Below are 97,361 nucleotides of genomic sequence, written 5' to 3' on the forward strand. Positions count from 1 at the left end.
TGCGCCGACGAACCCGACCGATGGTGTGCTTTGTGAACGTCAAAAGCGTGGACCGAATCATCTACTCCATTTTCCAGAGATTTACCCTGGAATGGAAAACCCGCACCCTCAAGCTATTTACACAAGCCGCGTGACATCACCAAGGCCCGAGTGCAGGTTGACAGTCCGAGGGAGACTCTGTAGATTGGTTGCGATAGCAAAGGAGGGGCGGTTTGAAGAATGCGCGCCAGACGATGGGACGAGCGGCAGCGATGCACACCTGCGCCTGTTGTCCTGCCATCTCATTCGGCGCGTGGAGGTCGCTGACCTAAGCCTTAGCTATATCAGGTTTTCAAGAGGCCCACTCGCTACAACCGGCTGAGTGGGTCTTTTACTTTTTGGAGCGAGCACGCGATGTCAACTGAAGGCCTCAAGATCCATGTTCCGGCGCCTCTACGTCAGTACGTCGATGGCCAGGCGGCGATTGCGGTCTCTGGCCAAACCGTCGGCGAGGCCCTTACCCGCTTGACGCGGCTTCATCCCGATTTGCGGCGTCATCTTTATCAGGGCGGCAAGCAGCGCGCCTCCGTGAACGTCTACGTCAACGATGAAGACGTTCGTTATCTCGGCAAAGAAAACACACCGCTGCAGACAGGGGATGTGATCTCCATCGCGCCTTCGATCGCCGGGGGCGCCGGTGTCTGTCGTGCCATGTGTTGTTGCGCAGGTGCCCATACACGCCCACGGCGATACCGATGATCTAGCCAGCAGGGATTTCAAGATCAGGGCCATCGCCAGACAGCAGCGGCGATGGCTTTTGTGTTTGTGCAGAGAAATGGCATTGACCCATACCCAACTCGATCACCTGAAGCGGCTGGAAGCGGAGAGCATTTTCATCCTGCGCGAGGCAGTCGCCGAGTTCGCTCGCCCGGTCATGCTGTATTCGATCGGGAAAGACTCTTCCGTCATGCTCCGGCTGGCGCAGAAGGCCTTCTTCCCCGCGCCGATCCCATTCTCGCTGCTGCACATCGACACCAGCTACAAGTTCCGCGAGATGATCGCGTTTCGCGATTCGTACGCGCGACAGATCGGCGCCGAGCTGATCGTCCACACCCATCGCCAGGCGCTCGACGACGGCGCCAATCCGTATTCGCTGGGAACCCAGAAATGCTGCGGCCTGCTGAAGACGCGCGCGCTGCTGGATGCCCTGGCTGCGGGCGGCTTCGACGCCGCGTTTGGCGGCGCGCGGCGCGACGAAGAGAAGTCGCGCGCCAAAGAACGCGTGTATTCGTTCCGCGACCGCCAGGGGCAGTGGGACCCGAAGAACCAAAGGCCGGAGCTGTGGAGCCTGTACAACGGCCGGCATCAGCCGGGCGAGAGCATTCGCGTCTTTCCGCTGTCGAACTGGACGGAGCTCGACGTCTGGCTCTACATCCAGGCCGAGCAGATTCCCATCGTGCCGCTCTACTTCGCCAAGGAGCGCGAGGTCGTCCTGCGCGGCGAATCAATCCTGTTGCTCGATAGTGGCGTCCGCCTGCTGCCAGGCGAGAAAACACAAAAACTGAAGGTCCGCCTGCGGTCCCTGGGCTGCGCCCCGTGCAGTGGCGCCATCCGCTCGGAGGCCGACTCGATCACCGCGATTATCGAAGAGATGGCCTCGTTTCGCCGCTCGGAGCGCGAGAACCGGGTCATCGATCACGACGAGGAGGGCTCGATGGAGCTGAAGAAGCGCGAGGGCTACTTCTGATGGCAGACCTAATCCTTCCACGTCAGTGGGGGCCGACAGCTGACGTGATTCCGCTCCCTCGAACGGACGGCCTGTTCCGTTTTACGACGGCAGGCAGCGTCGATGACGGTAAGTCCACGCTGATCGGCCGCCTGCTGTATGACACACAAACCGTCTATGAGGATCAGGTCGATTCGGTGCGCAAGAGCCGCATCAATCGCTCGACGGGACCGCTCGATTTTTCACTGCTGACCGATGGCCTGCGCGCGGAGCGCGAACAGGGCATCACAATCGACGTCGCCTACCGCTACTTTTCTACACCCCGCCGTAAGTTCATCATCGCCGATACGCCCGGGCACGAGCAGTACACGCGCAACATGGTGACGGGCGCCTCCACCGCGGACGCCGCCGTCGTCCTGATTGACGCCACCAGAGGCCTGCTTCCCCAGTCGCGCCGGCACGCCTACATCGCGAACCTGCTTGGCATCCGGCACCTCATCTTCGCGGTGAACAAGATGGATATGGTGGGCTACGACCAGGCGGTCTTCCGCCGCATCGAAAGCGCAGCTCAGGGCCTTGCCGGGCGGCTCGGCTTGCCCGATGCCTGCGTCGTGCCGGTCAGCGCCCTCGAAGGCGACAATGTCGCGCGCCGGAGCCGCCGCATGGATTGGTTCAGCGGCCCGTCGCTCCTGGAGTTGCTGGAGGTCCTGCCCGCGGCGGAGCAGCGGCGCGACGACTCGCCTCTGCGTTTACCGATCCAGTATGTCATCCGTCCAAACGCATCTTTCCGTGGCTTTGCTGGACGAATCGCAGCTGGAACCCTGTCCCCAGGCGATGCCGTCCTAGCGCTGCCGTCGGGGCTGCAGACGCGCATCCGCTCGATCGTAAGTTACGACGGCGATCGCCAATCGGCGACAGCGGGCGAGTCGATCACCGTAACGCTCGACGATGAGATCGATCTGGGCCGCGGCGACCTACTGGTCTCCCCGCAGGCCGCGCCTGCGGTGTCGCGGCGCGTCCGCGCCACTTTGGTCTGGATGCATGCCGAGCCGCTGGATCGCAACCGCTTCTACCTGCTGAAGCACACGACCCGAATGGTGCGGGCGCGCATCGCCAAGCTACTTCATCGCATCGACGTCGAGACGTTTGCCACGACGCCCGCCGAGACGCTTTCGCTCAACGACATTGCGAGCGCCGAAGTCGAGGCCATGTTGCCGCTCTGGTTCGATCCCTACCGCTTCAACCGAACCATGGGGAGCTTCATCCTGATTGATCCGATCTCAAATGCCACGGTAGCAGGGGGAATGATTGAGCGAAGTGTTGCGGCAGAGCAGAAACTCAGCAGCCACCCCAAACCTGTCTCCGCGGCGGAACGTCAGGCACGCTTCGGTCACCGCGCAGCCGCCGTCTGGATTGAGGGCGAGCCTCGTCTCGCCGAGCAACTCGAACGCGCGCTGTTCGATGAAGGCTGGCTGGTCCAGTTGATTTCGACGAGTGACTTCCGTCCCAGCGAGTTGCTGACAGTAGCCAAGGCCATGGGACTGGCAGGTGCGCTGACGATCTTCGCCGCATCCGCCGCCGGCAAAGCGCAGAGCACAGCGGTTGCGGCGTTGTTCGAGCACACGTTCTTCCTAGGCGGGCCGTCGGGCACTGGCGACCTGGAAGGGTTGCTCTCCGAGCTGCGGAGCTGGCGTTCAAGTCTTGATTCACAGAATCCTCGAAAGGAGATCGAAAGTGATTGAGGTCTTGATTGGACTTGGCGGCGGACTCCTGATCGGCTCTACCGGAATCGGTTCGGGGTCGCTGATCGCGCCGCTGCTGATCCTGGCGGGATATAGCCCTGCAACGGCGGTCGGCGCTGGTCTGGTGTCGCTGGTGGTCTCGAAGCTCACCGCCACCGAGCTTCATCGGCAAATGGGACACCTGCCCGGCCGCCGTGCGCTGCCGCTCGTCATCGGCGGTCTGGGCGGCGTCGCCCTGACTGCCCTCGGAACACGATTCGTCAGTCGCTGGGACGTGCAATTCGAGACGATCATGAAGCTTGCGCTCGGCGTCGGCTTGCTGGGCGTCGCCGCGACCCTGCTCATCCCGCGAAGCGCGGGATCGCAGCTGCGCCGAGCTTCACCCTTCACGGGCCATCCGGTGCTGCTGCTGTCTCTGGGTGCGGGAGTTGCGCTGGTCGTAGCACTCACGTCGGCGGGCGCTGGCGGTTTGCTCATTCCAGCCTTGCTGATCGTCACGCACTGGGAGCCGGCCGAACTGGCCGCCGTATCGAACTTCTATGGCACAGCCGTGGGCGCCGCCAGCATTCTTCTCTATGTCGGCTATCACAGCCTCAACTTCCCGCTCATTGGCCTGGTGCTGATCGGCTTGCTTCCGGGAGTGCTGTTGGGAACACGCCTTTCGCGGCGGATCTCACGTCCGTGGCTGACGCGCGGCGCGGGAGTCGTTGCCGGCTATCTGGGATGCGCGCTGCTCTGCTCGAGGTTCTGATGGAGGAATTCAGCGTGACCGAGACAGTAGAAAACGCTCGCGAAGTCGCGGAAGGCTGGAGCGCGGTGCTGGTGCTCGGCTGGGGATTCGAGCATTTCCACCCGCACATTGCGATTGCCTCCAGCTTCGGGCTGGAGGACGTGGTCCTGATCGATATCGCGGCCTCAATCAGGCCCGCATTGAGCATCTTCACCCTCGATACCGACTTTCTGTTTCCTGAGACGTACGAACTGATCGAGCGCGTGCAGGCCCGTTATGGAATCGTCGTCGAGCGCATCCGGCCGCCGCTTTCGCCGAGCGAGCAGGCCGCAAGCCACGGTGCGTCGCTCTGGCAGCGCGATCCCGACCTCTGCTGCCAGATCCGCAAAGTCGAACCGCTGCAACGCAAGTTGGCCACGCTGAAGGCTTGGGTGACGGGCATTCGCCGCGAGCAGTCGCCCACGCGTGCCCACGCGCAGAAGATCGAGTGGGACGCAAAGTTCGGCCTGGTCAAGCTCAACCCGCTGGCCGATTGGACCACGCCGCAGGTGTGGGACTACGTCCGCAATCGCGACCTGCCCTATAACCCGCTGCACGACCGCGGTTATCCCTCGATCGGATGCACGCACTGCACGCGCCCCGTCCAGCCGGGCGAAGACCCGCGCGCGGGGCGCTGGGCCGGATTCGGCAAAACCGAGTGCGGGCTGCATATCGCAGAGGAGAAAGATTAGGCATCTGGGCCTTTGTACTGAGAAATTTCATTGTGAGGGAGGCTTGCAAGTGGCAAGCTTTGGCGCTTTCGTGCGTCTGTGCTGAACGAATGGCTCACGCAAAAAACGGCCGGCTGAAGCAGAACCGAACCCATGCCGTCGAGTGCGGCGCTCGTAAGTTATTGAAACAATGGCGGGGACGACGGGACTCGAACCCGCGGCCTCTGCCGTGACAGGGCAGCGTTCTAACCAACTGAACTACGTCCCCGCTTTTGTTTGCGGTGGGTGAGCGGAAAACCCTTGCGATACTGGCGTTCCGTCGGTTGCCACGAATTCGCCAGCTGCATCCCATTCTCACGCAAAGTTGCTGCGCGACAATATTTTGTCGATTGTAACAGACAGAGGGTGTTTCGTCGCCCGCGGCTGCCTGATCCGATTCGCGAATTGTCATGCCGCGCGGCGATCACCGAGTTGGATTGAGGCATCTGTGTAGGCAGATGGGTGCGAGGGGGGCCTTATGGTCACAATGGCAACTCCGATGTTCATGGACCTGGAACGGCTTCGCCATCGCTGGGGCTGGTTCCTGGCGCTTGGAATCCTGATGATCGTGGCGGGGACGGTTGCGTTCTTCACGATGCCGGTGGCGACCCTGGCCGCCGTGCTGGTGCTGGGATGGGTCATGGCTTTCAGCGGCGCGGTGGAGCTGGTCCAGGCATTTCGAGTGCGCAAGCACGGCGGCAGCCTGTTTCTGCACATCGTGGGCGGAATTCTGGGTTTGGGGGTCGGCCTGCTCGTGGTCACGCATCCGGTGGCCGGCGCCCTGGCGTGGACGCTGTTGTTCGCGTCGTTCTTCACCGTGATCGGGCTGTTTCGGATCATCGCGTCCGCCAGCCTGAAGTTTCCGGGATGGGGCTGGGCGCTGTTCGACGGAATCGTCACGCTGGCGCTGGGCATCCTGATCTGGGCGCAGTGGCCGTGGTCCGGGCTGTGGTTCCTTGGCCTGGCCTTGGGCGTGTCGCTGGTGCTGCGCGGCTGGACCTACACGATGCTCGCCATCGGGCTTCGAACGATGCTGCGCGAGCCGTTGCCCGATATTCGACAGCGCGCCGCTTAAACCAGCCTCACCCGCAACCCTGCTGAAGTCTGACTTTGACTGCCACGACGAATTTCACGTTTTTTGTGCATCGCATTCATGCACCTTCCATCGAAGGGTGTAATGTCTTGAATGCGGTTCGAAGGGAGTCCACCTATGCCGAACCAGTCAAAGCCGGAGCCGCTGAAATCCACCCGACGCAAATTTCTCTCAGCCACGGGAAGCAGCGCGGCAGCCGCCGTGATGGCAAAGTACGCCAATGCTCGGCCGGGTAACGCGGTGGAAACGGCCGAAGCCCCGGTTGACGCCGGGGCGTCGAGCGCCGCGGGCGCAGTCGCGATCACGCTGCGCATTAACGGCAAAGACTCACAGCTTCGCATCGATCCGCGGAGCACGCTGCTGGATTGCATCCGCGAATCCGCCGTCCTGACCGGAACGAAGAAGGGTTGCGATCACGGGCAGTGCGGCGCTTGCACGGTGCATGTGAACGGCAGGCGCGTGGTGTCATGCCTGAGCCTGGCATTGATGCACGAGGGCGAGGAGATCACCACCATCGAGGGCCTGGGCGCGCCGGAGGCGCTGCATCCGATGCAGGCCGCGTTCCTGGCCTGCGACGGCTACCAGTGCGGATACTGCACTTCGGGCCAGATCATGTCGGCGGTGGCGCTGCTCAAAGAACCCTGCGGTCCCGACGACGCAGCGGTGAGGGAACTGATGAGCGGCAACATCTGCCGGTGCGGCGCCTACGCCAACATCATTGCAGCGATCCAGCAGGTCCGGAAGACCGCCTAGCGGCGAGGAGGGGCTGGTATGCACACGTTCGAATTCACGCGAGCTGAGAACGCGGCGTCGGCGGTGGCAACGGCGGCGCAGGCCAAGACGGCGCAGCAGGGCGCCGAGATAAGGTTCGTGGCCGGCGGCACGACGCTGATCGACCTGATGAAACTGAATGTGGAGACGCCGCAGCGGCTGATCGACATCAACCGGCTGCCATTCGACAAGATCGAGGAGCTGCCGAACGGCGAGCTGAAGGTTGGCGCCATGGTGCGCAACTCAGACCTGGCGCACCATCCGAAGGTGCAGCGCGACTATGCGGTGCTGTCGCAGGCGATCTTGTCGGGCGCATCGGCGCAGCTGCGCAACATGGCAACAACGGCGGGCAACATTCTTCAGCGGACGCGCTGCGTGTACTTCCGGGACACGGCAATGCCGTGCAACAAGCGGGAGCCGGGCACCGGTTGTCCGGCCATCACCGGCAGCAATCGCATGCTGGCGATCCTGGGTACGAGCCAACATTGCATCGCCACGAACCCCTCCGACATGTGCGTGGCGATGGCAGCGCTGGAGGCGACGATTCACGTGCAGGGCAGGAAGGGAGAGCGGGCGATCCCGTTTGGCGACTTTCATCTTCTGCCCGGGAACACGCCGCACCGGGAAAACGTTCTCGAGCCGGGCGACCTGATCACGCACGTTACGCTGCAGGCGCCGAAGGCGGGAAGCCGGCAAGTGTATGTGAAGCTGCGCGACCGCTCGTCGTATGAGTTTGCCCTGGCATCGGCGGCGGTGGTGATCACGCTCGCCGGCGGCAACGTGAACTATGCGCGGGTGGCGCTGGGCGGCGTGGCCACCAAACCGTGGCGCTCAACGGAAGCCGAAGCGGCGCTTACGGGTAAGGCGGCCAGCGCGGCGAACTTCCGCAAGGCGGCCGAGGCTGCCTTGCGCGGCGCCAAACCGCAAAGCGAGAACGGATTCAAGATCGAACTGGCCAAGCGCTGCCTGGCGCACGCACTGCAAACCGCGGCCAACGGCTGAGCGGCAGAGGAGGAGAGATGGCGACAGCAGAACAATCCCCGGCGGTTTCTCCTATCGGCCGCGACACGGTCCGCGTAGATGGCGCGCACAAGGTGAGCGGCCGGGCGCAGTACACCTCCGACTTCCACTTCCCCGGAATGCTGTACGGCGTGCCGGTGGGGGCGACGATCGCCAGCGGCCGCATTGTGAAGGTGGACACGGCGGCGGCCGAGAAGATGCCGGGCGTGCGCGCGATTTTTCACCGCGGCAACATTGGAAAGATCTTCCGATCGACCGTGGAGCCGGGATTCGAGGGCATCTGCGAAGAGCGCCGGCCGCCCTTCGACGACGATGTGGTCCGCTACTATGGCCAGTACATCGCCTTGGCCGTGGCCGACACGTTCGAGGCGGCCAAGGCGGCGGCGGACGCGGTGCAGGCAACGTGCGCGGCGGAAAAACCGAACGTAGAACGTCACCTGGTTGCAGACGATGATCCCGACCAGGTGCTGACCAGCTTCGGACCGCGGCATCGGCTGGACAGCCATCGGGGAGACCCGGACGGCGCGTTTGCCGGCGCGCCGGTCAAGCTCGACGAGACCTACGTAACGCCGACCGAGACGCACAACCCGCTGGAGCCGCACGCCACCACCGCGATCTGGGACGGCGACAACCTGACGCTGTACGAATCGTCGCAGGGCGTGGTCAACCTGCGGGGCGTACTGGCCCAGATGTTCGGGTTGCCGAAGGAGAACGTCCGCGTCATTACGAAGTTCGTCGGCTCCGGCTTCGGCGACAAGCTGTTTCCGTGGACGCATTGTCCGCTGGCGGCAGCGGCAGCGCGGCAGGCCGGCAAGCCGGTTCGGCTGGTGCTGAGCCGCAAGATGATGTTCCACGGGGTCGGGCATCGGCCGCGAACGCAGCAGCGGGTGCGGATCGGCGCCACGCGCGAGGGCAAGCTGCTCTCGCTGCAGCACGATTACATCTATCAGCGGTCCATGCTGGACGCGCACCACGAGGATTGCGGCGAGGCCACGCCGTTCCAGTACAGCGTGCCTAACCTTCGGGTTACGTTCGGCCGGGCGAAGCGCAACATCGGCGCGGGCGCCGACATGCGCGGGCCCGGCGCCGTCCCGGGACTGTACGCCACCGAGTCGGCGATTAACGAACTGGCGCACCGGCTGAAGATCGATCCGGTGCAGCTGCGCGTGATGAACGAGCCGAAGATCGACGAGGGATCCGGACTTCCCTTTTCTTCGCGCCACCTGGTGGAGTGCTTCCAGTTGGGCGCGGAGAAATTTGGCTGGTCGAAGCGCACGCCCGCCGTGGGTTCGATGAAGCGCGACGGCCTGACGCTGGGATGGGGCATGGCGGGCTGCGCCTGGCTCGCCGGGCGCTTCGCGGCGGCGGCGAACCTGCAGCTGCGTGACGACGGCACGGCGCGCGTGGCGTGCGCCACGCAGGACATCGGAACCGGTACGTACACGATCCTGGCGCAGCTTGCATCGCAGAAGACCGGCGTGCCGCCGGAGAGGGTTGAAGTCGCGCTTGGCGATACTTCCCTTCCCGAAGGACCGATCTCGGGCGGTTCGCTGGCCACCGCGTCGGTGGTACCCGCCGTGTTCAAGGCGGCAGACGGCGCCATCGGCACGTTGATGATGGTGGCGGTCACTACGCCCGGCTCTCCATTCGCTGGCCGCAACCCCGAAGACCTGGCCTTCGAAGGTGGGCGAGTCTTCGCGAAGGGTGACGGACCGGGCAAGGGAGCACCGTTCGCCGATTTGCTGCGGCTGGCAAACCTGCGCATGGTCAGCGGCAGCGGCAGCTCCGAGGCGACATTCGGTGACCAGAACGCAAAGTTTTCACAACACTCCTTCGGATGTCACTTCGCGGAAGTGACGTGGCAACCGGAAATCGCCCGCTTGCGGGTGAGCCGCGTGGCAACTGTGATCGACGCAGGCAGGATCATCAATCCGCTTGCCGGGCGCAACCAGATTCAGGGCGCGGTGGTGATGGGGGTGGGCATGGCCCTGCTGGAGCACACCACCTACGATCCGCAGAACGGCGCCCCAATCAACAGCAGCATGGCTGACTACCTGGTGGCGGTGAATGCCGACGCGCCCGCCATGGACGTGCACTTCCTCGACTACCCGGACAAAGAAATCAATGAACTGGGCGCGCGCGGCATTGGCGAGATCGGGCTGGCGGGGATTGCCGCGGCGATCACCGATGCAGTGCACCACGCGACGGGTGTGCGCGTCCGCGAGCTGCCGGTCAGGATCGAGAATCTGCTGGCGGAGGGCGCCGCGAGCTGAGCCGCCAGGTGAGCTGGAGGCGGAAAATTCTTCGCATCATCCAGCCCGGCTGGGCATCGGATGAGTGAAAGCGGACGCTTGCCAAAGCGTGGCTTGCCAGGACGGCGGCTGATTGACAGGCAGGACTGGACTGGTTAGAGTTTTTGTTTCAGAGGCAATCGCAAAGACTTGATTTCACGGCGCCAGATCGCGAAGGGAGATGCGTGCTGCTGTTGCTGCGCGTGTTGTTGTCCCGGTCGTCTGGCGCGTGCTGAGTCCTGAGGTAAGGCTTCCTAAAAGCTTGATCCAAGGGCCCACTCGCCAGAGCGACGCGAGTGGGCCTTTTGCTTTTCTGAGCAGACGACGAGGAGACCATGGCAACTGAATCGCTGAAAGTAAATATTCCGACGCCGCTGCGTCCTTACGTGGCCGGGCAGGCGGCGGTGGACGTTTCTGGCGCGACGATCGCCGAGGCGCTGGGCAGCCTGACGTCGCGGCATCCGGAGCTGCGCCGGCACCTGTACGGCGAAGACGGCAAGCTGCGCGCTTTCGTGAACATCTACGTGAACGACCAGGACATCCGCTATCTGCAGCGGGAGAGCACGCCGCTGCAGGGCGGCGACAGCATTTCGATTGTTCCTTCGATCGCGGGCGGCAGCTTCTGATAGATGAAAAGGACGCTGTGAACCGAGGTTCGTCCTTGGGTCAGGGCGAATGGCCGGCGGCGAATTGAGTCAGTGCCTTGGCCGGCCTTCCATCACGCTGCGCAGGCGGTCGCGGCTGGCGGGGTCGGCATAGGTTTCCGCCGGGATGACGTGCGAATGTTCGGCGCACAAGCGGAGCAGCGCGCTGCCGTCGGCTTCGCCGACGAAAGCGGAAACGGGATAAGCGCAGCGCAGAGAAAATGACTGCGTCTGCGCAAGCTGGTTCCACAACACTTCCAGGCGGAGAGCGGCATCGTGGAGTCCATCCGCCCAGAGCAGGGCGACCATTTCGCCGAACGCCGCAATGCAACGCTGGGCGCTGTGGGCCGCCTGGCGCGCGTCGTTCATCATTCCGCCCATGGCGGAGGTAAAGCGCTCAGCGTCGGGCCAGGAGTCGACCGAGAAACGGTCGAGGGTGTGGCGCGCATCGGCGAGGACGAACCGGCCCTCGGAGAGGGCGGGCGCCGGGTCGAGGCCGCGGTCGCGCAGCCGCTGGGTGAGGCCGTCGCGATGTGCGCGCGTGGCGATCACGATAGCGGCGTCGCCCGAGAGCAGCGCCCCGCCCACAAACTGGGCAAGGGTATCGAGCAGAAAACCATCGTCGGAGTAGAACTGCACCGTGTGCGGCGTCAGGTTCGACTCGAGTTGCACGTTGGGATCAGTTGCTGGCGTACTCACGCGCACTTCCCCCGGGCAGCATGAATGTTCCGTGAAAACGAGTTCCCTCGGAAGGTGGAGGTAAAGCCTGGGCGGCGGGTTGTCCGCGGCAACTGGACGATTTCGGGCAGCCCGCCCGCGTCCGCAGCCGCTCTGCTAACGTTCATGATTCCGACCCTTCGGACGGGAGGAAGACAGAGAAGACGCTGCCGGTTTTTCCCGGGCCGGTGCTGCTGCGGAATCGAATGCTGCCTTCGTGCTTGGAAACGAGTCCACTCACCACCCACAATCCCAGGCCGGTGCCGCGCTCCTCCTTGGTGGTGAAGAACGGCTCGAACAGATGGCCGCGGATTCCGGCCGGAATTCCCGGACCGTTGTCAGCCACAACCACGCTCACGCCCGTGGCGCCGTCCTTCCAGTTGCGGGAGAGGCGCGTCCGAAGACGAATGCGGCCGCCTGGCGGCAGCGCTTCAACCGCGTTGCTGATGAGGTTGCCGAAAAGCTGGCGTACTTCCACCGGGTAAGCGCGAATCCAGCCCTGAAAATCGTATTGGCGCTCGATGGTGATACGGGACTTGTGCATCTGGTGCTCGAATACAGCGATTACGTCGTCGAGCACCTCGGTCACCGCAACCGGCACGGCGTCGAGACTCTCGCGGTAGAACGACAGCATTTGCCGCGAGATGTGCGACATGCGGCGGAGTTGGATCTCGGCCATCTCAACCAGCTTGCGCGTTTTATCGTCGAGCGTCTTCTGAAACGAGATCAGCGAAAGCAGGTTGCTGACCGCCTGCATGGGATTGTTGATCTCGTGCGCGATGGTGGCGGCGAGCTGGGCGGCGGCGGCGAGTTTTTCGGCGCGCCGCAGCGCCTCCTGGGCGCGCTTGGCCTCGGTAATGTCGCGAACAACCTTGGCGGCCCCGATGATGTGACCGCTGGCGTTGCGCACCGGCGAGATGGAGAGCGCCACGTTGATGCGCCGGCCGCTCTTGGTCACGCGAACGGTTTCGAAGTGGTCGATGCGCTCGCCCCGCACGATCTTGGCGAGAACCTCCTTCTCACCTTCGTGCAGCTCGGGCGGAATGATGGTGGTGATGGGCCGGCCAATGATTTCGTGCGCCTTGTAGCCGAAGATCCGCTCCGCGCTGGCGTTCCAGCTGGTCACGATGCCGCGGAGGTCTTTGCTGGCGATGCCATCGTCGCAGGACTCGACGATGGCCGCCAGCATGTTGGTGTTTTGTTGGAGCGTCTTGGGGACGGTGGTGGCGAGAGGACCGGGCGCGGACGGGATGACGCTGTGGATCCCCTGGCGGCCTGAGTTCGTGGTTGTTTTTGGGCTGCGCCCGCGTCGCGCAACCAACTCCGGGCCTGACTTCTTAGTCACCGTTGAACGCAATCCTGCATCCTGGCCGAATCCACTCGCAGGCGGGCGACAGGTCATCCCATGCGGCCTTGTCCGGGAATTCTCTCTCGTATCCGGTGAGCGACGGGAGCGTCGGCGCGTGATTCTTCTTGAATTATAGACGGCTTGCTGATGACAGCTTCGCCGTTGAAGTCCCCCATCAACTTCACGTTCGATGCGGCAAGGTCCGGAAGTGCTGCCCCGAACTGCACACGAGGGTCGCCAGAGATAAGTTGCCCGTCTCTTCAGAGAGAGAGACTTCTCTGAAAAAAAACGGGTGCCGCTGAGCCTGCTTTCGGCAGCGCTGCACAAGCCACGCCGGGGTCCAATCAGCGCGGGCCAACGAGGTGGAGCTTGCACTCGTCATGCAGAAACCCTCGCCGGGCACCGCCTGCCTGTCCTACTGCGTGACCGTTCGTCCCAGTATTCTGGGAACAACCATCCTTTTGCAGGGACAAGCCACGAAAGTGCCATAGGCAGCCGGTACTCCGAGTGATAAAACGTGGCCCACCAAAGCAGGCCCAACGGGCCCCCCAGGCCCAGTACAGGTTTCCCATCCTGTTTTTTCGAGAGGTTAAAGTATGACGCGCACTTCGAGTCCGGCGCGCACCGTGGTGTTATTGGGCGCGCTGACGCTGACATTTGTGCTTGCGGCGACCGTGGCGCAGGCGCAGCTAACGACGGGAACCATCTCTGGAACAATTTCCGACAAAACCGGCGCGGTGATCACCGGCGCCCATGTGACCCTGCGCAACATCGATACTGGCGCCACCCGCACCACCGAAACCAGCGGCGAAGGCCGCTACACGTTCATCGGGTTGCCGGTGGGCAACTACGAACTGACGACAGAGATGAAGGGCTTCGGCCGCTATGTGCGCGGTCCGATCGTGCTGTTGCTGAATCAGAACGCGGTCATCAACGCCACGCTGAGCCCGGCAGCGGCATCGGAGACAGTGACCGTCACCGAAGACGCTCCCCTGGTGAACACGGTGAGCACCGACGTGGGCGTGCGCTTCGACGAGCGCCGCCTGACCAACCTGCCCAATTATGCGGCCACCTCGAACGGCAACCTGCGCGACGTGTTCTCCTTCGCGCTGTCGGCGCCGGGCGTGAGCCAGCTGAACAACGGGAACGCAGTGTTTGCCAGCGGCGTCAACTTTTCAGTCAACGGCATGCGTCCGCGCGGGAACAACTTCATCATTGACGGCCAGGACTCGAACGACCCCAGCGTGACCGGTCGCCAGCAAGTGATGAACAATCCTGACATCGTGCAGGAATTCCGCTTGGTGACGAACCAGCCGCCGGCCGAATACGGCCGCGCCGCAGGCTCGATTGTGAGCGTGGTGACGAAGAGCGGCACGAACGCGCTTCACGGGTCGGCGTTCTGGTTCCATAACGACAAGAACCTGAACTCGCCCAGCAATCTGGACAAGTTGAACCTGAAACTCAATGGCGATGCGCCCTTCCGGCTGGAGAACCAGTACGGCGGCACGCTGGGTGGTCCCGTCAAGAGGGACAAGGCCTTCTTCTTCGGATCGTATCAGCGCTACACCGACGGCAACCTGGGATCGGGCACGACGATTACGGGCGTGCCGACCGCGGCGGGCAGGACGGTGCTGCAAAACGCCGTGGGCTCTCGTCCGCAAGTGCAAGCGCTGCTGAACTTCCTGCCGGCGGCGACCTCCGCCGGGACCGCAACCTCCACGTTCTGCACGAACGGCGAAGCGACCAGCGCAACCGCGCCGTGCCCGAACGGCGGTACCAGGTTCACCGTGCCGCTGGGATCGCTGAGCGGTTCGACGCAGTCCATCCAGTCCTGGGACCAGTTCTCGCTGCGCTACGACCACAACCTGACGGCACACAATATCTTCGGCGCCCGGTACCTCTATAACGACAACGCCTCGAATGGCACCGGACAGGCGAACCCGCCGGGCAACGCCACCGTGGGGCTGAGCCGGACGCAGGCCATGTCCACGTGGGTCAACAGCACGATCACGCCGAGCATGCTGAACGAGGCGCGCCTCTCGTGGCAGCGGCTGAGCAGCAAGACGCTCTCGCAGAACCCGGCATCGGAGAGCATTCCGTCCATCGAGATCACCGAGCTCGGGCTGCTGGGCTTCAACGCCGGCGCGTCACGGACGGCGATCGGCCTGGCGGTCAACCTGCCGCAGGCGCGCAACAACAACACTTACCAGTTGCAGGACACGCTTTCCTGGAACAAGGGCCGGCACCAGTGGAAGTTCGGCGCCGACGTGCGCGACATTGACGTGCTGAGCGACTTCAACCCCACCATCCGCGGCCGCTTGAGCTACTCGACCCTCGACCGCCTGGTGAACGACTTCCCCGAGACAGCGATCATCAATCGCCTGCTTCCCGGCGGAAAGCGCTTCATCGGCTATCGCTGGTGGGACTTCTACTTCTTCGGGCAGGACACCTGGCAGGTGAAGCCGGGGCTGACGCTGAACCTGGGCGTGCGCTATGAAAACCCGGGCAACGCGTTCCAGGCGCTGTACCGGCTGAACGACAGCATACTGGCGGCCAACGGCAACAATCCGGCCTTCGCCTTCACCGACCGCCCCGGCCGCGACAACAACAACGTGCAGCCCAGAGTAGGGTTCAACTGGAACCCGCGCACGCGCACCGAGGGCCTGCTGGGACGGCTGAGCGGAGGCGACAAGACGGTCATTCGCGGCGGGTACTCACGCACGCATGACTACGCGTTCATCAACATCGCGCTGAACGTGGCCACCGCGTTTCCATTCCAGGGCGCGTTCAATTCGCCCAATCTGCGGAACGCGTACACGATTCTGCCAACCCTTACGCTGAATCCGGCCACGGCGAGTACCACGCAGACGCGGACCACGATCACGCCCGACTTCCACACGCCGGAAGCGGACCAGTTCACGCTCGAAATCCAGCGCGGCATCAAGTCGAACAACGTGGTGCGCGTTGGCTACGTGGGGACGATGGGCAACGAGCTGTTCATGTCGCAGGACGGCAACCCGGTGGTGCCGTGCGCATTGCCCACGGTGGCCTGTCCGACAGCCGCCGCCAATCGCGTGGACACGTCGAAGTTCGTGATCCGGCGGCGCTCCAACCGGGCCGAGTCAACCTACCATTCCCTGCAGGCGTCGTTCGATCGCCGCTTCGCGCATGGTCTGGCGGTGGGCGCGCACTACACCTGGAGTACGTTCATTGACACCATGTCGGACACATTCAATCCGAGTTCCGGTGAGGTGGCAATCCCGCAGGACTCGTTCAACATCAAGAAGGGGGAGTACGCGCGCTCAACCTACGACCGGCCGCACCGCTTCGTGATGAACTCCTACTACGAGCTGCCGTTCATGAAGAACCAGGCAGGCGTTTTGGGACGAGTGGTCGGCGGGTGGCAGTTGACCGGCGTGGTCACGTTCCAGAGCGGCACCCCGTTTACGGCCCAGAATGGCTCCGATCCGTCTAACCTGCTGAGCGGCATCTCCGGACTGGTGGGCAACTCCATCCGGCCGATGGCGCCCAGCATCGACATCTCCGGCATGTCACTGTCGCAGATTCTTGCGGCGGGCGGGCGGACGCTGTTCCCGCAGATTACGGCGGCATCGATTGCGGCGGGCGGGCCGCGCCTGGGCAACCTGGGGCGCAACACGCTGCGCAGCGATGGCGTCAACAATCTGGACTTCAGCATCGGCAAGAACTTCAGGATTATGGAAGGACATCAGTTGCAGTTCCGCGCCGATGCCATCAACATCACCAACACGCGCAATTTCGGCGTTCCCACCGCCTTGGTGAACAACGCCGGGTTCGCCAACGAGAAGAACACCGACGGCGGCAATCGCCGCGTGTTCCTCTCGCTGCGCTACGCCTTCTGACCGCAGTTCGCAGCAAAGCCCCGGCGCCTTCAAGAGGCCGGGGCTTTTCTGCTGCTTTGAACTTCTGACGAGAGCGCTCGCTAAGCTCCGCGCAGCAGCACAACCACGAGAGCAACGATCTCCGAGGCGATGACCGAGACCCATAGCGCCTCTCGCACGCGGGCGAAGCGCAGGTCGCGCCGAAGCTGGTCTTGCATTCGCACCAGTTCGGGATCGGCAGCCTCGGGGCGCGAGGGCGTGGCCGACGCGCTGTTTCCTTCCGGAATCGCCGAGGCGGCGGGCAATTCTCGCGCCGCCGGCGCGGCCACCGGCGTGGAGTACTTGGGTCCGCTGATTAGCGACGACCAGCGCGGAAGCTGGAGCCATCCGGTTTGTCCACCCGGGTCCACCGGCTGCGCGGTCAGCCGCAGGGCGGGCAGCGAGCGGCGCGTGAGCGAATCGCGCACGCTTCCGGCCAGAGACGTCCACCAGCCATGCGCGAGCTGGTCGCCCACCAGTTCTCCCACATACACGGGGCGCGAGGTGAGTTCCAGCGGCGGCAGCAACTCGGGCGAGATCACGTCGCCCAGGTTGGTGAACACGGTGCGATACCACGGCAGCGCGATCAGGTCGCCGAACAATATGCCGACGTCTACCGGATGCGACGTCAGCTCCAGCGGCGGAAGCTCCTCGCGGGAGATCCGCTCCGCGAGCTGGAGGGCGAGGGAGCGCCAGGTGGAAAGCGACAGCTCCGCGGGCGGAAGCAGGTCGACGTCGAGGTCGGGCGTGGCGTCCAGGCGCGGATACACTGCTCCAGAAGCGGGAATCAGCGACTTGGGAACGAAACTCAGCAAGAGTTCACAGTTTACAGTTCACAGTCTACAGACACAGCGGGCGGCGCGACGTTGCGCGAAAAAATACGGTGGCGTGGAGAGGGTCAATCCCGCGGATCCAGCTTGCGATCGAACCAGATCCAGAGCACGCGGGCGTAGAGGGCGAGAAGCGGCGCCAGCGGCAGCGAGATGAGCAGGCCCCAGATGACGGCCCGGTCGGCGCGGAGTCCCGCGATCCATAGCGCGGCCGAGGCGAGAGCAATCGCGACGAGCGCGAGCGCATAGCTGATGTACATCGCTCCGAGAAAATAGCCTTCTTCACGCTCGAACTTCAGATCACATACGGGGCAGCGCTCGCCCATGGCGGGCAACAGCCGGCCGGCGCGCCGCTCGAACATTGCGCCGGCTCGGCAGCGCGGACAACGGCGCCGGGCGATGGCGCGCAGCACGCCCGTGGGCGGCGATCCGGAAGCAGAGGCGGCGCGCGACTTCATTCCAGCTCGATGATACGCCGCGAGCTTTCGCCGCTGCGCTGCGAGTCGCGTGCTGCCGTAGAATTGTCCCGAGGAGATTGCGCTTGCGCAGCCGCATCTTCATCAAGATCGTCGGCGCCGCCCTGGTGGTGATCGCGGTGGCCACCGCGACCATGGACCTGAGCGTGCGGCGAGCGTGGGTGAGTTCCCTGCGCCAGCAGATTGAGCGTGGGCTGTCGCAGAAAACAGCGCTGTTCGCGCAGCGCGTGCGCCGCGTGGACAATCCAGAGCTGCCAACGATGGTTCGCGAGGTGGCGGCGGCGGCCGCGGCGCGCGCTACCGTGATCGACCGCGGCGGCAAGGTACTGGCCGATTCGGAGGCCGAGCCCGCCACCATGGAAAACCACGCCACCCGGCCTGAGTTTGCGGCCGCGCTGGCCGGTCACGGCGGCACCGATACGCGGCTGAGCCACACGCTCGGGATCGAGTTCCTCTACGTAGCTGCCCCGGTGGAAGGCGGCGCGGTTCGCCTGGCATATCCGCTCTCCACCATCCGCGAAGTCACGGCCGAAGCGCAGCGTGAGTTGCTGAAGGCGTCGGCGGTCGCCGCTCTGCTGGCGCTGCTGCTTGCCGGGCTGGCAGCTCAAGTCATCTCGAAGCGCCTGCAGCGGATCATCGAGTTTGCCGAGCGCGTGCAGGCCGGCGACCTGAGCGCGCGGATCCAGGAGTCGTCATACGACGAAATCGCGCAGGTGGCTTCGGCGCTGGACACCACCGCTCGCCGCCTGGAAGAAAACTTTGGCGCGCTCGAGAACAGCCGCCGGCAGCTGGAAACGCTGCTGAACAGCATGGAAGACGCAGTCGCCGCGGTGGGCCGCGACTCGCGGCTGCTGTGGGCAAACGGCGCGCTGGAGCGGATGCTCAGCGAACCGCCGCGCTACGGTGAGCCGCTGGTCGCTACGCTGCGCGATCCTGAATTGCTCGGCGCCGTGCGGGCCGCCCTGGAAAGCGGAGTGCAGCGCCACACCAAGGCGCGGTCGCTTCGTCCCGGCCACACCTACGACGTGACCGTCGCTCCCATGGCCGGGCTGGGAGTGGTGGCGGTGTTGCACGACGTGACCGAAGTGGAGCGGGTGGAGCGCACGCGGCGCGACTTCATCGCCAACGTCTCGCATGAGCTGCGCACGCCGCTCACTTCCATCCAGGGGTATGCGGAGACGCTGCTCGATGCCGGCGGCGACGGCAACACGCGCGAGTTCCTGGAGACCATCTGCAAGAACACCGCCCGCATGTCGCGCCTGACCGAGGACCTGCTGACGCTGGCGCGGGTGGAGTCGGGCGAACTCAAGCTGGAGCTGGACGCGGTGCAGCCGGCCGAAATCCTGGAGGACGCGCGCAAGAGCCTGGCCGACCGCGGGCGCGAACGCGGCGTGGAGCTGGAGATCGCCAACGAAGCTTCGGCCGCGGTGCTCGCCGACCGCGACGCCATCCACCAGGTGATGACCAACCTGATCGACAACGCGCTGAAATATGCGCCGGCGGGCCGGCTGATTCTGGGCGCGCGCCAGATCGCCGCCGATGAGGAAGTGGAGTTCTACGTCCGCGACAACGGGCCTGGCATCGCCTCCGAGCACCTGCCGCGGCTGTTTGAGCGGTTCTATCGCGTGGACAAGGCGCGCTCGCGCGACTCAGGCGGCACCGGGCTCGGCCTGGCGATTGTGAAACACATCGTGATGAACCACGGCGGCACGGTGCGCGTGGAGAGCGAACTGGGACACGGTTCCACCTTCATCTTTTCCCTGCCGCTGGCGCCGGTCGGCGAAGCCGTCGCCGGCTAGGCTTGCTCCAAAACAACAGCGGCCCCCTCGCGGCGGGCCGCTGTCCGCAATCTCAGCGATGCTTACTTCCGCATGGCGGTCTGCAACTCTTCCAGCTTACGGAGCTGCTGGCGCACGGCGTCCACGTTCTGGGCGTTGGGCGCGATCTCGAGATAGTTCTTCATCTCGTGGATTGCGCCGGGATAGTCCTGCTTGGCGGTCAGGATTTGCCCGAGCAGCAGGCCCATGCTTGGCAGCTTGTGGGCCGAATCAATGCGCAGCCCCATCCGCGCGGAACGCTCGGCCTTGTCCAGATTGTTCAGGTTCAGGTTGGAGAGCGCGCTGAAGAAGTAGCTCGCCGGAAAGTCGAGAGGGTCGAGTTCCAGGGCCTTGTCGGAAAGCTTCTGCGCCTCCGTCCAGTTGTTTTCGCTGACGGCATACTGCGCCAGCGGCAGCAGCGGGTTGACGTAGCGCGGATCCGCGGCAAGGGCGCGATTGAAGGCGTCGCGCGCGCCATCCTTGTCATCTTTGGCGCGGCGCAGCATTCCGAGCTGATACCAGGCTTCGGCGTGCTGATCGTAAATCTGCGTGGCCTGCTCGAAGTACTTCTGCGCTTCGTCGTCTTTCTTCTTCTTCAACGACGACATGCCGTTATCGAACGCCTTACGCGCCTCCTTGGGCGCTTTCAGGCTGACCACGCTCACGGTGGTGCCCTGAACTTTTTCCAGGCGCTGGAGCACGATGAAGCCCACGTCGGGTGAATCGAGCGACTTGTGCATCGTGAGGTCGACCGTGGACGAACGATAGCCGGCGAGCACGGCGCGGAGTTCGCAACCCATCAGGTTGTACTCGCCGGTGCTGGTGAGCCCGTTGTCGAAGGTGCCGAACTGACTGGAATATGTATCGGCCGTCATACCGGGGCGCCCCTGCATCGTGTCACTGGAGATGCCGATGCTGGCGTCCTGCATCATCTCGAAGTTGCGTCCGAGCTGGAAGCTGAAGCCGCCGTGGCTGTCGGTGTAGGCCTCGCGATGCGCGCGGCCGCTGCAAACGCGCTCGATCACGATGCCATGAGGCGCAGGCGTGCCGTCGTCCATCACCACCTTGCCGGAAAGAAACATCGGGCGCGCTTCCTGAGGACGCTGCGGCGTGGTCGGAACACTCGGGCGCGACACCGTCCCGCCTCCGGTTGTGCCGCCGCCGGTCGTGCCGCCGCCACCGGTACCACCACCGCCGCCGCCTGTGCCGCCGCCACCGCCTGTCTGCGCCAGCGCCACAGACATACCAAGCAGCAAAATCAAGGAAAGCAAAAACAAGGGAGGCCGACGCGACGAGGTCATTGGGTACCTCCAGGGGAGCTACATTATACGTCCGTTCCCGAAAACGCTGGTCTTTTTTGAGCCCTGGTGTGGGACGAGAGGGAACACGGGATCAGCGTTTCGTCCCACCCTTCAGGTACTCGGCCGGGAGCGGGCTTTCGGGACGTTCACTGTCCCAGAAAATGGTCACCACCCACCAGCGCTTGCCATCGTTGAACAATTGGATGCTGTTGATGCCTCGCGCAAACGGGGGCTGCGCCTTGTCGTGCCGTGACTCGTAAGTGCTGAACGCGTGGGCGATGCTGCCAAAATGCTCGAGCACTCGTGAAACTTCACTCTCGTAAAAGGCGCTCTGCTGGAAGTTGGCGCCGGCGCGCGCGATGTACTCCTCGACCGTCAGCGCGCGGTAAGAGATTCCGTCGGGACGCCTGACCGTGGGAATAAGCCGCGCTTCGGGAATGAACAGCGAACGAAGGCGGTCCCAATCGCGGCTGCCGGCGGGGCCGGAGATGACGTCGTAGAGCGCGGCGATGATGTGGTCGATCGAGTCCACGTCGCCCGGACGCGCCACCGGAGCCGGCTTGGGCGCCGCCGGGGCAGCCGCCGGAGCAGGGGGCGGCGCCGGTTGCTGTGCCAGCACCGGAAGGAAAGAGATGAGGAGAAGTGAAAGAAATCGGGCGATGTGTTTCATCGGTTCCCTCGTTGTGAGTGATTTGCGATCAGGGCTTCACGACCCTGACGATTCCGATCGGCGGAAACGCGGCCAGCGGGTTGGCGCGGTAGCGCTCGACCTGTGCTCCCGCTGCTTTGAACACGCGGGCGTAGTCGGCGGTGTGACGGAAGTCGGAGATGACGGCGCATCCGCCACGGCGCAGCACGCGCAAAATTTCGCGGCAGGCAGCGTCGCGGCCCTCGCGCTGGTAGATGTTGTGGATGCACAGGTTCGAGAGCACCACGTCGAAGCTGCCGTCCGGGAAGCTCATCTGGCGCGCGTCTTCGTTGCGGACTTCGACGCGGTCGCGCACTCCTTCCAGTTGAGCGTTGCGCAGCGTGTTCTCCATGCGATTGCCGCTCAGGTCTTCGGCGTTCCACACGTCGATGCCCACGGCGCGGGCGACACCGGGCGATTTGGCGGCGCCGATCATGAGCAGCCCGCGGCCGGTGCCGACGTCGAGCACTGCTTCATTGCCGCGCCACGGAACCATGCGCAGCATGCGGTCGCGATGCCGGAATTTGCCCCAGCGCGCGTACACCAGCATGAGTACGGCTTCGAGAAAACACGCAGTACCGGTGGCGAGCATGGTGGGGCGCAGGCCGAGATTCACCGGGCCAATGTGCACGCGCGGCGGAAACACGACCGCGATCGCAAACGCGGCCACGGCGACGAGTGCGAGGTTGCGGATGACGCCGGGCGCATCAATGCCGTAGTCGGGTTTCCCGGCGGCGGCGACTTGGGCGGCGGCTTCGCTCGTGAGCGTCACTCGGGCAGCGGATGGATCTTCGCGTTCACCAGGTACGGATCGTCGAATGCGGTCATATCACCGGCCTTCTTGCCGGTTTCCGGCTGCAGGCGCGCGCTCAGCGGCTTGTGCCACTTGAAGGCGAGCGCGGCCATGTCGCCAATGATGCGCGCCATCTGCTCTTCGGTGACCTCGCCGGGCAGCGGAATCGTGTCGAGCCCGGTGCCGCACACGGCGGAGTAGGCGAGCAGCGAGTCGAGATTGTAGGTGCCTTCGGTCCAGCGCTGCGCCAGGCGCGCGTCTTCCATCACGGGAAGCATCAGCCCGGCGTATCCCACTTGCTTCACCGGGACCGCTTTCACTGCCTGGGTGATGACAGAGGCTGCCAGCAACGTGCCGCTGGAGCCGAAGCGCGCGCCGGTGAAGCTCTCGATGGCGGCGCCGATGCTCACGTCTTTCAGCGGCGCCGGCGTGGGATCGAAGCCCATGTACTTCCAGCCGGTCGATTTCTGCACCTGGTTGCCGATCTCATCGGCGACGCGAGCGTGCGCGGCAATGGCGCGCGTGAGCTGGTCGGTAGCGGCATGCGGTTCGCGCGTCACGGCGAAAACGCCGGCGACAAGTCCCGCACCTTCAAAACCGATGCTGAACTGCTTGCCCGCGCCAGAGTGATACGAGCCGGGGAAAAACGGCGCGTAGGGTTGCAGCATGGCGGTGGCAGCGAAGTTGAACGTGCCCTGGCTGTTGGGCGAGTGTTCCTCGGCATACTTGATGACGTGCGCGGCGGCGCGCACCGACTTCCAGTGAATGCCGTCGTCGCCCGCGACGTGGAGGCTGGCGTTCAGGCTCGTGGTCGAAAGGACCTCGCCGAGCAGGTCAGCCATGGCCGGATCGTCATTGTCGTTAAGCATGGCCGGCCCGATGTTCGGTGCGATCTCGATTCGTTGCCGCTTGCCCTCCGCCTTGAGGAAGTCGTCGTACTCCCTGAAGAAGGCGAGCGCCTGCTCGCGGCTGAGGCCACGGACATAGTCGGGAAAGGGCTGCGTAGTGATGCGGACGGACTGAACCGTGTATCCGCGCTGCTCGAAGGCTCGGCGCGCCTGGCCCAGAACGCTGAGCGCATCGGCCACCTGCTGTTTGTAGTTCGTGCGGTCGAGCCGGACAAAGGCGGTAATGGCGCGGACATTGGGGCGGGCCGTGGCAGGCGAGGATGCGGCAGGCTGCGCCTGCGCAGCCATGCACCCGGCAAGCATCAATAGCGCCGCCACATACTGCCAAACATTTGAGGAATACTTGAACGCAGTGCGCATCATTTTTTCTTCCGGTCCTGCTCGGTGCCGGGCTTGCCGTCGCGCAGGTAGTTGTCGGTGCGGTTGCGCCAGTCTTCGCGCGGCGGGTTGAAGATGTCGATGTCAATGGTGTCTTCCAGCGCCTCGGCCTGGTGCGGGACGTTGGGCGGAATGCACAGCACTTCGCCGCCGCGGACCACAACTTCCTTACCCTCGATCAGGAATTTGAGAGCGCCCTCGACGATGTAGGTGATTTGCTCGTTGTGATGGCTGTGCATGGGCACCACGAAGCCCTTGCGAATGACGATGTTGGCGAAGGTCATGGCATCGGTGACGATGCAGCGGCGCTCGAACTGCGGCGTGATCTTTTCGTTTTCGACGTCGGCCCAGCGGATGTGGCGGAACACGATGTCCTCCCCGTGAGGGTAGGAGTGTAACGGAAAAAGCCGCTGCTGGCTGCTGGCCTACCCGCCGCCGCGCCACTTGCTTGCCGATCACCAGCCGCCGGCAGCGAGCAGCCGCAGCGGTTCAATGGGAAAAAACCTCCCGCAATGGGCATCCCTTTTCTCATCTCTGGAAACCAAATAGGTGCTCCCGCCGTCCAGGAGCGAGTACCCGGCAAGCACTCATCCCTATCCCTGGAGGCGATCCGTGAAAGCCATTCTGTTCGTTGACGACCACGAGGTCCTGGCGCGTCTGAGTTGCGAAATCCTGGAGATGCAGGGATATCGCGCCGTCTCAGCCTACAACGCCGGCGACGCGCTGGAGAAATTCGATCAGGAAAACTTCGACATCCTGGTCACCGATTTCAAGATGGAAGGCATGAACGGACTGGAGCTGGCGCGCAAAATCCACGCCAAGCGCCCCAATGTGCCGGTGATCATCGTGACCGGCTACGGCCCGGTGGATGGCGGCGCCGACGTGGACGCGTGCCTGCAAAAAGAAGAGCTCTTCCCCGCCCTGCTGGAGAAGATCAAACACTTTCTCGGCGAAGTCGGGCCCACGCCGCGCAAAGAAAAGGAAGTTGAAGTAACGCCTTAAAACTGCATTGAGCAGTTAGCGCCTGGCATTTGGCCGTGCACGTCCGTGCTGGATCGCAGGGGCGAAGCGCCAACTGCCAAGTGCGAATTGCCCTCTCACACGCCATCCCTGACATTCCCGCTCCGCATGCCGCGCATCGTGATTCGTGCTGCTAGACTCACGGAATGCCGCGGCTGATCGTCAACGCCGACGATTTTGGACTCACCGAGGGTGTGAACCGCGCCATCGGCGAGGCGCACCAGTTCGGCATTGTGACATCGGCCACGCTAATGGCGAATGCGCGCGCGTTTGAGCACGCGGTGGAGCTGGCGCGCCGGCATCCGCGATTGAGCGTGGGATGCCACGTCGTTCTCGCCGATGGCGTGCCGGTTTCCAAGACGGACGATGTGCCCACGCTGGTGACTCAGCGCGGCGCGTTTCGCAACAGCTTTGGCGACTTCGCGCTGGCGGCGGTGCGCGGGCGAATCTCCGGCGAGGAGATCGAGCGCGAGGCCACCGCGCAGATCGAAAAGCTGCAGAACGCGGGCCTCACCGTGAGCCATGTGGACACGCACAAGCACCTGCACGCGCTGCCGCAGGTGCTCGGACCGCTGCTGCGGGCGGCGGGTGTGTGCGGCGTGCGCGCGGTGCGGAATCCGTTCGCGCCGGTCAAGCCGCTTGCCTACGCACACCTGCTGCAGCGTCCGCGCCTGTGGAAGCGCTACTCACAGGTGAAGACCCTGCGCGCCATGGAAGGCCGCTTTCGCCGGGCGGTGGAAGCGGCCGGCATGCTCACTACCGACGGCAGTTTTGGCGTGCTGGGCACGGGCGCCCTCGAGAAAAAACTGTTCGCCGCTATTATCGGGTCGGTGCCGGAAGGCACGTGGGAGTTCGTCACGCACCCGGGGTACAACGATCTGGACCTGGACCAAGTCCGCACCCGGCTGCGCGACACTCGACCCGTGGAACACGCCGTCCTGATGTGCGCCGAAGCGCGCGAGGCCGTGGAGGCCCGCGGAATTGAGCTGATCAGCTATCGGGAATTGCTGCCCGCACAGATAGAATCTGAATCCCGCGGCGCGGCCGGCCAATCATAGGGACGTTGCCGAATTGCAGAATTGCCGAATTGAAAACACGGCAGAGCACGTTCATGTGCAATTCGGCACTTCCGCGATTCTGCAATTCCGCAATCCAAGATGAAGATCGGAATCACCTGTTACCCCACCTACGGCGGCTCGGGCGTTGTGGCGACCGAGCTGGGCATTGAACTCGCCCAGCGGGGCCACGAGGTGCACTTCATTACGTACTCGCAGCCGTTCCGGCTGACGCAGCCGGCGGCCAACATCCACTATCACGAGGTCGAGGTCTCGCAGTATCCGCTGTTCGACTACCCGCCGTATGACCTGGCGCTGGCCTCGCGCATGGCCGAAGTGGCCGATATCTACGGGCTCGACCTGCTGCACGTGCACTATGCCATTCCGCACTCGGTCAGCGCCATGCTTGCCAAGCAGATGATGGCGGCGCAGCCCATCGGCAAGCGCTTGCCCTTCGTGACCACTCTGCACGGCACCGACATCACGCTGGTGGGCGCCGATCGCTCGTACCTGCCGATTACGCGGCTTTCGATCGAGCAGAGCGACGGCGTGACCGCGATATCGAAGTATCTGCGCGACCGGACGGTGAAAGAGTTCGAAGTACGGAACCACATCGAGGTCATCTACAACTTCGTAAATTGCGACGTGTACACGCGCGGCGCAGATTCGGCCGAACAGCGCGCGCAGTATGCCGATCCGGGCGAGCGCATCCTGGTGCATCTTTCCAATTTCCGCCCGGTGAAGCGCGTGCCCGACGTGATCGAGATCTTCGACCGCGTGCAGAAAAAAGTGCCGGCGCGCCTGCTGATGATCGGCGACGGGCCCGACCGCAGCGTGGCCGAGTTCATGGCGCGCAACAGGCACATCAGTGACCGCGTGCTTTTCCTCGGCAAGCAGGACCGCGTGCACGAGAAGCTGGCGGTTGCCGACCTGATGCTGCTGCCGAGCGAGCTGGAGTCGTTCGGCCTGGCGGCGCTGGAGGCGATGGCATGCCAGGTGCCGTCGGTTGCCACCAACGTGGGCGGCGTGCCGGAAGTCGTCGAGCACGAGAAAACGGGCTACCTGGTCCGGGTGGGCGACGTGGAGGCGATGGCGCGCTATGCCACCGACCTGCTTTCCAACGAGGAGAAGCTCCGCGCCATGGGCAGGGCGGCGCGGCAGGCGGCGCAGGGACGCTTCTGCTCCTCGCGCATCATTCCCTTGTATGAAGACTTCTATCGCGGCGTGCTGGAGCGCAACTCGTAGTTGAGCGCGGCGGCGGTGGCGGTCTCGGCGCCGGCTTCGGCGGTCTGGAGAATGGGCAGCACCAGCACCACGCGCGTGCCCAGCTCGGCGCCGCTGGTCACCGTCATGCGCGCGCCCTCACCATAGAGTACCTTCAGTCTTCCCGCCACATTGGCCATGCCGATGCCGCTGCTGGACGGCGCGTCTCCGTCGTCGTCAACGCTGGAGACTTCGCCATCGACCGGGCCGGTGTAGCCGATGCCCACGCCGTCATCTTCCACCTCGATGGTGAGGAAGCCGTCGCTCATGCGGCTGCGCAGCGTGATGCTGCCGCCATCCACCTTGGGCGAGAGTCCGTGCTTGATGGAGTTTTCCACCAGCGGCTGCAGCAGCATGCTGGGGACAACGGCGTCGAGCGTCTCGGGATCAAGGTCTTTGAGTACGCGCAGCTTGTCGCGCCCGAAGCGCACCACTTCGATGTCGAGGTAGTCGTCGATGAACTCCACCTCCTCGCGCAGGCGCACGAACGACTCGTGAGAACGCAGCAGGCGGCGCAGGATGCTGGCCAGCTTGACGATGATCTCGCGCGCCATGTCGGGATCGAAGCGCACCAGCGACGACACCGTGTTCAGCGTGTTGAACAAAAAGTGAGGATTGATCTGGCTCTGGAGCGCTTCCATGCGCGCCTGGAGAAGCATGCGTTGCTGCTCGGCCAGCTTCAGCTCCAGGCGCCCGCTGTTCCAGATTTTGAGCGGCACGGCGACGCACGCGACGGTGGTGGCGTACGCCGCCAGTTCCACCCACAGGTTGTCCGAGTACACGCAGAAGATTTTTCCCGGAAACAGGTGCGCCAGCTCCACCAGGGCCAGGCGCGTCGCCACGATGAGAAAGGAGAACGCGATCAGCCAGTCCACGCGGGGATGGCGGATGCTGCGCTTCAGCCAGCGGTAGAGGCTCAGGTCGATGAACGGCGAAAACGCCCAGATGTCTTCGTAATTCGATCCCAGGTACCGCGAGGAGAGATGCCGCAACACGCCCGCCGCAAGCCCGGCGCCGGTAAAGAACGGCAACGCCAGCCACTCGTGCGCAGCGACGGCGGGAAACGCCACCAGCACGCCGGCGAAGGCCCCGCCCAGGCGTCCCGTGAGCGCGCCCATCAGAAGCACACCCTCCAGTGAGAGGTCGGCCGGAAAGTCGCGGGGCACCAGCAGGCGAACGATCACGCCCAGCGCATAGGGCGTGGCAATGAACACCACCAGCTGCATCTGCTGAGCGAGCGTGCGCCGGTCGCGGAAGACGCGCGACTTGAATTCGCGCGAGCGCACCAGCGCCCCGGCAATGCCAGCCGCCGCTCCCAGCTTGATGAGCAGCGTGATCAGAATCAGCTTGGAATCCATGAAGGGCGTCATCGGCCTTCGGTCGTCGGTCCTGTTTCGCTTAAGTATGCGGGTTTGGCGCGCCGGATTCCACCGCGAACGTGCGCCCGGAGTCTTCCTGCCTGCCGTGGGCCTCCTCGTCCGCGCTTCTGGCGCAACGGTTGCCGAGCGACCGCACAGACTGCGTCCCCAGGATCATCCCGGGCCTGCGCTCGTTGCGGGCCCAGGACCTGTGCATTTCGTCACTGATTAGACGCTCAAACGGGCAACAACGGCAGCCAGCGCGGAGCGCAGGACATCGATGGCCGGCACCCCGCCCTGGGCCATTTCTTTCGACCCGCCGCCGCGGCCGCCGTGCGCGGCGAGGACCTGTTTGAGTGTTGCGCCCGCGTTTGCCGGCGTGTCTTTGCTTGCCGCGACGATGAGCGTGGGTTGCGGGAGCACGGCGCCGAGGGCAGCCACAATGCCAGGCAAGGCAATGAGGCGGTGCGCGACGAGTTTTGCGAAGGCCGCGTCACGGGATTCGAAGATGTGCTGCACGAGCCGATAACCGGCCGCCGACATCGTCGTCGCTTGCAGCAGTCGTCCGGCTTCGAATGCGGCCAACTCTTCCAGCAGCGCGTGCTCGCGCTTGCCCTGGGCGCGCGCGTCGTCGAGCGCCTTGCGAATCTGCTGCGGTACCTGCCAGATGTGGGTGGAGAACAGCTCGCCGGCTTCGGTGAGCGCCTGGTGGTCGCGGCGGGCGGCCGCAACCGCCCGCATGCCGCAAACGAACTCGACGCGGATTCCCTGCCGCACCTTCTCAATTTTGCGCACCAGAATGCAGCCGATCTGCCCGGTGCGCGTGACGTGTGTGCCGCCGCAGGCGGTGAGGTCGAAGTCGCGGACATCAATCAGCCGGATTTCGCCTTCGCGCTCCGGCAGCTTGCGCAGGCCGAGCGTGCGCGCTTCGTCAAGCGAAACGAAGCGAATCTCGACCGGGCGGTCCTCCATTACAACCTGGTTGCTGAGCCGCTCGGCGGCAACCGCCTGCTCAGCGCTGAGCGACTCGGCAGCGAGATCAATCGTGCACGACTCGGTGCCCATGTGAAACGAAACCGTGGGCAGATCGAAGAGGCGCACGAACGCGCCCGAGAGCACATGCTGGCCAGTGTGCTGCTGCATGTGATCGAAGCGACGCTCGGGATCGATGGCGCCGTGAACCCGCGCGCCCGGCTGCAAATGCGACATGCCCGCCGGATCGACGTAGTGCACAACACGGCCGCCGTCGGCTTCGGCGACTTCGGTGACGCGCGCCTTCGCCCCGTTCGCTTCAAGCCAGCCAGTGTCGAAAACCTGGCCGCCGCTGGTGGGGTAGAAAGCGGTTACGTCGAGGATGACACCTGGGCGGTCGCCGGCGACGACCTCAGCGACCTGCGCGTCGAAGGTGTGGAGGAAGGAATCGCGGTAATACAACCGTTTCGTCATGTTCGATGGAGTCGGGGCATCCCTGCTCGACCCGGCCAGCGTGATGGCGGCAGGGATCGTTCGACTCGCCTCACTCTTCGCTGCGCTCGGGCCGCGGCCATGCCCAGGATGACAGCGAAGAACTAATACGGCTGAATAATCCCGCCCAAGCTCCGTGAAGCGCCGGCGGCCACGGCGACCGGCTGCTTCGACTTCATGTAGTCGGCGATCACGTCGATGTACTTCAGTCCGGAGCCGGTGTTAAACAGCACCACACTCTCGCCGGGCTTGAAGAATCCCGTCGCCAGCAGGTGGTTGTAGGCGGCCAAGGCGGCCGCGCCTTCGGGGGCGGCGAAGATGCCCTCGTCGCGCGCCCACTGTTCGAAGGCCTGCATGATGGCGTCGTCGCTTACCGCGATCGCCGTTCCGCCGCTCTGCTTCACAATGTCGAGAATGATGTAGTCGCCGTACGGCTTGGGCACGCGCAGGCCGGCGGCGAGGGTGGCCGCGTTCTGCCACATCTCTGACGCCGCCTTGTGCTCGTCCCAGGCGCGCGCCACCGGCGCGCAACCGCTCGACTGCGCCACGACCATGCGCGGGCGTTCGCTGCCGATCCATCCGAGCTGCTGCATCTCGTCAAAGGCCTTCCACATGCCGATCAGTCCCACGCCGCCGCCGGTCGGATAGATGATCGCGCTCGGCAGCTTCCAGCCCAGTTGCTCGGCGACTTCGTAGCCCATCGTTTTCTTGCCTTCGATGCGGAAGGGTTCCTTGAGCGTGGAGATGTCGAACCAGCCCTCCGCCTGCTTGCGCTCGCCTACGATGCGCGCGCAGTCGCTGATGAGGCCATCAACCAGCGTGACGTGCGCGCCGTAGGCCTCGCATTCGATCCGGTTCGCCATGGGAACGTCTTTCGGCAGGAAGATGTGCGCTTCGATACCCGCGGCGGCCGCGTATGCCGCCAGCGCGCTCGCGGCGTTGCCCGCGGAGGGCACGGCGACCTTGCGCAGGCCGTAGTGCTTCGCCATGGTCACGGCGGCGCTGAGTCCGCGCGCCTTGAACGACCCGGTCGGGTTCAGGCCTTCATCCTTTATATAGACGCCCGGTTGGGTGCGGCTGGACAGCATCGGGGTGAAGCCTTCGCCGAGCGTGACCGGCGCGGCATCGGGGAGCACGTCGGCGTAGCGCCACATGCTGGCGACGCGCCCGGCAAGCGACTCGCGCGTGAAGCGCGGCTTGATCTGCCCCAGGTCGTAGCGGACGTAGAGCGACCCGGCGTCTTTCGGACAGACGGTCTGCGGTTTGTCGGCCGAGACGCGCTCGCCGCACTTGCTGCACTCCAGATAGGTAATCCTGGCCATGAACCTGCCTTGAAAGGTAACCGACGATTGTAGCCGAAGGCGCTGAAGCGAGCGCGACGTGGCGCTCATGGAATGGACAGGAACGCGATTGGCCGAACTGAACAAATCCTGGTCGTGGCCCGAGCAGGTGAAGTCCATGCGGCGGCTGGCCTCGCACCACTTCTCCTGGTGCTACCGGGACACGGCGAACGCGTGCTGTTGCCCGAGAACGAGATGGCGAATCAAATGGGCTGGCTGGTCGAGCGCGTGTCACGGATGTAAACGGCGCTTTCCGCTTTCCGCTCTCGGCTGCCCGCTTTCCGCGACTCGGTACCCGGCGCTCAATCCGCGTTACGGCTCCTTAAGCCGGCAGCGCCTTCAGAAACGCCGTTGCCTTCCTGAACCACGGTCGCTCGCGCCGCTTGAGGTATCCGGGCAGCGTGTTCTTCTTGGTGAGCAGGCGCTGCGCCCACTCGCGGGCCTCGGCGGCGCGGCCCTGGTCGCGGAGGAAGCAGGCGTAGTTGTACTGCGTTTCCGACAGCGTCGAGGTCTGCGTGGCTTCGGCGAACAGTTGCGCCGCGCGCTCGCGGTTTCCGCTTTGCGCATGCGAAAGCGCGAGCAGGCCGAGGGCGCGTCCGTAGTCGTGCTGGCGGTCGTTGGCGACAACGCGCTCCAGGTCCTGCGCGGCCGCGGCCCAATCGCCCAGCTCCAGTTCGGTGAGGGCGCGGCCATAGTAGTTGTGCGCCGTGCCGGTGCGCGGCGTGATCGACTTGGAGTAAGCCTCGCGCGCTTCGGAAAAGCGCCCTTCCTCGCGGTACAGGTCGGCCAGCTCCTCATAGTTTCCCGGCGCGGGATTGTCGAGGATGATGGTTTGCAGCTGGCGAATGCGCTTGCGCCGCGGAAAGACTTTGAACGACTGCTGCACCAGCACGATGTCGGGCGCGGCCTCAATCAGCAGGTAGGCGAGCGCGCCGAGTCCGCCGCCCAGGAAGATGATCCAGAGCCAGTAGTATTCGGGACGGCGGCGCGCGAAGTGAATCAGCGCCAGCAGTTGCAGAATGATGCCGTATCCGAAGAACAGCCCCATTGGCCGGGACTATAGCACGCGCATGCCCGCCGGCCGGGCCGCGCGTATCGATGGCGTAAGCTGACAGATTCCGGCTTCGGCGCCGCAAAACGGCGGCGCTCCGCCTGATAAAATTCCAGCAGTGAATCCCCGCGTCCGTCTGCTGGCCATCGACATTGATGGCACGCTCCTCAACTCCAAGTTCCAGCTTTCTCCGGCCGTCCAGCACGCGCTGCAGCGCGCGCACCGGGCCGGAGTCGAGATCCTGCTGGTCACCGGCCGGCGACACCTGTTTGCCCTGCCCATCGCGCAGGAGGCGAGCGTGCCGCTGTGGCTCATCAGCTCCAACGGCGCCGTTACGCGCTCGCTCGAGGGCGAACTGTTCCACCAGGAGCTGCTGCCGCTGGTGACCGCGCAATTGCTGTGCCGCCACATGGACGAATTCCGCCGGCACATGGTGCTGACGTTCGAATGCGAAGGCCGCGGCGCGCTGGTGCTGGAATCGATGTCGTACTTCAATGGCAGCATCTTCGGGTGGGTACAGAAGAACCGCGACTACATCGCCGAAGTCGCGCCCATCGAGCAGTCGCTGACCCGCGATCCCATACAAGCCATGTACTGCGGCGGTGTTGACCGCATGCGCGAGGTCATGGCGCGGCTGGAGCACGCCGACGTGGCGCCGCACGTGACCGTGGTGAAGACCGAGTATCCGAAGCGCGACCTGTGCATCGTGGACATACTCAATGCCAAGGCGTCGAAGGCTGCGGCGGTGGAGCGCTGGGCGCGGCACCGCGGGTTCGAGCGCGCGCAGGTGGCGGCCATTGGCGACAACTTCAACGACGTGGCGATGCTTGCCTTTGCCGGCGTTCCCTTCATAATGGGCAATGCCGATCCGGAACTGAAGCAGAACGGATGGCGCGTGCTGCCATCTAACGACGAGGACGGGGTGGCCGCAGCGGTGGACGAAATACTCAATGCACAATGAAAAATGCGAAATGGAAAACTAATGTCCACCGCGATCGCCGCGCGGGCGTCACGCTGGCGTCCCTTTCATTTTGCATTTTTCATTTTGCATTTTGCATTTTGGCGTTTGCGGCTGACACACACTCCGTCACCGCTACGAGCGCCTGGAGCGCCGTCCTGCGGAACGGCTTCAGCATCCGCCACCTGCGGCACGAGCAGATGGGCGACCTGACGCGGCTGTGGATGGGCGCGGACGAGAACTCGGGCTACGTGGACGTGCCAACCGCGGACATCGCGCGCTTTGATCAGGAGGAAGTGCTGCCGTCGCCCGCGCCGGCCCCGGTTGTCGCGGCCAAGCCACCGTCGCTCGATCAAGTGATCAGCGCCGCAGGCGCCAGGCACCGAATCGACTCCGACTTCCTCAACAGCGTGATTCGCGCCGAGAGCGGCTTCAACCCGCGGGCAACGTCACCCAAGGGCGCGCGCGGACTGATGCAATTGATGCCGCCCACCGCCGCCGAACTCGGCGTGGCCGACAGCTATGACGCTGCCGCCAACGTTGACGCCGGGACGCGCTACCTGCGTTCGCTCCTCGACCTGTATCACGGCGACGCGGTGCGCGCGCTTGCCGCGTACAATGCCGGCCCGCATCGCGTTCACCAATACGGCGGCGTTCCACCTTATTGGGAGACGCGCGTCTATGTTGGCCGCGTGATCCGCGACTTCAACCGCAGGAAACTGGCCGCGAAGAAGGCGGCGCCTGCCAGGCCCCGCAGCCCCGGGCCCGTCTCCGGATACTGAGAACCCGCCCGGTGTGCCCGCGCAACTTCCTTCATTTTCGCTTTCGCGGGCATTTGCTTTGTCGTTGGCACGTCATTTAGCTTGGGAGATTCGCATCGACCCACCGGCCCATCCATCACTCTCATGACGCGAAAGCGTGCGCTGATTCTCGCCGTCGTAACTGTCGGACTGATGGCGCTGGTGTATCTCCAGTTCCGTACCTGGAAAAAATTCGATTGGGGGCGCTTTCGCGAGGGACTGGAGGGGGTGCGCTTGCTGCCCATCGCCGGCGCCGTCGTGCTGATCTACGTGGACTACTTCCTGCGGGCGATCCGCTGGAAGATCTTTCTTCGCCCGGTGAAGCGCGTGCCGCTGCGCGAACTGATCGCGCCGCAGTTCATCGGTTTCACCGGCCTGGCGCTGCTGGGGCGTCCGGGCGAGCTGATCCGTCCTTATTTGATCGCGCGCCGGCAGGGTATGTCCTTTGCATCGCAAATCGCGGTCTGGATGGTGGAGCGCATCTTCGACATAGGGGCGTACACCATCCTCGTGGCCCCCGTTTTCCTGCATCCGCCCGACGATATCTCATACGCCGACCAGTTTCCGCGCGCGGGCGTGTTCCTGCTGTGCTCGATCGCGGCGCTGGTAACAGTTGCGGTTTTTGTCCGCAGGAAAGGGCTCGCGATCGCGGCGCGGCTGGAGGCCGGCTGCCCGCCGAATTCCTTCCGCGGCAAGCTGGCACGGCGCATCCGCGTCTTCCGCGATGGGTTGAACACGATCCATGACACGGCATCGTTCATCCAGATCATCGGTATTTCGGTGCTGATCTGGTTCGTGATTGCGTGGGCGTACTGGCTGGTGACGCACGCGTATCCGTACGCGCCGGCCGACTTCCAGCAGATGGTTCCGCCCGATCTGACCCTGCAGCATGTGATTCTGCTGATGGGCTTCTCCATTGCCGGCGGCGTGGTGCAGTTGCCGGCCGTCGGAGGCGGATCACAACTGGCGACGATCGGCGCCATGCTGTACGTGTTCGAGATGCCCAAGGAGCTGGCGGTAAGCTGCGGCATCCTGATCTGGCTGGTGACGTTCATGGCGGTGATTCCCGCGGGCCTGCTGCTGGCGCGCTCCGAGCACGTTTCGCTGCGGCGCCTCTCGGCCGAAAGCCACCTGCCCAACAATGGCCGCGAGACTGCCTGATAGAATTCCTGTTTCCCGGGCAACACCGGCGCGCGCCCGACGTGCGCGGCGCGCGGCGGCGGTCAGGGGCCTTACGGGTGTTCGCCGGAGGCAGCCAGCTCGGCGGTTTTCAAATAAATGAAGTGCCCTTTTTGCGGTCATGAGAACGACAAGGTGGTGGACTCGCGCGAGTCCAAGGAGGGCGAATCCATTCGCCGGCGGCGCGAGTGCCTGAAGTGCGAAAAGCGCTTCACTACGTACGAGCGGATTGACGAGATTCCGTACATGGTCGTCAAGAAAGACGGCCGCCGCGAAAAGTTCGAGCGGCAGAAGGTGCTGAACGGGCTGCTGCGCGCCTGCGAAAAGCGTCCGGTGGCGATTGGCAAGCTGGAGCAGATCGTGAACCAGGCGGAAGCATACGTGATTGATTCCCCTGAGGGAGAGCGCACCGCGAAGGAAATCGGCGAGCTGATCATGGAGCAGCTCAAGCGGCTCGACAAGGTCGCCTACGTGCGCTTTGCATCGGTATACCTGGACTTTAAGGACGTGAAAGAATTCATGGCCGAGCTGAAAGAGCTGATCGAGACCAAAGAAAAACCGGCTGCGAAAGCCCAGCCGAGATAAGCGGGTTTCAAGTTTCAGGTGTTCATTTCGCATTTTTCATTTTGCATTTTGAATTCGGTATGACTCACCGAATCACACTCATCCCCGGCGACGGCATCGGTCCGGAAGTCACCCGCGCCGTGGTGCGCATCCTTGAAGCCACTGGCCTGAAGTTCGAGTGGGAGAGCTACGAGGCTGGCGCCGAGGCTTACGCCAAGTGCGGCGAGTACATGCCGAAGGCGCTGATCGAGTCGCTGGAGCGCAACAAGATCGGCCTCAAGGGCCCGGTCACGACGCCCATCGGCGGCGGCTTCCAGAGCATCAACGTGGCGCTGCGCAAGCGCTTCGAGCTGTTCGCCAACTTCCGGCCCATCCGCAACCTGCCCGGCATTCCCACGCGCTATCCCGAGGTGGACCTGATCATCGTGCGCGAGAACACCGAGGGTGAGTACTCGGGCATCGAGCACGAGGTGGTCCCGGGTGTGGTCGAGAGTCTCAAGATCATCACCGAACGAGCGTCGACGCGCATCGCGCGCTTCGCCTTCGAGTACGCGCGGCGGGAGAAGCGCAAGAAGATCCACGCCATCCACAAGGCCAACATCATGAAGATGTCCGACGGCCTGTTCCTGCGCTGCGCGCGCAACGTGTCGAAGGAATATCCGGAGATCACCTACGGCGAGCACATCGTAGACAACACGTGCATGCAGCTGGTCATGAACCCGTACCAGTACGACGTGCTGCTGCTGGAAAATCTCTACGGCGACATCATCAGCGACCTGTGCGCCGCGTTCGTCGGCGGGCTGGGCCTGGTTCCAGGGGCGAATATCGGGATCGAGTCGGCGATTTTCGAAGCAGTGCACGGCTCGGCCCCCGACATCGCCGGCAAAGACATCGCCAACCCGACCGCGCTTTTGCAATCGTCCATTCTCATGCTGCGCCACATCCGCGAAGTTGAGGCTGCCGACCAGTTGCACGCGGCGCTGGAGCGCGTCTATCGCGCCAAGCAGCACCTCACGCGCGACGTAGGCGGCACGGCTTCGACGACCGAGTTCGCCGACGCGGTGATCGCCGAACTGCAAGCGGCGCCCGCGCCGGTGGCGACGCGGTAGTCTCGTTCTCAGTTCTCGGTTCTCGGTTCCAGCTCTCAGTTGTCGGCTGCACCTCCCAGATAGGATCCCCGGGTCAGGAGGCGATGCGATGAAGGCGTGGTTGAACCGGCGCGAAGTGCTGAAGCTGGGAGGAGTTGCAGTGGCGGCGTTGGTGGCTGGCGAGGGGCCCGCCGGGAGCGAGGCCGAGCGATCTTTGCGTGATGCCGCTGATGCGCTCGATCACCTGATGGTCGGTGCGAAGGACCTGAACGCCGGCATGGTGTGGTTCGAGAAACGGACGGGCGTGCGTCCCGCAATCGGCGGTGTGCATCCCGGGCGGGGGACGCGGAACGCGCTGGCGTCGCTCGGCGGGCGGCACTACCTGGAGATCATTGCGCCCGATCCGGCGCAGGTCTCAGGCCGCGGGCCACTGCTCGAACTGATTCGCTCCTGCAAAACACCGCGCCCGATCGGGTGGGCAGCGTCGTCGCCGGACGTCCAGGCCACAGCGAGAATGGTGGCGGCGGCGGGACTGAAGGCCGATGCGCCGCTGCCCGGATCGCGGCAGCGTCCCGACGGGCGCTTGCTTCGCTGGACCACGCTGAACCTGGAGCAGCCGGGCGCCCTGCTTCCCTTCTTCATTCAGTGGAGCGCGGACTCGCCGCATCCGTCGCAGGACGCGCCGGGCGGCTGCACGCTGGCGGGCGTGGGATTCGAGTCGCCGCGGCCCGAAGAAGTGGCGCGAGAGTTGCGCGCACTCGGAATTCGCGCCCAGGTCACCCGCGGCCCTGAAGCGAAGGTTCAGGTCGCGCTGAAGACGCCGAAGGGCGCGGTTGAGATCTGATTCGGCAGTTCTCTCTCTGCAACTCCTTCCGTCGCCGAGCGCGATTGACCCGCCGCGCTCGATTTCGCTAAACTCGCCTGCTTCCCAGGGACCCGCGAAAAATGGCTTCATCGCGACTCGGAGTCGTGCTCTTCCAACTCGGCGGACCGGAGACGCTCGAGGCGATTGAGCCGTTCCTCTATAACCTCTTCTGCGATCCCGACATCATTGATTTCCCCTTCGCGCGCCTCGGGCGGAGGCCCCTCGCGCGCCTGATCTCGGCCACGCGAGCGAAGAAAGTTGCGCATCATTACGAAGTGATCGGCGGCGGATCGCCCATTCGCCGGCACACCGAGCAGCAGGCGGCGGCGCTGGAAGCCGAGTTGCGCGAGGCGGGCGTGGACGCGCGCTGCGTAGTCGCGATGCGCTACTGGCATCCGTTCACGAGCGAGGCGATTGCGGAATTGGGGCGCGCCGGATGCCATGAGGTCGTGCTGCTGCCGCTGTATCCGCAGTACTCGAGCACGACGACGGGCAGCAGTTTGAATGAGTGGGAGCGGAGAACGTCTTCAACGCAGTGGACGCAGGGGACGCTGAAGACGCAGGGTTCAGAATCATTTCAATCCGTTCACGTGATTCGCGATTTTTATCGCGATGCCGGATATCTGGATGCAGTCGTCGAGAAGATTGAAGAGACGCTCGAGCGGTTTGCCGAGCCGGAGTCGGCGGAGATCGTCTTTAGCGCGCACAGCGTGCCGGTCGCGGTGATCGAGCGCGGCGACCCGTATCAGCGGCAGATCGAAGAGACGGTCGGGCTGCTGATGGAGCGCGGCGGGTGGGCGAACCCCTGTCGGCTGTGCTATCAGAGCAAAGTTGGGGCGAGCAAGTGGCTGCAACCCTCGCTGCGGACAACCATCCGTGATCTCGCGCGGGAGAACGTTAAGCGCTTGTGCGTGGTGCCGGTCTCGTTCGTGTCGGACCATGTGGAGACGCTGGGCGAGATTGACCACGAGGCGCGCGCGCTGGCCACGTCACTGGGCATCAAGCAGTTCGAATTGATGCCGGGGCTCAACGATTCGCCGCGCTTCATCCGCGCGCTGGCCGAGATGGTCATGCGTGCTGCCGGAGTCGAAGCCGTGCGTGGCGCCGAGATGGTGGCGGCGGACTAGAAGAAGTTTTGACTTTCGAGTTTTAAAAGCAACAGCAAGAGCGTTCACGCGAAGGACGCGAAGGAAATCGGGTTTAGGTTTACGGGAAACTGGAAAACTGCAAACTTGAAACTGCTCTGGTGAGGTGTGATGGCTGAACAATCCACGACGCAGGCTGGCGTACTGGGCGGGCTGCCGCCGTTGCCGCGCAAGCCGCTGAACGCTTCGGTGATCGCGGCCGAGCAGGCGTATCGCAAGCGCAAAGGGCTGCCGGCCCTGACCGAGGCCGACGTTGCCGCGCTCCAGGCGGGCGTGCCCATGCCGTGGGAAGAGGGTGGCGATGGGGCGCAGGCTGCTCCGGCGCCGGCAGCGGCCACACCGGCGGCGCCGCCCGCCGCTGCGGGCGCGGCGCCTCCTCCGGCAACAAGCGCGCCCGCTACAGGCGTCATCGGTGGATTGCCGCCGTTGCCGCGCAGGGCGCTCAACGCCAGCGTCATTGCCGCCGAGCAGGCCTATAGAAAGAAGAAGGGACTACCGCCCATCAGCGACGCCGATATCGAAGCGCTGAAGGCCGGCCAGCCCATGAGCTGGGAGCCGGGCGGATCAGGTGTGGCGGCGGCGCCGGCCGCGGCCAGTGCCGCGCCGGCAGCGCCGGCGGGAGCGCCCACAGCGGCTGCGGCTGCGCCGACGTCGCCCATGTCGAATGTGCAGGGCGGACTACCCAACCTGCCGCGCAAGGCGCTGAACAATTCGGTGATCTCGGCGGAGCAGGCGTATCGCAGGAAAAAAGGCATTCCGCCACTCAACGAGTACGAGATCGAGTGCCTGAAGCAGGGGTTGCCCATGCCGTGGGAGCCGGGCGGCAGGATTCCCGAGCTTCCTGCGGCGGCGCCGGCGGCGGCAGCTCCGGCCGCGGCCAGTGCCGCGCCGGCGGCAGCGGCAAAACCGGCGGCAGCAGCGCCGGCCGTTCCGCGCGCGACGGTGGCTTCGGCAGCCGCGACGACCGGCCCGGCGACGCGCTATGTGGGCACGCCTGCAGTTGGGACATCAAAGGCCGCGGCGGCCGGTGGCGTGGCCGCGATCGGGCCGGAAGACAGCGAGATCAACCGCAAGCGGCGGCGGCTGGTGTGGAGCTGCGTGGTCGCGTTCCTGGCGACGTGGCTGATTGCGTTCTTCCGCTTCTTCCTGCCGCGCACGCTGTTCGAGCCGAGCACGACCTTCAAGATCGGCTACCCGAGCGACTACACCCTGGGAGTGGACACCAAGTTCCAGCAGAAGTTCCGCATATGGGTGGACCGCACGCCCGACCGGCTGTTCGTGATCTACGCGCGCTGCACGCACCTGGGCTGCACGCCCGACTGGAAGCCGGCGGAAAACAAATTCAAGTGTCCGTGTCACGGGTCGGGATATGACTCGGAGGGAATCAACTTTGAAGGACCGGCGCCGCGTCCGATGGACCGCGCCAAGATTTCGCTCGATCCCGAAGGACAGATCGTGGTGGATGTGAGCAAGCTGTATCAGCAGCCCAAGGGACAGCCGACGCAGTTCAACGACCCGGGAGCGTATCTATCGGTGTAGTGGTTATGGGCGCCGTTGTGAATTGCAGAATTGCAGAATTGCCGAATTGAGAATCAAAGGTATTCACACGAAGGACGCCAAGCAACACGAAGGTGGCGACTGAACTTGAGCGGTGCAAGCAAAGTGGTGAGGCAATCATGGCGGATGAAGTAAGGAAAGAGGGCGCAACGGCGGCGCCGGGCGACGGCGCCAGCGGAAACGGCGCCGGGGGCGGCGGCGCGTCGGGCAATGGCGGCCGCGTGAGCGTGATGGTGAAGGCGCTTCGCGAAGACGCCAAGACCCTGCCCGGCGAGATGAAGGAGAAGATCAAGGAGCAGGTGGAGATCGTCAAGGATCCCACCAAGACCCAGGTCTTCACCTCGATCTTCCGGCACAAGCATGACGACACGCCGCGCAATCGCGCGCTGGGCGTGCTGTCCAACGTGTTCCTCCATCTGCATCCGGCCAAGATCAACCGTGACGCGGTGCGCTACAGCTTCACCTGGGGCATGGGCGGGATCACGTTTTATCTGTTCTTCGTGCTCACCTTCACCGGCGTGATGCTCATGTTCTACTACCACCCGTCGAAGGTGCAGGCCTTCCGCGACGTGCTCTATCTGGAGCACGACGTGCCGTTCGGCAAGCTGCTGCGCAACATGCATCGCTGGGCGGCCCACCTGATGGTGATCGCCGTCGAGCTGCACATGTTCCGCGTGTTCCTCACCGGCTCGTACAAAAAGCCGCGCGAGTTCAACTGGAACGTGGGCGTGATCCTGCTGGTGCTGACGCTGCTGCTGTCATTCACGGGTTACCTGCTGCCCGACGATCAGCTCGGATTCTGGGCCATCACGGTGGGCACGAGCATGGCGCGCGCCACGCCGCTGCTGGGACATGAAGGCCCGTTCGGGCCACAACTGGGCATGACGCCGTACAACGACGTGCGCTTCGGGCTGCTGGGCGGCTCGATCGTGGACGCGAACACGCTGCTGCGCGCCTATATCTGGCACTGCATCGCCATCCCGATCATCGCCAGCGTGTTCATGATCGTGCACTTCTGGCGCGTGCGAAAGGACGGCGGAATCTCAGGTCCGGCGCCGGTAATGCTGCCCAGCGAAGTCAAGGACAGGAAGTAGAAGTCAAACGCGTTCACGGGAAGGACACAAAGGTCGCACGAAGGGCACGAAGGAAACGCGGTGGCGCGCTGGCGGGTTTAGCCGACGACCGACGACCAACGACTAAGGACCGGTTTTATGGACTGGCGACAACTTTGGGAAATCACTTCGACGCCTGACAATGTGCCGATCGTGGCGCTGCTGCCGCTGGTCGTCTTCTACACCTGGCTGGCGTGGAAGCAGGCGCGCGGCAACGATGAACTGGTGGAGCAGCTGGAAGCCAATCCGGCGATGGCGCGCACCCACCATCGCAAGACGTTCCCGTTCAAGCCGGGCTGGCAGAAGGAAATCCACGTCTGGCCGTTTCTGCTGCGCATGGAGTTTTTGGCGGCAATCATCGTCACCATCATCCTGATGGTGTGGTCCATCACGCTGAACGCGCCGCTGGAAGAACCCGCCAATCCGAACCTGACGATGAACCCGGCGAAGGCGCCGTGGTACTTCCTCGGGCTGCAGGAGATGCTGGTGTACTTCGACCCGTGGATCGCGGGCGTGGTGATGCCCACGCTGATCATCATCGGGCTGATGATCATTCCTTATATAGACACGAACCCGCTGGGCTCGGGCTATTACACCTGGAAGCAGCGAAGGTTCGCGATTGCAACGTTCTTCTTCGGGTTTGTGATTTTGTGGGTGTCCATGATCATCATCGGCACGTTCATACGCGGGCCGGGATGGCAATGGTACTGGCCCGGCGTTTATTGGGACCACAATCGGCTGGTGTACGCGGTGAACGTTGACCTGGACGAACTGCTGAACCGCTTCCTGCCGAAGGCGATCCAGATTACCTCGTGGTATGCGCGTGCGATTTTCGGCGCCGTCGTGGTGGGCGCGTATTACGTGATCGGCGGGTTGCTGTTCCACTCGCTGTTCAAGCGCACCAATCCGCGCGACTACAAGCGCATGAGCTTTCTGCAATACAACCTGATGATGTTCTTCATGCTGACCATGATCGGGTTGCCGGTGAAGATCCTGGCGCGGCTCATCTTCAACATCAAGTATGTGATGGTCACGCCGTGGTTCAACATATGAACCCGTCTTCGGTCGTTGGTCATCGGTGGTTGGCGAATCGCTTGCCTGGAGGAACCGCGTAGTGCCGGAGAACCAAATTCCCGAGCAGGACCCGATCGTCAGCAAGTCGTACGCGCTGCACTACCTGGTGGCGGCGGTGCTGCTGATCGGCACGCTGTTCTGGGCGCTGTGGGACGAGGCATACGGGCAGCGTCCGTGGAAGTTCTACCAGAGCGAGTTCAAGAAGCGTTACACGGCGTTCCTGGCCACGGCGCGCTCGCAATCGGAGGCGTCAACGAAGGAGATCGCTTCCAGCGGCGAGTACCAGAAGCTGGAAGAAGAGGCCAAGGCCGCGAAAGACGCCTCTCGCCCGCACGAGACGGAGATCCAGAAGAAGATCGCCGACGTTGACCGCCGCATGGCCGTCGTCCTGGCGCTGTACACCGACGTGAAGGCGCGCATTGGCGCCGACACCTACAGCGTGGAGAGCGGCACCTTCGATCCCGATACCTCGCGCGTGGAAAAAGACCACGACAAAGAAGTCAAAGAGCTGGAGAAGAAGAAGAGCGAGCCCCGGTACACCATCGACCTGCCCGATGAAAAGGGCAAGAAGTACAGCTACAACCAACTGGAAGAGAAATATCTCGACCTGAAGAACCAGAAGGCGGCGCTCGTCAACGAACTGGCTGAGGCGCAGAAGGCGTGGAAAGAGCTGGAGGCCAGGCGCGACGCCTATCTCACCGATCACATGGTGAGCCTGTCTCCGGCGGCGCTCAAGGGCCTGCGCGACAAGTACGCCACCTGGGACCCGCAAATCCGGCAGATCAACGTAGCCGACGCCAACATCGTGGACCGGTGCGAATCCTGCCACATGGGCGTCCGCGAGCCGGTCACGCTGACTGCGGCATCGCTCACGCCCAAGGGCGCCAAGAAGCCGGACAAGTACGCCGTAGCCTTCGTCAGCCATCCGGACAAAGAGCTGTTGCAGATGCACGATCCGGAGAAGTTTGGCTGCTCGCCGTGTCACCAAGGCAACGGGCGCGCGACCACCAGCGTGGAGAAGGCGCACGGCAATTACGAGCACTGGCTGTGGCCGCTGTTCAAGAAGGAGAACATTCAGGCGGGATGCCAGCTCTGCCACTCGGCGGATGCGTACCTGGCGGCGCCGGCGACCGACGTCATTAATGAAGGCAAGTTCCTGTTCCGGCTGCGCGGCTGCAACGGCTGCCATCGCTATGAGAACTACGACAGGGAGCCGGAAGACCTGCTGACCGTGGCGCAGCAGATCAAGCAGCTCGAGGCGCAGCAGAAGGAAAACCTGCACCAGGCATCGATCTTGAACAAGCAGGCCGACGCCGCCCCCGACCAGACCGAAGCGAACCGGCTGAACCAGAAGGCCGAGGCTCTGCGCGTCGCCAACAGCAAGCTGGCCGGACGCATCGAGCAGCTCGACCTGCAGTCGAAGAGTTTGCTGCAGGACATGAAGAAGATTGGCCCGAACCTGAAAGAGGTCCGCGCCAAGCTGAACAAGAACTGGATTCCGGTGTGGCTGCACAAGCCGACGGACTTCCGTCCCACGACGAAGATGCCGAACTTCCGCCTGAGCGATGACCAGGTGAAGCAGATTTCGGCGTTCATCTGGCAGAACGGGCTCAGGGACCAGGTTCCCGCGGCCAAGCCCGGCAACGCGGCGCACGGGCAGGAGCTGTTCGAAACTCGCGGCTGCCTTGGCTGCCACTCCATGGGCGAGGGCGACGACAAGGAAGGCGGCGTCTTTGCCGCAAACCTGAGCCGCGTGGGCGAAAAGGTCAACTACAACTACCTGGTCAGCTGGATCCACAACCCGCGGCACCGGCTGCGTCCCTATTGTCCGTATGAGAAGAAGGACATCGGGCCTGAGGACTACGCCAAGAAGGGCCTGCCGTACGTCTACGACCTGGAACACACGCAGTGTCCGAACGACGGCCACGAGCTGCAAGTGCAGCAGATGACGCCGATGCCGATCCTGCGCCTGAGCCAGACCGACGCGGAAGACATCGCGACATACCTGATGTCGAAGAAGCGCAAGGAGCCCGCCGACTACGCCGAAGCCGCCTTCATGGATGATCCGAAGATGGCCGAGCAGGGCAAGGTGTGGGTGCGGCACTTCGGCTGCGCAGGCTGCCATGAGATCAGCGGCATGGAGGACGAGGGCCGCATCGGAACGGAACTGACGGCGGAAGGGTCGAAGCCGATCGAGCGCCTGGACTTCGCGCTGCTCACGCAGCCGGCTGAAACGGGCGGCAAGGACCCGATCGACGATCCGGCAATCCCGGACAGCAAGGAGCTGCTGGCGCGGCTGCCGAACGGACCGGCGAAGGGCCCGTGGTACGACCACAAGGGCTTCTTCGAGCACAAGCTGGCCATGCCCAACATCTTCGACAAGGGCAAGGTGAAGGGCCCGACCGAAGCGCTGCGCATGCCCGATCCCCACCTGGAGAAGGAGCAGATCAGGGCGCTGGTCACGTTCCTGCTCGGCAGCCAGGACACATCGCTGCCGGCAAACTACCAGTACAAGCCGGAAGACCAGCGGCGCGACATCCAGGAAGGCTGGTGGATTGTCCGCAAGTACAACTGCATGGGCTGCCACCAGTTCACACCCGGGCAGGCGACGATCCTGGAGACGCTGCCCCAGTATCGCGACGCCAAGGAAAAACTGCCGCCCAAGCTCCTGACCGAGGGCGCGCGCGTCGATCCCGAGTGGCTGCTGCGCTTCCTCTCGAACCCGGCGCTGAGCACGACAGACACGAACCGCAACGGTGTGCGCCCGTATCTCGCCGTGCGCATGCCGACGTTCAACTTCTCGCCCAACGAGCTGCGCAAGCTGGTGCGCTTCTTCCAGGCGCTCTCGCAGCAGCCGCAGCCCTATATCCCGCAGAAGATGGCGGGGCTGACGGGCAAGGAGATGGAGATGGGCCGCAGCCTGTTCTCCAGCGCGGCGGCGCCCTGCCTGAAGTGCCACGCGACGGGCGATCCGAACCACGACAAGACGGCGACCGCGCCCAACTTCCTGCTGGCGAAAGAGCGCCTGAAGCCGGGCTGGACCGAGCGCTGGATCATTGATCCGCAGAGCATCTCGCCGGGCACGGCGATGCCCTCGAACCTGTTCCGGCAGGAGAACGGGCATTGGGTGTTCAACGGACCCACCCCACCCACGTTCCAGGGCTACGACCAGGACCACACCAAGCTGCTGGTGCGCTATATCTTTGAGCTAACGCCCCAGGAGCAGCGCGCCGTAGCCGGGCGCATGGGACGAGGAACAGCGGCGCTGGCGCCCAGGCCGCGGAACAATGCGGCGCGAAGCGGGGCGCCGGGTTCGACCGGCGGGCGGTGATTTCCAACTCTAGATAACCCCAGGTTCGCGCCGCAAACGACGCGGCGCGAACCTGGGGCACGCTCCTGGACCCTGCCTACTTCTTCCCTGCTTGTTGCCGCGGACGCTGCTTGGCTGAGACTGCGCGGATGATGAGCTTGCCGCGTCGGCTCGCCGGAAGCGGCGCCCGCGAGGCCGCCACTGAGGCGGCGATGAGACCTTCCACCTCCGGACGCTGCAGGACCGCGGCCGAATCCAGGCGAATGAAGCGCGTCTGCTTGCCTGAACCGAGCAGCAGTTGGTGCGGATCGGGCAACTTCGCGCCGTGGATGAAGCACAGTCCCACGCCGCTCGCGCCGGCCGCGATCGAGAGAATGGCATCGGCCGGGCGTTCGGTTGGGCAGTAGCCGATCACGAAGAAGTTGTAGTTGTCGTAGACGAGTTCGTTCGCCCCCGGAAGCCGCTTGCGAAGGGCCTTGCGGACCGAACGGATCAGCTTTTGCTTGTTTGCGTCGAACTTGCGGATGAACGCGGCGAGCTGGGCTTCGGCGGCGGTCCTCGGCAAAGGCTTGGCGGTCGTACTCGGCATCGTCTTCCCGCGAATGGCCCGGCATTCTACTCCGCCACTGGTCGAAGTCGGCCGCATCGCAGAAGCGCGGGCGTGGCCGCTTGCGTCCAGACGCTCCGGTATGGGCTGTCACACTTGGCAGCGCGCGGCGCTGCGCGGTAACATGTACTGTTTTGTCCGGACCAATACTTCCCTACTGAAAGGTGCAGCGATGATGAAATCCCTCAAGAGAACGTGGCTGGCGCCCGTGCTGGCGTTGGCTGTCCTCTTCGTGCTGGCGGGCTGTAGCAAGAAGGAAGAAGCCGCATCGTCGAACGAAGAGGCGGCTTCGCCGGCGGCGCCGAAGGCGGCTGCCACTCCGATTGACAAGAGCACCGTCGGCTCGGTGAGCGGCACCGTGAAGTACGACGGCGTCAAACCCAAGGCCGCCAAGATCGACATGAGCCAGGACCCGGCCTGCAAGGGCGACAACACCGCCGAAACCGTGGTCGGCGACGACGGCGATCTGGCCAACGTGTTCGTCTACGTGAAGGACGGCCTTGGCGACCGCACATTCGCGGCGCCAACTACTCCCGTGGAGCTCGATCAGCAGGGCTGCCGCTACCATCCGCACGTGCTCGGCGTGATGACCGGCCAGACGGTGAAGATCGTGAACAGCGATCCCACCACGCACAACATCCATCCCACGCCGGCGAACAACCGCGAGTGGAACGAATCGCAGCCGCCCAAGGGCGCTGCGCTGGAGAAGACCTTCGCCCGCGAAGAGATCATGCTCCCGGTGAAGTGCAACCAGCATCCGTGGATGAAGATGTACCTGAACGTGGTCAAGAGCCCGTACTTCGCCGTGACCGACAAGGACGGCAAATACGAGCTGAAGGACCTGCCTCCCGGTGATTACACCATTGCGTTCGTCCACGAGAAGCTGGGTGAGCAGACGCAGAAGGTGACGGTCGGCCCGAAGGAGTCGAAGACCGTGGACCAGACCTTTAAGGCAGGCGGCGCGGCCGGAGCGGGATCGTTGTAAGGACCCCGTCGTTGGCCCTTGCTCGTCGGCCAAGAGCCTGGACCCTGCGAGACGCGCTCTCGCAGGGTTTTCTGCTTTTGGCCGGGGGCCGACGGCCGGCGACGCCTTTCTGCTACAATTCTGCGTTCGCGGCGACCCCAAGGAGCTACAACCCTGCCTTCCGCTTACAACCCAGCGCATCACCGGTTCTGCGTGTTTTTGGCCGTGACTACTCTCTGCCTCATCATTGCCGGCGCGCTCGTTACCAGCAACGACGCGGGACTGGCAGTGCCCGACTGGCCCACATCATTCGGCTCGCTGGTTCGCATTCCGCCCATGGTCGGCGGAGTGAAGTTCGAGCACGGACATCGCATGCTGGCCGAGTTCGTTGGACTGCTCACCATCGTGCTGGCGGTATGGACGTCTCGCGTGGAGCGCCGCTCCTGGATGCGTAAGCTGGGCTGGACGGCCCTGGCGCTGGTGATCACACAAGGCATTCTGGGCGGAATCACGGTAAAGTTTTTCCTGCCACCCTGGGTTTCAACGGCGCACGCGACGCTGGCGCAGACGTTTTTCTGTCTTACCGTGGCACTCGCGTTGTTTACCAGCCGCCGATGGATCGAGTATCCCGGCGGCAGTTTTGTGGATCACGGACATCCTTCGGTGCGCACGCTCACGCTGCTGGCGGCGAGCGCGGTGTACGTGCAGCTCATCCTGGGCGCCGCCTTCCGCCACTCGGGATTGAAGCTGCTGCCGCACCTGCTGAGCGCGGTCGTGGTTACCGTGCTGGTGATCTGGACGGTCACGCGCGTGCTGAGCGGGTTTTCGGCGCTGGCTGAGCTGCGGCGTCCGGCGCAAGCGCTGCTCGGCGTGTTGCTGTTGCAGCTCGCGCTCGGCTTTGCCGCGTACCTCACGCGCGTGGCCTGGAGCGGACACGAGCCGCAGCCGCAGCTGAACATGGTCGTGTCCACCGTAGCGCACGTGGCGGTGGGCGCGGTGATGCTGGCGACCACGATGGTGCTGGCCCTGGAGGCGCGGCACGTAAGCGCGTTCCTGTCGCGCGGCAATGTGATCGAGTTCCGCGGCGCGCGCAAGGCGGTGACGGCATGACGACGCTGCCGCAGCCGTTGACCGAAGCCGAAGCAGGATTGAAGAACGCCGTCGCGGGCGAGGGCGTCCGCGCCACACAGGTGAACATACTGCGCTCGATCGCGGGCTACGCTGAGCTGACGAAAGTACGCGTCACATCGCTCGTCATGATGTCAGCGTGGTGCGGCTTCTACCTGGGCTCGCTGAAGTCGGGCGTGTCGTCCGTCTCCTGGACGCTGGTTCACGCCGTCCTGGGAATTGGTTTGGTCGCCGGCGGGACCGCCGCGCTGAACCAGGTGATTGAGCGCGACCTCGACGCGCTGATGCGGCGCACCAACCGGCGTCCGCTCCCGGCGGGACGCATGAGCGCGCGGCGTGCCGCGATTTTCGGCGCGGCGACCACTCTCCTTGGAATTGCCTACCTGGCGCTGGCGACCAATGCGCTGACCGCGCTGCTCACCCTGGCCACGTCGGCCGCATATCTGGGCGCGTACACGCCGTTGAAACGCGTCTCGCCGTGGTGCACCTTCGTGGGCGCGTTCCCAGGCGCCATGCCGCCGGTGCTGGGCTGGACGGCGGCGCGCGGTTGGCTGGGATGGGAGCCGCTGGCGCTGTTCGCCATCCTGTGGGTGTGGCAGTTCCCGCACTTCCACTCCATCGCGTGGCTGTATCGCGAGGACTACGAGCGCGCCCGCATCCGCATGCTGCCGGTGGTGGAGCACGACGGGCGCTCCACGGCCCGCGAGATCATCCTGTACTCCCTGCTGCTGATTCCGGTGAGCGTGGCGCCGTCGCTGCTCGGCATGTCGGGCTGGATTTACGCCGGCGGCGCGCTGGCGTTGAGCGGCATCTTCTTCTGGACGGGAGCGCGGCTCGCGGCGCTGAAGGCGACGCCCGCCGAACCGCATTCCAAGACGCGAGCGCGTCATGTGCTTCAGGCCAGCGTCTTCTATCTGCCGCTGCTGTTCGGGCTGCTGATGCTGAGTGCCACGCCGTAGCCCCGGCTTTCCCATGAATTCACAGCACGCCATCGTCGGCGACGCCGAACGCGGCGCAACGGCGCTGGCCGACGCGCAGCCGGTCATCTCCGTCGAGGGCCTGCGGCACAGCTACGGTGAGCGGACCGCGCTCAACGGCGTGACGTTCACGGTGCGGGCGGCGGAGACCTTCGGCCTGCTCGGCCCGAACGGCAGCGGCAAAACCACGCTCTTTCGCATTCTTTCCACGCTCATGCTGCCCAGCGGCGGGCGCGCGCTGGTGGCCGGGCACGACGTGGCGCGCCAGCCGATGGCGGTGCGGCGCTTGATCGGCGTGGTCCATCAGCAGCAGAGCATTGACGTCAAACTGACCGCGGCGGAAAACCTTCGCCACCAGGGACATCTCTACGGCCTGCGCGGCGCGGCGCTCGCGCGGCGCATCGAAGAGATGTTGCGGCGCGTGGGGCTCAGCGACCGCGCCAATGAGCGCGCCGAAAACTTTTCCGGTGGCATGCAGCGGCGGCTGGAGCTGGCGAAGGGCCTGCTGCATCGCCCGTCGGTATTGCTGCTCGACGAGCCTTCCACCGGGCTCGATCCCGGCGCGCGGCGCGACCTGTGGCTCTACCTCGAGACGCTGCGCTCGGAGGAGCAGGTCACGATCGTCCTGACCACGCACCTGATGGAAGAGGCCGAGCGCTGCCGTCGTTTGGCCATTGTGAATCTGGGCGAGTTGGTGGCGCTGGGAACGCCGGCGGAACTGAAGCGCGAGATCGGCGGCGACGTGGTGTGGCTGGAGGCCGGGAACCCTGGCCGGGTCGCCGAGCAGATTGCGCGACGGTTTGGCGGGCATCCGGTGGTGATGGACGGCAAGGTGCGGCTGGAGATTGAGAACGGACATCGCTTCGTGACCGACGTGGTGGAGGCGTTTCCGGGCGAAATTCAATCGGTCTCGATCAGCAAGCCCACGCTGGAAGACGTGTTCATTCACCGCACCGGGCACAGATTTTGGAACGACACAGCTGCCACCGAGGTTGGCCGTTGAGATCTTCCTCGCTCTTGGGCATTAGCTAAGAGCCAACAGCGCTCCGTCCGGCCAACATGCGCTCTCGCGATTCCATTTACAATGGCAGGCAGACGTGGTCACCCAAAGCACAACTCTTGCGGGAACGCGCGCGGAGGCACAGGTGCGCGCGGAAGCGCGCGGCCCGGCGTTGCTGGCCACCCTGTCTCTGTGGTGGCGCGAGATCGTGCGCTTCTACCGGCAGCGCAGCCGCGTGGTGGGCGTTATCGCGTCACCGGTGCTGTTCTGGCTGGTGATCGGATCGGGATTCGGTACGTCGCTCCGCTCGAGCGCAAGCGGCGGCGGGCATTATCTGGAATATTTTTTCCCGGGCGCGCTTATCATGATCGTGCTGTTCACCAGCATCTTCACAATGATGAGCGTGATCGAAGACCGCCGCGAAGGATTTCTGCTTTCGGTGCTGGCGGCGCCGGTGAGCCGGTCCGTGATCGTGCTCGGCAAAGTTCTGGGCGGCGCGACGCTGGCGGCCGTGCAGGGCCTGATCTTCCTGGCGTTTGCGCCGGCGATCGGGATCCACTTCACGCTGGAAAGGTTTTTGCTCACCGCTGCCGTCGTCTTCCTGGTGGCGTTTGCGCTGACTGCATTGGGATTCGCCGTCGCCTGGCCGATGGATTCGCCGCAGGCGTTCCACGCCGTGGTGAACCTGTTCATGATCCCGCTGTGGCTGGTTTCGGGCGCGCTGTTTCCGCTAACCGGCGCTTCGGGATGGATTCGCGCCATCATGCGCGCCAATCCGCTGACCTATGGCGTGGAAGCGCTGCGCGCGCTGCTCTTCCCGGCTGCGCCGACGGATTTCGGCGTCGGAACGGCGCTGGCCGTGTTGGGCGGCTTCTCCGGCGTGATGTTCGTAGCGGCGTTCGTGCTGGCGAACCGGCGGACGACGCGCCCGGCGGCATGAACCAATTCTGAAACCCTGCGAATGGCCGACTATTCCATCTTCCCTGTCATCGACGCCAGCCTGAACGGCGCCAGCGCGGTGCTGATCACGACCGGGCGCGTCCTGATCGGGCGCGGCAGGATCGCCGCGCATCGCGCGTGCATGATCGCGGCGGTGGTCACGTCGTCACTGTTCCTGGCGTCGTATCTCTACTACCACGCGCACGTGGGCTCGGTGCGCTTCCCCGGCCAGGGATGGGTTCGGCCGGTGTACTTCGGCATTCTGATTTCGCACACGCTGCTGGCCGCCGCGGTGGTGCCGCTGGTCCTGATGACGCTTTCGCGCGCGCTGCGGCAGCGCTTCGACCGGCACCGCGCCATCGCCCGCTGGACGTATCCGGTGTGGCTGTATGTGTCGGTCACTGGCGTGGTGATTTATTTCATGCTGTATCGGATTTACGCATAGCGGCAATGGAACGACGAATGCCAACGCTCAAACTGAAGATTGACGTGGGCGGAACGACGGGCGATGAGGCCTGGAGGGCGATCCAGCAGTTTGATCCGATTCAGGGCGCGTACTTCGGCCTCGAGTTTGGCGGATCGAAGTGCAGGCACGCCGCCGGCGCTCCGCACTCGGCCGGTGAGTGGATCGGCGCCGCCGTGAGGGTCGGCGACCCTCTGCTCGGGCAGTACGCCGTGTCGCACTACCTGGAGCAGCCGCGAGTCCTCGACGTGGATGTGGAGCCGTAGCCGTTTGGGCGCTCGCCGCGGACGGCGCGAGTGAAGTAGGGATGCTTCGACTCTGCCCCTCGCGTTGCTCGGGACTCCGCTCAGCATGACGGCAAACAGAATTGGAGTACATGACGGAAGCAGACAGCAAGGCAGAATCGATTGAAACTGCGCCGAAGAAACCGCGCATGCCGCTGCGCACGCGCATCATTTTCTTCGTTGTGGCCTGGGCCATCGTGCTCATGCCGTTTCTGTTCTGGCGGAGCACGTGGTTTGGGCGTCCGCTCACCGACACCGAGATCACCGAGTACCTGCGCGACGACTCCAGGCCGCGCCACATCCAGCATGCGCTGGTGCAGATTGCCGACCGCATGGCCAAGGCGCGTGCCACGGGGCGCGCGCCGGCCGACGCGGCGCGGCAGTGGTATCCGGAGCTGGTGCGGCTGGCGAAGCATCCAGTGGAGGAGATTCGCAACACCGATGCCTGGCTGATGGGACAGGACCCCTCGCGGCCCGAGTTTCACCGCGCCCTGTTCGCGATGCTGGAAGACGGCTCGCTCGGCGTCCGCAATAACGCAGCGCTGTCGCTGGTGAGCTTCGGCGATGACGCGGGCCACCAACAGATTTCCGCCATGCTTGCGCCGGCCGAGGTCAAGTCAGTAGTGGCGGGCGAAGTGGCCGCGGTCGCGAAGGCCGGCGATTCGATTCGCGGTGGCACCATGGTGGCGCGCCTCGATGTCCAGGGCCTGAGCAACGCCGGGCCGGTGAAAACGAGCTTCGACATCCGCTCACCCATTAGCGGCAAGTTGCGATCGGTGGCGGTGAAAAAGGGTGATCACGTGCCGGGCGATGCGCTCGTCGCCATCGTCGATCCCGGTCCGGAACAGGTTTGGGAGGCGCTGCGCGCCCTCTATATGATCGGGAACAAGGACGACCTGCCGCTGGTTCGCCGCTATGAAGCCGCGAATCCCGACATGCCCGACAAAGTCCGCGAACAGGCGAGGAACACAGAGAAGGCGATTCTGGCGAGGAAGTAGTAAACCGCTGCCAGCTGCCGGCTTCTGGTTGCCGGCCAAGCTTCTGACTGATTCGGCCAGCAGCCAGTAGCGGCTCTAGTACGGCATCACACCGACTTCTTTTTCCACTTCCACCGTGTCCACCATCACGATGGCGTCCCAGGGACAGCCGTCGAGGAAGGCGCCGTCGGGGCCCTTGCTGGTGCACTTCTTGCACCCGATGCAGAGCAACGGATCCACCTGGATGCGGCCGAAGGGCGGGTGGTCCTGGTCGGGCACCCAGAACATGCAGTCCTCCACCGGGCAGTACTCCACGCAGGCGGGCGAGCCGGCGCATCCGGTGCAGCACTCGGTGATGACGGCGAGCTCCTTGGGCTTCTTGCGGCGCGGGTAGTTCTGCCCCTTGGAGCGGGGCTCGAACTTCAGTTCGTCAGGGACGAGGCCGGGGGCCGTTTCGGCGGGCATGCGGGCACATTATACATTTGGCCCCGGATTGTTCGAAGGATTGCAAAATTGCCGAATTGAGGGATTGCAGAATTGCAAATGTGCCAGGATGCGTCAGACTTCAAGCTGGTTTTTTCAATTCGGCGGCCCGGCAATTCGGCGGTTCAGCAGACGCTTCTGATATATTGGCCGCAAATCCCACACAGAGCGGAGCCACCCCATGGCGAAGAGCGTGAACAAAGTCATTCTGATCGGCAATCTGGGCAAGGACCCTGAGGTGAAGTTCACGCCGCAGGGCACGGCGGTGGCGAAGTTTACCGTTGCGACGAACTCGCGTTTCAAAGATAAGACGTCCGGCGACTGGCAGGAGCGCACCGAGTGGCACAACGTGGTGGCCTGGGAGCGGCTGGCCGAGATTGCCGGTGAGTACCTGAAGAAGGGCCGCACCGTCTACATCGAAGGCCGCCTGCAGACGCGCTCCTGGGACGATAAGGAAACCGGCCAGAAGAAGTACATGACCGAGGTCGTGGCCAACGACCTGGTGCTGCTCGGCGGCCGCGACGCTGTCGGCGGCGGCGAGATGCGCGCGCGCGGCGCGCAGTCGTCATCTGCCGGCCCGGGCGGCGGCATGGACCAGCGCAACCCGCACGCCGACGAAGTGGCGCAGACGAACATCACAGACGAAGATATTCCGTTCTAGGATCAGTTCTCAGTTCTATGCTCTCCGAAGGCGCGGCGATTGCCGCGCCTTTGCCTTTGGCAGGCAGGAGACGTTGCAAGCCACGTCTCTACGCGGAGCGACCGGCTGCCATCCAACACCCGCCCGCTATTTGCCATCCAATCTGAGCTGTACGTGTTTGCTATGCGGGTCTTCGATTCCACGCCATTTTCCCTGCTTTCCTCTCCTCGGCCTGCGTTCGGTTTCCTTGCTGCGGCTGGGCTCGCTTTGACGCTGGTGAGCTGCCACCATGCCGACGTGCGGCAGGCGCTGCGCAGCCAGGCGCTGCAGGCGCCGCAAGGGCCGCCGGTGATGCTGGCGGCTTATCAGCCCTGGTTCGGCAACAGCAGCCACATCAACGTAGGCTACTCGTCGCAGGATGAGCGCGTGCTCGAACGCCAGATCGCCGAGGCCAAGGACCTGGGCATCCGCGGCTTCGTGGTGAACTGGTATGGCCCGAACAAGAACTTTGAAGATCGCAGCTATGCCCTGCTGCAGCGCGTAGCTGGCCAGGACCGCGACTTCCGCGTCGCACTGATGTATGACGAAGACGACGGTGGCGGCGACACGACGAACCAGGTAATCGGCGACCTGCAGTACGCATACGACCGCTACATCGGGTCGCGGGCAGATGGGTCGCGCTCGGCGTATCTGCGCTACAACGGCCGCCCGGTGATCTTCATCTTCCCCAAGGGCGGTGCGACGGACTGGTCGCGGGTCCGGCGCGCGACGGATTCCTGGGACGATCCGCCGCTGCTCCTCTACAAGGACGGCAACAGCAAGTACGCCTCCGACTTCGACGGCTTCTACGCCTGGGTGCAACCCGGGCGCGGCGGATGGCAGCGCGACGGCTCCAACTGGGGCCGCGACTACCTCGACAGCTTCTACGCGCGCATGAGCGCGCATTATCCCGACAAGATCGCCGTCGGCGCAGCCTGGCCCGGCTTCGACGATTCGCGCGCCTCCTGGACGCGCAACCGGCGCATGAACGCGCGCTGCGGCAAGACGTTTGAAGATTCGCTCGGCCTCTTCCGCCGCTACTACAGCGACCAGAAGCCGCTTCCCTTCCTCATGATCGTTACCTGGAACGATTACGAGGAAGGCACCGCCATCGAGCGCGGGGTGGTGCGCTGCGGCGGCGGGGAGAGCACTGCCACGGCCGGGCGTTAGTAGAAAAACTTCTTACCGCGAATCACGCGGATGAACGCGGAGCAATCCGCGGAGGCTGCGGACATCAGGTTCTTCTGTCCCAATAGCGGTCTGGACGTCACTCGAAACCCCGCGCCTCCGTGTCTCCGCGGTTAGAATGTCGTTCATGGACGACCAGGAATTCCGCAAGCGCGCCGAGAGCGCGCTCGAATCGTTGAAGACCGCGCTCATCGCCGCTGAAGGCGACGCCGAGATGGAAGTGGAAGAGCAGGGCGGCGCGCTGCACATCAGCTTCGAGGGGCCCGAAGGCAGGTTCGTGATCTCGCCCAACTCCGCCGCGCGGCAGATCTGGATTTCGGCGCTCTCCACCAGCTTCAAGCTGGATTGGTCCGATTCCACCGGCGACTGGGTGCTGCCGAGGTCCGGTGAGCGACTGAAGCCGCTCGTCGGAAGGTTGATCAATCAGCAATTGGGCGCGGAAAAAGTTTCCCTCTGACCCTTGCCATACCCTGCGGGTGTGCGGACAGGCCTTCAGAACCCCACCTGGATGCAGCCTCCAACTCGGTAATCGGTACTCGGTGCTCGCCACTCGGCACTGTCTTTCTTTATGCCGGCACCGGCGCCAGCTTGCGGCGAAGGTCACGGGCGATCTGGGCGCCGTGGAAGCGGCCGTTTTCGATAAAAATCTCGTTCGTGCGCGAGCCCGCCACGATCACGCCCGCCAGGTAAATGCCCGGCACATTCGACTCCAGCGTCTCGGGATCGCACACCGGGCGACAGTCCTGGTTCGTGAGCTGCACACCGAGCGAGCGCAGGAAGTCGAAATCGGGATGGTATCCGGTGAGCGCAAGCACGAAGTCGTTCTTTAGTCTCAGGTCCCCGTCGGGAGTTGAGAGCAGGACCGAGCGCTCGGTGATCTCTTTCACCGTGGTGTTGAAGTAGGCCTTGATCTCGCCCGCCTTGATGCGGTTCTCGATGTCCGGCTTGATCCAGTATTTGACGTTCTGATGGATTGCCGGGCCGCGATGCACCATGGTCACGCGCGCCCCCTGGCGCCAGAGTTCAAGCGCGGCGATGGCGGCAGAATTCTTTGCCCCGATGATGACCACGTCGCAGTTGAAATATGGATGCGCTTCTTTGTAGTAGTGCGCCACCTTGGGCAGGTCCTCGCCGGGAATATTCAGGTAATTCGGCAGGTCGTAGTATCCGGTGGCGACGATGATCTTGCGCGCGAGGATTTCGTTGGCGGTCCCATCGCGGTCGAGGGTCGAGACGCGGAATTCTCCGTCGCTGCCGGAGACGCGCTCCACACGCTCGTACTGCCGCACCACGAGTTTGTACGTCTCGGCAACGCGGCGGTAGTACTCAAGCGCCTCGGAGCGCGTGGGCTTGCGATGGTTCTCGGTCGGGAACGGGATGTCGCCAATCTCCAGCAGCTCCGGCGTGGTGAAGAACGTCATGTGCGTCGGATAGTGGAAGAGCGAGTTGGCCAGGCAGCCCTTGTCCACGTTCACCGCGGTGAAGCCGGCGCGCCGCGCATCGATGGCGCAGGCCAGGCCGGTCGGCCCGGCGCCGATCACCAGCACGTCGAAGATTGTTTCCGCAGAATCGGGCATGCGCGTTGGATGCGTGCCTGCAGCTCCCGGCGCCGGAAAAAAGCGCGCCCGGCCGCGGCGCCTGTCTTAAGCGTAACAGACGCGGCGGGAAGCGACGCCTCCGCACGATTGCTATAATTTTCCGTTCCCCACACGTTCAGGAGCCGCCATGGCAACCTCCGGAGAGCAGAAGGCCGCTACGCGCACCGAATCCGACAGCATGGGCCAGATCGAGGTGCCGGCCAACGTTTATTGGGGCGCGCAGACGCAGCGCTCCCTGCACCACTTCAACATCGGCATCGACGTGATGCCGCCGGAGCTGATCCGCGCGTTTGCCATCCTGAAGAAGGCCTCGGCGCTGGTGAACCAGGAGCTGGGAAAACTGCCCGCCGACAAGGCCAAGCTCATTGTTCAAGCAGCAGATGAAGTAATCGCCGGAAAGCACGGTAATCAATTCCCATTGCGCATCTGGCAAACCGGCAGCGGCACGCAGACCAACATGAACGTGAACGAGGTGATCTCGAACCGCGCCATCGAGATTGCCGGCGGCGTGCTGGGATCGAAGAAGCCGGTCCATCCCAACGACGACGTAAACATGTCGCAGTCATCCAACGACACGTTCCCCGCGGCGATGCACATCGCGGCCGCCGAGCGCGTGAAGCGCGCGCTCATCCCGGCCGTGCAGCGCGTGCAGAAGGCGATCGAGGCGAAGGCGAAGGAATTTGGCGCGGTGGTGAAGATCGGCCGCACGCACCTGCAGGACGCCGTGCCGCTCACCGTCGAGCAGGAATTCGGCGGATGGGCGAGCCTGCTGGAGCGCGACGTGAAACGGCTCGAACAGGTGCTCGATGGCCTTTACGACCTGGCGCTCGGCGGCACCGCCGTCGGCACCGGGCTGAACACCCATCCTGAGTTTGCGGTGCGAGTGGCGAAGAAGATTGCCGAGCTGACCGGCCTTCCCTTCCGCTCGCATCCCAACAAGTTCGCCGCGCTCTCGGCGCACGACGAGATCGTCTTCGCGCAGGGCGCGCTGGAGACGCTGGCGGCATCGCTGATGAAGATCGCCAACGACATTCGCTGGCTGTCATCGGGACCGCGTTGCGGACTCGGTGAGCTGACGATTCCCGAGAACGAGCCCGGATCGTCCATCATGCCGGGAAAAGTGAATCCGACGCAGAGCGAAGCCATGACCATGGTCGCGGCGCAGGTGCACGGCGCGACGGCGGCCGTCGGCTTTGCCGGCTCGCAAGGCAACTTCGAGCTGAACGTCTTCAAGCCGGTCATCATTTACAACTTCCTGCACTCGGTCACCCTGCTCACCGACGCCTGCCAGGGCTTTGTGGACTTCATGATCGCGGGCATCGAACTCGACCGCGAGCGCATTGATTCCTACGTGAAGAATTCGCTGATGCTGGTGACGGCGCTGGCGCCCAAAGTCGGCTACGACAAAGCGGCGCAGATCGCGCACAAGGCGCACGTGGAACACACCAGCCTGCGCGAAGCAGCAATCAAACTGGGTTATGTAACCGGTGAAGAGTTCGACAAGTGGGTGAAGCCGGAGGAGATGACGCACCCGTAGGCACGAACGGCCTACTTTGCCTTAGGCGGCTCCCAGAGTTCGATCTCGTTGCTATCTGGGTCCATGATCCACGCGAAGCGGCCGTAGTCATGGTCTTCCCTGCCATCCCCAGGTGCTTTTTGTACCACGCGTACATTTTGCATCCGGGTTTTTCGACTTCAGGACAATAGGACAATGCCGCCGAGGCCGGTAACGCGCTTCACTAGTACGCCCACCTCAGCAGCGTAGCGCCCGTGGTGAAGCCCGCGCCGACAGAGGCGAGGAGCACGAGGTCGCCCCTGCGGATTTTGCCCTGCTCGAGCGCGGTCTGCATGGCGAGTGGGATGGTGGCGGCGGTGGTGTTGCCGAACTGGTCGATGTTGATAATCACCCGCTCGAGCGGCATGCCAAGACGGTCAGCCGTGGCGGTGATGATGCGCTGGTTGGCCTGGTGCGGGACGAAGCACTTCACGTCGGCGCCGGTGAAGCCGTTGCGCTTCAGAAGTTTCTCGCTCACGTCGGCCATCTTGCGCACGGCGTATTTGAAGACCGCCTGTCCGTCCTGGTGAACGTAGTGCATCTTCTTGTCAACCGTTTCATGCGACGAAGGATGCAGGCTTCCACCGCCCGGCATGTAAAGCGAGCATCCGCCGGAGCCGTCGACTTCGTGGATGAAGTCGATAAGGCCGAGTTCGTCCGTTGCCGGCTCGAGAAGCACCGCGCCGGCGCCGTCGCCGAAGATGACGCACGTGGCGCGGTCGGTGTAGTCGATGATCGACGACATCACGTCGGCGCCGATGACAAGGACCTTCTTGTGCGCGCCGGTGTTGATGAACTGCGCCCCGGTCTGCAGCGCGTAGACGAAACCGGAGCAGGCGGCGGAGACGTCGAACCCCCAGGCGCCTTTGGCGCCGAGCTTGTCCTGGATGAGGCAGGCGGTGGAGGGGAAAAACATGTCGGGCGTAACGGTGCCGACGATGATGGCCTCGATGTCCGTCGGCGCAATGCCGCGCTTGGCGAGCACGCAGCGCGCGGCTTCGAGCGCCAGGTCGCTGGTGCCAACTCCCTTTTCCACGATGTGACGTTGCAGGATGCCGGTACGCTCGCGGATCCACTCGTCGCTGGTCTCCACCATTTTTTCCAGGTCCTGGTTGGTGAGCAGGCGCGGCGGGACGTAAGTGCCCAGGGCGGTGATGCGGGCGCGGACAAGTGGCTGAGTCATGGAGTTTACGGTTTACAGTTTACAGTTCACAGTCAAAGCTCCGCATGTGTGAACTGTAAACCCTGAACTGTGAACTGAAAAGCCGCATCGGGGTACCCGCCGCACACGCACGAAGCTTCTGTTACGGGCCCCCGCGGCAAAAACTGCTCCTCGCTCGCCTGCAGCGCGCGCACCCCGACGCGCGTCCTCGGCTCACCCTGAACGGGCTCGTGCGCGTTCAAACAAGCCGAGCACCGGGATACCCGCTGCACACGCACGAGCCCGTTACCGTTGCTTCCTTCCGGACCTGGCGGGGTTGGCGGGATTGCGTCGCGCGGGACCCAGTGCCCGACTGCGTATTGTAACAAGGCGCGGGGAGAGACGCCGGCGCGTCCGGCGTTCTCCTGTTTACGGTTGCGCTCCGATGAGCGCGGCGAAACAATAGTCACGATGTCGCTGCTCGATGCCACCGCTCCGGCCGCCCCAAGGCCGCCCACCACCCGCGAACAAATCGAGCGTTACTTCGAGATCTCGCTCTACCTGCTGATCTGCACCGGTTTCGTCACCCTGACCGCCACGGGCCGGCTGGATTTCGCGTCCATTCTGTTTGTCGGCGCGGCGCTGGTCGCGCGCGGCGTTCTGCTGGTTCGGCGCCGGACGGTCCTGCTGCCCGACCGCTGGACGAACCGCGCCACCGTCATCTACATCGTCTTCTACGTTACCGACTTCCTGTTTCTTTCCGGCTCGTTCGTGGTCGCCACCGTTCACCTGGTGCTGTTCAGCATGGTGGTGAAGATTTTTTCCGTGCAGCGCGATCGCGATCACCTGTATCTCGCCCTGCTGGCATTCATGGAAGTGCTGGCGGCGGCGATGCTCACCGTGGACAGCGTCTTCCTGGCCGCGTTCGTGATTTTCATGCTGCTGGCCGTGGCAACGTTCGTCTCGATGGAGATGCGGCGCTCGGCCGCGCAAACACAGATGCTGGCGGAGGCGCCGGCGCTCTACGCGGCGACCAACGGCGGCGCGGCGCGGAAGCGAGGGCTGCGCATTCGGCTGAAACGGCTCGAGGGCGCCCTCTCGGCCACCGCGATCACGCTCATGGTCGGCATCTTCGCCATCGCCGCGGTGCTGTTTTTCATGCTGCCGCGCGTTTCGGCCGGATACCTGGGAGCGTTCGCGCCGCGCAACGAGCTGGTCAGCGGATTCAGCAACGACGTGAACCTGGGGCAGATCGGCGTGATCCAGCAGTCGTCGCAGGTGGTGATGCACGTGACCATCGAGGGTGACCGGCGCGGCGCCGAAGACCTGAAGTGGCGTGGAACGGCGCTGGAGGTGTTCGAAAACGGGCGGCGCTGGTCCACGTCAGTGGCTCCGCAGCCGCTGTTCCGTTCACTCGACGGCCGCTTCGACGTGGTGCGCGCGCAGGCGCGCTGGCGCACCGCGATGGGCGAAGCGCTGGCCCCAACCCAGCATCGGCCGTTGCGCTATCGCGTGCTGATGGAACCGGTGGGCGTGAACGTGTTCTTTGTTGCTCCGGAGGCCCTGTCGCTGTGGGGCAACTATCGAGTGATCGGCGTGGACTCGAACGGCACGCTGTACGACGACGATCGCGACCGGCCGATCGGCGCATATCAGGGACTTTCCGATGTCGGCCGGCCCACCGCGGAGCAATTGCGCAGCTCGGGCACTGCCTATCCGCCGGGAATCACCATTCGCTATCTGCAGCGGCCCGCGTTGGATCCCCGCATAACGGCCCTGGCGGAGCAGATCACCTCGAACGCCGCCAATCCGTACGACAAAGCGCTGGCGCTCGAGGAATACCTCCGCACTCACTTCGGGTACACGCTGCAGCTGCCGCAACGTCCGGTGGACGATCCGCTCGCCGATTTCCTCTTCGTGCGCAAACAGGGTCACTGCGAATATTTCGCGTCGGCCATGGCGGTGATGCTGCGCACGCTCGGCATTCCGTCGCGGCTGGTGAACGGCTTCCGCAACGGCGAGTACAACGACGTCACCGGCAGCTACATTGTGCGCGCGCGCAACGCGCACTCCTGGGTGGAGGCTTACTTCCCCGGGCACGGCTGGATCAGCTTCGATCCCACCCCGGCGGCGGCGCAGCCGCTTCCCGACCGATGGAGCCGCATGCTGCTCTATGTGGACGCGGCGCGCGAGTTCTGGCGCGAGTGGGTGATCAACTACGACTTCTCGCACCAGCGCACCCTGGGCCTGCAGGTGACCACGCGCGGCCGCCAGCTCGCCGACGACGGCCGTCGCTGGGTGCGGCGCAAGTATTTTGACCTGGTGCGCGGCGCCAGCCGATTGCGAGAGCGCGCCACCGAATCGCCGCGCGTGTGGCTTGGGACGCTGCTCACGGCGGCGCTTGTGCTCGGATTGCTGCTTACCTCGGCCCGGATCAAGCGCGCCTGGAGAAAGCGGCGTCTGATCTCTTCGCCCGCCCGCGCGCCGCGCGCCGCTGCCGGTCTCTGGTACGAGCGCATGACGCGCATGCTCGCCCGCCGCGGATGGCGCAAGCGGCCGTCGCAATCACCACGGGAATTCGTGATCACTATCGAAGATCCTGACATGCGCCGCCGCGTGGAGGCTTTCACACGCAGCTACGAGCGGGCGCGCTTCGGCGGCGAAGCCGAGGAGGCCGAAGCGCTGCCGCGGCTCTACGAAGAGATCACCCATCGCTGATCAGGCCTGCGCCGTCCCGCCGGCGCCGATTGAGCGTGTCCCTTGGGGGCCCGCCAGGAACGGCAGCCCGCCAATCAAGCAGGCTGCAAGCGCGCCGCTGAATGCGACCAGCCATTGCAACAGCCCGGAATCATGCACCTGAGGAATTGTTAGAACCGACGCAATCCCTGCCAGGTCAATAACCGCGGGCAGATAAGCGGCGGGAGTCAGTGAGGCCAACAGGCGCGCGCGGGCGCTCAAGCCGTACCGGCGCGCCAGTGCCCCGCCCACCGCGCCACCGAGTGCGAACGTCAATACCCAGGCGATGCCGAACAAACGGGCTCGGTCATGGCCGAAGGTCGTGTTGGCAGCAATGAGCGAAAAAACCATCGACTGTGCCGCCTTGGCCGCAACCATGGCGAAGATGCCTGGCACGAAGAACTGGTAACGGACGTTCATGAACCCTCCTTTATTCTGTGTGATCTCCCTTCGAAGCAGGGCCCAATTGGGAATTTCGGCGAGCGTGCGTTCAAGAGGGTCCGGCTCGCCGGCATTGGTGAGTTCGTTGTAGCGATCCTCAAGGTGAGAGGCAATTTCACTGACGATCTCGTTGCTCTGATCAACGGGCAGCGATTCGAGCCTGAGCCGCTCGACAACCATCGCGTGGAAGTCAGGCATTCTGCACTCCTGCCAGCCGGTTCAAGGCGCGAAAGAAATCGCGCCATTGCGCCCGCAGCGGCTCCAGCTTCTTCCGGCCCTCGGCAGTGATGGCGTAGTAGCGGCGCTGCCGCCCGCCGGCCTGCTCCCACTGGCCGCGCACCCAGCCGCGCTTTTCCATGGCGTAGAGCACGGGATAGAGCGATGCCACGTCGAAGCGCAGGGTCCCGCCCGTCTCCTGCTCGATGCGCTTGGCGATCTGGTAGCCGTGCAACGCTTCCCGCGCCAGCAGCGAGAGGATCGCCAGCTCGGCGCTGCCCCGCTTGATGCCCGTGGGTACCTGCTTGTGTATGTTTCCCATATATTCTGAATACATATATATGGACCGGCGCCTCAAGTCAAGCCTGAATTGCCGGATTTTTGCCGCAAAAAAGCCCGGCCGAGCCAGGCCGGGCATAGAGGCAGCAAAACTTCTTGGGGGGTGCGAAGCTCTCAGTTGCCGGCTTCGCGCTTGCCCATGCCGATGGACTTCTGCGCTGAAGGCGAACCGACAGCCAGTGAGTACTTCTTACCGCCAAAGCGGACTTCGCTCAGGGTGCGTCCCGAGCCTGTATCGTTCACGACGATAGCGCTGTCGGCTTCGGCTGTGTCGTGTTCCACGACCTCAGCCGGAACCGTGGCCACCACTTTGTTGCCGCGCAGCACCTTGAGTTCGACCGCTGGGCCATTCCCTTCCCACTGCAGCTTGTAAACGCCGGCCGGCAGTTGCTCGCCGCCGACCAGGGTCGGCTTGGTCAACGTTACCGAGCCTTTTCCGGCGGCGAAGGCGCCTGCCGCGGTGAAGAGAACAACGGCAAAAACCAGAATCTTCAACCCAATCCACGACTTCATGACCTGTCTCCAATTTCTCCCGACACGCGGGACTAACTGATTTGATAGGCCGGCGGCCCGCCACGTGCGGGCCGCACAACTTCGCCGCGCACCAGTGCTGCGTCGCACCGCGGAGCCGCGCAACACAAGTTCGCGACAAACGCATTCAACGAACCGTTCGTTACAGCCACAGATGAATCAGATCGCGAAAGGTTGCGTTTTGTTTTTTCTATGCCGGGATGAACCGTCGCGCTTTCGTGACCGCGGGAAACAAATTGCACGTCGTTCGTCCCGATAGCTTGCTCGGCGCAAACAATCAGGGCCGCTCAGATTCAAGCGGCCCGGTGGCCTGTTGGGAGTGAGAATCGCCGATGCCTCAGTTCCCTCCCTCGCGCTTGGAGGACTGCTTAGCCGCCGATTCCTGGTCCCAGGAAAGCATGTACTTCTTCCCGCTCATGCGCACTTCCGACAGCGAACGCGCTCCGCCGGCCTCGTCCTTGAGGCGGAAGGAACTGTCGCGCTCGGGACGATCGAGCGAGACGACGGCCGCACTCGACGTGGCCACCACCTTGCCGTCGTTGATGATGCTGACGTCAACGCTGGGCCCATTCCCTTCCCACTTCAATTGATACTCACCGGCCGGCAGTTGCTTGCCGTTCACCGTGAACGGCTGGGTCACGTTGAGCTTGGTTTTTTCCGCGGCAAGTGCCCCGGTTCCCAGGAGCACGGCCATGGCGAACAGCAGGGCCTTGCACGAGTTGGAGATCAACTTACTCGACATCGCTTCGACTCTCATTCTCCCGAAGGTTTCGGGGACCGTTTTAGACAGCCGGGCCGTGAACTGTTGCAACGCAGAGCGATCGCAGGCTGCCGCAGGCGTCCGCCCCGCGCGCGCCCTTGTACTCTCAACAACGAAACAACGCTGCGATTGGTTCGCGACGCCGCCGTTTTTTTTGGGCGGCGCCGTAGCTGCCGTAAAGACGAGCGAGCGCAGCAAACGTAATCAGGGCGGGCTGTGACGAAGCGGCGCAGCGGCGTTAGCAACGGAAAGGCAGGCGCGCCGGATGATAAAATTGAAAGAATTCATGCCCGTAGAAACTCCTGCTGAGGCGGTGCGCGACGGCCGGCGCGCCGCGAATTCACGCAAGAAGGTGGGCTTCGTCAGCCTGGGTTGTCCCAAGAACCTGGTGGACAGCGAGGTCATGATGGGCCTGCTCGCCGAATCGGGCGCGGAGATCACCGCGCGCGCCGAGGACGCCGAGGTGTTGGTGGTCAACACCTGCTCGTTCATCGAGAGCGCGCAGCAGGAGAGCGTGAACGCCATTCTCGACATGGCGCGGCTGAAGTCCGCGGGGAGCGCGCAAAAGCTGATCGTGGCAGGCTGCCTGGTCGAGCGCTTCCGCCACGATATCCGCAAGAACATCCCTGAAGTGGACGCCGTGGTCGGAACGGGCGAACTGGAAAACATTCTCCGTGCGGCGGGCGTCGAGCCGCAGCCCCGCGCGCACGAATCGTCGCCTTTCGTGATCCTGGGATCGCGCGCCGAAGGCGACGCGCGCCAGCAGGCAGGACGCTTCAGCCGCGAAGCGTGGCAGGGCGCGATCGGCGACCTGCCCAACTACCTCTACGACGAAACCACGCCGCGCGTCCTCGCCACCCCGCGCCACATGGCCTACATCAAGATCGCCGAAGGCTGCGACCATCCGTGCACGTTCTGCATCATTCCCCAACTGCGCGGCAAGTTCCGTTCGCGGCGCTTCGAGTCGGTCATCGCCGAAGCAGAGCGACTCGCACGGCAGGGAGTGCGCGAGGTCACCCTGATTGGCCAGGACACCACCTGTTATGGCGAAGACTTCGGATTGAAAGATGGCCTGGCGCTTCTGCTGGAAAAACTCGCCAGAATCGAGGACCTGCGCTGGGTGCGGTTCCTCTACGCGTACCCGAACAAAGTAACATCGCGGCTGCTGGAGACGATCGCCGGGCACGACAAGATCTGCTCCTACCTGGATGTGCCGCTGCAGCACGCGTCACCCGCGGTGCTGAAGCACATGAAGCGCGGCGGCGCCGCCGGCGTTTTTCTGAAGCTGATCGAGAAGACTCGCCGCACGGTGCCCGGCGTCGTGCTGCGCACTTCATTCATCGTGGGATTCCCTGGCGAAACAGACCGCGACTTCCAGGAGCTGTGCGACTTCGTGCGCGCTGCGGAGTTCGACTGGCTCGGCGTCTTCGGCTACTCCGACCAGGAGGGCGCGGCATCGCGAGAACTGGACGCCAAGCTCAAGGTCGAACCACGCGAAATTGAGCGCCGGCGCCGCACGCTGATGAAGCTGCAACAGCAGATCAGTCGAAGGAAAAAGCGCGAGCTGGTGGGCCGCGAGTTCGACCTGCTGGTGGAAGGCCCGTCCGACGAGAGCGAATTGCTGTGGCAGGGCCGCACGGCGATGCATGCGCCTGAAATCGACGGCAAAGTCTTCATCAACGATTTCGGCCCGCGTGAATCGCTCGAAAGCGGCGAGTTCGTGCGCTGCGAAGTGACCGAGGCGCACGATTACGATCTCGTGGTCCGCGTCATCTAAGTGCTCATGCCTCGCAAGCGAGTTCGCAGCCTCCGCTGCCCCACCTGCCGCAAGATTGTGCTGCGCTCGGAGCCGGGATTTCCCTTCTGCAGTGAGCGCTGCCGCCTGGTTGATCTGGGAAAATGGGCGAGCGGCGGTTACGTGATCTCCACGCCGGTGACCGATCCTGAAGCGTTCGAATCCGGGCAGGCAACCGAACAGACGCGGCGGCGCCTGGATCCACCAAGCGAACATGAACGTGAGCACGGCAAGCACTGAGCGTCCGGCGGCGGCTGCACCGCTGTGGGCGCGCGCAGTGGCGACGCTCGGCGGCATCGGCCATCTGCGTCCGGGACCGGGGACCTACGCCTCGGCGGCGACGGCGTTGCTTTGGTGGCTGCTGGGGACGCGGCTCCCCGCGGAGTGGCGTGTTCCGGCGGCCATCGCCTGGGCGGCGGCGGCCACGCTGATCGGCATTCCCGCCGCCACGCGCGTGGCGCGCGCGGCGGGAGCGCGCGATCCGCAATTCGTCGTGGTGGATGAAATGGCCGGGCAGATGGTGGCGCTGGTCGCCGCGCCGCTCGGTTGGAAATCCGTGTTGGCGGGCTTTATACTTTTTCGTTGTTTCGACGTCGTGAAGCCGCCGCCGGTGCGTCAACTGGAGCGGCTGCGCGAGGGCGCCGGCATCGTGCTGGACGATGTGGGCGCCGGCGTGTACGCGCTGATCGTCATGCGGTTGCTGCTGCGGACCGGCTGGATCGGCTGACGCCGCACTCTGAAGCTTTCGTCTCCTGACGTCCCATGAGTATCTCGGACCGCCTCCTCGGCAAGAAAAACGTCAACGGAAGGCCACACATCTCAGCCGTGGATCCACCCGCCGCGCTTCCCGGCGGCGAAGTGCGCATTCTCGGCTCGGGGCTGAAGCCGCCTGACCTGGCGCGGCCGCGCATTGAGTTCGGCGACGTGGAAGGCGCCATCGTGGTGAGCTCCGACGAGTTCATCGTGGCGCGCGTGCCCGAGGGCGCCAGCAGCGGCGACCTGGTGGTGGCGGCCGACGGATCGCGCAGCAACGCCGTCCACGTGAATATCGCCGTCCCGATTGCCGACAACCTCCACCCCGTCACCAATCCTGCGATCGACGCCGAGGGGAACATCTACGCCACATTTTCCGGGCCGCGCGGTCAGAAGGTTCCCGTCTCGGTCTACAAGATCGACACCAACTACAACGTGCGCCCGTTCCTCAGCGATCTGATGAACGCCACCGGAATCGCCTTCGATCGCGAAGGACAGATGTATGTGACCTCGCGGATGGACGGCACCGTGTATCGCGTCGCGCCGAACGGGACGATGTCGGCCTACGCCGAGGGCATGGGCATTGCCACCGGACTCGCATTCGACGCGGAGCAGAACCTCTACGTAGGCGATCGCAGCGGAACCGTTTTCAAGATCGGTCGCGACCGCCAGATTTTCGTGTTTGCAACGCTCGAGCCCAGCGTCGCCGCGTATCACCTGGCGTTCGGCGCCCATGGCGATCTGTTTGTCACTGGACCGACCACGTCGAGCTTCGATTCGGTTTACAAGATCGATCCGCACGGTGCGGTGACCACGTTCTATCGTGGCCTGGGACGGCCGCAGGGCATGGCCTTCGACCGCGAGGGCAATCTGTACGTGGCCGCTTCGCTCGGCGGGCGGCGTGGCATTGTGCGGCTCACGCCCGGCGCCGAAGCCTCGATGGCCGTGGCCGGTCACGGGCTGGTCGGCATCGCGTTCGCGCCCGGCAATTCGGTGGTGCTGGCCACCACTGGCGCCGTCCATCGGCTGACGTGGAACGTACAGGGACGCACGCTGATCTAGTTTTTCGCCATCGAGGCGCGCAGTCACAAGGATTAGCATGTCCACCGTGCATGAGACGGCGCGCGTAGGGTTCCAGAGCGCCGCCGAAGCCTACGAGGCCGGGCGGCCGGGTTATCCGGCAGCCGCGCTGGATTTCCTGTTCCGCGAACTTCGCCTTGATTCCACCAAAACACTCCTCGACCTGGCCGCCGGCACTGGCAAGCTCACGCGCCAACTGTTCGCCGCCGGTGCGCGTGTGATTGCTGTGGAGCCGGTGGAGGCGATGCGCTGGCGCCTGGAGTCGTCTTTGCCCGGAGCAGAGGTGCTTGCCGGCACGGCCGAGGCGGTTCCACTGCCGGCGGGCAGCGCAGACGCCGTTTTCGTAGCGCAGGCGTTCCACTGGTTCAGCACGCACGCCGCCCTGTGTGAGATCCATCGCGTGCTGCGGCCCGGCGGCTACCTCGTCCTGATGTGGAATGTACGCGACGATCGCGTCCCCTGGGTCGCCGAGCTGTCGAAGATCATTCACCAGCCGCGCAATGACACGCCGAGCTACCAGACCGGAGCGTGGCGCGCCGCCTTCGCGGACCAGCAGTGGTTTGGCGAACCGCAGCATCGCGTGTTCGCCCACGTTCAATCCCTCACCCGGGAGAATCTGCGGGCTCGCGTGGCGTCCATCAGCTACGTGGCCGCCCTGCCGGAATTGCGCCGCGAAGAGCTGCTGGCGCAGGTGGAGGAGTTGTTCGCCGCGACCGACCGCGACGGGCGCGGCCTTGTGGAGCTTCCCTATCAGACGCATGTGTACTGGTCGCCTCGGACCTGACTTCGGCGTCAGAAAGCAATCTGCATTCTGATTGAGTCCGCGCGACCGTTCCAAATACACTGCTGGCGTGGACGCGGAGATTATCGCCATCGGCTCGGAGCTGCTCACGCCGAACCGCCAGGACACGAATTCCCTCTACCTCACGCAGCGCCTGAATGAGCTGGGCGTGGAGGTGCGTTTCAAGAGCGTGGTCGGCGATCGCATGGCTGACCTGGTGCTGGCCGCGAAAACGGCTCTGGGCCGCTCCGACATTGTTATCTTCATGGGCGGGCTGGGCCCGACTGAAGACGATGTGACGCGCGAGGCTGTGGCAGAGGCGCTCGGCCTGGAGCTGAAGCGCAATTCCGATATCATCGCCGAACTCTATCGCCGCTTCGCCGCGCGGCGTATGAAGATGTCGCCGAACAACGAGAAGCAGGCCGACGTGCTTGCCGGCGCGGAAGTGCTGCCGAACCCGAACGGCAGCGCGCCGGGGCAATTCCTGGAGGCCCAGTTCGGAGGCGCGCGTCGGCTGCTGATGCTGCTGCCCGGGCCGCCCCGCGAAATCAATCCCATGTTCGACGCCGAGTGCGTGCCCCGCCTGCGCTCGCGTCTTCCGGAGCAGCACGTCGCCACGCGCACGCTGAAGATCGCCATGGTGCCCGAGTCGGAGGCGGACGCGCGCGTCGCGCCCATCTACAAGCGCTTTGCCGACGTGCAAACAACAATCCTCGCCGGTGCGGGGGAGGTCCAACTCCACCTGCGAGCGCGCGCCGAGTCGCTCGAAGCGGCGCAGAAGCGGGTGGATGAACTTGCGGGCGAAATCGAAGACGAGTTGGACGACTTGATCTTCTCGACGGCCGGTGAATCGCTGGAGCAGATCGTCGGCTACTACCTGCAAATGCGAGGAGCCACGATATCGGTCGCCGAGTCCTGCACTGGCGGCCTGATCGGCGAGCGCCTGAGTTCGGTGAGCGGCAGCTCGCGCTACTTCGTCGGCGGCGGAATCGTGTACTCGAACGAGCTGAAGACCGACTTCGCCAATGTCCCGCCCAGGCTGATCGAGCAATACGGCGCGGTCAGTAAAGAAGTGGCCGTGGCCATGGCCGAGGGCATCCGCGCGCGATGCGGCGCCAGGTTCGGCCTGGCGGTCACCGGAATCGCCGGTCCGACCGGCGGCACCGACGAAAAGCCGGTTGGCCTGGTGTTCCACGCTCTCGCCGACGGCCGAAAGACCGAGGTCGTGCAAAAGCGCTTCCCGGGCGATCGCGAGCGTATCCGCTGGTTTGCCAGTCAGCAGGCGCTGGACATGGTGAGAAGGAAGCTCAGGTAGCTTCCGGCTGCTCGTAATCTTTGGTTTTGGCCAGCAGCCAGTAGCTGGCAGCCGGCAGCGTCTTTATGCGATTGTTCGTTGGCGTCGACATTGAGCCTGAAATTCGCGAGCGGATTGCGCGATTCCTGGAGGGCGTGCGGGAGTTCGCGCCCGACGCGCGCTGGGTGCGGCCCGAAACATTTCACGTCACTCTGAAGTTCATCGGCGAGCTCGCCGAAACAAAAGTAGAAGACGTGAAGGCGGCGCTCGCTGCGGCGCACGGCCAGCCGGCGCAGATCGCCTTCCGTGGCGCAGGGTTCTTCCCCACGCCGCGCTCGGCACGCGTGTTCTGGATTGGCATCGAGGCTGACGAGAACCTGCGCGCGCTGGCCGAAGCAGTGGACACGGCGCTCAGCAGCGCGGCCGGGCTCGGCATCGAGCGGGAGCGGCAGGCGTACACGCCGCACCTGACGCTGGCGCGGGCCTCGCAGCGGGCCTCGGGAAACCCGCACCAGAAGCCGCGTCCCGGGGCGCGGGCGTTCGGGCGTTTACGGGAGAAGCTGGGCGCCGTGCCGCCACCCGACTTCGGTACAATGACCGCCCGCGAGTTTTTTCTTTTTGAGAGCAAGCTGTCGCCGGCGGGCGCGCGTTATTCCAGGATTGCGCGCTTCGGGCTCGCATAACGCAAAGGAGCAGGATGGCTCTCGACGTTGCCGCCGCGGTGCTGGCCTACCTGTTGGGTTCCATACCCTTCGGCTACCTGCTGGTGCGGATTTTTCTCAAGCAGGACATTCGCCAGACAGGCAGCGGCAACATCGGCGCAACCAACGTGGCCCGCTCCGGCGCAAAGGGACTCGCCATCGCTACCCTGCTGCTCGATGCCGGCAAGGGATTCGCGGCCGCCTGGCTGGGCTGGCACCTGTACAGCGTTCCGACGGTGGTGAACGTGGAAGAAGCGTTTCGCTTCGCCTGCATCACCAGCCTGTGCGCCATCGCCGGGCACATGTTTCCCGTGTGGTTGAAGTTCCGCGGCGGCAAGGGCGTGGCCGCCGCGGTCGGCGCGTTCGCGTTCCTGGCGCCCAAGCCGGTGCTGGTCGCCGTCGCGGTTTTTCTCGTCGTGGTCGCGCTCACGCGCTACGTTTCGCTCGGTTCGATTTGCGCCGCGATTGTTTTCCCATTGGCGGTCCGGTTCCTGCCTCCCGTCATGTTTGATAAAAACCCGGTTTCGCCTGCCGTGCTCGCCATTCTGTCGCTGTGCTCCGCGCTCATTATTCTTAAGCACCACCAAAACCTGCGCCGGATATTCGCCGGCGCCGAGAGCAAGCTCGGCTCAAAGCCAGTCCCACCTCCGCAGCAAGTGGAGAAGCAGGCATGAGCGACGTCGCCGTGGTGGGAGCGGGCGCCTGGGGTACCGCGCTCTCGATTGTCCTGGGTCGCAAAGGGACGCATCGCGTGCGGCTCTGGGCGTACGAGCAGGAAGTGTGCAAGTCCATCGCGACGCGTCGCACCAACGACCTGTTTCTTCCCGGGCAGAAGGTCCCGGAGCCGGTGACGCCGACCAATGACTTGGCGACCGCTGTCACCGGCGCGCAGCTCATTGTGGTGGTGGTGCCGTCGCATCACTATCGCCGCGTGTTCGCGCAGATGGCGCCGCATCTTTCGCCGGAGATGCTGTTCGTGAGCGCCGCCAAGGGAATCGAAAACGACTCGCTGATGCGCATGACCGAGGTCGCGCACGACGTGGTGCGGCAGAAGCGTCCGGAATTCGCGTTGCGCATCGGGGCGCTCAGCGGACCCACGTTCGCGAAAGAGGTGGCGCTGGGCGATCCCACCGCGATCACCATCGCCTCAACCGACGCGCAGCTTGCCGCCACGGTGCAGCGTGAACTGGGCGATCCGGCTTTTCGCGTCTACACGAATGACGACGTGGCCGGCGTCGAGCTGGGCGGCGCGCTCAAGAACATCATCGCCATCGCCGCCGGTGTTTGCGATGGTCTTGGCCTGGGACACAACACCGTTGCCGCGCTGATCACGCGTGGCCTCGCCGAAATAACCCGGCTGGTGATGGCCTGCGGAGGGCGCCGCGAAACCATGCTCGGCCTGGCCGGCATGGGCGACCTGGTGCTCACCTGCACCGGCGGCCTCTCGCGCAATCGCACCGTCGGCGTGGAGCTCGGGCGCGGACGCCGGTTGAACGACATCATCGCCGGCATGCACGGCATGGTCGCCGAAGGCGTGCTCACCACCAACGCCGCCGTGGACCTGGCGCGCAAGCACGGCGTGGAGATGCCCATCACCGCGCAGATGCGCCAGATCCTGCACGACGGCAAGCCGGCCCGCGACGCCATCCGCGAGCTGATGACCAGGCCGGCGACAAGCGAAGCCGTGCTCGGCAGCTAGGCCTGTACTCATCCGATACCGAGGTAACCGCCGGAAGCCGGTTTTCCCGCTGTCCAAGCGGAGTTCCACGATACAATCCGCCGTGAATTCGGCCGGAGCGGAATGCCGCAACGCGTACCCATCCTTTATCTGATTCTCGGCGTGCTCGTCGTCGTCGCCGTGGTGCCCCTCTGGTTCTACGGCGCCAAGGTCGTGGAGATCAACCGCGACAAGCTGGAGACGAACGAGAAGCTGCTGCAAAGCACCATCATCAGCTCGCTGAAGGGCGACATCGTGCAACGCCAGGCGAAGCTCGATGCCATGCTGTCGAACCTCTCGTCGGCCATCCAGATCGCCAGCGGCGGCAACCTCACCGCCGATCACGTCAACGCGCCTGAATTGCGCGCGCTGCTGGAGCAGTTCGTTTCCTCCGACCCGGACGTCGCCTACGCCACGCTGCTCAACGCCGAGCAGAAAGGAATTGTGGCCGGTCGCATCAACGAACTCGATCCGTTCATGAACCGCGAGCTGGAGCACGGCTTCTCGGCGGCGTGGGAGCACCGCGAGTACGCGGGACATCCGCTGGCGCAGGGCGCCGGCAAAAACGGACGCACCATCATGCTGGTCAGCGTGCCGGTGATCGCCGGCGGACGCTTTATCGGCGTGATTTGCGTTTTCGTGGATTTGCAATTCCTCATCGAGCGCTTGCGCGAAGCCAGCCAGAACGGCCTGGAAGCGTATGTCGTGGACCGCCAGGGACGGCTGGTTGCCGGCGCCGATCCGAAGTACCCAACCGGGCAGGACATGACGCGGTTCGAGATCGTGAAGAACTTCGTCGAGCAGGGCCGCCGCAACGTGGTCGCGACGGTGGAATTTACCACGCAGCAGGACGGGCGCAACGTGGCCATGCTCGGGACGTACAGCCCCGTGGCGCAACTGGGCTGGGCCGTCGTGGCGCAGAAGACGCGCGCTTCCGCCTACGCCTCGATTGACGAAATGCAGCGCACCGCCCGCTGGCTGGCGATCTTCGCTGTGGTCATGAGCATCATGGTCAGCGTGTGGGCGGCGCGGAAAATTACCACGCCGCTGGAGACGCTCACCGAATCGAGCCGCGCCATTGCGCGCGGCGACTTCAGCAGGCGCGTGGAGCTGAAGAGCCGCACGGAAATCGGCGAGCTGGCCCAGACCTTCAACACCATGACCGACGACCTGGAGCGCTTCGTCTACGACCTGAAGCGCGCCGCCGAGGAAAACCGCACGCTGTTCCTTGGCTCCATCCAGATGCTGGCCGGCGCGGTCGACGAGAAGGACCCCTACACGCGCGGCCACTCTGACCGCGTCACGCGCTACTCGGTGCTGCTCGCCACCGAGATGGGCCTCACGCAGGAAGAAGTCGAAAACATCCGCGTTGCGGCGCAGCTGCACGACGTGGGCAAAATCGGCATCGAAGACCGCATCCTGAAGAAGCCGGGCGCGCTCACTCCGGAAGAATATGAAGTGATGAAGACGCACACCACCAAGGGCGCGACCATCCTGCGCCCGGTGGAGCAGCTGAAGCACGTGATTCCCGGCATCGAGCTGCACCACGAATCGCTCGACGGACGCGGCTATCCGCGCGGCGTGAAGGGCGACGACCTGCCGCTGATGCCGCGCATCATCACGGTCGCCGATACGTTTGACGCGATGACCACGAATCGCCCCTACCAGGCGGCGATGGACCCCGCCTACGTGGTACGCGTGATTGCATCGATGGCGAACACCAAGTTCGACCCGCGCGTGGTGGCGGCGCTGCAATCGGTGTTCGATCGTGGCGGATTCCGGCTGCATCGCGCCGCGGTCGTCAGCGCTGAGGCGGCCGCCGCTGCTACGGCGCACTCTTCCAGCGAACTGCGCACCGGGGTGATTCCGGCCACGCCGGAGATCACCGACATCCGGTCGTAGTCCTGCGAACCGGCCGTCCGCCTGGCTCTACCTGCGGGCCGTCTTCTTCGTTTTCAACAGATGGATGACCCTCAGGACCGTATTCCAGTTGCGTGTTGTCGCCGGCGCGCCGAACACCTTGTCCAGTTGGCCGAGATAGCCAATGGTCTTCATGTGGCGGCGATACTCGCCGAAGACGAATCTGTTCTTTGCGCTGATCACGCGCACAAGCCATTCGCCGTTCGGCGGGAGCGACAACGGAAACGAATCTGGCGCGCGTCCGGTCTTCGACTGAATGCTCACGAAGCGAACAACATCGGGGCGCGAGGGCGGCCTTTCAAACGGATTCTCCGCTTCCAGGCGAACAAGATCGTGGCCATTACAGAGCACAACTTCCATCGCGAACGGCAGCTTGCGCAGCAACTCGGCCCGGAACTTCGCCCGTGACCCGGGCTTGCGAACAACGAAAGTGCCGGCTGCGCCCACGTTGACCACGTCATAGTGAGCCAGCTTTCCGGCGATCACGCTGGGGCGCAGCGTCCTCTGCCCGCCAACGTTGATGCCGCGCAGGAAAACAACCAGAGGCATGGGTCGAGTGTGCCTACGTCAGGGGCCGCATCACCGCCGTAGCTTACGTGGGCGTGACGGCACATTATCACAGTGATTCACCCGCTATAATTGAGCGCTTACGCACATGATTCAGACGCTGTTTGGCAGCCTCGACGAGAAGGAAAAGCCCGGCTTCCTCGACCGCATGAAACAGGCGGTCACGCGCACGCGCGAAAACCTGAGCGAGCGCATCGAGGAAGTGGTTTCCTTCCGCAAAGAGATTGACCGCGAGACACTGGACGACCTGGAAGCGTCGCTCATCGCCGCTGATCTGGGAACGACGACCACACGCGAGGTCCTCGCGAATCTGCGCGAGCGCGCTGACCGCAAGCAGATCGCGAATTCCGAAGAACTGAAGCGCTTATTGAAGGAGGAATTGCTCGGGATCCTCGACCGCGGCAACGCCCAGCCGGCTAAAGCGGTGGAAGGCGAGCCGGAAGTGATCCTGGTTGTCGGCGTGAACGGCACGGGGAAAACGACCACCATCGGCAAGCTGGCGCACACCCTGCGATCGCAGGGCAAGACGGTGCTGCTGGCTGCCGCCGACACGTTTCGCGCCGCTGCGATCGAGCAGCTCGAGGTGTGGGCCGAGCGCTCCGGCGTGGAAGTCATCAAGACCAAACCCGGCGGCGATCCGTCGGCGGTGCTGTTCGACGCGCTGCAGGCGGCGCGCGCGCGCAACGCCGACTACGTGATTGTGGACACGGCCGGGCGCCTCCACACCAAGACGAGCCTGATGGCGGAACTGGAGAAGATGCGCCGCACATCGCAACGCCACATTGCCGGCGCGCCGCACGAAGTCCTGCTCGTGATGGACGCCACCACCGGACAGAACGGCCTCCAGCAGGCGCGGCTCTTCACCCAGTCGGCTGGCGTGACCGGCATTGTGCTCACCAAGCTCGACGGCACCGCCAAGGGCGGCGTCGTGGTCGCAATTTCCCGCGAACTCGGCTTGCCGGTGCGTTATGTGGGCGTGGGCGAGAAGGCGAGCGACCTGCTCCCGTTTCATCCGCGAGAGTTTGTGGATTCGCTGTTCGAGTAAGGCGCTGTCCGCTCCCCGCTCTCCGCTTCCCGCTTGACGCAGGGCCCGCGAGCGAACGCCATCGAAAAACGCTTGGAAAATTCTCACCAATTCGACGAGCGCTTCATGGCCGAAGCGCTGGCGCTTGCGCGCCGCGGCATTGGGCTCGCTTCACCGAATCCGTGCGTCGGCGCGGTGGTAGTCGCGGCCGGCGGCCGGATCATCGGGCGCGGCTTTCACACCTACGACGGCCTCAAGCACGCTGAAGTGCTGGCGCTCGACGAGGCAGGCGCAGCGGCGCGCGGCGCCACGCTCTACCTGAACCTTGAGCCCTGCTGCCACACCGGGCGCACCGGGCCATGCGTGGACCGCGTGATTGCAGCCGGCGTGAAGCACGTGGTGGTCGCCATCGAGGACCCGAACCCGGTGGTGCGCGGCACATCGCTGGAGAGATTGCGCGCGGCCGGCATCGCTGTTACCGCTGGCGTTCAGGAAGCGGCGGCGCGCAAACTCAACGAGGCATTCGCCAAGCATGTCCGCACCGGCACGCCGCTGATCACCCTGAAAGCCGGCATGACGCTCGACGGCAAGATCGCGCCGCCGCCGGAAGATGGGGATGCGCCCAACGTAGTCAAACTGCCGGTGGCGCCGGTGGATGGCAGCGTGCCGAGCGGTCCGACAGGCGGTTGGATCACCAGCCGCGAAGCGCGCGCGCACGTGCAGCAGTTGCGGCACTCGAGCGACGCAGTGATGGTCGGCGTCGGCACCGTGATCGCCGACGATCCACGCCTCACCGACCGCACCGGCCAGCCGCGACGGCGTCCCCTGCTGCGCGTCATCCTGGATTCACGCCTTCGCCTGCCGCTGGAGTCGCGCGTGGTGAAAACCGCTCAGGACGACGTGCTGGTGTTTTGCAGCTTCGCCGAGGAGAAGCGGCGTCGTGAACTGGAATCGCGCGGCGTGCGCGTCGAGCAGGTTTCACTCGGCCTGGGCGAAGGACGTCCCAACCTGCGCCGCGTGGCCGAGCGGCTCGGCGCGCTCGACATCACCAGTCTGATCATCGAAGGCGGCGCCCTGCTGAACTGGGCCGCGCTCGCGTCTGATGTGGTGGACAAGGTCTTTCTCTATTACGCGCCGAAGATTCTGGCGGGCACCGGCTCGGTCCCGTTCGCCGCCGGCCCCGGCTTCCGGCGCCTGGGCGAAGCGGCCAAGGTCGGGCAAATTGAGCTTCACCGCTTCGGCGTGGACTTTGCTGTGGAGGGGTATCTGCACGATCCCTACGCCTGGACACCAGGCCCGGAGAAAACCCTGACCACCGAACAACCGCAGCCCGAGCCGCCGCGGATCGCGTGAAGTCGCCGGTTTCAGTTCCCCGCCCCATCGCATTCAGCTTTTGCTTTAACTGTGGACTGTAAACTGTAAACTCTGAACCTTATGTTCACCGGCCTGATCGAAGAAGTCGGCAAAGTGCTTCGCCTCGAGGACGCGCCCGGCGGCGCCAGGCGCCTCACCATCGGCGCGCGCCAGGTAACGCGCGAGCTGAAAAAGGGCGACAGCGTGGCCGTGAGCGGCGTTTGCCTGACAGCCGTGGACATCGCTCCCGCGTCGTTTGCCGCCGATCTTGCCGCCGAAACCATCGCTCGCACATCGTTCACGCGGCTGCGGCCTGACGCCCTCGTCAACCTCGAGCTGCCGGCCAAAGTAGGCAGCCGCCTGGGTGGGCACATCGTGCAGGGCCACGTTGACGGGACCGCGAGGCTCGTAACGCTGGAGCGCGTGCCGAAAGCGCACGACTATTGGCTCACGGTTGAGATTCCGGCTGGGCTGGCGAAGTACGTCGTCTGGAAGGGATCCATCACGATTGAAGGCATCAGCCTGACGGTGGCGCGCATCGACGGCGCGCGCGTCGGCGTCGCCATCATCCCGCACACCTTTTCCGCCACCAACCTGCAATCACTGCGCCCCGGCGACGCGCTGAACATCGAGGTTGACGTCATCGCCAAGTACACCGAGAAGATGCTGCGCGGCGAGCCCGCGAGCGGCGTGACGCTCGAGCGATTGGTGAGCGAAGGCTTCTAGGGCCGCAACCGCGCCAGGTCGGCGAGCGCCACGTCGTCCAGTTCGAGGAATTCGCGGACAATCGGGTTCTCGCTCTGCTCCATCTCTTCCACAGTCCCGAAGAAAATCACCTTCGCTTCGTGCAGGAACACCAGCCGATCGGCCAGCTTCTTTGCCAGGCGCATGTCGTGCGTCACTACCACGCTGGTCAGCTTGAGCTGCTGCTTGAGCTTGGAGATGAGGTCGCCCAGGAGGTTGGCCATGAGCGGATCGACCATCGTGGTGGGCTCGTCGTAGAGCACCGCTTCAGGCTGCGCGGAGAGAGCGCGCGCGATGGCCACCGAACGCTTCATGCCGGTGGAAAGATCGGAAGGCAGCAGGTCGCGATATTGCTTCACACCTACCATCTCGAGAAGGCCGTCGACGATCTGGTAGATCTCGTACTCACTCAGGTCGCGACGCTCGCGCAGGGGGAACGCGACGTTTTCTCCCACGGTCAGCGAGTCGAACAGCGCGCCGTTCTGGAAGACCATGGTGACTTTGCGCCGGATGCGCTGCAGCTCCGGCTCGTCGTAGTCGGTAATGTCTTCGTAGGCCACATGCACGCGCCCCGAGTCGGGCTTGAGAAATCCCATGATGTGGTGCAGCGAAACCGACTTGCCCACGCCGCTGCGGCCCAAAATGCACAGCGTTTCCGCCGGCAGCACGTTGAAGCTCACGCCGTCCAGGACCTTGCGCGACCCGAACGACTTGCTCACGTCATTGAATTCAATGTAGGGCTTGTCGGCGGCGTGCCCGTGCGGCAGCTGGTGTCCGCCTTCGTGATGGGTGGCGTAGTGGCTCATGATGCTGAGACCTGGTTCATTTCATCACAGGCGGCGAGCGCGCTCCAAATCGGCAGGCGTATTCAGGTTGCGGAACATCTCCGGACTGAAGCCATGCTCCGCCAATTCCTCAGGCGTGATCACCCGCGTTGCGACCTCGCCGAGTAACGGCTCGATCTTGTTGCGGCCGACGCGCAAGGCGCGCTCCGCGAAAGGCGCGAACCCGCGGCGGTAGATGGCGCACAGCGGATGCAGGACAGTTCCCACGCTTCCCGCTCCGGGCCCCGCAAGCTCGCTCTCCCTTCTCCGTCCTCCGCTCTCCGCAATTGACCTTGGCAGCGTCACCATCGCCCTCCAGCGGCGCGCCTCGGCAACCAGGAATGGCAGGAGCTCAGGCGCGATAAAGGGGCAGTCAACAGCGAGGACCAGATTCAACTCCTTCGTGCTCGCCGCAAGCGCCGCGTGAATGCCGCCCAGCGGGCCGCGATCAGGGAACATGTCTTCGACCGCGCGCAACGAGGCGGGAAAGCGCGCCGCCGGGCCCACAACGCGCACGTCGTCCGACACGGTGCGCGCCAGGTCGAGTGCGCGGTCCAGCAGCGTGCGGCCGTCGAGCGCGAGCATGGCCTTGTCCGTCCCCATGCGCGAACTGCGTCCGCCGGCCAATACAAACGCCGCCACATCGTGATGGTGCGCGGTAGTCAACAGCGGCATGATAGCGGCTGTTTGGCTGTCCACGCTGCCGGGCGGCGTGGCATAGCTGTGTTAGAATCCCGCCGCTTCCCCCGCCGGCAGATCGATTGTCATAGCCATGCAGCCCATTCAATCCGCAGTCACTGCCGCTTCCGGAGCGCACCAGCGGGCTCGCGGAGTCCACCCATGAACCTGCGACAGCGGCTGGCCATGGCGGCGGTCCTGCTGGTCGGCGTGCTGACCATCGCCGTGACCGGATACATCGCCCTGGGACGCGACGTTTCCCTGCTCAACGCCTTCTACATGGCCGTCATCACCATTGCCGGCGTCGGCTACGGCGAAATCATCCCCACCGAGCACAATCCCGCGCTGCGGCTGTTCAACATGTTCGTGGTGGTCGTGGGCGTGACCATCACCGTCTACGTGTTCTCGGTGGTGACGGCTTTCCTGGTGGAAGGCGATATCCGCAATCTCTTCTGGAGACGCAAAATGCAGAAGCGCATCAACGAGCTCCGCGACCACTTCATCGTGTGCGGGCTGGGCATCACCGGACACTGGGCGCTCGACGAGTTGCACCGCACGCGCACGCCCTGCGTCGTCGTGGAACTGCACGAGGAGAAAATCCAGGCCTATCGCGAACGGGCCGGGCGCAGTTCCGAAGAGGTGCTGTACGTCCTCGGCGACGCCACCGACGAAACCACGCTCGACCAGGCGGGCATCGAGCGGGCGCGCGGCATGATCGTGGCCATGAACGGCGACAAAGACAACCTGGTCACCACGGTGATGGCGCGCCAGAAGAACCCCGGCATGCGCATCGTGGCGCGCTGCACCGATCCCAAGTTCGCCGAGCGCATGCAGCGCGCTGGCGCGAACGCCACGGTCTCACCCAACCGCATCGGCGGGCTGCGCCTGGCCAGCGAAGCGCTGCGGCCGCACGTGGTCGGCTTCCTCGACCTCATGCTCAAGGAGCATTCCCGCACCCTGCGCATCGAAGAAATTGCCGTCGGCCAGGCGTGGGCGGGAAACACGATGCAGGAGCTGGACCTTCGCCGCAAATACAACCTGCTGGCATTGGCAGTGAAGGAGCGCGCGGCGGGCGAACAGCAGTTCCTGCCGAACCCGCCCGACGAGCTGCGCGTGCAGAATGGCACGGTGATCATCGTGATGGGCGACGTCAGCGATCTGCACCGCGCTCGCCATGATTCCGGCGGAGCCAAGCAGGCAGCCGTCTGAGCACGGTTTCAATGGCTGTAGATCACCACGCCAACAATCCGCCCGGCCGGATCCAACTGCAAGTCCGCCGAGCTGTTCAAGACGGCGTCTCCGCTCAGCCCCGGCACGGTAACGAACACGTGCGCGTTCACCGCCTGCGCCGTGCTCTCCTTGCGGATGAACGACAGGGCCGCGTCGCTGCGGCAGGTCTTCGGCAGCTCAAAGCTCAGGTCGGCCAGGTCGCCGTTTTCGGAAACCGAGAGCGACACCAGCACCGGCAGCGTCTGCAGCTGCTCGCCGGCCTCGTCACATCCGCCAGGACGGAAGCAGACGAAGTAAGAGTAGCGGCCGTGCTCCAGGTCGAAATCGCTGCGCCGAACGTCCATTGCGAATCGAGTGTTTTACCACAGGCTGCCGAAACATGCGCTATAGAATGGACGTGTGCGCGTGTTCCTCACCGGCGGCACCGGCTTCGTCGGCAGCCACATGCTGCCGCGGCTGGCGCGCGAGAACCACATCATCAGGATGCTGGCGCGCGACCCGGCGCGTGCCGCCGCCGCCGTGCCGGATGCGATCAAGGCACAGGTGGAGATCGCCGCCGGTGACGTGGTCACCGGCTCCGGACTCCAGGCCGCCGTCGAGGGCTGCGATGCCGTCATTCACCTGGTCGGCATCATCATGGAAGTCGGCGGGGCGACGTTTGAGAAGTCGCACCACCAGGCAACGCGCAACGTGCTGGCGGCGGCGCAGAATTCGGCAACCGTCCGGCGCTTCGTGCAGATGTCGGCGCTGGGCGCCCGCGAAAACGGCGTCAGCGCCTACCAGATTACGAAGTGGAAGGCCGAAGAAGCGGTCCGCTCCGGCGGGATTCCCTTCGTCATTCTTCGCCCGTCGATCATCTTCGGTCCGCGCGACGGCTTCGTGAACCAGATGGTGCAGGTCATGCGCACCGCGCCGCTCATCCGGCCGGTCCCCGGGCACGGGCGTTACCCGTTTCGCCCGATCTACGTCGACAACGTGGTGGACTGCTTCGTGCAATCGCTCTCCAACGACGCAGCGCTCGGCAAGACGATCGAATTGGTCGGCCCGGAGGCATTGACGCTCGAGCAGATGCTGGCTGAGATCGCGCGCTGCATCGGCGTGAAGAAGCCGGCGCTCAAGGTGCCGTTTCCCATCATGTACATGAACGCCGCGATCATGGGTCTCGTGCTGCCGCGTCCGCCGGTGACCACCGACCAGTTGCGCATGCTGCGCGAGGGCTCCACGGCGGACCCTGCGCCCATGATGGCCACCTTCAAGGTCGATCTGGTCGGCTTCCGGCAGGGCCTGAAAAAGTATCTGTGCAAGGCCTGATGCGCCGCCTTTAAGCGCCCATGGTGCGTGCAAGAGGCTGCTGCTCCCGCGTTCTAAGGTCATAGGAACTTATTCTGCCGGCGGCGGTTATTATTGGCAGCAAGAGTAGCCGCTGAGCAGCAGCTCGGCATCTAAGGTGGTACCGGGGGAATCCAGGAGCTGATTATGAAAGCGAACCGATCGCTGAAGGTTGGCATTGTGGTACTGGCCGTGGCAGTCATGCTGGCAACCGCCGGATGCAGCCAGTTGCTTTCGCGCAGCGACGCGCAGATCGCCGGCGACGTGCAAAGCAGAATCAATTCCGACGCCGCGCTGACGAGCAAGCAGATTACGGTCACCTCAGGCAACGGCGTGGTCACGCTGTCGGGCACGGTCGCCAGCGACAGCGAGCGGTCAGCGGCTGCCGCCGACGCCGCGACTGTCCGCGGTGTGAAGACCGTGGTGAACAACCTCCAGGTTGGCCCGGCGGTGGCGCAGGCTGCTCCCGCGCCGGAACCCGTGCCGGTGGAGGCCGCTCGCCCCGCCCGCACCCGCATGACCCCTAAGCCGGTGGCGCACCACAGCACGCCGCGCTACCAGGAGCCCGCCCCTTCGCGTGTCCGCGAGTACAACGACACGACGTCCCCGAGTTCGGCTCCGGTCATGGCGGCAAACGTGGCGCCGGCTGCTCCACTTCCGCCTCCTCCGCCCGCCCGGGTTTCGATTCCTCCGGGAACGCTGCTCACGGTGCGGCTGGTTGATTCCATTGACACGTCGCGCAACAAGGCCGGCGACGTCTTCAAGGGCACGCTCGATGCTCCGATCGTGGTGGACGACAAAGTCGTCGTCCCCGCCGACGCGGACGTGATCGGACGCGTGGTCGAGCTGCATGACGCCGGACACTATGCCGGCCAGCCGCTCATCACGATTGAACTCACTCGGCTCATCGTGAACGGCCAGCCTTACGACCTGCGCACTGACTACTACTCGCGCGAAGGGCATTCGCGCGGCAAGCGCACCGCGGCCACGGTTGGCGGCGGCGCGGCGCTGGGCGCCATCATTGGCGGCATCGCCGGCGGCGGCAAGGGCGCCGCCATCGGCGCGGCTGCCGGCGCAGGCGCGGGCACCGCGGCCGGCGGCCTGACCAAGGCCGAAGTCATCCGGCTGGATTCGGAAACGGTGGTTGACTTCCGGCTGCAGTCATCGCTTTCGGTGACGCCTGTGTCGGTCTCCAACCGCAACGCCTCGCGGCAGCGGGTTGAGCAGTAACGGTCAGTCACGGCCGGTAACTTTGTCAGAAAAACACGCAGTGGCAATAGGCCCCGGACCATCGGTCCGGGGCCTCTTTGCGGCGTGCCACGGGCAGGCGTGGGCGCATTTACACTACTTCACGCGGAGCGATGCTTCGCTGTTTCAGCCGCCGAATCATGCCGAAGATCACCGCTCTCATCCATGCGAGCAACGACGCCGCCCGCCTCGGCCGCGCGCTGGACTCGTTGCGCGTATGCGACCAGCTGCTGGTGGTTGACCACGCCTCGAGCGACGCAACCGCCGCCATTGCGCGCGAACACGGGGCCACCCTGAAGGCAGCCATACCGGGCGTCGAGCCCGGCGCTTACGTGAGCGACGCCAGGCACGACTGGATCTTCTGCCTTCGGCCAGACGAAGCGCTGGGCGAAGGCCTGGAGGCCTCGTTGCTCGAGTGGAAGCAGTCGGATCCACCGGACGGCTCCGTGGGCTACTGTGTCGAGCTGTGGCACGAGACCGAGCACGGCTGGCAGCCGCAAGGGCGCGCCCTGCGCCTGGTCGACCGTACGAAGCTGAGCTGGCCCGGTCCGCTTCCGCCCGCCAGCGGTCCCGGCGCCGATCTGCCCGGTGAGATACGGCGGTTCAGGAGTCCTTAGTTCACAGTTTACGGTTCACAGTTTTCAGAAAATCCGCGGTGGGGGTGGTGACCAGTGCGTCGTTCAGCAGTTACTGTCAACTGTAAACTGTGAACGGTAAACTGCTCCTGTGGATTTCCTCTTCGCCGCCGCCTTCTTCCTGTTCGGGCTGGCGTTTGGCAGCTTCCTGAACGTCTGCATTCATCGCATGCCGCGGCGCATCAACGCCCGCGAAGATCGCGAAGAATTGGAAGAACGCATGCGGCGCGAGCCGGAGCTGGCGGGACCGCTGAGCGCCGAGATCGCGCGGCTGCAAGCCGCCGAGCGCGGCCTGTCGGTGGCCGAAGGGCGCTCGGCGTGTCCGGCGTGCGGCGCAAAGATCACTGCCTGGGACAACATTCCGGTCCTCAGCTGGCTGCTGCTCGGCGGACGCTGCCGTCACTGCAAGGCGCCAATTTCACCGCGCTACTGGATTGTCGAGTTGTTCACCGCGCTGCTCTTCCTCGCCTGCTACCTGAAATTTGGCCTCACGTTTTCGGCGGCGAAGTATTGCGTGCTGAGCTTCCTGCTGCTCGGCCTGATCTTCACCGACGCGGAGTGGAAGCTGCTTCCCGACGCGCTCACCTTGCCCGGGCTCGGGCTGGGAGTGTTCTTCAGCCTCTTCGTGCCGGTGAACGATCTGACCACGCGCATTGTGTCTGCGCTGTTTTCGCCCGCGTTGCTGCCGATGGCCAGCGGCATGCCCGGCGGACACGGCGAGATGGGCTGGCGGCTCATGTCGCTGGCACAGTCGGCGCTGAGCGCGGCCGTGGGCGCATCGTTCATCTACGGCGCGGGCATGATCTACCTGCGGGCGCGCGGCGTGGAAGGCATGGGCATGGGCGACGTGAAGCTCATGGCCATGGTCGGCGCATTTCTCGGCGTCACCCTTACGGTCATGACCCTCTTCCTCGCTTCGCTGCTCGGGTCGCTGTTCGGGCTCACGACGATCCTGATCGTCTGGCTGCGGCGCACGCGCCGCCGCATGCGGCGCGGGCGCGAGCCGGCGGCGCTGGCGCGGCGGCGCGCCTGGCGCTCGGCGCAGATCATGTACCGCTTCTACGAGATGCCGTTCGGTGTTTTTCTTGGCGTCGTGGCGCTCGCGGCGGCATTTTTCGGGAACGTCATCGTGGGATGGTATTGGGAGCACTTTCGGTGATCCCAAACCGCCTCCGGGACGTGTCCTTTGGGGCTGGCGAGCGCGCTTCCCGGCGGCGAAAAGCCGCCAAAATCGCCGGAAAACAGGGTTAAAATACGCAGCAGGAGCTCTGCCGCGCGAGCGGCGGAGCGCCCCAAATTCCAGCACCAGCGGCGAAGGACGGCCCTTATGAAGCGTATCTGGCTTGCACTGATCACGGTGGCGGCATTCAGCGTGTGCGCTGCGGCGCAGCAATCCCTCGCCGACGCGGCCCGCGAAGCGAAGAAGGACAGGAAGCCCGTGGGCAAGGTCTACGACAACGACAACCTGCCCACAACGGCCACCATCAGTCAGAGTGGTCCCACGTCAGCTCCCGACAAGAAGGCCGGCGACGCCAAAGCCGATGCTGGCGCAGCCGACGCGGCCTCAGGTGACGAGGCCGACAAGGGCAAGCTGGAGGCGCGCTTCCGCTCGCAGGCTGCCGACCTGAAGAAAGAAATTAACCAGCTCTCGCGCGAGCTCGACGTGATGCAGCGCGAGCACGGCCTGCGCGCGGCGGCCTTCTACGGCGACGCCGGAACCCGTCTTCGCGACGAGAAAAAGTGGGCCGACGACGAGCGCAAGTACCAGGCCGAATTGGCCGACAAGCAGAAGGCGCTCGCCGACAGCAAAGCCAAGCTCGATGATTTGCGGGAGCAGGCCCGCAAAGCGGGCGTGCCGGCGTCGGCAACTGAATAGTTCTTCCTTGCATCGGTAGCAACGCGCGCCCTTGCCGCCGGCGCACCGGCCACGGAACTTCACCCCGTAGCGACGGGCGCCCCCGCCCGTCGGCACGTCACCACGGACGGTGTTTAGCTCGAGTGGACCCGCTGCATCTCCCGCAGACCTCGCACCTGCCGCATGTGGTGGCGCGTGTGCACCCAGTGGAAGCGGCGCCACTGCTTTACGTTCAGCGCGCCCAGCACCGGATGGTCGGCGATCTTTCGGCGCGAGCCGTACTTCTCTTCACATTCGGCCAGCACCGCGTCCATGCGGACGATGGAGTCCAGCGCGTTCCGGAGCGCGACTTCCGGCGCGATGCCCGTGGGCAGCGTCCCTTCCGGAGCTTTGCGGCCCGAAGGGAAATATCCGAGGTCGCCGACCACGATGGTGGACAAGCGCTGCTTCATCGTCGGCGGCGTTGCGCGCGGTCCGCCGGCGACGACCTTCGACAGCAGGCGCGCCGTCCCGTCGTAAGCGATGGAGAGGTGCTCCAGGATCTGGCCGCAGCACCACTTCCCTTCCGCCGGCGCAAAGGCGAGCTGCGTTGGGGTGAGTCCGGCGGTGGCCGACTCGATTTCGTCGCGCGCACGCTGCAGAAACGGATGCATCGCTCGACCAGCATGCCGCGTCGCGGTGCGGAAGGCAAATCACTTCCGATAAAATGCCGGGTTGCACCAGCGGGCCGGGCTTCGGCCGTGGCGCCGGGAATCGAGACCAATATGCAAAACGCGAGAGTGGCCGCCGTGCTGATGGCGCTGGCGATGCTGGCGGCCTGCAGCTCGGAGCCGAAGAAGGCCGAAGCGCCCACCGTTCCCGCCAAGCCCAGGGAAACCGAGGCGCGCACCGGCCGCGAGGCCTTCCAGCGGCTCTATGCCACGGCACGCCAGTGGGCGGCTGACGCGCGGCCCGTGCGCCTGGAGTCGGGCGCCACGAACGACGCCAACGGCCACGACGGCAAAGCGGCCATCTGGCGCACGCAGTTCGCCTCGGCCGGCCGGCGCGGCATCGAGGCGTTCATCTGGTCGGGAACGAGCGGTCCCGACGCGCCCGAGCGCGGCGTCTCGCACGGCGCCGAGGACACCTGGACTCCGGGCAACGCGTCCACCGTGCCGTTCGACGTGAACTTCCTCAAGGTGGACTCCGACGGCGCGGTGAAGACGGCCGAGAAGCACGGCGGCGACAAGGTACTCAAGTCCAGGCCGGACACGCCGGTCGTCTACCTGCTCGACTGGGACATGCGCAAAAGCGAGCTGGTTTGGCACGTCATCTACGGACGCAGCCGCTCTGACGCGGCGCTGGTGGTCGACGTGAACGCCACGACGGGCGAATTTCTGCGGGTGGAGAAATAGCGAGAGGTAGCAAGCTACGTCTCTGCGCTGCAGCAATCAGTTCTTGATGGGCGGCTTTTTGCTGCAGCCCTGCGCAGTCGCCACGTGCACGCACCAGTCGGAGCCGAACTGTTCCTTCAGGCGCTTGCCCATGCTCTTCTTGTTGGGGTCGCCATCCTGGCTCTGCTGGCCGGCAGCGGTCTCTTTCGCGCCGGGCGGCGGCACGGGCGGAACGGGTGCTCCAAGTCGCGCCAGCGACTTGCGAGCGTCTTCGGCGAACTCCCCACGCGGCAGAATTCCGAGATAAGCCGTGTAGTTCTTCACGGCGTCATCGTTCTGGCCGAGCTTCTCGTACGTCTGCGCCAGGCGGTAGGTCGCGACCGCGTCGTTCGCCTTCCACTCCAACGCTTCCTGGAAGCGGCTGAGCGCCGCGGGATAATTCTTCTGCGAGTAGTAGTACTCGCCCACTTCCACGTTCTTGGCGGCGCGGTGCGGGTCGTAGGGATGCAGCTCGCCCACGTCGTCGGGCGGCGCGGACGGGTGATCGCCGGGAGGCGGTGAAAGGTCGATGATGGTGTCGCGGCTCGAGCTGGTTCCGGGATCGGTCGAGGTTCGGGAGCCCTGGTCGGAACGCGGCGCCGGCGCGTTAGGACCGGGCTGCGGCCGCGACTGGGCCGGCAGCTGGGCCATGGCGCTGGTCGGGAACACCAGGGCCGCGAGCAGCAGCAGGACGGTCAGAGCGCGGAGCATTGACTCCATTTTAGTCCAGCATTGGTAAGACGCCGCGAAAGCGGTGGTCTTGCGAGACCTGCCTGACGACTTGGGCCGGGCCCATGCGGGCTTCAGGGCTGCGTTCCTCATTCAGTTCTGTCAAGCCCCCGGCCCGGCCAATTTCTGCCTAACGATCTGATTCTGCTCGCCCAAAATTTTCCCCGTCCCTTCCCAATCTCCCGCCCCGATTTGCTACTCTGAGAGTAGGAAGGCCCCGAGAGCACGGAAACGCTCCGGGACCTTGTTCTTTGGTAGCGCTGGGATAGCGCTGGCAACAACGCCTTTGTTTTCAAGACCTCGAATCTAAAGCGAGTCGCCTCAGGGCCTTGCAAAATCACCGTTGAAACTAAACGTTTTAAGATCACGGTCCTAAGGCGCCTGCGATCATCGCCTTAGAGACAAACTCGTCTCTAACCTGCTGCAAACAATAGACCGGGGGAGGGGGGAGGGGGGGAGAGGTATCACCGTAGAGACGTTGCTTGCAACGTCTCCCCGGCGCGTAAACAACAAAGACGTAGCAAGCTACGTCTCTACGACCGGTGCCGCCCGAACGCGCGGCGACTGCGCGCAAAAAAAAGAACCGCCTCGCCGGAGCGAGGCGGTTTTTCCTCTGGTGTGAGGATTGCCGCGGGGCTGCGCTGGGGGAGGGCCGCAACCCCGCGTACAAAGCTATCGCGCGCCGCCGCCGGGCTGCTGCGCCGGCTGCGAGGTCTGCTCGCCGGTGTTGGTCATGAGCCGCACGTCCACGCGACGGTTCTGGGCGCGTCCGGCGGAACTCTTGTTGTCGGCGACCGGCTTATCTTCGCCCAGGCCGATGAGGTAGATCTTGTGCGCGGGCACGTTGGCCTTCCCCGCCAGGTACTGGATGACGGCCGATGCGCGGCGCTGGCTCAGATCGTAGTTGTAATCACGGTCGCCCACCGAGTCCGCTCCGCCCTCCACGGTGATGATGTAGTGCGGGGCGTTGGGAATCTCAGATGCAAGCTGGTCGAGCGCTTCTTCCGCTTTCTTCGTCAGATTGGCCTGGTTGAAGGCGAAGTGCACCGTGGTTTCCGCCACGGGATGATAGTTGTCCAGGTTGGCAACCGTGTTCTGCAGCGAGGTGACGCGGTTGCTGGCCTGGGTGGCGAGCTCCTGCGCCTGGCCGGCTTGCTGGCCGGCTGCCTGCGCCTTCTGGTCAGCGGCGGCGGCGCGCTGGTTGACGTCCGTGATGCCCTGCTGAGCGCGCGCGTCAACGTCCTTGATGGCGTTGGTGTTCTTCGCGGTCAGGTCATCGAGCTCGTTGGTCTTCTCGATGATGGGCGTGGTCTGCTGCTTGACGTATTTCTTGGTGCTGCAGCCGACCGAGGCAGCCAGGCCGAGCACGGTCGCAAATACCACGGCGTTGCGGGTCATGGGGAGAACTCCTTCCAAATCCTGCGGGCAGCTGGCGCCCGTCTTCGGCGAGTTGTCGCCGCCTTAGCGGATAGCACGCCGGTTTCCAATCGCGGGCCGGAATCGCGATGGCAACCATTTGAATCTAAGCTATTTACTCGAACAACGCCAGGGGTTTAGCGGGCCCGTGCCGGGCTGCCGGGCACAAACCGCCGAGCAGGATAGAATTTTTACAGGTCAAGGGCCGGGCGCGGGAAGCCGATGCGAGGCCTCGCGGTGCTCGGCTCAAGATCGTCCCCGGGCGGTTTTCAAGAGAAATGGACATTCGCCAGAAAATCCGCACCCTGCCGACCAGCCCCGGCGTGTATCTGTACAGGAACGCCGAGGGCGAAGTCATCTACGTCGGCAAGGCGAAGAACCTGCGCAGCCGCGTGCGCTCGTACTTTCTGGAGGGACGCGCGGAAGACGCCAAAACCGGCACGCTGCTGCGCGAGGCGGTGGACGTTGACTACATCGTGGTGGACAACGCCGGCGAGGCGCTGGCGCTGGAAAACAACCTCATCAAGCAGAAGAAGCCGCGCTTCAACATCCTGCTGCGCGACGACAAGACGTATCCGTACATCAAGCTGACGCTGGGCGAGCGGTATCCGCGCGTGTACGTGACGCGCCGGCTGCGCAAAGATGGCAGCGCCTGCTACGGCCCGTACTTCCCTGCGAGCCTGGCCTATCGGATCGTGGACTTGATTCACCGGCATTTTCTGGTGCCGTCGTGCACGGTGGATTTGACGCGCGAGCACCCGCGTCCGTGCTTGCAGTACTACATCGGGCGATGTCTGGGACCGTGCGTCGCCGGCCTGACCACGCCTGCCGCGTACGCCGAAGCCGTGCGCGACGTGAAGCTGTTCCTCGAAGGCCGCCATGCCGACCTGAGCAAGTCGCTGCGCGCGCGCATGGAGCTGGCAGCCCAGCGGGAGCAGTACGAGCTGGCGGCGAAGTATCGTGATCTGATCGTCACCGTGGAGCAGCTCGACGAGAAGCAGCGCATGGCGGCGGTGGGCGGTGACGATGCCGACGTGTTCGGCTATCACTTCGAGAACGGCATGCTCGCGGTCAACCTGTTCCACATGCGCCGCGGCAAGGTGCTGGACCGGCGCGAGTTGTTCTGGGAGGACCTGCCGGAGTTCGCCATGGCGGGGCCGGAGTCGGCCGAAGGAGACGTTGCAAGCGACGTCTCGAGAGAAAACACGGCGACGCGCGACGAGTTCCATCCGGAGGGATTTTTCTCGGCGCTGCTGAAGCAGATCTACATTGACCAGCAGTATGTGCCGCGGACGATTTACGTTCCGGTCGACTTCGAAGACCGCGCGGAACTGGAAGACCTGCTCAGCGAAAAGCGCGGCACGCGGGTGGAGATTGCCGTGCCCCAGCGCGGCGAGAAACGTTCGCTCATTGACCTGGTGGCGCGCAACGCCAAGCAGGGCTTCGATCAGCGCTTCCGCGTGATGAAGCCGGGCATGCGCGCCATCCAGGAGGCGTTGCAGGACGTGTTGCTGCTGCCGTCGCTGCCGAAGCGAATTGAATGCTTCGATATTTCCCACATACAGGGCGCGGAAACGGTCGCGTCCATGGTGGTGTGGGAAGACGGCAAGATGAAGAAGTCCGACTATCGCAAGTTCATCATCCGCGGGATCAACGGCGTGGACGATTTCGCCAGCATGCGCGAGGTGGTGGAGCGCCGCTACAAGCGCGTGCAGGCGGAAAAGCGGCCGATGCCGAGTCTGGTGCTGGTCGATGGCGGCGTTGGGCAGCTGCACTCCGCGGCGGCGGCGCTGGAGTCGCTGCAGATCGTGACCCAGCCGCTGGCGGCGATCGCCAAGCGCGAAGAGATCATCTACGTGCACGGGCAGGAGGATGAACCGGTCGTCCTCGACCACCACTCGCCGGTGCTGCACCTGGTGCAGACCATCCGCGACGAAGCACACCGCTTCGCCGTCGGCTTCCACCGCCAGCGACGCGCGATCCGCGACCGCAATTCCGAGCTGCTGGAGATTCCCGGCATCGGGGCGCGAACACGCCAGCGTCTGCTGGCGCACTTCGGCTCGCTGCGCGCCGTGCAGCAGGCCGACGCAGCCGCGCTCGCCGCCGTGGTCAACAAGAGTCAGGCGCAGGCGATCATGGAACATTTCCAAAAGACAACTTAAGACAGAGAGGACGCAGAGGAATGCTGGTTCTTCCGTTTGTCCGCGTCCTCTGCGTCCTCCTGTCTTAATTCTTTTTTCGCGATTCGAGCTGCTGGAGCAGGTAGACGCGGATGTTCTCCGCCAGGCGCGACGTGCGGAGCACCTCGCGCAGCACCGAAGACGGCAGCGCCTGCGCGACGGTGATGGCCGTGGCCAGCGGCGTGTTGGGATTGCGCAGCAGGGCGATGCGAATCTCACGGCGCAGCGACCACTTGGTGTGCGCCGCCACGGACTTGATGAGCGCGGTGGGGATTTCGTCCCTCATCAGGGCGGGAACGATGAGGGCTTCCGTCATCTGCGGATTGTCGAGCGCGGCCGAGATGATGCGCGCCTCGGGATCGAGCAGCAGCGCAGCAGCAACGCGTCCGGAGGCGCGGCGCGAGAGCGCCAGCCGCTCTCCGGAAGAAATGCTCTCCAAACGATTGATGATGGCTTCTTCGGCCGCCATCTTCAGATCAACGGCGATTCCCGGCGTCAGCGCGAGCTGCATCAGTTCGAAGGTGTAGAGTCGGCGCGCGATTGGCAGCGATAGATGCCGCGGCGTGCGCGGATGACGCACCAGCGCGTTCAGCACCTTGCGGCTCTTCATGGCAGAGACATTCTTGGAGAGCGCGTCGAGCACACGGTCGGTGAGGTCGCGGCGGGTGAGCAGCGCGAGTGCGAGATCTTCGCTGAGGCGAGGGTCGGCGGCCGCGGCGCGCAACACGTCAGCCGATTGCGAGTGCAGCATGGGCTCGAGCGAGTCGGAAGGACCGGCTGCGTCGCGTCTCTCGCCGCGGCGGCTCACGGCTCAGGCCTTGGCGGCGGCTGCCTGCTTGCGCGCGAGGGCGAGCGCACCGAGCACGGGCTCGACGATATCGTCGCTGATGCGGGCGTTTGGACTCAACACCTTGAGCGTTTGCCGGAACGAACGCCGCACTTCCTCCGAACCGCCGAGTACGCCCCCAGTGATGCGTACCGGAGCGGGATCGTGCGTGGGCCACAGGCGGTCGATGACGTGACGCGCCAGTTCGGCAAGTTCGGCGCCGGCGCTGTCGAGTATTTCCGCCGCTGTCACGTCGCCTGCGCGAGCTTGTTCCATCACGATGGGAAAAAGTGTGGCGAAATCGGGCGGCGGGACGCGGTTGGCGAGCGTGACCAGGTCTTCGAGGCTCTGCTCTTTCCACACTTGCAGAATGGCGTCGCGCAGGCTGGTTTGTTCGCCGGAGTCGGCGGCGCGGAGCACGCGGGCGACGGCGTTGCGGCCGATCCATGTGCCGGACCCTTCGTCGGAGATGGCCGGGCCCCATCCGCCGGCGCGCGCGGTGCGGCCCGAGGCGTCGCGTCCGAAGGCGATGGAGCCGGTGCCGGAGATGACGAGCACGCCAGGGCCCGCGGAAAATGCGGCCTCCAGCGCGATGGCATTGTCGCCCACGACCTGCACCGGGCCGGAGACGACCTCCTGGATCCAGCGCAGCACGATCGAGGCGACGTCGGAGCGCGAGATGCCGGAAATGCCGACGCAAACGCCGGAGATCTGCTCGGGGTGGACGTTCCCTTTCGCCGAAGCCTTGCCCATCGCCTCGTAAATCGCGCCGCGGGCAGCGGCTTCGCCGACAACCTGAAGCTTGCAGGAGCCGGTGGTGGCCCGGCCGAGCACACGCGTCTCGTCGCCGAGCACACACTCGGTCTTGCTGCCGCCGCCGTCGATGCCGATGAAGTAGGCCATCGCTACGTGGTTGTAGCACGGGTGCGGCGAAAACATCTACCACAGAGACACAGAGGCACAGAGACAGCAATTCAAAATGACAAATGCAAAATGGGGAGGGCTCGCGCGCCGGAACGGCGAAACCGAATTCGTTGCCTGAATTCTCTGTGTCCCTGTGACCCTGTGGTGGATGTTCGTGTTGTGGTATTAACTACAGCGCGAGGGCAATCCGATTCCCACATTCAATAGCGGGTTGAGCGGGCTCGACCTGGCGATCATCGCGGCCTACCTGGCCGGGATCACGCTGTTTGGGTTGCGCTTTCGCAAGCAGCAGCGCTCGCTCAAGGACTACTTTCTCGCCGACCGCAATGTTCCCTGGTGGGCGATTTCGCTCTCCATCGTCGCGGCCGAAACGAGCACGCTCACCATCATCTCGACGCCCGGGTTGTCGTATCAGGGCAACCTTACGTTTCTGCAGGTCGTGCTGGGATACCTGGTGGGACGCGTGGTGATCAGCGTCCTGATGATCCCGCACTACTTCCGCGGCGAGCTATTCACGGCGTATCAGCTCATGGAGCGGCGATTCGGGGCGAAGCTGCGGTCGCTCACCGCGAGCCTGTTCCTGATTACCCGCGCGGCCGCCGAGGGTGTGCGGGTGTTTGCCGTGTCGATCGTGGTCGGCATCGCGCTAGGGCCGCTGCTGGGCGGACTCACCGACTTGCAGCGCGACCTGGTGGCGATCGGGATCGTCACGGCGCTGACGCTGATCTACACCTTCGAGGGCGGCATGACGGCGGTGATCTGGACCGACGTGGCGCAGATGTTCATCTACGTCGCCGGAACGATGGTCGGATTTGTCACGCTGCTGCGGCTGATTCCCGGCGGCTGGGCGACGGTGAGCAGCGTGGGCGAGAGCGCCGGAAAGTTCCAGGTGCTGAACTTCACCGGCGGATGGGCGCAGCCGTACACGTTCTGGGCCGGTGCGATTGGCGGCGCATTCCTGACGACCGCGAGCCACGGCGCCGACCAGTTGATCGTGCAGCGGCTGCTGGCGGCGCGCAGCGAAGGCCAGTCGAAGCTTGCGCTGATTTCCAGCGGCGTGGCCGTGCTGTTCCAGTTTTCGCTCTTCATGCTGATTGGCGTGATGCTGCTGGTGTTCTATCAGCGGCCGCCGGCGGCGTTCGGCGGAGCGGACCGAATCTTTCCAACGTTCATTGTGACGCGGCTGGCCCACGGCGTGGCGGGATTGCTGATCGCGGCCATCCTGGCGGCGGCGATGAGCAATCTGAGCGCGGCGCTGAACTCGCTTTCGTCGAGTACCATCGTGGATTTCTATCTCAGGCGAAGACAGGGCGCGAGCGAGCGCGACATGCTGCGCGTTTCGCGCGTCGCGACGCTGGCGTGGGCTTTGGCGCTGTTCGCGCTGGCAGTCGTCTCGCGGCGCAGCCAGAGCGTGATCGTGGTGGGACTCTCGATCGCTTCAGTGGCGTATGGTGCGCTGCTGGGCGTCTTCCTGCTCGGTCTGCTGACAAAACGCGCGCACCAGCGCGGCGCCATGGCGGGAATGCTGGTGGGCTTTTGCACGAACATGTACATATGGATCAGCACGCTGCTGCCGGCGCGCGCGCTGCCGCTGGGCTGGTTTACGCGGCAGATTCCGTGGACGTGGTACGTGGCGATTGGCGCGTGTCTGACGTTCGGCGTCGGGTATGCTGCCAGCCTGGCGATGGCGCCCGATCGCACAACCGAAAATCGTGAGCAAGGCCAGCATGCCTGACGCCGCAACGCAAAACTCGAGCCGTCCTGAACTGGTACGCGCGCTCAGCGTGCACCACGCGACCGCCGTGGTGATCGGCACGGTGATCGGCAGCGGGATCTTTCTCGTTCCCGCCGAGATGATGCAGGCGGTGGGCAAGGCGAGCGCGGTTTACCTGGCGTGGATTGTGGGCGGACTGCTCTCGCTGGCAGGCGCGCTCACGTATGCCGAGCTGGCGTCACTGAAGCCGCAGACCGGCGGCGAGTACGTTTACATGCGCGATGGGTATGGGCCGCTGGGCGGATTTCTTTACGCCTGGACGTATTTCATCATCGCCAAGCCAGGATCCATGGCGACCATCGCCACCGGCTTCGTGCGCGTGCTGAGCCGGCTGGAGCCGCTGACCTTTCTCGGTAGAAACGTGAATGGGTCCTGGCACGCGACGTGGCAAGGCTCGTCGCTGGCCATCGCGGCGGTGATCTTCATCAGCTTCATCAACTACATCGGCGTGAAACGCGCCGGCGAGTTCCAGCTTTTCTTCACCCTGCTGAAGATCGCGATCATCCTAGCGGTTGTGGCGCTTGGTTTTTCGTATTCGGTCGGATCGTTCGCCAATTTCCAGACGATCTACGAAGGGGCGAAGGGAGGCGTCGCCGGCTTCATGGTGGCGCTGGTGGCGGCGCTGTGGGCCTACGACGGATGGAACCTGGTGACGCTGATCTCGGGCGAGGTCAAGCGACCGGAGCGCAACCTGCCGATCGCGCTGATTGTCGGCATGCTGACGGTGGCCGCCCTGTACATCGGCGTGAACGCCGCGGTGCAGTACGTGATCCCGGCGGCGGCGGTGGCCGCGTCCGCCAGCCCGGCGCTGGATGCGATTCGCTGGGTGGGACCGGGTGTCTTCTCGATCGTATTGCTGGGAATGGCGCTCTCCATGCTCGCCACGCTCAACGGCAGCACGATGACCGGCGCGCGCGCGCCCTTTGCCGTCGCCCGCGACGGATACTTCTTTCACGCGCTGGCGAAAGTGCATCCGCGGTTTCTGACGCCGTCGAATGCCATCATCGCGCAGGCGGTGCTGGCGATTGCGCTGCTTCTGATCGGCGCCACGTTCCAGCAACTTTTCTCGCTGACGCTGTTTGCCGAGTGGCTGCTCTACATGCTGTGCGCCGCGACGGTGTTCATCTTCCGGCGGCGCGAGCCGGATGCGCCGCGCGCCTACAAGACGTGGGGATACCCGGTGGTGCCCGCATTGTTCATCGTGTCGGCAGGGGTGCTGCTGTATTACAGCATCGCGCAGAACAGGGCGGTGTCGCTGGGAGGGCTGGCAGTGATAGCGGCCGGCGTGCCGGTGTTTTGGTTCTTTGCGCGAAGAAGAGTCAAAGGCTAGAAGCCATCTCATAAATGTCTCAGCAGGACCAGAACGCACGCGAGCTGAACCATGCCGAGGAAGTTGGCCGCGTGGTACTCCCAGCGGGTGACCACGCGGCGATAGTTATGCAACCAGGCGAACAAACGCTCGA

General features: G+C 64.5%; 93 protein-coding genes, 1 tRNA gene and 1 other RNA gene. 62 read left to right on the forward strand and 33 right to left on the reverse strand.

Annotated features, from left to right (window positions below):
* The first annotated feature begins 393 nt into the window (after positions 1–393).
* From VFA60_04595 to VFA60_04615, 5 genes are all read left to right on the forward strand, one after another.
* The gene (locus VFA60_04595; GenBank protein HZQ91050.1) at positions 394–738 is read left to right on the forward strand and encodes a MoaD/ThiS family protein; all 345 of its coding nucleotides are present in this window, start codon (positions 394–396) and stop codon (positions 736–738) included.
* A gap of 76 nt (positions 739–814) precedes the next feature.
* Complete coding sequence (gene cysD / locus VFA60_04600) at positions 815–1,726, forward strand: sulfate adenylyltransferase subunit CysD (protein ID HZQ91051.1); 912 nt, start codon at positions 815–817, stop codon at positions 1,724–1,726.
* Positions 1,726–3,447, forward strand: a complete 1,722-nt coding sequence (locus VFA60_04605; protein ID HZQ91052.1) for a GTP-binding protein — start codon at positions 1,726–1,728, stop codon at positions 3,445–3,447. Before cysD ends, VFA60_04605 begins: the two co-directional genes overlap by 1 nt.
* Positions 3,440–4,198, forward strand: a complete 759-nt coding sequence (locus tag VFA60_04610; protein HZQ91053.1) for a sulfite exporter TauE/SafE family protein — start codon at positions 3,440–3,442, stop codon at positions 4,196–4,198. The genes VFA60_04605 and VFA60_04610 overlap by 8 nt, the downstream gene beginning before the upstream one ends.
* Positions 4,171–4,908 carry a phosphoadenylyl-sulfate reductase gene (locus tag VFA60_04615; GenBank protein ID HZQ91054.1) on the forward strand — a complete coding sequence of 246 codons (738 nt, stop codon included), beginning with the start codon at positions 4,171–4,173 and terminating at the stop codon, positions 4,906–4,908. The genes VFA60_04610 and VFA60_04615 overlap by 28 nt, the downstream gene beginning before the upstream one ends.
* Before the next feature lie 170 nt (positions 4,909–5,078).
* Here VFA60_04615 and VFA60_04620 read toward each other — a convergent pair.
* Positions 5,079–5,155: transfer RNA gene (locus VFA60_04620), tRNA-Asp, on the reverse strand.
* 258 nt (positions 5,156–5,413) lie between these two features.
* Here VFA60_04620 and VFA60_04625 point away from each other — a divergent pair.
* The 5 genes from VFA60_04625 (at position 5,414) to VFA60_04645 (ending at position 10,727) form a co-directional block, all read left to right on the forward strand.
* Positions 5,414–6,001 carry an HdeD family acid-resistance protein gene (locus VFA60_04625; protein HZQ91055.1) on the forward strand — a complete coding sequence of 196 codons (588 nt, stop codon included), beginning with the start codon at positions 5,414–5,416 and terminating at the stop codon, positions 5,999–6,001.
* Positions 6,002–6,136: 135 nt separating this feature from the next.
* Positions 6,137–6,772, forward strand: coding sequence for a 2Fe-2S iron-sulfur cluster-binding protein (locus VFA60_04630; protein HZQ91056.1), 636 nt, complete (start codon positions 6,137–6,139; stop codon positions 6,770–6,772).
* Between the two features lie 18 nt (positions 6,773–6,790).
* Positions 6,791–7,792 (forward strand): xanthine dehydrogenase family protein subunit M, encoded by a 1,002-nt coding sequence (locus VFA60_04635; GenBank protein HZQ91057.1) that lies wholly within the window; start codon positions 6,791–6,793, stop codon positions 7,790–7,792.
* Positions 7,793–7,809: 17 nt separating this feature from the next.
* Positions 7,810–10,083, forward strand: coding sequence for a xanthine dehydrogenase family protein molybdopterin-binding subunit (locus VFA60_04640; protein ID HZQ91058.1), 2,274 nt, complete (start codon positions 7,810–7,812; stop codon positions 10,081–10,083).
* A 353-nt stretch (positions 10,084–10,436) separates the two neighbouring features.
* Entirely contained in the window at positions 10,437–10,727 is a 291-nt protein-coding gene (locus VFA60_04645; GenBank protein HZQ91059.1) for a MoaD/ThiS family protein, read from the forward strand.
* 69 nt (positions 10,728–10,796) lie between these two features.
* Here the strand turns inward: VFA60_04645 and VFA60_04650 are convergent, their stop codons facing one another.
* Complete coding sequence (locus tag VFA60_04650) at positions 10,797–11,444, reverse strand: MEDS domain-containing protein (protein ID HZQ91060.1); 648 nt, start codon at positions 11,442–11,444, stop codon at positions 10,797–10,799.
* Between the two features lie 142 nt (positions 11,445–11,586).
* On the reverse strand, positions 11,587–12,807 hold the full coding sequence (locus tag VFA60_04655; GenBank protein HZQ91061.1) for a PAS domain S-box protein: 1,221 nt from the start codon (positions 12,805–12,807) through the stop codon (positions 11,587–11,589).
* 599 nt (positions 12,808–13,406) lie between these two features.
* On the opposite strand from VFA60_04655, the gene VFA60_04660 reads away from it, so the two are divergent.
* Entirely contained in the window at positions 13,407–16,691 is a 3,285-nt protein-coding gene (locus tag VFA60_04660; protein ID HZQ91062.1) for a carboxypeptidase regulatory-like domain-containing protein, read from the forward strand.
* Positions 16,692–16,771: 80 nt separating this feature from the next.
* Here the strand turns inward: VFA60_04660 and VFA60_04665 are convergent, their stop codons facing one another.
* Both VFA60_04665 and VFA60_04670 read right to left on the reverse strand, forming a co-directional pair.
* On the reverse strand, positions 16,772–17,524 hold the full coding sequence (locus tag VFA60_04665) for a hypothetical protein (protein ID HZQ91063.1): 753 nt from the start codon (positions 17,522–17,524) through the stop codon (positions 16,772–16,774).
* Positions 17,525–17,607: 83 nt separating this feature from the next.
* Entirely contained in the window at positions 17,608–17,997 is a 390-nt protein-coding gene (locus tag VFA60_04670) for a hypothetical protein (protein HZQ91064.1), read from the reverse strand.
* Between the two features lie 83 nt (positions 17,998–18,080).
* Between VFA60_04670 and VFA60_04675 the strand changes: the two genes are divergently transcribed.
* Positions 18,081–19,814, forward strand: coding sequence for an ATP-binding protein (locus VFA60_04675; protein ID HZQ91065.1), 1,734 nt, complete (start codon positions 18,081–18,083; stop codon positions 19,812–19,814).
* Between the two features lie 62 nt (positions 19,815–19,876).
* Here VFA60_04675 and VFA60_04680 read toward each other — a convergent pair whose 3' ends face one another.
* The 5 genes from VFA60_04680 to VFA60_04700 form a co-directional block, all read right to left on the reverse strand.
* Positions 19,877–21,076, reverse strand: coding sequence for a tetratricopeptide repeat protein (locus VFA60_04680; protein HZQ91066.1), 1,200 nt, complete (start codon positions 21,074–21,076; stop codon positions 19,877–19,879).
* Between the two features lie 148 nt (positions 21,077–21,224).
* Positions 21,225–21,803 (reverse strand): hypothetical protein, encoded by a 579-nt coding sequence (locus VFA60_04685; protein HZQ91067.1) that lies wholly within the window; start codon positions 21,801–21,803, stop codon positions 21,225–21,227.
* 28 nt (positions 21,804–21,831) lie between these two features.
* A complete protein-coding gene (locus VFA60_04690; protein HZQ91068.1) occupies positions 21,832–22,593 on the reverse strand; it encodes a class I SAM-dependent methyltransferase in 762 nt (253 codons plus the stop codon).
* Positions 22,590–23,885 carry a DUF711 family protein gene (locus VFA60_04695; GenBank protein HZQ91069.1) on the reverse strand — a complete coding sequence of 432 codons (1,296 nt, stop codon included), beginning with the start codon at positions 23,883–23,885 and terminating at the stop codon, positions 22,590–22,592. The genes VFA60_04690 and VFA60_04695 overlap by 4 nt, the downstream gene beginning before the upstream one ends.
* Positions 23,882–24,268 carry a cupin domain-containing protein gene (locus VFA60_04700; GenBank protein ID HZQ91070.1) on the reverse strand — a complete coding sequence of 129 codons (387 nt, stop codon included), beginning with the start codon at positions 24,266–24,268 and terminating at the stop codon, positions 23,882–23,884. Before VFA60_04700 ends, VFA60_04695 begins: the two co-directional genes overlap by 4 nt.
* 244 nt (positions 24,269–24,512) lie before the next feature.
* Between VFA60_04700 and VFA60_04705 the strand changes: the two genes are divergently transcribed.
* From VFA60_04705 to bshA, 3 genes are all read left to right on the forward strand, one after another.
* Entirely contained in the window at positions 24,513–24,902 is a 390-nt protein-coding gene (locus VFA60_04705; GenBank protein HZQ91071.1) for a response regulator, read from the forward strand.
* Positions 24,903–25,066: 164 nt separating this feature from the next.
* The gene (locus VFA60_04710) at positions 25,067–25,978 is read left to right on the forward strand and encodes a ChbG/HpnK family deacetylase (protein HZQ91072.1); all 912 of its coding nucleotides are present in this window, start codon (positions 25,067–25,069) and stop codon (positions 25,976–25,978) included.
* Between the two features lie 99 nt (positions 25,979–26,077).
* The gene (bshA, locus tag VFA60_04715; GenBank protein ID HZQ91073.1) at positions 26,078–27,220 is read left to right on the forward strand and encodes an N-acetyl-alpha-D-glucosaminyl L-malate synthase BshA; all 1,143 of its coding nucleotides are present in this window, start codon (positions 26,078–26,080) and stop codon (positions 27,218–27,220) included.
* Here bshA and VFA60_04720 read toward each other — a convergent pair.
* The 4 genes from VFA60_04720 to VFA60_04735 all read right to left on the reverse strand — a co-directional run bounded on the left by VFA60_04720 (position 27,190) and on the right by VFA60_04735 (position 32,448).
* The gene (locus tag VFA60_04720) at positions 27,190–28,596 is read right to left on the reverse strand and encodes a histidine kinase (protein HZQ91074.1); all 1,407 of its coding nucleotides are present in this window, start codon (positions 28,594–28,596) and stop codon (positions 27,190–27,192) included. The two genes, bshA and VFA60_04720, sit on opposite strands and share 31 nt — an antisense overlap.
* A 228-nt stretch (positions 28,597–28,824) precedes the next feature.
* Positions 28,825–30,042, reverse strand: coding sequence for an alanine--tRNA ligase-related protein (locus tag VFA60_04725; GenBank protein ID HZQ91075.1), 1,218 nt, complete (start codon positions 30,040–30,042; stop codon positions 28,825–28,827).
* 122 nt (positions 30,043–30,164) lie between these two features.
* Positions 30,165–31,382, reverse strand: coding sequence for a threonine synthase (locus VFA60_04730; GenBank protein HZQ91076.1), 1,218 nt, complete (start codon positions 31,380–31,382; stop codon positions 30,165–30,167).
* Between the two features lie 340 nt (positions 31,383–31,722).
* Entirely contained in the window at positions 31,723–32,448 is a 726-nt protein-coding gene (locus tag VFA60_04735) for a tetratricopeptide repeat protein (GenBank protein HZQ91077.1), read from the reverse strand.
* Between the two features lie 121 nt (positions 32,449–32,569).
* Here VFA60_04735 and VFA60_04740 point away from each other — a divergent pair, with 121 nt between their 5' ends.
* The 11 genes from VFA60_04740 (at position 32,570) to VFA60_04790 (ending at position 46,124) form a co-directional block, all read left to right on the forward strand.
* Positions 32,570–33,412 (forward strand): Cof-type HAD-IIB family hydrolase, encoded by an 843-nt coding sequence (locus tag VFA60_04740; protein HZQ91078.1) that lies wholly within the window; start codon positions 32,570–32,572, stop codon positions 33,410–33,412.
* Positions 33,413–33,510: 98 nt separating this feature from the next.
* Positions 33,511–34,191 (forward strand): lytic transglycosylase domain-containing protein, encoded by a 681-nt coding sequence (locus VFA60_04745; protein HZQ91079.1) that lies wholly within the window; start codon positions 33,511–33,513, stop codon positions 34,189–34,191.
* A 123-nt stretch (positions 34,192–34,314) separates the two neighbouring features.
* Entirely contained in the window at positions 34,315–35,370 is a 1,056-nt protein-coding gene (locus VFA60_04750) for a lysylphosphatidylglycerol synthase transmembrane domain-containing protein (protein HZQ91080.1), read from the forward strand.
* Positions 35,371–35,487: 117 nt separating this feature from the next.
* Positions 35,488–35,973, forward strand: coding sequence for a transcriptional regulator NrdR (gene nrdR / locus VFA60_04755; GenBank protein ID HZQ91081.1), 486 nt, complete (start codon positions 35,488–35,490; stop codon positions 35,971–35,973).
* A 59-nt stretch (positions 35,974–36,032) separates the two neighbouring features.
* Complete coding sequence (locus VFA60_04760) at positions 36,033–37,061, forward strand: isocitrate dehydrogenase (NAD(+)) (protein ID HZQ91082.1); 1,029 nt, start codon at positions 36,033–36,035, stop codon at positions 37,059–37,061.
* A gap of 88 nt (positions 37,062–37,149) precedes the next feature.
* Positions 37,150–37,884, forward strand: a complete 735-nt coding sequence (locus tag VFA60_04765) for a VOC family protein (GenBank protein ID HZQ91083.1) — start codon at positions 37,150–37,152, stop codon at positions 37,882–37,884.
* Positions 37,885–37,985: 101 nt separating this feature from the next.
* Entirely contained in the window at positions 37,986–39,032 is a 1,047-nt protein-coding gene (gene hemH, locus VFA60_04770; protein ID HZQ91084.1) for a ferrochelatase, read from the forward strand.
* A gap of 129 nt (positions 39,033–39,161) precedes the next feature.
* On the forward strand, positions 39,162–40,589 hold the full coding sequence (locus VFA60_04775) for a Rieske 2Fe-2S domain-containing protein (GenBank protein ID HZQ91085.1): 1,428 nt from the start codon (positions 39,162–39,164) through the stop codon (positions 40,587–40,589).
* 137 nt (positions 40,590–40,726) lie between these two features.
* Positions 40,727–41,701 carry a cytochrome b N-terminal domain-containing protein gene (locus tag VFA60_04780; protein HZQ91086.1) on the forward strand — a complete coding sequence of 325 codons (975 nt, stop codon included), beginning with the start codon at positions 40,727–40,729 and terminating at the stop codon, positions 41,699–41,701.
* Positions 41,702–41,818: 117 nt separating this feature from the next.
* Complete coding sequence (locus VFA60_04785; protein HZQ91087.1) at positions 41,819–42,772, forward strand: hypothetical protein; 954 nt, start codon at positions 41,819–41,821, stop codon at positions 42,770–42,772.
* 61 nt (positions 42,773–42,833) lie between these two features.
* The gene (locus VFA60_04790) at positions 42,834–46,124 is read left to right on the forward strand and encodes a hypothetical protein (protein HZQ91088.1); all 3,291 of its coding nucleotides are present in this window, start codon (positions 42,834–42,836) and stop codon (positions 46,122–46,124) included.
* Positions 46,125–46,200: 76 nt separating this feature from the next.
* On the opposite strand, the gene VFA60_04795 is transcribed toward VFA60_04790, so the two are convergent.
* Positions 46,201–46,692 carry a hypothetical protein gene (locus VFA60_04795; GenBank protein HZQ91089.1) on the reverse strand — a complete coding sequence of 164 codons (492 nt, stop codon included), beginning with the start codon at positions 46,690–46,692 and terminating at the stop codon, positions 46,201–46,203.
* Positions 46,693–46,882: 190 nt separating this feature from the next.
* Between VFA60_04795 and VFA60_04800 the strand changes: the two genes are divergently transcribed.
* The 8 genes from VFA60_04800 (at position 46,883) to VFA60_04835 (ending at position 53,463) form a co-directional block, all read left to right on the forward strand.
* A complete protein-coding gene (locus VFA60_04800) occupies positions 46,883–47,695 on the forward strand; it encodes a carboxypeptidase regulatory-like domain-containing protein (protein ID HZQ91090.1) in 813 nt (270 codons plus the stop codon).
* Positions 47,696–47,899: 204 nt separating this feature from the next.
* Entirely contained in the window at positions 47,900–48,784 is an 885-nt protein-coding gene (locus tag VFA60_04805; protein HZQ91091.1) for a COX15/CtaA family protein, read from the forward strand.
* Complete coding sequence (cyoE, locus tag VFA60_04810; GenBank protein ID HZQ91092.1) at positions 48,781–49,761, forward strand: heme o synthase; 981 nt, start codon at positions 48,781–48,783, stop codon at positions 49,759–49,761. Before VFA60_04805 ends, cyoE begins: the two co-directional genes overlap by 4 nt.
* Positions 49,762–49,774: 13 nt before the next feature.
* Positions 49,775–50,782: an ATP-binding cassette domain-containing protein gene (locus tag VFA60_04815; protein ID HZQ91093.1), complete on the forward strand. Its 1,008-nt coding sequence runs from the start codon at positions 49,775–49,777 to the stop codon at positions 50,780–50,782.
* Between the two features lie 142 nt (positions 50,783–50,924).
* Complete coding sequence (locus tag VFA60_04820) at positions 50,925–51,719, forward strand: ABC transporter permease (protein ID HZQ91094.1); 795 nt, start codon at positions 50,925–50,927, stop codon at positions 51,717–51,719.
* 21 nt (positions 51,720–51,740) lie between these two features.
* Positions 51,741–52,163, forward strand: a complete 423-nt coding sequence (locus VFA60_04825) for a DUF420 domain-containing protein (protein HZQ91095.1) — start codon at positions 51,741–51,743, stop codon at positions 52,161–52,163.
* Between the two features lie 17 nt (positions 52,164–52,180).
* Positions 52,181–52,447: a hypothetical protein gene (locus VFA60_04830; GenBank protein HZQ91096.1), complete on the forward strand. Its 267-nt coding sequence runs from the start codon at positions 52,181–52,183 to the stop codon at positions 52,445–52,447.
* A gap of 110 nt (positions 52,448–52,557) precedes the next feature.
* Positions 52,558–53,463, forward strand: coding sequence for a hypothetical protein (locus VFA60_04835; protein HZQ91097.1), 906 nt, complete (start codon positions 52,558–52,560; stop codon positions 53,461–53,463).
* 75 nt (positions 53,464–53,538) lie between these two features.
* Here the strand turns inward: VFA60_04835 and VFA60_04840 are convergent, their stop codons facing one another.
* A complete protein-coding gene (locus VFA60_04840) occupies positions 53,539–53,907 on the reverse strand; it encodes a hypothetical protein (GenBank protein HZQ91098.1) in 369 nt (122 codons plus the stop codon).
* Positions 53,908–54,106: 199 nt separating this feature from the next.
* On the opposite strand from VFA60_04840, the gene VFA60_04845 reads away from it, so the two are divergent.
* From VFA60_04845 to cyaY, 3 genes are all read left to right on the forward strand, one after another.
* On the forward strand, positions 54,107–54,586 hold the full coding sequence (locus VFA60_04845; GenBank protein HZQ91099.1) for a single-stranded DNA-binding protein: 480 nt from the start codon (positions 54,107–54,109) through the stop codon (positions 54,584–54,586).
* Positions 54,587–54,841: 255 nt separating this feature from the next.
* A complete protein-coding gene (locus tag VFA60_04850) occupies positions 54,842–55,774 on the forward strand; it encodes a hypothetical protein (protein HZQ91100.1) in 933 nt (310 codons plus the stop codon).
* 145 nt (positions 55,775–55,919) lie between these two features.
* Positions 55,920–56,249, forward strand: coding sequence for an iron donor protein CyaY (gene cyaY / locus VFA60_04855; GenBank protein HZQ91101.1), 330 nt, complete (start codon positions 55,920–55,922; stop codon positions 56,247–56,249).
* A gap of 109 nt (positions 56,250–56,358) precedes the next feature.
* Here cyaY and VFA60_04860 read toward each other — a convergent pair whose 3' ends face one another.
* Complete coding sequence (locus VFA60_04860) at positions 56,359–57,369, reverse strand: YpdA family putative bacillithiol disulfide reductase (protein HZQ91102.1); 1,011 nt, start codon at positions 57,367–57,369, stop codon at positions 56,359–56,361.
* Positions 57,370–57,517: 148 nt separating this feature from the next.
* Between VFA60_04860 and fumC the strand changes: the two genes are divergently transcribed.
* Positions 57,518–58,927 (forward strand): class II fumarate hydratase, encoded by a 1,410-nt coding sequence (gene fumC, locus VFA60_04865; protein ID HZQ91103.1) that lies wholly within the window; start codon positions 57,518–57,520, stop codon positions 58,925–58,927.
* Between the two features lie 202 nt (positions 58,928–59,129).
* Here fumC and VFA60_04870 read toward each other — a convergent pair whose 3' ends face one another.
* Together VFA60_04870 and ffs are read right to left on the reverse strand one after the other, a co-directional pair.
* Complete coding sequence (locus tag VFA60_04870) at positions 59,130–60,128, reverse strand: beta-ketoacyl-ACP synthase III (GenBank protein ID HZQ91104.1); 999 nt, start codon at positions 60,126–60,128, stop codon at positions 59,130–59,132.
* 228 nt (positions 60,129–60,356) lie between these two features.
* Positions 60,357–60,454, reverse strand: an RNA gene (ffs, locus tag VFA60_04875) — signal recognition particle sRNA small type.
* A 103-nt stretch (positions 60,455–60,557) separates the two neighbouring features.
* Between ffs and VFA60_04880 the strand changes: the two genes are divergently transcribed.
* Positions 60,558–62,804: a DUF3488 and transglutaminase-like domain-containing protein gene (locus VFA60_04880; GenBank protein ID HZQ91105.1), complete on the forward strand. Its 2,247-nt coding sequence runs from the start codon at positions 60,558–60,560 to the stop codon at positions 62,802–62,804.
* Here the strand turns inward: VFA60_04880 and VFA60_04885 are convergent, their stop codons facing one another.
* The 4 genes from VFA60_04885 to VFA60_04900 all read right to left on the reverse strand — a co-directional run bounded on the left by VFA60_04885 (position 62,805) and on the right by VFA60_04900 (position 65,091).
* On the reverse strand, positions 62,805–63,461 hold the full coding sequence (locus VFA60_04885; protein HZQ91106.1) for a hypothetical protein: 657 nt from the start codon (positions 63,459–63,461) through the stop codon (positions 62,805–62,807).
* On the reverse strand, positions 63,454–63,801 hold the full coding sequence (locus tag VFA60_04890) for a helix-turn-helix transcriptional regulator (GenBank protein HZQ91107.1): 348 nt from the start codon (positions 63,799–63,801) through the stop codon (positions 63,454–63,456). Before VFA60_04890 ends, VFA60_04885 begins: the two co-directional genes overlap by 8 nt.
* A gap of 131 nt (positions 63,802–63,932) precedes the next feature.
* A complete protein-coding gene (locus VFA60_04895; protein HZQ91108.1) occupies positions 63,933–64,331 on the reverse strand; it encodes a hypothetical protein in 399 nt (132 codons plus the stop codon).
* Between the two features lie 355 nt (positions 64,332–64,686).
* Positions 64,687–65,091 carry a hypothetical protein gene (locus VFA60_04900; protein HZQ91109.1) on the reverse strand — a complete coding sequence of 135 codons (405 nt, stop codon included), beginning with the start codon at positions 65,089–65,091 and terminating at the stop codon, positions 64,687–64,689.
* A gap of 304 nt (positions 65,092–65,395) precedes the next feature.
* On the opposite strand from VFA60_04900, the gene rimO reads away from it, so the two are divergent.
* The 10 genes from rimO (at position 65,396) to VFA60_04950 (ending at position 75,132) form a co-directional block, all read left to right on the forward strand.
* Positions 65,396–66,886, forward strand: a complete 1,491-nt coding sequence (gene rimO, locus VFA60_04905) for a 30S ribosomal protein S12 methylthiotransferase RimO (protein ID HZQ91110.1) — start codon at positions 65,396–65,398, stop codon at positions 66,884–66,886.
* A gap of 6 nt (positions 66,887–66,892) precedes the next feature.
* Complete coding sequence (gene yacG / locus VFA60_04910) at positions 66,893–67,144, forward strand: DNA gyrase inhibitor YacG (GenBank protein ID HZQ91111.1); 252 nt, start codon at positions 66,893–66,895, stop codon at positions 67,142–67,144.
* A complete protein-coding gene (locus VFA60_04915; GenBank protein ID HZQ91112.1) occupies positions 67,125–67,631 on the forward strand; it encodes a phosphatidylglycerophosphatase A in 507 nt (168 codons plus the stop codon). The genes yacG and VFA60_04915 overlap by 20 nt, the downstream gene beginning before the upstream one ends.
* Positions 67,632–67,729: 98 nt before the next feature.
* Positions 67,730–68,719, forward strand: coding sequence for a gluconolaconase (locus VFA60_04920; protein HZQ91113.1), 990 nt, complete (start codon positions 67,730–67,732; stop codon positions 68,717–68,719).
* Positions 68,720–68,756: 37 nt separating this feature from the next.
* Entirely contained in the window at positions 68,757–69,521 is a 765-nt protein-coding gene (locus VFA60_04925; protein HZQ91114.1) for a class I SAM-dependent methyltransferase, read from the forward strand.
* Positions 69,522–69,588: 67 nt separating this feature from the next.
* Positions 69,589–70,833 (forward strand): competence/damage-inducible protein A, encoded by a 1,245-nt coding sequence (locus VFA60_04930; GenBank protein HZQ91115.1) that lies wholly within the window; start codon positions 69,589–69,591, stop codon positions 70,831–70,833.
* A 65-nt stretch (positions 70,834–70,898) separates the two neighbouring features.
* A complete protein-coding gene (gene thpR, locus VFA60_04935) occupies positions 70,899–71,495 on the forward strand; it encodes an RNA 2',3'-cyclic phosphodiesterase (GenBank protein HZQ91116.1) in 597 nt (198 codons plus the stop codon).
* A 14-nt stretch (positions 71,496–71,509) separates the two neighbouring features.
* Positions 71,510–72,187: a glycerol-3-phosphate 1-O-acyltransferase PlsY gene (plsY, locus tag VFA60_04940; GenBank protein ID HZQ91117.1), complete on the forward strand. Its 678-nt coding sequence runs from the start codon at positions 71,510–71,512 to the stop codon at positions 72,185–72,187.
* Entirely contained in the window at positions 72,184–73,212 is a 1,029-nt protein-coding gene (locus VFA60_04945) for an NAD(P)H-dependent glycerol-3-phosphate dehydrogenase (protein HZQ91118.1), read from the forward strand. The genes plsY and VFA60_04945 overlap by 4 nt, the downstream gene beginning before the upstream one ends.
* 102 nt (positions 73,213–73,314) lie before the next feature.
* Positions 73,315–75,132 carry an HD domain-containing phosphohydrolase gene (locus VFA60_04950; protein HZQ91119.1) on the forward strand — a complete coding sequence of 606 codons (1,818 nt, stop codon included), beginning with the start codon at positions 73,315–73,317 and terminating at the stop codon, positions 75,130–75,132.
* 27 nt (positions 75,133–75,159) lie between these two features.
* Here VFA60_04950 and VFA60_04955 read toward each other — a convergent pair whose 3' ends face one another.
* Complete coding sequence (locus VFA60_04955) at positions 75,160–75,699, reverse strand: DUF1697 domain-containing protein (protein HZQ91120.1); 540 nt, start codon at positions 75,697–75,699, stop codon at positions 75,160–75,162.
* Between the two features lie 106 nt (positions 75,700–75,805).
* On the opposite strand from VFA60_04955, the gene ftsY reads away from it, so the two are divergent.
* From ftsY to VFA60_04970, 3 genes are all read left to right on the forward strand, one after another.
* Positions 75,806–76,762 (forward strand): signal recognition particle-docking protein FtsY, encoded by a 957-nt coding sequence (gene ftsY / locus VFA60_04960; protein HZQ91121.1) that lies wholly within the window; start codon positions 75,806–75,808, stop codon positions 76,760–76,762.
* Between the two features lie 72 nt (positions 76,763–76,834).
* Entirely contained in the window at positions 76,835–78,094 is a 1,260-nt protein-coding gene (gene ribD / locus VFA60_04965; GenBank protein HZQ91122.1) for a bifunctional diaminohydroxyphosphoribosylaminopyrimidine deaminase/5-amino-6-(5-phosphoribosylamino)uracil reductase RibD, read from the forward strand.
* A gap of 81 nt (positions 78,095–78,175) precedes the next feature.
* Positions 78,176–78,820, forward strand: coding sequence for a riboflavin synthase (locus VFA60_04970; protein HZQ91123.1), 645 nt, complete (start codon positions 78,176–78,178; stop codon positions 78,818–78,820).
* Here VFA60_04970 and VFA60_04975 read toward each other — a convergent pair.
* The gene (locus tag VFA60_04975) at positions 78,817–79,644 is read right to left on the reverse strand and encodes an ATP-binding cassette domain-containing protein (protein HZQ91124.1); all 828 of its coding nucleotides are present in this window, start codon (positions 79,642–79,644) and stop codon (positions 78,817–78,819) included. The genes VFA60_04970 and VFA60_04975 overlap by 4 nt on opposite strands.
* Positions 79,645–79,668: 24 nt before the next feature.
* On the reverse strand, positions 79,669–80,337 hold the full coding sequence (locus tag VFA60_04980; GenBank protein ID HZQ91125.1) for a molybdenum cofactor guanylyltransferase: 669 nt from the start codon (positions 80,335–80,337) through the stop codon (positions 79,669–79,671).
* 165 nt (positions 80,338–80,502) lie between these two features.
* On the opposite strand from VFA60_04980, the gene VFA60_04985 reads away from it, so the two are divergent.
* Complete coding sequence (locus tag VFA60_04985) at positions 80,503–81,549, forward strand: potassium channel protein (GenBank protein ID HZQ91126.1); 1,047 nt, start codon at positions 80,503–80,505, stop codon at positions 81,547–81,549.
* An 8-nt stretch (positions 81,550–81,557) separates the two neighbouring features.
* Here VFA60_04985 and VFA60_04990 read toward each other — a convergent pair whose 3' ends face one another.
* On the reverse strand, positions 81,558–81,914 hold the full coding sequence (locus VFA60_04990) for a hypothetical protein (GenBank protein ID HZQ91127.1): 357 nt from the start codon (positions 81,912–81,914) through the stop codon (positions 81,558–81,560).
* A 55-nt stretch (positions 81,915–81,969) separates the two neighbouring features.
* Here VFA60_04990 and VFA60_04995 point away from each other — a divergent pair, with 55 nt between their 5' ends.
* The 5 genes from VFA60_04995 to VFA60_05015 all read left to right on the forward strand — a co-directional run bounded on the left by VFA60_04995 (position 81,970) and on the right by VFA60_05015 (position 86,658).
* Complete coding sequence (locus tag VFA60_04995; GenBank protein HZQ91128.1) at positions 81,970–82,881, forward strand: complex I NDUFA9 subunit family protein; 912 nt, start codon at positions 81,970–81,972, stop codon at positions 82,879–82,881.
* Positions 82,882–83,046: 165 nt separating this feature from the next.
* Positions 83,047–84,129: a BON domain-containing protein gene (locus VFA60_05000; protein ID HZQ91129.1), complete on the forward strand. Its 1,083-nt coding sequence runs from the start codon at positions 83,047–83,049 to the stop codon at positions 84,127–84,129.
* Positions 84,130–84,287: 158 nt separating this feature from the next.
* Positions 84,288–84,764 (forward strand): hypothetical protein, encoded by a 477-nt coding sequence (locus tag VFA60_05005; GenBank protein HZQ91130.1) that lies wholly within the window; start codon positions 84,288–84,290, stop codon positions 84,762–84,764.
* A 109-nt stretch (positions 84,765–84,873) separates the two neighbouring features.
* Positions 84,874–85,941: a prepilin peptidase gene (locus tag VFA60_05010; protein ID HZQ91131.1), complete on the forward strand. Its 1,068-nt coding sequence runs from the start codon at positions 84,874–84,876 to the stop codon at positions 85,939–85,941.
* A gap of 168 nt (positions 85,942–86,109) precedes the next feature.
* Positions 86,110–86,658 carry a hypothetical protein gene (locus tag VFA60_05015; protein ID HZQ91132.1) on the forward strand — a complete coding sequence of 183 codons (549 nt, stop codon included), beginning with the start codon at positions 86,110–86,112 and terminating at the stop codon, positions 86,656–86,658.
* Between the two features lie 113 nt (positions 86,659–86,771).
* Here the strand turns inward: VFA60_05015 and VFA60_05020 are convergent, their stop codons facing one another.
* Positions 86,772–87,290, reverse strand: coding sequence for a DUF1569 domain-containing protein (locus tag VFA60_05020; protein ID HZQ91133.1), 519 nt, complete (start codon positions 87,288–87,290; stop codon positions 86,772–86,774).
* Between the two features lie 111 nt (positions 87,291–87,401).
* On the opposite strand from VFA60_05020, the gene VFA60_05025 reads away from it, so the two are divergent.
* On the forward strand, positions 87,402–88,031 hold the full coding sequence (locus VFA60_05025; GenBank protein ID HZQ91134.1) for a hypothetical protein: 630 nt from the start codon (positions 87,402–87,404) through the stop codon (positions 88,029–88,031).
* A gap of 36 nt (positions 88,032–88,067) precedes the next feature.
* Here VFA60_05025 and VFA60_05030 read toward each other — a convergent pair whose 3' ends face one another.
* Both VFA60_05030 and VFA60_05035 read right to left on the reverse strand, forming a co-directional pair.
* Positions 88,068–88,760 (reverse strand): tetratricopeptide repeat protein, encoded by a 693-nt coding sequence (locus VFA60_05030; protein ID HZQ91135.1) that lies wholly within the window; start codon positions 88,758–88,760, stop codon positions 88,068–88,070.
* A gap of 690 nt (positions 88,761–89,450) precedes the next feature.
* Positions 89,451–90,176, reverse strand: a complete 726-nt coding sequence (locus tag VFA60_05035) for an OmpA family protein (protein HZQ91136.1) — start codon at positions 90,174–90,176, stop codon at positions 89,451–89,453.
* A 296-nt stretch (positions 90,177–90,472) separates the two neighbouring features.
* Between VFA60_05035 and uvrC the strand changes: the two genes are divergently transcribed.
* The gene (uvrC, locus tag VFA60_05040) at positions 90,473–92,356 is read left to right on the forward strand and encodes an excinuclease ABC subunit UvrC (GenBank protein HZQ91137.1); all 1,884 of its coding nucleotides are present in this window, start codon (positions 90,473–90,475) and stop codon (positions 92,354–92,356) included.
* Between the two features lie 64 nt (positions 92,357–92,420).
* Here uvrC and VFA60_05045 read toward each other — a convergent pair whose 3' ends face one another.
* Both VFA60_05045 and VFA60_05050 read right to left on the reverse strand, forming a co-directional pair.
* On the reverse strand, positions 92,421–93,182 hold the full coding sequence (locus VFA60_05045; protein ID HZQ91138.1) for a hypothetical protein: 762 nt from the start codon (positions 93,180–93,182) through the stop codon (positions 92,421–92,423).
* A gap of 3 nt (positions 93,183–93,185) precedes the next feature.
* Positions 93,186–94,139 carry a BadF/BadG/BcrA/BcrD ATPase family protein gene (locus VFA60_05050; GenBank protein ID HZQ91139.1) on the reverse strand — a complete coding sequence of 318 codons (954 nt, stop codon included), beginning with the start codon at positions 94,137–94,139 and terminating at the stop codon, positions 93,186–93,188.
* 196 nt (positions 94,140–94,335) lie between these two features.
* On the opposite strand from VFA60_05050, the gene VFA60_05055 reads away from it, so the two are divergent.
* Both VFA60_05055 and VFA60_05060 read left to right on the forward strand, forming a co-directional pair.
* Complete coding sequence (locus tag VFA60_05055) at positions 94,336–95,859, forward strand: sodium:solute symporter (GenBank protein HZQ91140.1); 1,524 nt, start codon at positions 94,336–94,338, stop codon at positions 95,857–95,859.
* Positions 95,852–97,228: an amino acid permease gene (locus tag VFA60_05060; protein HZQ91141.1), complete on the forward strand. Its 1,377-nt coding sequence runs from the start codon at positions 95,852–95,854 to the stop codon at positions 97,226–97,228. Before VFA60_05055 ends, VFA60_05060 begins: the two co-directional genes overlap by 8 nt.
* 8 nt (positions 97,229–97,236) lie before the next feature.
* On the opposite strand, the gene VFA60_05065 is transcribed toward VFA60_05060, so the two are convergent.
* The coding region (locus tag VFA60_05065; protein ID HZQ91142.1) for an IS5/IS1182 family transposase at positions 97,237–97,361 on the reverse strand (125 nt) is incomplete at its 5' end.

Source organism: Terriglobales bacterium, from assembly GCA_035651995.1.
Lineage (GTDB): Bacteria > Acidobacteriota > Terriglobia > Terriglobales > Acidobacteriaceae > DASRER01.

What these genes read in the sequence shown, in the direction of transcription:
- VFA60_04595 (HZQ91050.1), top strand. Translation starts at nt 394, where the DNA reads ATGTCAACTGAAGGCCTCAAGATCCATGTTCCGGCGCCTCTACGTCAG.
- cysD (HZQ91051.1), top strand. Translation starts at nt 815, where the DNA reads ATGGCATTGACCCATACCCAACTCGATCACCTGAAGCGGCTGGAAGCG.
- VFA60_04605 (HZQ91052.1), top strand. Translation starts at nt 1,726, where the DNA reads ATGGCAGACCTAATCCTTCCACGTCAGTGGGGGCCGACAGCTGACGTG.
- VFA60_04615 (HZQ91054.1), top strand. Translation starts at nt 4,171, where the DNA reads ATGCGCGCTGCTCTGCTCGAGGTTCTGATGGAGGAATTCAGCGTGACC.
- VFA60_04625 (HZQ91055.1), top strand. Translation starts at nt 5,414, where the DNA reads ATGGCAACTCCGATGTTCATGGACCTGGAACGGCTTCGCCATCGCTGG.
- VFA60_04630 (HZQ91056.1), top strand. Translation starts at nt 6,137, where the DNA reads ATGCCGAACCAGTCAAAGCCGGAGCCGCTGAAATCCACCCGACGCAAA.
- VFA60_04635 (HZQ91057.1), top strand. Translation starts at nt 6,791, where the DNA reads ATGCACACGTTCGAATTCACGCGAGCTGAGAACGCGGCGTCGGCGGTG.
- VFA60_04640 (HZQ91058.1), top strand. Translation starts at nt 7,810, where the DNA reads ATGGCGACAGCAGAACAATCCCCGGCGGTTTCTCCTATCGGCCGCGAC.
- VFA60_04645 (HZQ91059.1), top strand. Translation starts at nt 10,437, where the DNA reads ATGGCAACTGAATCGCTGAAAGTAAATATTCCGACGCCGCTGCGTCCT.
- VFA60_04660 (HZQ91062.1), top strand. Translation starts at nt 13,407, where the DNA reads ATGACGCGCACTTCGAGTCCGGCGCGCACCGTGGTGTTATTGGGCGCG.
- VFA60_04670 (HZQ91064.1), bottom strand. Translation starts at nt 17,997, where the DNA reads ATGAAGTCGCGCGCCGCCTCTGCTTCCGGATCGCCGCCCACGGGCGTG.
- VFA60_04680 (HZQ91066.1), bottom strand. Translation starts at nt 21,076, where the DNA reads ATGTCTGTGGCGCTGGCGCAGACAGGCGGTGGCGGCGGCACAGGCGGC.
- VFA60_04685 (HZQ91067.1), bottom strand. Translation starts at nt 21,803, where the DNA reads ATGAAACACATCGCCCGATTTCTTTCACTTCTCCTCATCTCTTTCCTT.
- VFA60_04695 (HZQ91069.1), bottom strand. Translation starts at nt 23,885, where the DNA reads ATGATGCGCACTGCGTTCAAGTATTCCTCAAATGTTTGGCAGTATGTG.
- VFA60_04710 (HZQ91072.1), top strand. Translation starts at nt 25,067, where the DNA reads ATGCCGCGGCTGATCGTCAACGCCGACGATTTTGGACTCACCGAGGGT.
- bshA (HZQ91073.1), top strand. Translation starts at nt 26,078, where the DNA reads ATGAAGATCGGAATCACCTGTTACCCCACCTACGGCGGCTCGGGCGTT.
- VFA60_04720 (HZQ91074.1), bottom strand. Translation starts at nt 28,596, where the DNA reads ATGGATTCCAAGCTGATTCTGATCACGCTGCTCATCAAGCTGGGAGCG.
- VFA60_04725 (HZQ91075.1), bottom strand. Translation starts at nt 30,042, where the DNA reads ATGACGAAACGGTTGTATTACCGCGATTCCTTCCTCCACACCTTCGAC.
- VFA60_04730 (HZQ91076.1), bottom strand. Translation starts at nt 31,382, where the DNA reads ATGGCCAGGATTACCTATCTGGAGTGCAGCAAGTGCGGCGAGCGCGTC.
- VFA60_04735 (HZQ91077.1), bottom strand. Translation starts at nt 32,448, where the DNA reads ATGGGGCTGTTCTTCGGATACGGCATCATTCTGCAACTGCTGGCGCTG.
- VFA60_04750 (HZQ91080.1), top strand. Translation starts at nt 34,315, where the DNA reads ATGACGCGAAAGCGTGCGCTGATTCTCGCCGTCGTAACTGTCGGACTG.
- nrdR (HZQ91081.1), top strand. Translation starts at nt 35,488, where the DNA reads ATGAAGTGCCCTTTTTGCGGTCATGAGAACGACAAGGTGGTGGACTCG.
- VFA60_04760 (HZQ91082.1), top strand. Translation starts at nt 36,033, where the DNA reads ATGACTCACCGAATCACACTCATCCCCGGCGACGGCATCGGTCCGGAA.
- VFA60_04765 (HZQ91083.1), top strand. Translation starts at nt 37,150, where the DNA reads ATGAAGGCGTGGTTGAACCGGCGCGAAGTGCTGAAGCTGGGAGGAGTT.
- hemH (HZQ91084.1), top strand. Translation starts at nt 37,986, where the DNA reads ATGGCTTCATCGCGACTCGGAGTCGTGCTCTTCCAACTCGGCGGACCG.
- VFA60_04775 (HZQ91085.1), top strand. Translation starts at nt 39,162, where the DNA reads ATGGCTGAACAATCCACGACGCAGGCTGGCGTACTGGGCGGGCTGCCG.
- VFA60_04780 (HZQ91086.1), top strand. Translation starts at nt 40,727, where the DNA reads ATGGCGGATGAAGTAAGGAAAGAGGGCGCAACGGCGGCGCCGGGCGAC.
- VFA60_04785 (HZQ91087.1), top strand. Translation starts at nt 41,819, where the DNA reads ATGGACTGGCGACAACTTTGGGAAATCACTTCGACGCCTGACAATGTG.
- VFA60_04795 (HZQ91089.1), bottom strand. Translation starts at nt 46,692, where the DNA reads ATGCCGAGTACGACCGCCAAGCCTTTGCCGAGGACCGCCGCCGAAGCC.
- VFA60_04800 (HZQ91090.1), top strand. Translation starts at nt 46,883, where the DNA reads ATGATGAAATCCCTCAAGAGAACGTGGCTGGCGCCCGTGCTGGCGTTG.
- cyoE (HZQ91092.1), top strand. Translation starts at nt 48,781, where the DNA reads ATGACGACGCTGCCGCAGCCGTTGACCGAAGCCGAAGCAGGATTGAAG.
- VFA60_04815 (HZQ91093.1), top strand. Translation starts at nt 49,775, where the DNA reads ATGAATTCACAGCACGCCATCGTCGGCGACGCCGAACGCGGCGCAACG.
- VFA60_04825 (HZQ91095.1), top strand. Translation starts at nt 51,741, where the DNA reads ATGGCCGACTATTCCATCTTCCCTGTCATCGACGCCAGCCTGAACGGC.
- VFA60_04830 (HZQ91096.1), top strand. Translation starts at nt 52,181, where the DNA reads ATGCCAACGCTCAAACTGAAGATTGACGTGGGCGGAACGACGGGCGAT.
- VFA60_04835 (HZQ91097.1), top strand. Translation starts at nt 52,558, where the DNA reads ATGACGGAAGCAGACAGCAAGGCAGAATCGATTGAAACTGCGCCGAAG.
- VFA60_04840 (HZQ91098.1), bottom strand. Translation starts at nt 53,907, where the DNA reads ATGCCCGCCGAAACGGCCCCCGGCCTCGTCCCTGACGAACTGAAGTTC.
- VFA60_04845 (HZQ91099.1), top strand. Translation starts at nt 54,107, where the DNA reads ATGGCGAAGAGCGTGAACAAAGTCATTCTGATCGGCAATCTGGGCAAG.
- cyaY (HZQ91101.1), top strand. Translation starts at nt 55,920, where the DNA reads ATGGACGACCAGGAATTCCGCAAGCGCGCCGAGAGCGCGCTCGAATCG.
- VFA60_04860 (HZQ91102.1), bottom strand. Translation starts at nt 57,369, where the DNA reads ATGCCCGATTCTGCGGAAACAATCTTCGACGTGCTGGTGATCGGCGCC.
- fumC (HZQ91103.1), top strand. Translation starts at nt 57,518, where the DNA reads ATGGCAACCTCCGGAGAGCAGAAGGCCGCTACGCGCACCGAATCCGAC.
- VFA60_04870 (HZQ91104.1), bottom strand. Translation starts at nt 60,128, where the DNA reads ATGACTCAGCCACTTGTCCGCGCCCGCATCACCGCCCTGGGCACTTAC.
- VFA60_04880 (HZQ91105.1), top strand. Translation starts at nt 60,558, where the DNA reads ATGTCGCTGCTCGATGCCACCGCTCCGGCCGCCCCAAGGCCGCCCACC.
- VFA60_04885 (HZQ91106.1), bottom strand. Translation starts at nt 63,461, where the DNA reads ATGCCTGACTTCCACGCGATGGTTGTCGAGCGGCTCAGGCTCGAATCG.
- VFA60_04890 (HZQ91107.1), bottom strand. Translation starts at nt 63,801, where the DNA reads ATGGGAAACATACACAAGCAGGTACCCACGGGCATCAAGCGGGGCAGC.
- VFA60_04895 (HZQ91108.1), bottom strand. Translation starts at nt 64,331, where the DNA reads ATGAAGTCGTGGATTGGGTTGAAGATTCTGGTTTTTGCCGTTGTTCTC.
- VFA60_04900 (HZQ91109.1), bottom strand. Translation starts at nt 65,091, where the DNA reads ATGTCGAGTAAGTTGATCTCCAACTCGTGCAAGGCCCTGCTGTTCGCC.
- rimO (HZQ91110.1), top strand. Translation starts at nt 65,396, where the DNA reads ATGCCCGTAGAAACTCCTGCTGAGGCGGTGCGCGACGGCCGGCGCGCC.
- yacG (HZQ91111.1), top strand. Translation starts at nt 66,893, where the DNA reads ATGCCTCGCAAGCGAGTTCGCAGCCTCCGCTGCCCCACCTGCCGCAAG.
- VFA60_04925 (HZQ91114.1), top strand. Translation starts at nt 68,757, where the DNA reads ATGTCCACCGTGCATGAGACGGCGCGCGTAGGGTTCCAGAGCGCCGCC.
- thpR (HZQ91116.1), top strand. Translation starts at nt 70,899, where the DNA reads ATGCGATTGTTCGTTGGCGTCGACATTGAGCCTGAAATTCGCGAGCGG.
- plsY (HZQ91117.1), top strand. Translation starts at nt 71,510, where the DNA reads ATGGCTCTCGACGTTGCCGCCGCGGTGCTGGCCTACCTGTTGGGTTCC.
- VFA60_04945 (HZQ91118.1), top strand. Translation starts at nt 72,184, where the DNA reads ATGAGCGACGTCGCCGTGGTGGGAGCGGGCGCCTGGGGTACCGCGCTC.
- VFA60_04950 (HZQ91119.1), top strand. Translation starts at nt 73,315, where the DNA reads ATGCCGCAACGCGTACCCATCCTTTATCTGATTCTCGGCGTGCTCGTC.
- VFA60_04955 (HZQ91120.1), bottom strand. Translation starts at nt 75,699, where the DNA reads ATGCCTCTGGTTGTTTTCCTGCGCGGCATCAACGTTGGCGGGCAGAGG.
- ftsY (HZQ91121.1), top strand. Translation starts at nt 75,806, where the DNA reads ATGATTCAGACGCTGTTTGGCAGCCTCGACGAGAAGGAAAAGCCCGGC.
- VFA60_04970 (HZQ91123.1), top strand. Translation starts at nt 78,176, where the DNA reads ATGTTCACCGGCCTGATCGAAGAAGTCGGCAAAGTGCTTCGCCTCGAG.
- VFA60_04975 (HZQ91124.1), bottom strand. Translation starts at nt 79,644, where the DNA reads ATGAGCCACTACGCCACCCATCACGAAGGCGGACACCAGCTGCCGCAC.
- VFA60_04980 (HZQ91125.1), bottom strand. Translation starts at nt 80,337, where the DNA reads ATGCCGCTGTTGACTACCGCGCACCATCACGATGTGGCGGCGTTTGTA.
- VFA60_04985 (HZQ91126.1), top strand. Translation starts at nt 80,503, where the DNA reads ATGAACCTGCGACAGCGGCTGGCCATGGCGGCGGTCCTGCTGGTCGGC.
- VFA60_04990 (HZQ91127.1), bottom strand. Translation starts at nt 81,914, where the DNA reads ATGGACGTTCGGCGCAGCGATTTCGACCTGGAGCACGGCCGCTACTCT.
- VFA60_05000 (HZQ91129.1), top strand. Translation starts at nt 83,047, where the DNA reads ATGAAAGCGAACCGATCGCTGAAGGTTGGCATTGTGGTACTGGCCGTG.
- VFA60_05005 (HZQ91130.1), top strand. Translation starts at nt 84,288, where the DNA reads ATGCCGAAGATCACCGCTCTCATCCATGCGAGCAACGACGCCGCCCGC.
- VFA60_05015 (HZQ91132.1), top strand. Translation starts at nt 86,110, where the DNA reads ATGAAGCGTATCTGGCTTGCACTGATCACGGTGGCGGCATTCAGCGTG.
- VFA60_05020 (HZQ91133.1), bottom strand. Translation starts at nt 87,290, where the DNA reads ATGCATCCGTTTCTGCAGCGTGCGCGCGACGAAATCGAGTCGGCCACC.
- VFA60_05025 (HZQ91134.1), top strand. Translation starts at nt 87,402, where the DNA reads ATGCAAAACGCGAGAGTGGCCGCCGTGCTGATGGCGCTGGCGATGCTG.
- VFA60_05030 (HZQ91135.1), bottom strand. Translation starts at nt 88,760, where the DNA reads ATGCTCCGCGCTCTGACCGTCCTGCTGCTGCTCGCGGCCCTGGTGTTC.
- VFA60_05035 (HZQ91136.1), bottom strand. Translation starts at nt 90,176, where the DNA reads ATGACCCGCAACGCCGTGGTATTTGCGACCGTGCTCGGCCTGGCTGCC.
- uvrC (HZQ91137.1), top strand. Translation starts at nt 90,473, where the DNA reads ATGGACATTCGCCAGAAAATCCGCACCCTGCCGACCAGCCCCGGCGTG.
- VFA60_05050 (HZQ91139.1), bottom strand. Translation starts at nt 94,139, where the DNA reads ATGTTTTCGCCGCACCCGTGCTACAACCACGTAGCGATGGCCTACTTC.
- VFA60_05060 (HZQ91141.1), top strand. Translation starts at nt 95,852, where the DNA reads ATGCCTGACGCCGCAACGCAAAACTCGAGCCGTCCTGAACTGGTACGC.